The organism is Porticoccus litoralis, assembly GCF_030676955.1.
GTDB classification, from domain to species: domain Bacteria; phylum Pseudomonadota; class Gammaproteobacteria; order Pseudomonadales; family Porticoccaceae; genus Porticoccus; species Porticoccus litoralis.
The window spans coordinates 283,818-398,274 of the sequence record NZ_JAUUUU010000002.1 but is presented as its reverse complement, the minus strand read 5'-3'; the positions used below and the strand labels follow the sequence as shown (position 1 = coordinate 398,274).

Genomic DNA, 114,457 nt, shown 5'->3' with positions numbered 1-114,457 from the left:
GCACAACATGCACGACCCACAACATCATCCAGGATTCCCGCCCAAGGAGTTTTATATCCTGCTGGCGGGCGCAGCTCTGTTGCTGGTGGTGCACACGCTGGGACGGTTTATCTATACCCCCCTGCTGCCCTACTTTATCGGCGACGGTATGCTGACGCCGCAACAGGGTGCAGCCGTGGCCACATGGAACTACCTTGGCTATCTGCTGGGGGCTCTACTGGCCATTCGCTGGCATAGCATTCCCCATATTCGTGTGCTGTTACCGCTCGCTCTCTGGACCCACGTGCTGACAACTCTGGCGCAAACACAACTGGTGGACCCTTCAGCATTGAGTATTACCCGCTGCCTCAACGGTATTGCCAACGGCGTGGTGTTTGTTCAGGTGCCAGCGCTGATTCTGGAATGGCTGGTAACACGCAATCGTGCTTCACTCAGTGGTCTTGTGTATCTCGGAGTTGGCGTGGGTCTGCTGTTATCCAGTGCGCTTGTCAGTGTCAGCCGGGACTGGCTGCACGGACCGGGACGCTGGTGGCCGGCGGCACTGTTCTCGCTGCCGCTGGTGTGGTGGGGAATCCGCCAGTTACTGGGACTGGAAATTCCCGTCACCAGTGAAGATGCAAACCACACCGAACGACCCACAAAAGGGCTGGTTAATCGTGCCAGCCTGCCACTGTTCCTTTCTTACGCTGGGGCCGGGTTGGGTTACATTCTGCCGATGACCTTTCTGCCACTGCTGGCCAGCCTGACCCTCACAGCAGAGCACTGGCTCACCAATGGTTCCTGGCTGCTGGTCGCGTTGGCCACCATTCCCTCCCCATGGGTCTGGAATACACTGGGGTCCCTCATGGGAGACCTGCCAGCATTGCGATTGAATTTTGTGGTGCAGTTGTGCGGCGTGTTGGCGGCAGTGCTGATTGGCGGCACTTTCGGGATTATCTGCTGCGGATTGCTGGTGGGCGGCACGTTTCTCGGTACCGTATTGCTAACCCAGCGCATCGGGCGGGCACTGCAACCCCATCAGGGCCCCAAACTTTCAGCGGCCTTGGTGGCCCTTTACGGGCTGGCTCAGGTGGCTGGCCCTTGGCTGACCAAAATGTGGCTATCCTACGGCGGCACCCTCGGTGAGGCATTCGGTATCGGTGCCGCTGCCTTGGTGTTCGGTCTGCTGTTCAGCCTGCTCACGCGTCTGCCGACAACCCAATAACCTTTAGCGGAACAACACCAGCCGCGGAGTCAGATATCTGTTACGGGTGGAGTAAAGGTCGCCGACTCCTGCCGGGTGTTGAGCGCACGGATGGGGTAGGGAATCACAATGCCCTCCTCGGCATAACGCTTGTGCAATGCCTTGATAAAGGCCGACTTTACCCAGAAGCGATTGAAGTACTCCTTGGCGCGTAGCATCACGGTAAAGTTGATGCTGGAATCTGCAAACGCCGTATACACCACAAAGGTCTCGTAATCATCCACGCCCCATTCATGGCTGACCAGAATCTCGCGCGCTACCTCCAGGGTCACACGCTCCACATGTTCCAGGTCTGAACTGTAGTGAACTCCCACTTCCACCGGCACCGACAGCTCTTTTTCCGGGTAGAAGTAATTGATGATCTTGGAATTTGACAGCTCACTGTTGGGCATAATGATGGTGTTGTTGGGCAGCATCCTGATCCAGGTGGAACGCCAGCCAATTTTATCCACAAACCCCTGCTCCCCGGATTCGATTTCAATAAAGTCTCCCACACGAATGGGCTTGTCGATCACCATTTGCACGCCGGAAAAAAAGTTTTCCAGCGTGGGTTGAAGTGCCAGCGCTACCGCCAGAGACGTAATCCCCAGAGACGCCACAATGGGCGTGACGGAGATGCCCAGTGTGCCCAGTAACACGAGGGCACCGATACAGATAATAATGCCCCGACTGATGCCCTTGAGAATGGTTTTACTGTTTTTGAAATTCTCATGCCGCTCAGCCTGTTCGCCGATAAACCCCATGGTGATACGGTCGACGAACAGGATAACGGCCATAATCAGCAGTATTTTGATCAGTGTATCGCCGTATGCCTGACCCGTATTTGCCAGTAATCCCGTGTAGTTGAGCAGCGCCTCGACAACCATTAACAGGCAGGCGACGGCAAACACAGTCAACGGCAGGGACAATGCATAAACCATTAGTGAGTCCAGCATATACCGTGTTTCACTGGTCAGTTTGCGCAGGCGGTGCATGATCAGCTTTTTCAGGATATAAAGGACCACAGCACTGATCACAACGCCAACTATCACGATGACCCAGGGTGTCAAAGCATCGTTCAGGTAATCGATTGAAAACATAGTCTTTCTCCCGCTGACAGATACCATCAGTGATGCAACATTCATACCTTCAGATGCAGAAGCCAACTCAACGGGATGGCAGGACTGCTCTCTGCTGCTCCGGACTTGCTATTTATACCCATGGGTATGATCATGCTGACCCATTCAGGTCACCCCGATTGTTGAGTACCCAGGACGTTGTATGCTAATTCCATTACTGGCCGTTATCGCAGGGCTGATTGTGCTGGTCTGGAGTGCCGACCAGTTTGTCGATGGCGCCGCTGGCACGGCGGGCCACTTCGGCATGCCACCACTGCTGATCGGTATGGTGATTGTTGGTTTTGGTACGTCCGCACCGGAGATGGTGGTCTCGGCCCTCGCCGCCTCCCAGGGTAACCCGGGCATTGCACTGGGGAATGCCTACGGCTCTAACATCACTAATATTGCACTGATTCTTGGCCTGACGGCACTGATAAGCCCCATTGCGGTTCACTCTCAGGTGTTGCGCAAGGAACTGCCGATCCTTATTGCCCTTGCCGGACTGGCGGCCTACCAACTCTGGGATGGTCATGTTTCCAGAACCGACGCATGGATATTATTAGGACTGTTTGCCTGCCTCATGGGTTGGACTATTCGCCAGGGGCTTCGCAATAAAACCGATGTACTGGGCAGTGAAGTGGCTGAAGAGCTGGCCGCACACCCGGTTGCGTTGTCAAAGTCGGTGTGGCAGTTGATTCTGGGGCTGGTATTACTGGTTGCCAGCTCAAGATTGCTGGTCTGGGGTGCAGTGGAAATTGCCCAGGGCCTGGGTGTCAGTGATATTGTCATCGGCCTGACCATCATTGCCATTGGCACATCTCTGCCGGAACTGGCCTCATCGCTGGCAGCCACCCGCAAGGGTGAGCACGATATTGCTCTGGGTAATGTGCTGGGCTCGAATATCTTTAATACTCTGGCGGTGGTGGGTATCGCTGGCGCCATTCATCCCATGTCAGTGGGGCCGGAAGTCCTCAGCCGAGACCTGCTGGTGATGACAGCCCTGACACTGCTGTTGTTTGTATTCTGCTATGGTTTCCGGGGACCGGGGCGAATCAACCGCCTTGAGGGGTTGGTGCTGTTGTCCTGTTATATCGGTTATATGGTCTACCTGGGCACCACCGTATTCGGCTAGTGCCTCACTGGCAAAAATGATCAATATCTTTACCGGAAAATGACTGTGCACAGACATGGCTTGGATGGTCTAAATGACAATGTCCAAGCCTTTGTCTCCACCGGGTACCAGCTCCGACGTTCGCCCAAGCTTATTCACACCTAACCGAGAAGAAGTACTGCTTTTTAAGGAAGGCCTCTATCCTGAAACGCAAGGCGGAGATTGTCGCACAACGCTTCCATGCATAAATCCATTGCTTATCGGACATAAAAAAGGCCGCCTAATTAGGCAGCCTTTTTAAATTTGGTGGGTCGTGCTGGATTCGAACCAGCGACCAATTGGTTAAAAGCCAACTGCTCTACCAACTGAGCTAACGACCCTTGGAAGAGGCGCATATCTTACTTATGGGCAATCAAAAATCAAGTATTTATTTCGAGAGAATATAACGGGTTGGATCTCCAACCCCAGCCTGTTCAAAACCAATTTTGCGCAGCCGGCAACTATCGCATTTTCCGCAGGCCAGTCCCGCTTCCGTGGCCTGGTAACAGGACACGGTTTGTGAGTAGTCCACACCGGCTTGCATACCCAGTTGAATAATTTCTGCCTTGGTCAGATCAATCAGCGGTTTGTTTATACGCAAGTAGCGACCTTCAACGCCCGCCTTGGTAGCGAGATTGGCCATATTCTCAAAAGCCTGGATGTATTCTGGCCGACAGTCCGGGTAGCCGGAGTAATCCACAGCATTCACACCAATAAAAATATCACTGGCCTCCAGCACCTCAGCCCAACCGAGAGCGATGGAAAGGAACACTGTGTTGCGGGCGGGCACATAGGTGACCGGGATACCACTAGTTTCTTCTTCTGGCACCAGAATGCTGTCATCGGTCAGCGCAGAGCCGCCAATGGTTCGCAGATCCAGCTTAACCACCTTGTGCTGTTCTGCACCCAACTGCTCTGAACAGCGCTGGGCAGCCGCCAATTCAGCATGGGCACGTTGGCCGTAATCAAAACTGAGGGTAAAACAACGGAATCCCTGCTGACGGGCCATGGCAAGCACGGTGGTGGAATCTAACCCCCCCGACACCAATACAACGGCTTTTCTATTTGTTTCATTCATTAATCAATGCCCCGGGGTATCGTTCCAGAGTAGTTTATGCAGTTGTAACTGAAATCTTACCGGCAGCCTGTCCTCCAGAATCCACTCCGCCAACTCTTTTGCCTGCAGTGAACCATGGCTCGGGGAGAACAGGATTTCCCCTACCCGCTCGGGCAGGGACAGCTCGTCCAGCTTTAATCTCGCCCACTCGTAATCCTGACGATCACAGATCACAAATTTAATCTGGTCGGTAGTTTGTAATAACGAAAGGTTGTCGTACAGATTGCGATGGGCTTCCCCGGAAGCGGGGGTTTTCAGGTCCATAACCTTGACGACGCGAGGGTCAACGTCTGCGACAGACAACGCGCCAGCCGTTTCCAGTGACACGGCATAGCCGCGATCACAAAGTGCCGTCAAAAGTTCGAGACAGGATTTCTGCGCCAACGGTTCACCCCCGGTGACACAAACCCGGGGCGTGGCAAAGACTGCCACCTCATCGAGTATTTGCGTCAGGGTTTTGCGCTCACCACCGTAAAAGGCGTATTCCGTATCGCAGTAATGACAGCGCAATGGACAGCCGGTCAGACGCACAAATACGGTTGGCAGGCCAACGGTAGAGGATTCACCCTGCAGGGAGTGAAATATCTCGGTAATTTTTAGGGATGTCTGTTCCATGAAAGCTCGACTACGCGGCAGAAACCGCGCAGTTTAACGGAAAAAGCAGCAACAGGTTACAGCTAGAAATTTTCTCTGAGATAGCTCTGCGCCAACTTGGCAGCGTTATCAGTGCCCGCAGCGGCTTTCTCAAGCAGGGACTTCGCTTTCGTGTTATCACCCATCAGGTGGTAAACCAACCCCAGCTTAAACGTGGCATCCGACGCTTTACGGTGTGCCGGGTAACTGGAAGTAACGGTATTGAACGATTGCCTGGCCTGTTCCAGGTTGTTCTGCAACAGGTAAATTTCACCAAGCCAATAGTGTGCATTGGCCGTGTAAGTGCCACTGGGATACTTCTCAACATGCTGTTTGAACAGTGCCGTGGCCTCTGCAGTCTTACCCGCTTTTAACGCATTGTAGGCGGCTGTGTAATCAGCCGCTTCGTTCCCAGATGCCGGAGTCGGCTTTACAACGGGCGAAGTGGCTGTCGACGTGGTGGTAGAAGCTGAATGGGCCGTGGGCGTGTTTTGGGTTTCTGTTCCACCGGCACTCATTCCGCTGAGACGGCGATCCAGGTCCATATAATCATCAAGCTGACGGGCTTTAAGCTGTTTAATATCATTGCTCAGCTCTTCGACCATACCCCGTAGAGTACGCACCTCATCCTGAAGCATCTGCAGCTGGTAATGGGGGTCACCCACCGCCGCTGGGGCAACCGGCTGTGGTGTCGGAGTCACAGGTACCGGAACGGGTATGGGGGGCGGGTTATAGGTGGACTCACTGCCAATTTCGGACACCGGAGCCGCAGCTTGGAGCGTAAGAGGAATGCAGGCAAATAGGAGAGTGCTGGCAATTAAAGCGCGCATGAGTCATACCCCGATGAGTTAAGCAGACCCTGATATGGACAAGCAGAATGTGCAGAAGTTGTTATGGGCTGAAACTTTCAGGAAAAATCCTGACAACTTAAAGCGTCCGGCGTGACAAGCACACCGGACGCCCTTCACAAAGCTGATAGCTTATTACTTCATTTCAACACGACGGTTCAGCGCCCATGAAGCTTCGTTGCTGCCCATAGCAGCCGGGCTTTCTTCACCGTAGCTGATCACTTCCATCACTGCTGCGTTCACACCTTCCTGGATCAGGAAATCACGAACAGAGTTAGCACGACGTTCACCCAGTGCCATGTTGTACTCGCGGGTTCCGCGCTCGTCCGCATGGCCTTCCAGACGAATATTGACCGCTGGGTGGGCTTTCAGCCACTCGGCGTGCAGACGCAATGCAGCGCGCGATTCGGCATTTAATACTGCCTTATCGAACTCGAAGTAGAATACACGAGCTACTGCACTGTCTGTGCCCAAGGTAGTGCCACTTACGTCCTGTGTGCTAACTGTACCAGTGGTAACGGATTGGCTCGGCATGGTGGTAGATGCAGAAGCGTCTTCATCGCTACCAGTGGTAGAACAGCCCGACAACAGCGCTGCCATAAAAGAGATGATCGCGCCATATTTGAGCAGTTGTGTCTTCATTGTAATCTCCTGTAACTAAAAACAAGCTTGTTTATTTGGGTGACCAGGCAGGTTCTCGGACATCTCCGAACCTCGCTGGCAATAAAAATTTCACACCCGCATCCAGTGAAACAGCCGCCAGTACTCCCTTGTCGCCTTGTTTGGTGGCATACAAAAGCATAGCACCATTAGGGGCAACGGTTGGGGACTCATCCAGATACGTTTGTGTTAAAACTCGCAGGTCGCCCGTAACCAGATCCTGTGTTGCGATATGAAAGTTACCATTATCGCGGTGTACCATGACCAAAGTACGCCCATCAGGAGCAAGTCTTGGTCTGGCGTTGTACGACCCCGCAAAGGTTAAGCGTTCTACCCGTCCACTTGCAATGGCCAGTTTGTAAATTTGTGGTGTGCCCCCCCTATCCGACGTAAAAATCAGCGATTTTCCGTCCGGCGTCCAGTTTGGTTCGGTATCAATGGCGAAGTGACTGGTTACTCTGCTGAACTGGCGAGTAGTCAAATCAAAAGTGTAAATTTCCGGATTTCCGTCTTTGGAAAGGACCAGAGCCAGCTTGCGGCCATCCGGGGACCATGAAGGTGCTCCATTCAGCCCTTTGAAGTTAGTGAGCTGTTCGCGGGCGCCGGTGGCCAGGCGCTGCCTGAAAATGGCCGGTCTGCCGGTTTCAAATGACACATAAACCAGTTCACTGGCATCCGGGGACCAGGCAGGAGACATGATCGGCTGGCGGGATTCCAGCAACATACGCTCCCTGTGGCCGTCTGCATCTGACACCATCAGGCGGAAATTCATGCTGCCGTTCTTGGGATAGGCCGTGACATAAGCGACCCGGGTCGAAAAAGCGCCGGGTATTCCGGTGATGGCCTCATACACCTGATCGCTGATGTAGTGGGCCATGTCCCTGAACTGCGTCGATCCTCCATCCACCACTTTGGTAAAGACCGTGCGCCCGCCAGTGATTTCAACCAGGCTAAAGGTAATCCTGTAGCGACCAGCGTTTTCAACCACCTGTCCCACCACCAGATACTCGCTCCCGAGTATGCGCCAATCCCGGTAATACACCTCTTTAATAGTGGCGGGAAATGACAGCATATTCTGGCGCGGAATCGGGCTGAAGAGACCGCTGCGCTGCAGGTCATTGGAGACAATGTTGCTGACATCCTCCGGCAATGCACGCCCAGACTGGGTGATCGGAGGAATAGCAATACGCGTGGGGTTATCCACCCCCTGGGTGATCTCAATGGTGAACTCAGCCGCAGCCGGTGTCAGCCAAAACAGCGTGGTCAATGTAAGGGAAAGAACCAACCCTAATTTTTTGCTCACAGGTTATAACCTCAAATCATCTGGTCTGAATACCAGCGTCAACCGACGAAAATACTTGTCGAACACCCTGGGATTCTCTATTTCTTTCAACTTCTCAAAACGGCCCACTTTATGTACCGCCTGCTCGGCAGAGCGGTCAAACGCGGAATTGCCACTGGAACGTACCACACTGACGCTGATGACCTGGCCGGTGGGCACCAGTTGTACCAGCAACTCAACCTCCATCTCTCGACGGGCGCTCGGTGGTCGGCTCCAGTTTGCCGCAATACGTTCAAAAATATAGTCATGGTAACTGGCCGCAATCTCTTCTTCATTCGATGCGGCCAGAAACTCTTCTTCCTCTGCCAGCGCGCTGGCCAGTTGCTGTTGCAACTGCTTTTTATCCGGCTCCGGTTTTGGTGCCGGCTTGGGTTCCGGTTTCGGCACTGGCTTGGGCTTCGGCGCTGGTTTCGGTGCCGGTTTTGGTGCCGGCTTGGGTTTCGGTTTTGGCGCAGGTTTCGCTACCGGCTTGGGCTTCGGTTTGGGCTTGGCGACAGGCTTAGGCTGCGGCTTGGCCTTTTGCTGCAACGTCATCAACTTAGCCTGCACATACTTGGGCGGCGCCACTTTGCGCTGTATATGTTCCGACTCCCAATGCCAGACCATGAGCATCACCACGCCAGCATGCAACAGCAGGCTGACCAGAATGGCGACTGTATATGTGGAGACTTTGCCCGAAAACACAGTGGTCAGTTTCTTCCAGGCGGCTCTGTCACCAACCCGACCGAAGGTGCCCCGGCTCCCTGCAGCTGGCTCATGAGTTGCACCACCGTGCCGTAATCCACGGCTTTATCCCCCCAGACCAGTACCGGTGTCTTGGGCTGCACACCCATCACCTTTTTGACCTTGTCGACAATCACATCCAGGGATTGTTGCTCATTCTGGCCATTGCCCAGATCCAGGTAATAAGTGCCGTCTGCTTTGACGGAGACGATCAGCGGCTCCAGGTCTTTATCTTCCAGAGGGGCGGAGGGCGCTTGGGGCAACTCCACCTTAACTCCCTGCATCAGCAGCGGTGCGGTGACCATGAAGACAATCAGCAGTACCAGCATCACATCGATGTAAGGCACCACATTAATTTCTGCAACCAGGCGGCGTTTTTGCCGGGGACTTTTCATATTCAATCACCGTGAATGCGGCGGTGGAGAATACTGGAAAATTCTTCGGCAAAGGTTTCGTAGCTGCTGTAAATACTGTCTGCCGACGCCGAGTAACGGTTATAGGCCAACACCGCGGGAATCGCGGCAAACAGCCCCATCGCCGTAGCAATCAACGCTTCGGAAATACCCGGAGCAACAGTTGCCAGGGTTGCCTGCTGCACCGTGGCCAAGCCACGAAACGCATTCATGATGCCCCAGACTGTACCAAACAGGCCGATGTAGGGGCTCACGGAAGCCACGCTGGCCAGAAAGGGCAAATTGCGATTGAGGCGCTCTTCTTCCCGTGACAGGGCCACGCGCATGGAACGCTCGGTGCCCTCCATGACGGTATCGGGATCGACGTGGCTCTTCTGTTGTGCCAGCCGGTTAAATTCACGGAAGCCTGCGCGGAACACACTGGACAGCCCTTCCACCGAGCCCTGCGCGCCGCAGTCATGGTAGAGCTGGTTAAGGTCGATACCGGACCAGAAGTTATCCTCGAACTTGCGCAGAGTGTGGGCGGCATTTCTCAAATACAGGCCGCGCTGGACAATCATGACCCACGAGACGATTGAAGCGAAGAACAACAGCAACATGACAAACTGCACCAGCAGAGTGGCATTGGCTATCAGACTCCAAAGGGATAAATGATCGTTCACCGGTTACTCCCGTCAGGTTATCAGAGTGCAGATTTGAGGGTCTGCATCATGTCTTCAGGAATGGCTACCGGGCGTTTGCTGTCGTGATCAATACAGGCTGCCCGCACGGTCCCTTCCACTAAAATTTGCTCGTCACGCTTTACCGTCTGGGCGATGGTAAAGGATGTTCTTGTCACGCCCACCAGCCGCGCAGTGGCAATGATTTGGTCGTCTAGCACCGCCGGAACACGATATTTCAATTCCACGGAATGCACCACGAACTGCATTCCATCGAACAAAGCCGGCTTGTCATACCCGAGGGTCCGCATCAGTTCGGTACGGGCACGTTCCAGGTATTTCAGGTAGTTGGCGTAGTAGACAATGCCACCCGCGTCGGTATCTTCCACGTAGACGCGAATGGGTAGACAATATTCTTTGGTCATTTATCCGTTAAATCCAATTGCCGGGGCAAATTATCCGGGCTCTGAAGTCCAAAATGTTCGTAAGCAAGAGCCGTCACCATGCGGCCACGGGGCGTTCTGGTGATGTAACCCTGCTGTATCAAATAGGGTTCCAGAACATCCTCGATGGTATCCCGCTCTTCACTGATTGCCGCTGCGATGCTATCGACACCCACCGGCCCACCGGCGAACTTTTCCATGATGGCCAACAACAGGCGGCGGTCCATATGATCAAACCCTTTGCCATCGACATTCAGCATGTTCAGAGCCTGGTCTGCCACATCAGCAGTGATGTTGCCGTCCGCTTTCATTTCTGCAAAATCCCTGACCCGCCGCAACAGGCGATTCGCAATACGCGGCGTACCCCGTGAACGGCGCGCAATTTCAGCGGCACCCGGCTTGTCCAGGCTGACACCGAGAATTCCCGCCGAGCGGTAAACAATCTGGCTCAACTCCTCCACCGAATAGAACTCGAGCCGCTGCACAATGCCAAAACGATCCCGCAGTGGAGAGGTCAACAGACCCGCCCGGGTGGTCGCTCCGACCAGGGTAAAGGGTGGCAGGTCGAGCTTGATAGAACGGGCCGCCGGACCTTCACCAATCATGATATCCAGCTGGTAATCTTCCATGGCAGGGTAGATCACTTCTTCCACCACCGGGCTGAGGCGGTGAATTTCATCAATAAACAGCACATCCCCCGGTTCCAGATTGGTCATCAACGCCACCAGGTCTCCGGCACGTTCCAGCACCGGCCCCGATGTGGTTTTCAGGGCAACACCGAGTTCATTGGCAATGATATGTGCCAGGGTTGTTTTGCCCAGCCCTGGAGGACCAAACACCAGGGTATGATCCAGAGGTTCGCCGCGATTACGGGCAGCACCGATGAAGATTTCGAGCTGGTCGCGCACAGCCTGCTGGCCGACATAATCGGCAAGGCTCAAGGGACGAATAGCGCGGTCGAAACGATCTTCCTGAACGGAAGCTTCGGGGGAAATCAGACGGTCTGTTTCGATCATAGCGGCCAGTATATCTTGCTGGGCTTAGCTTTTAACCATGCTTTTTAGTGCCAGACGAATCAATTCCTGACTACTTTGCCCTTCCGTGGCTACAGCAGCGACCATGCGCGATGCTTCCTGCGGTTTATAGCCAAGGGAAGTCAGGGCACTCTCCGCTTCAAGAACCGCGTCGGGCGGCTGTGCAAGTGTTGCGGTAGAGGCAACCGGCATATCTTTCGTGGCAAAACTTTGCAGGCGATCACGCATTTCAACAATCAATCGCTCAGCGGTTTTCTTGCCGACGCCAGGCAATCTAACCAGACCCGCCACATCGTTATTCTGAACGCCTTTTACAAACTCGCTGGCAGTCATGCCGGAAAGAATGGCCAGTGCCAGCTTTGGCCCCACACCGCTGACCTTGATCAGGTGTCGAAACAATTCTCGCTCACTCTGCTCACCAAACCCGAAGAGCTGATGGGCATCTTCGCGCACTACCAGGTGCGTATGCAGCACCACGGTTTCACCCTGTGGGGGCAAGTCAAAAAACGTCGTCAGGGAAACCTGAACCTCATAGCCGACACCCTGCACATCAATGAGCAACTCCTGTGCCTGACGCTCCAGCAACACACCGCTGATACGGCCGATCATTTGACCGGACTCCCCTGCTCACCGCCTACTCCAGGCATGGACTTGATACGACCCCGGGAATACTGAATCCCTCTGGATAACCCGGAGGCTGTGCCCAGCGTTCTGGCATGACAGAGGGCAACCGCCAGGGCATCGGCAGCATCCTCGGCTGGCGCGGCAGACAGTTTGAGCAGACGTGTCACCATAAACTGCACCTGCGACTTGTTGGCCGCTCCTGTGCCCACAACCGACTTCTTGACCAGACGAGCAGCATACTCGGCCACACTCAAGCCAGCATTGGTGCCAGCGGCTATGGCGGCACCCCGTGCCTGACCCAGTTTTAACGCAGCTCTGGGATCTCGGGCCAGAAAAATATCTTCCACGGCCATGGTGATAGGGCGATATTCGGAAATCAGGGTACTCAGACTGTCAAAGATAATTTTCAGCCGCTCGGGAAGGGCGCCTTCGGGCAAACGGATAATACCGCTGGTGATGTATTCAGCTTTTGCACCAACGGCGTTAATGATGCCAAAACCGGTCTTTCGGGAACCGGGGTCAATGCCGAGTATCAGGGTCATGCCACTCCACCAACATACTGTATATTGCTACAGTATCCTACTGATGCAAAATTACAAGCCCTGATCAGCCACTTGCCCCGCCAAAAATAAAAAAGGCGGCCACTGGGGCCGCCCGATCAAACCGCAAAACGTTACTCAGCTTTGGGTTCTTCATCTTCTGCGGCAGGTGCTTCTCCGGCAGGTGCTTCTCCGGCAGGTGCTTCTTCGGCAGGTGCTTCTTCGGCAGGTGCTTCTTCGGCAGGTGCTTCTTCGGCAGGTGCTTCTTCTACCTTCGGCGCAGCCTGTGTAACGAAGCCTTCGGCAATCAGTATGGCAACTTTTTCATCGCCATTGACAGTGTTTTTATCAGCATCCACCACGGCATAACGGCCTGAACGCTTTTGATATACGGTGTACTCCGCAGTTTTCTTCAGCACTTTCATCGTTTTTCTCCTCTGATTACTCGCTCTGTGATCAATCAGGTGGCATTGAAACCACCCACATTTACCGGCCGTTCAGCCGAGTTCTGCCATCACCTCATCGGGAATATCCGCGTTGGTATAGACATTCTGCACATCATCCAAGTCTTCCAGGTGGTCCACCAATGCCAGCAGCTTTTCTGCCGCTTCTTTATCCAGCGCAACGGTGGTTGTCGCCAACATGGTGACCTCGGCCTGCTCCGGCTCCAGACCGGCAGCCGTCAATGATTCTTTAACCGTGGAAAAGTCTTCCCAGGCGGTCAACACATCCACTGAGCCGTCTTCATTGGTGACCACATCTTCGGCACCGGCTTCCAGTGCCGCCTCCATAATCTGATCTTCGTCAGACCCCGGGGGATAGCTGATCTGGCCTGTGCGATTAAACAGGTAGGCGACCGAACCATCGGTGCCCAGATTGCCCCCGCGTTTTGAAAACGCATGACGCACATCAGACACGGTCCGGTTGCGATTGTCAGTCATGCATTCGACCAACACGGCAATACCACCCACGCCATAACCTTCGTAGGTGACCTCTTCATAATTATCGGCGTCGTCAGCACCGGCACCTCTGGCAATGGCCTTATCGATAGTGTCGCGCTTCATATTGTTGCCAAGCGCCTTATCAATGGCCGCTCGCAGGCGCGGATTATCTTCCGGGCTACCGCCACCACTTTTGGCCGCCACCACAAGCTCGCGGATCAGCTTGGTGAAAATCTTGCCCCGCTTGGCATCCTGGGCTGCCTTGCGGTGTTTTATGTTGGCCCATTTACTGTGACCGGCCATAAAAATACCTCCACTTCATACTGCATCGGGTGTCCTGTCACCCGTTGTCATTATTTTTTAAGACAAGGGCCGGTGTTAGCCCTCTTCCTGAGGTTTTTTCTCACGCAATCGTATGTTCAGTTCCCGCAACTGCTTGGTATCGACATTGCCGGGAGCGTCGGTCAGCAGACAAGCCGCGGTTTGGGTTTTCGGGAAAGCGATCACGTCGCGAATCGACTGACTGCCGGTCATCAACATGATCAGGCGATCCAGTCCGAAGGCCAAGCCACCGTGGGGCGGACAACCAAATCGCAATGCATCGATCAGGAACCCGAACTTCTCATCCGCTTCCTCATCGCTGATTCCCAGCACCTCAAACACGGCACGCTGCATATCGGGATTGTGAATACGAATGGAACCGCCACCCAGTTCGGTGCCGTTCAACACCATATCGTAGGCAATGGACAACGCTCCTTCAGGATTGGATTTCAACTCATCCGGCGTACAGGCAGGACGGGTAAACGGGTGGTGCAGAGAAGTCCAGCCACCTTCGCCATCCTCTTCAAACATGGGAAAATCCACTACCCAGAGCGGGGCCCAATCACAGGTGTACAGGTTGAGGTCGGCACCCAGCTTGCAACGCAATGCGCCCAGGGCCTCACTGACCACCCGGCGGTTATCGGCACCAAAGAAGATCAGGTCACCATTTTCTGCGCCGGTGCGTTCCAGAATCGCCGCACGAACCTCATTGGGCAGGAATTTAACAATCGGAGACTGCAGACCTTCTTCAAGGTCATCTTTGTCATTGACCTTGATGTAAGCCAGGCCACGTGCTCCGTAAATGCTCACATACTTGGTGTAATCATCAATCTGCTTGCGGCTGATCTCACTACCACCCGGTACTCTCAACGCCGTTACGCGGCCTTTCGGATCGTTGGCGGGACCGGAGAACACCTTGAACTCCACCGCAGCCATCAGATCTTTGATTTCCACCAGTTCCAGCGGGATACGCAGGTCGGGTTTGTCACTGCCGTAACGCAGCATCGCCTCACTGTGGGTCATGCGCGGAAATTGGCCCAGATCCACATCCAGCACCTGTTTAAACAGGGTGTGAACCATCTCTTCATTGATGGCCATGATCTCTTCTTCTGTGGTGAAGGAGAGCTCCACATCCACCTGGGTAAATTCCGGTTGGCGATCGGCACGCAAATCTTCATCGCGAAAACATTTGGCAATCTGGTAGTAACGGTCGATTCCGGACACCATCAACAGCTGCTTGAACAACTGTGGCGATTGCGGCAGCGCAAAAAACTTGCCGTCATGGGTGCGGCTGGGCACCAGGTAATCGCGGGCGCCCTCGGGTGTAGCACGGGTCAGAATCGGGGTTTCAATATCCAGAAAACCGCGCTCATCGAGGAAATTGCGAATCACGTTGGTAACCCGCGAACGGAAGCGCATATTGTTGAGCATTTCCGGACGACGCAGGTCGAGATAGCGATAGCGCAAGCGAACGTCTTCACCGACCCTGTTGTGTTCATCGAGGGGAAACGGCGGTGTGTCGGAACTGTTGAGAATCTCCAGCTCCAGTCCGTAGACTTCAATCTGGCCGGTGGCCATTTCTGGATTAACTGTTTCGGGCGTACGCGCGCGAACCTTGCCGCGCACCTTCAAGACATATTCGCTGCGCACCCGGTCGGCTTGTGCAAAGTGTTCACCGCAGTCGGGATCAAATACCACCTGCACAATGCCTTCGCGATCGCGCATGTCGACAAATATCACACCCCCGTGATCCCGTCGGCGGTCAACCCAACCACAGAGTGTCACTTCCTGATCGATGTGCTCTGAACCAAGCACACCGCAATAACTTGTACGCATTCTCTTATCCCGTATTCAACAATGAGACCGGGGATGGACACCCGGCATGACCGCCATTGACGTCAAAATTAATTCGCGGAGCAGGTACCCGAACTTTTGGCAGGCTTCTCAGCCTTGCCTTCACCGGATTTTTCGCCGGCGATATTTTTTCGGTTGCCCTTTTTAAAGTCGGTTTCGTACCAGCCGCTCCCACTGAGCCGAAAGCCGGCAGCGGAAAGCTGTTTTTTCAGAGCCTGCTCATGACAGGCCGGACATTCCGTTAAGGGACTGTCACTGATTTTCTGCAGAACTTCCAGTTCATGACCACAGGAGTGACACAAATAACCGTAAATCGGCATAACAAACACCTACCAATCTATAACAGGCAAAACGCCCCTGATAAAAGCGGCGCATTATACCCCAGTAAAACCGGGGCTAGAAGATTGAATCCGATCAGAATTGGGGGGGTCGACTATTTATGGAAGCCGGTTGCTAGCACTCTGCACTAGCCGTCGAGCGCAACAAATCCTTCGCCTTCCAGCACATTGGAAATAGACTCAAGTCGCTGACACCGCTGCGCATCTGTATAGGTTGCTGGCGCCTGTGCACCCCAGATGGGATTTGGCCAGGCACCGTCGGTTTTGTAACGCACCACATGGTGCATGTGAAGCTGCGGAACCATATTCCCCAAAGTGGCAATGTTGATTTTATCTGGGGAGAACACGTCCACCAGCGCCTCTGCCAACTGGCAGGACTCGCGCATCAACTGCTGTCTATCCTCCTCTGAGAGGTGATAGATTTCCGTTACCGCCTCAAGGCGCGGCACCAGAATAAACCACGGATAGTTGGCATCACGGTGCATCAACAGACGACACAACGGAAAGTCACCCACAACCACGGTGTCTGAGACCAACCGGGAATCAAGTTCAAACATTTGACATCCTCTAATCCTGTACCCGAAGCGGGCTGCACCGTAAAATAGCGCCTTTTCCAGCAACCTCCAAGATAAAGAATAGAACATGCGAGCCAGCCAGTATCTAATTGCCACACAGAAAGAAACGCCCTCCGACGCCGAGGTCATCAGCCACCAGTTGATGATTCGAGCAGGGATGATCCGAAAACTGGCTGCTGGCCTCTACAGCTGGCTGCCGCTAGGCCTAAAAGTCCTGCGCAAGGTAGAAGCCATTGTCCGGGAGGAAATGAACCGTGCCGGCGCTCAGGAAGTACTGATGCCGGTCACCCAACCGGCGGAACTCTGGCAGGAGTCCGGACGCTGGGAGCAATACGGCCCGGAACTGCTGAGAATGCAGGACCGTCACAGCCGCCCTTTCTGCCTGGGCCCCACCCATGAGGAAGTGATTACCGACCTGGTGCGCAACCAGATCCGTAGCTACAAGCAGCTGCCGGCCAACTTCTACCAGATTCAAACGAAATTTCGGGATGAAATCCGCCCCCGCTTCGGCATTATGCGCGCCCGCGAGTTTCTGATGAAAGATGCCTATTCTTTCCACACCGACCAGGCCAGCCTTCAGGAAACTTATGACATTATGCACAAGGCCTACAGTGCGATCTTTACCCGCCTGGGCCTGGACTTCCGCCCCGTGCTTGCCGATACAGGCAGCATCGGTGGCAGTCACTCCCACGAGTTCCACGTGCTGGCCGCTTCTGGGGAAGATGACATCGCCTTCTCCACCGAAAGCGACTACGCCGCCAACGTGGAAATGGCTGAAGCCATTGCGCCAGAGGGCAGCCGTCCCTCCCCGTCAGAAACCATGCAGGAAGTGGCCACACCCGGCCAACACAGCATTGAGCAGGTCAGTACATTCCTCGATGTACCCGCTGCCAGCGTGGTTAAAACTCTGATTGTGCAAGGCGATGACGAAGAAGCACCACTGGTTGCCCTGGTGGTGCGCGGCGATCACGAGCTCAACGACATCAAAGCGGAAAAGTTACACGGTATTGCTGCACCGCTGACCTTTGCCAGCGAGGAACAGATTCGCGCAAACCTGGGTTGCTCAGTCGGATCTATCGGTCCTGTCGGCCTGAAAATTCCAGTCATTGTTGATCATAGTGCCGCTCACCTGGCTGACTTTGTCTGTGGCGCCAACCGGGACGGCGTTCACCTGACAGGAGTCAACTGGGAGAGGGACTGCCCGATTGACGATGTCGCCGACATTCGCAATGTGGTACCCGGAGATCCTAGCCCCGATGGCAAGGGTCTGCTGGAAATCAAACGCGGTATCGAAGTGGGCCACATTTTCCAGCTGGGCACTAAATACAGCGAGGCGATGAACGCCAAGGTACTGAACGAGGAAGGCCGGGAACAGGTCATGATCATGGGCTGTTACGGCATCGGTGTGAGCCGCGTTGTTGCCTCAGCTATTGAACAGAATCACGACGAAAATGGCATCATCTGGCCGGATGCCCTGGCTCCGTTCCAGGTGGCACTAATCCCCATCAACATCCAGAAATCTGAACAGGTTCGCGAAACTTGCGAAAAACTCTACACCCAACTGCAGGAACGCGGTCTGGATGTGCTATTTATGGATGAAGAAAAAGCCCGCTTGGGTGCCATGTTGGCGGACGTTGAACTGGTGGGTATCCCTCACCGGGTAGTGATTGGTGATCGCGGTCTCGAAAATGGTGAAGTCGAGTACCGTCACCGCCGCGAAACCGAAAACCGCACGATTGGCCTGAACGATATTATCGAGTTCCTGACAAAGACCATCGAATGAGAAAAAAATTGTGCAAAGGGTTGATCATCGGGTGGCTGACAGCCATCTTGTTCACCCCTTTTGCCACGCTGGCCGAGCAGGAAGTCGACCAGCAGCTGGTGGCCTTGCTCAAGGCAACAATCGCTCAAGCTGACAGTTTTGAAGACCGCTTTGATGCCGAGGTCTGGTTGATGGCGAAATCGAGTCAGCTGGAAAAATTTATCCCCGACAGCCGCGAGCGGCTTGAACTGCTTCGCAAAATCCACCTGGCAGCAACTCGAGCCGGGCTTTCACCGGAAATTGTTCTTGCCGTTATCCAGATAGAAAGCCGTTTTGATCCCTACGCCGTATCGCGCGCAGGGGCGCAAGGCCTGATGCAAGTAATGCCGTTCTGGAAACGGGAAATAGGCCGCGAAGAAGACAACCTCATCCACGTAGACACCAATCTGCGCTACGGCTGCACGATTCTGAAATATTATCTGGATATGGAAGATGGCGACCTCACCCCGGCGCTCGCCCGCTACAACGGCAGCTATGGAAAAACCTGGTACTCTGAACTGGTACTGGTAGCTTGGGATAACTGGCGCTAGGCCAAAAGATGACCTCACCTTTCCCCGCAATGCCTTCTCAGCACGTCAGCAGAAAAGTGAACGTCATGTCGACCAATAGGTCGGGCGTTATTTCACGCAATAGAAAACAAAAAATGCCAGCATTTGCTGGCATTTTTTGGGTGTAACACGACTGTTAAAGCCTTACGCAATAACGGTTACGTTCTGAGCCTGAGGGCCTTTCTGGCCTTGGGTCACTTCAAAAGAAACCTGTTGGCCTTCAAACAGTGTGCGACGGCCAGTACCGTTGATAGCACTGAAATGCACGAATACATCCTTTCCACCTTCCTGGGCCAGGAAGCCATATCCTTTTTCTTCATTGAACCACTTAACGGTACCGGTAACTAAATCTGACATATGATCCTCGTAAACACTTGATTGCCAACTTGTTGTATTGGCAGTAATAAATACGGACGCATCAGACGCCCGCAATGGCCACTTTAACAGCGGCTGTCCGAAACAAGCAAGAAAAAATTTAGCTGCCAGAATCAAGCAACTGCGGCCCGGACAGCCCTAAAGTCGCCTTTCTCAAGGCAATTCGTCGAATTCCGCACCCTCTCTTTCCGGGGGTAGCAGATCCTCACGTTTCATACCCAGAAGCAACAACATGTTGGCTGCCACATAAATAGACGAGTAAGTACCAATGACAACACCCACAATCAGGGCGATTGAAAAGTTGTGGATCAACTCACCACCGAAGACAAACAGTGCCACCAGTACAAAGATGGTGGTCAACGAGGTAATCAAGGTACGCCCCAGGGTCTGGGTTAGAGATTCATTGATCACACTGATCAGATCCTCTTCCCTCAACAGGCGGATGTTCTCCCGGATTCTGTCGGCAACCACAATGGTGTCATTCAGGGAATAACCGATCACCGCCAGCACCGCTGCAAGCACGGTCAGATCCACTTCCAGACCGGTGATAGAGAAGAATCCCAGGGTGATAATCACATCATGAATCAACGCAGCCACTGCACCCAGCGCAAACTTGTATTGGAAGCGAATCGCGACATACAGCATGACCACGGCCAGCGCAGCCAGCATTCCTAGGCCACCGTCTTCCCGCAACTCTTCACCAACCTGCGGACCAACGTAATCCACACGACGCAGCTCAAGCTCGCCGGAATTATTCGGATCAAGCGACTTCATTACCGATTCCGCAAGGCCCTCGTCGGGCTTTCCCTGCATGCGAATCAGCACATCGCTTTCCGAACCAAAAAACACAACCACCGGGTTTTCAAACCCGCTATCAGTGAGCTGTTGACGAACCAGGCTCAGGTCTGCTGCTCGGGGGAAACCAACTTCTACCTGAGAGCCCCCTGTGAAATCCAATCCCAGCACCAACCCTTTGACTGACAGGGAGACTATGGCGCAGAGCAACAGGGCAATGGAAAAAGCGGCAGCCAACTTGCGGCCACCCATAAAATTGAAAATGCGTTGGGTTGTCATGGCCAGCTCCTAAATCCAGACTCGTTTGATGGTGCGATCACCATAGAACAGGTTCACCAGCGCGCGGGTACCCAGAATAGCCGTAAACATGGAAGACAGAATACCGATGGACAGCGTCACCGCGAAACCCTGAACCGGACCTGAGCCGATGGCATATAGAATCACCGCCACGATCAGCGTTGTCAGGTTAGCATCAAGGATCGAAACAAAGGCCCGGTCATAACCGGCATTAATGGCCGACTGCGGCGGCATCCCGTTGGCCAGCTCCTCCTTGATTCGCGAAAAGATCAGCACGTTGGCATCCACCGCCATACCGACGGTCAGCACAATACCGGCAATACCCGGCAGTGTTAAGGTCGCCCCCAGAATAGACATGGCAGCCACCAAAATGATCAGGTTGAATCCCAGTGCCAGGTTGGCAAAGAGACCAAACATCTTGTAGTAGACCAGCATAAACCCGAGAACCACCAGCATACCGATGGTGACCGACTTGATACCCAGCGCAATATTTTCGGCACCCAGCGACGGACCGATGGTGCGCTCCTCCACAAAGTACATGGGCGCAGCCAGTGCACCCGCTCGGAGCAACAGCGCCAATTCCGAAGCTTCACGGGGGTTATCAAGACCGGTAATGCGGAAAGTCACGCCCAGCGCACTGCGAATGGTGGCAAGACTGATAATCTTCTTCTCGACATAACGTTCCGGAATGGCAATCTGCTCACCATTCTCATCGGTGATGTAGTCCATCCGGGTTTTGTACTCGATAAACAACACCCCGAGACGCTTGCCGATGTTCTTGCGAGAGGCCCGATGCATGCGCGCACCGCCCTCACTGTCCAGGTTGATGTTGACCTGGGGCATACCATTTTCATCAAACGAGGATGTGGCATTGGAAACATGATCACCAGTAATGACCACGGTACGTTCCAGGAACGCATCCTTTGGTCGTGCGTTGGGATCGCGGAATTCAAATTTTTCCCGGTTGGTGATTTTTCCCGGTTCCGCTTCCAGTCGAAATTCCAGATTAGCTGTTTTACCAATGATCCGTTTTGCTTCTGCCGTATCCTGCACACCGGGCAGCTCCACCACGACGCGATTGCGGCCCTGGCGCTGAACAATGGGTTCCGATACGCCTAGCTCATTCACCCGATTACGCAACGTGGTCAGGTTCTGGTTGAGTGCATAATCCTCAATTTCCCTGACGGCCGCTTCGGACATGCTTGAGCGAATCACAAAGAGGCCATCCTCCTCACTCAACTGTCTGCCCAAATCCCGAAAGTTTTTACGCAGGATTTCACTGCCCTGATCACGCTCTGCCTCAGTATCGAATTTACTGACAATGGTTGCTCCATCTTCCAGCTTGACACTTGCATAGCGCAGCTTTTCTTCACGCATAGCCGCCCGCACCTCACGGACGGCCGTATCCATTCGTTTGCCGATTGCTTCGTCTGTATTCACTTCCAGCAGGAAATGAACACCACCACTGAGATCGAGGCCAAGCTTCATGGGGCTGGCTCCCAGCGAGGACAGCCAGTCTGGCGTGGTGGCAGCAAGATTTAACGCAACAATGTAATCGGAACCCAAGGCACGCTGAATAACACGCTTGGCCAGCAATTGTTGCTCTCCATCCCGAAGGCGAATAAGACCATTTTCACCGCTCACTTCACCACCGAAGTACTCGATACCCTCCTGTTTGAGCGCCGCTTCAACACGCTCGAGCACAGGAGCATCGATTACCGTGCCACTGCTCTGGCCGGAGATCTGCACTGCAGGATCGGGGACGTAAAGATTGGGGAGTGCATAAACAACCCCCAGCGTAATCACAAAGACTATCAGCAGGTATTTCCAAATTGGGTAACGGTTCATATCACGGTTCTTGTGTTGTGTCCCGGTTGATAAAGCGGGCCATTATAGGCTGAATTGAACGGGCTTGCCGAACCCGTCAGAAATAAAAGTTACCCGATGGTATATGGGGACGAAGCAACGTAACTCAAGTTGCCGGGGTGAGGCCCTGCTCCCGGTAAAACTGTTCGGCAAACCCATCGAGGCGCTGTTCCTCAATTGCACGGCGGATATCCGACATCAGGTTCTGGTAATAACGCAGGTTATGAATGGTGTTGAGTTGTGCGCCGAGAATCTCTCCACACTTTTCCAGATGATGCAGGTAGGCCCGGCTGAAGTTCTGGCAGGTATAGCAGTCACAGTTGACGTCGAGCGGGGCCGTATCATGGCGGTGAACCGCGTTGCGAATTTTCACCACCCCGCCACTGGTGAACAAATGACCATTACGGGCATTGCGGGTGGGCATCACGCAATCAAACATATCAATGCCGCGACGCACTGCCTCGAGAATATCCTGGGGCTTGCCCACCCCCATCAGGTAGCGGGGTTTGTCGGCGGGCATTTTTGGTGGAAGGTGATCGAGGACACGAATCATATCTTCCTTGGGCTCTCCTACCGACAAACCACCGATGGCATAGCCGTCAAAACCGATGTCTTCCAGACCTCTAAGGGACTCCTCACGCAGAGCTTCGTACATGCCACCCTGAACAATCCCGAACAGCGCCGAGGGATTATCGCCATGGGTATCCTTACTGCGTTTTGCCCAGCGCAGGGATAGCTCCATAGAGGACTTGGCCTGTTCTAGCGTCGCTGGATAGGGCGTGCACTCATCAAAAATCATCACCACATCGGCGCCAAGTTCATGTTGGACGCGGATCGATGACTCCGGATCGAGAAACACCGGGCTACCGTCGATAGGTGAGCGAAAGGAAACTCCTTCCTCGGAAATCTTGCGGATATCGCCGAGGCTGAAAACCTGAAAACCACCGGAGTCGGTAAGAATGGGGCCAGGCCACTGCATAAAGTCATGCAGATCTCCGTGCTCCATCACCACCTGGGTACCGGGTCGCAGCATCAAGTGAAAGGTGTTGCCGAGAATGATCTGTGCACCGATTTCCCCGATATCCCGGGGTAGCATACCTTTCACCGTGCCACAGGTACCGACTGGCATAAAAGCCGGTGTTTCCACCACACCCCGGGGAAATTGCATCCGGCCACGTCGTGCCTTGCCATCACTGATATCCAGCTCAAACGACATGAAACAATCACGACTCATTACGGCATATCCTCTCTGGCATTAGGGTTACACGTCAGGAACATGGCGTCCCCATAACTGAAAAAACGATAACGCTCAGCAACGGCTTCTTTATAAGCCCTCATGATGCGGGAAAACCCTGAAAAGGCACTGACCAACATCAGCAATGTAGATTCTGGCAGGTGAAAATTGGTGATCAGCGCATCCACGACCCGGAATTGATATCCCGGGTAAATGAAAATATCAGTTTCGCTATTCATGGGCACAATCTGCCCTGCTGCCGCAGCACTTTCCAGGCAGCGCACACTGGTAGTGCCCACTGCAATCACCCGACCACCCCGGGCTTGGGTTTCCACCACCTGCCGACAGACCTCTTCAGACACATCAATGACTTCCGCGTGCATCTGGTGGTCGAGGATATTATCCACCCTCACCGGCTGAAATGTGCCGGCCCCCACATGCAGAGTGACATGGGCGATTTCCACACCCAGGGCTCGCAACTGAGCAAGCAGGTCTTCATCAAAGTGCAAACCCGCTGTCGGCGCCGCTACCGCACCGGGTTTTTCTGCATAAACTGTCTGGTAGCGTTCACGGTCCAGTTTGCCATCTGCGCGATCAATGTAAGGCGGCAATGGCATATGACCATGGGTTTCCAGGATATCCAGCGCTGACCGGTCGCCCTGAAAATACAGACAGAAAAGCTCCCCTTCCCGACCTGTGACTTCGGCAACAACATCACCCTCGAAATGAATTGTTGTCCCTGGCTTCGGGGACTTGCTGGCACGCAGATGTGCCAGCACATTGCGTTCATCCACCAGGCGCTCCACCAGCATTTCAACTTTGCCACCACTGGCTTTATGGCCATAGAGACGCGCCGGAATCACCCGGGTGTTGTTAAACACCATCAAGTCACCAGGCCTGACCAGTTCTGCGAGGTCGGGGAACTGTCGATGAGAAAGCTCACCACTTTCCCCGTCCAGCACCAGCAAGCGGCTGCCGCGACGTTGCGCTGCAGGCTGACGCGCTATCAGCTCATCGGGCAAATGGTAGTGAAAATGGTCGCGGCGCATAATCTCTGATCGTGGTGCGGTGAAAGGCCGCAAGGGTAAAGGAAATCACCTGACAGGGCCAGCAAACCCATGCTTCCAAAAGGGTACATCTATTGATTCTGCAAGGGCCGCTGCTATAATCGCGCCCCTGTGCCAGAGTGGTGAAATTGGTAGACACAGGGGATTCAAAATCCCCCGCCCTTAAAAGCGTGCCGGTTCGAGTCCGGCCTCTGGTACCATCCCCCCCTTACATAAACGCAACGGATTATTTTATACCCCACAACCTAGATAGAAATTCTGGGATACAACTGGGATACAAATCTGAGTAATGTGAAGAAATCTAAAGCATGCCTTCTAATAAACATTTCAAGCTACACCACACCTATTACCAAAGCTAAAGACTATAGCTTTCTACCCTCTCGAAATATCTCAGTATGTCCATGAGCAATTGACCAGCTTCTTTAGGTTCTACTAACCTTACATCCGTGACCCCGCTCAACAGGGTCAGAACCTGCCAAACTGGGGAAAAACCAACAACCCTTTAGGGACACCCTCCCCTCTACTAGCCGGCAAAAAGGTGAAATGCTGGCACTGGCCATTTTACCGTATCTCTCCCGACACCGCCTAAAGAGATTTCAGTCCTTTCGATGAGTCTGCCGAAACCCTTAGGGCGTGTCCCGGGAGCTCATTGCGCACCAATGATACTATCGTGCCCTCGAAAAACAGCAGGAACAGCTTTAAATGCGCGAACAACTGGAGCGATATCAGGTCTGGATTTATCTGGTTGCCATCCTGGTCGGCATGGCCATCGGCTGGATGTCACCAGAGCAGACCCGTCATTGGGAAGTGTTGCTTTGGCCGGCCCTAGGTGTTCTTCTGTATACCACTTTCACTCAGGTACCACTGATACATCTCAGGTCGGCATTTCGTGATCGCCGCTTTCTGGCCGCTTTGCTGACGGGCAATTTTATCCTGATACCGGTGGTCGTTGGTCTTCTGTTGTGGCTGTTACCGGATGATCCCGCTATTCGTCTCGGCGTGCTGCTGGTACTGCTGGTGCCCTGTACGGACTGGTTTATCAGTTATACCCATCTCGGTGGTGGGGACGGTGCCCGGGCCATCGCGGCCGCGCCGATCCTGCTGATTGTGCAGCTCATTTTGCTACCCGTTTATATCTGGCTTTTCATGGGCAATATCGCCATTGAGCTGGCGGTCGGCAGCCACTTGCTGCCAGCCTTCTTCGGATTGATTGTCACCCCACTGATCCTGGCCTGGTTAACCGAACAGTTGACGGAAAAGCACCCGCGCGCGCAAACACTGGTGGACTGGCTTGGGTGGCTGCCCGTGCCGTTGCTGGCACTGGTGGTGTTTCTGGTTGCCGGCTCCCAGGTCAGCCTGGTGATCGACAGTGGCGCCCTGCTGTGGTCGGCGCTTGTGGTTTTTGTGCTTTACCTGATTGCCGCCGCCATTATCGGCAAGGGGCTCAGTGAGCTATTCGGGTTCACGCCCACTATCGGCCGTACCCTCACCTTCAGCTTTGGTACCCGCAACTCCTTCGTCATGCTGCCGCTGGCGCTGTCACTGCCGGAGCCCTGGCGTGCCGCCATCGTTGTCATCGTCTTCCAATCCCTGGTCGAGTTGTTCGGCATGGTCGCATATCTGCGCTGGCTGCCGCGCCTGATCAGGAATGCCGACTGAGCCGGGAACGCAGCCTTACCCGGCGCAACAGGACAATTGAGTCACATCCGTGGTAAAAGTCTGGGCGCAGAGCTTGAGCCCTTCCACCATGGTCAGGTAGGGAAACAGCTCTTCAGCCATTTCCTGCACGGTCATATTGGCCCGCATCACCATTACTGCCGTCTGGATCAGTTCTCCAGCCTCGGCGGCAACTGCCTGCACTCCCAGCAAGCGGCCTGAATCCTGTTCGGCCACCATTTTGATAAAGCCTTGGGTGTCGAAATTCACCAAGGCGCGCGGCACGCTGTCCAAACTGAGCACGCGAGTATCGACCTGCAACCCCTGCGTGGTCGCCTGTTCTTCCGTCAAGCCAACGGTCGCCACCTGCGGATCGGTAAAAATCACCGCCGGCATGGCGCTGAGGTCAAGCAGAGCGTCGCCGCCGCTCATGTTGACCCCGGCCCGGCTGCCCCCGGCGGCGGCCACATAGACGAACTGGGGGTGATCGGTGCAATCGCCCGCCGCATAGATGCCTGGCACGTTGGTTTGCATTCGCCCATCCACCTGAATCGCGCCACGCACTGTCTTCACGCCAATCTGTTCCAGACCCAACCGTTCGGTATTGGGTGTGCGTCCGGTGGCGATCAACAACTGCTCTGCTCGCAATTCCCCGGCATTGGTATCCAGTATGAACTCTCCATCGGCGTAATCGACCCGGCTGGCCTGGGTCCGCAGCAATACCCGAATGCCTTCCTGCTCAAAGGCCTTCCGAATAACATCGCCTACAGCCGGATCGTCACGGGATAGCAACCGGCTACGCGCCAGGATGGTTACATGACTGCCCAGCCGCGCAAAGGCCTGGGCAAGCTCCAATGCCACCGCTGATCCCCCGATCACCAGCAGGCGCTCTGGGATGATGGATAGCGACAAGGCGGAGGTGGAAGTCAGGTACGGCGTATCGGCCAACCCCGCAATGGGTGGGATCGCCGGCCGCGCACCCGTGCCGATAAATGCCCGATCAAATTTGATCCGCCGCACTTCGCCCTCCGTGGTGGTGACGTCGAGCGCATTGGCCGTCACGAATTGCGCTGTTCCCTGGATCAGGGTAATGGCCGGGTTGTCACGTAGAATACTGGCATACTTGGCCTCGCGCAGTGCTTCCACCAATCCCTGCTGTTGTTCCAGCAATTTGCCACGATCCACAGTTGGCGCCCAGACATCAATGCCCTCGTCAAAGGGACTTTGGCGTCGCAAGTGCGCGATCTTCGCCGCTCGGATCATCGTCTTGGATGGCACGCAACCGGTATTCACGCAGGTGCCACCAAGGGTGGCTCGCTCGATCACGGTTACCCGGGCGCCGCGTTCCGTCGCTTTCAGTGCCGCGGCCATGGCGGCACCGCCGGTACCGATGACAGCAATGTGAATCGCTTGCGCTTCACTCATGACGGTTTCCTATCCGAAAATTACCCTACAATCTCATTACTTCTGATCTGCCGAGCTTTGTTTGAGGGTAGATGGATAACCGGCATTGGCCGTGGCCTCCGTCAACTCTGTAACGGAGGTTTGCGTGTCCTCGAAGGTGACCCTGGCTTCGCGCTGCTCGAAGCTGACATCGACCTGCCTGACACCGTCAACCCGCTTGAGCGCAGTCATTACGGTGATCGGGCAGGCGGCGCAGGTCATACCGGGCACATCCAGCGTGACGGTCTGCTCCGCGCCCCAGAGGGGTAGACTGAACAGGGCAAACAGTGAACTTACAAGTAAGGACTTTTTCATGTTGCGGACCTCTCAGTAAAACAGGGGTAGGACATAGGGGAACACCGCAGCGATGGCGATCAGTAACGCTACGAACCAGAAGGCGGCTTTGTAAACGCCATGCACCCTGGGTGCAGCGCACACATCGCCGGGTTCACAAGCCCTGGTGGGCCGGTATATCTGGCGCCAGGCCAACACCATGGCCACCAGGGCAGCGCCCAGAAACCAGGGACGATAGGGTTCCAATGCGGTTAAATTACCGATCCAGGCGCCGGAAAACCCCAGCACCACCAACACCAACGGTACCAGGCAACAGGCAGAGGCCAGCAAGGCTGCGACACCCCCGGCAAGCAACGAACCGCGTCCCGGTTTGGATTCAGGCATGGGCAAACCTCCTGTTGTTTTATTCACCACTGTGGCAAGCTTATCTCCGTAGTCGACTACGGAGTCAAGCAACGTGTCCGGTTCTCAAAACACATCCATGACCATCGGCAGTCTGGCCAAGGCCGCAGAGATAAACGTCGAAACTATTCGCTACTACCAGCGGCTGGGGCTGATGACAGAGCCTGAGAAGCCCTTAGGCGGGATTCGCCGCTACGACGAGGACGCGCTGGCACGGCTTCGATTCATCCGCAGGGCGCGATGGCTGGGATTCAGTCTGGAGGAAATCGGAGAACTGCTGAAACTCGAAGACGGCACCCATTGCGACGAGGCCAAAGCACTGGGCGAGCGCAAGCTGGGCAACGTGCGAGACAAGATCCGCAGTCTTCAGCAAATTGAAGGCGTGCTCGACCAACTCGTCGAGGAGTGCTGCACCCAGAAGGACAATGTCACCTGCCCACTGATCGCATCCCTCCACGAGGGGTTTGAGGCAGTTACTCCATGATGGCAGCAGCAGATCCGCATCTCGAAAAGGCCCATGCATCCCTATCTACTCACGATGCAATCATCGAAGATTTGGCAGCGCATCAAAGATCAGGATGATTCCGGCTGGCTACCCTCTGACTTGATTCAACTCCACGGTCACATGAGCAAGCTCTTTGTGTACGCCTAAATACCGTTTGATATCGTCAGGCGCTACGGTTTCATCCACCACGAGCGACAAGATGCACGCGTAGCTCCCCTTCCCTACTCGCCAGACATGCAAATCCGATATTGCCGCCTCTACCGGCGCCGACTTGATGGCATCGTGTATCTCCGCCACCACAGGCGCATCCATTTCTGCATCCAGAAGCACGCGACCGGTATCCCGCAAAAGCCCGTAGGCCCAGGCGGACACCAGGCCTGCACCCACAATACCCATTACCGGGTCCAGCCAACTGGCCCCCCACCACTTGCCCCCAAACAAGGCGACAATGGCCAATAGAGAGGTTGCCGCATCGGTCATGACATGTAGATAGGCAGAACGCAGGTTGAGGTCGTGATGATGGTGATGGCTATCGTGGCTATCCGTGCCATGATGATGAGCATGACCATCTTTCAATAACCAGGCACAGGTGAGATTGACCAACAAACCTACCATGGCAATCAGGATCGCCTGGTCATAGTGAATGGGGCTCGGTGCCAGCAAGCGTTCAACGGATTGAAACAACATCAACCCGGCGACTCCGACCAACAAAATCGCACTGGTATAGCCGCCCAGGATTTCAATTTTCCAGGTGCCGAAGGCGAAGCGTTTGCTATGGGCCAAACGCCGTGCTGCGCCGTAAGCCAGGACCGACAAACCCAACGCCATGGCATGGGAACTCATGTGCCAACCATCGGCCAATAGCGCCATGGAGTTGTAAATCCATCCCCCGGCGATTTCCACCACCATGGTAATTGCGGTGAGCCAAACGGCCCACCGGGTGTTTCGTTCCGCTAACGGATTGCCGTCATCAAAAATATGGGAGTGCTGCCAAGGAATGGTGTTGTCAAATTTTTCCACAGGACTGGTACCTTAATGCATCGCGACATATACTATACCCCAGTATATATTTACACACTAGAGAACAGTGCATATGGCACACACCAACAGGGATCAAAAAAAGCTCTTAACCCGGGTTCGACGCATTAAGGGGCAGGCAGAAGCCATTGAAAAAGCCCTGGATCAGGGCAAGGATTGCACAGCCATACTGCAACAGATAGCGGCCATACGCGGTGCTATCAATGGCCTGATGTCCGAAGTGCTCGAAGGTCATCTGCGTGAACATCTAGGTGCCGAGGACATTTCTCAGGCGCAGCGTCAGCAGGAACTCGATGATGTCATCGGCATACTGCGATCGTATTTGAAATAGGTCATTTAACGATTAATTCCGAAATACCGGTGAAGACATTGCGAACGCAGCTAAAAAGATGGGCCAGACATATCAGGCAGGACATGTATACGGTGTGGCCGGTTGCGCGGGACTCTCGCACCCCTCTGCACACCAAAATACTGGCCTTCGTCGTCGGTGCCTATGCTTTTTCACCTATCGACCTCATTCCAGACTTCATCCCGGTCATTGGTTACCTGGATGACTTATTGATCGTTCCGGCGGGCATCTGGCTGGTAGTAAAAATGACTCCAAAGATTGTCATTCATGAGAATCGCGAACGCGCTAGACTCCACCACCCAACGCCGATCAGCCGGGTCGCGGCAGGCGTCATTATCAGTCTGTGGCTATCTGCAATAGCGGTATCAATCTATCTATGGGGATATTGATGACGCAATTTAACTATCGCCTCCACTTGATTTGCTCAGGCCAGCGCACCAGTGCCTCACGTAACCCCATGGGGGTCCAGTCGTTTCAATGTGGTTGCCTTTCTGCTAGGCTCACGATCAAATTCCGGGACCACTTGCATGATTAAACGCTGTTTCATAGTCGCAATGACGCTGTTGATTGCCTTGCAGTCAGTGGCGTCTATTGCCTATGAAACACAACCGCACAACCCCGCAATGCCACATTATGATGCGCATTCACACGAATCAGCGGATTTTAAAAGCGAAAATCAGACAACCAAGTCGTCTCCCGACAGCCCCAGTCATTCAGCGGACCATTGCCATCACAGCCATAGCTGCTTTCACATGGTGTTGCTGGGAACCCTCACAGACATTTCCGGCGTGACGGCGGGAATAGTACTGTCCGACTACCAAGCCAACTTCACCACCGGGGTTCAATCCTCCCTTTTCCGCCCTCCCATTTCCTGACCCTGCGAATATCTTCCCCACCCGGGGAACAACTGTCATTTAGACTTTCGTAGGAGCAGCCTCATGCTTTTCAGAATGCCCATGCAAACTGGGCGGCGCGCAATGCCGTGCCACTTTATTATCCATGCCTTTTGCCTTCTAACGCTGGCATTCGGTTCCACCCTGGCACATGCCGGTGACAAACCACTCACTCTGTCCGAGGCCCTCTCGCGGGCCATGGCGCAAAACCCGGGCCTCCAGGTCTTCGATTTTCGCCTTCAGGGCCTTGAGGGTCGCCGCGTTACGGCAGATCAAAATCCTGCCCTGGAGGCCGGCCTGGAAGTGGAAAACTTCCTCGGCAGCGGCAATCTGGAAGGGGTCGACGGGGCGGAGTACACCCTGTCCTTGTCATCGGTCCTCGAACTTGGCGGCAAGCGTCAGGCCCGCGTCAGCGTGGTTGACTCACGATACGGGCGGGTCGAGGCCGAGCGCCGGGCCGAAACGCTGGATGTGCTCGGACAGGTGACCCAGCGCTTTGTCGCCACACTGGCCCTGCAGGAAAAACTCGAACTGGCCGCTGAAGCTGTGGCGCTGGCCGAGGCCACCCACGAGATCGTCGCCCGACGCGCCGACCAGGGTGCCGCGCCCCAGGCCGAGGTCATGCGCGCCAGGGCGGCGCTCACCCGGAGTCGTATTGAGCAGTCCCGTCTGCGAGCCACCTACGAGAGCCGGAAAATGGCTCTGGCTTCGCTGTGGGGTGATACCAGCCCGGACTTTCAGATTCTGGAAGGCGATCTGTTCCAGTTCGGTTCCTCCGACAACTTCGATGCCCTGTACCAGCGGGTCAGCGACAGCCCAGCCATTCAAATCTACGCCAGCGAACAGCGTATCCGCGAAGCGGAGATTCAGCTGGCGCGCAGCGAGTCCGAGAGCGACATCCGTTGGCAGGTCGGCATCCGGCGTTTCGAAGAGACGGATGACACCGCCTTGACCGCTGGTTTCTCCGTACCGCTCTTTTCCGGACGGCGCAATCGGGGCGAGGTGCAGGCCGCCCTGGCGGCGCGGGATGAGGTCCGATTCCGCCGGGAGGATACCCTGCTGCGCCTCCATTCGCGCCTGTTCGACGCCTACCATTTGCGGCAACAAAGTATCGAGACTGTTGAGCAGATTCGCAGCCAAATGCTTCCCGACCTGACCGAGGCACTCACTCAGACCCGCGAAGCCTATGAAAACGGCCGCTACAGCTATGTGGAGTGGACCGCCGCACAGCGGGAGCTGCTCTCCGCACGGGAGGCACTGGTGGACGCCGCCACCACGGCGCTGCTCAACCAGGCGTTGATCGAACAACTTACGGCGCAGCCACTCGCCACTGTCCCGGGCGCCCCGGCGCGCTAACCCAAAAATTCAGGATTCACACCATGCAACTGATAAAACAACTCTGTCTGATTCTGGTGGCCAGCTGCCTTGCCATCAGTCCCTTACAAGCCGCCGAGGAACAACACGACGAATCGCAGGCCGAGGCTAAAGGGCCTCACGGCGGCATACTGCTGCAACAGAACGACGCCACCGTCGAACTGCAAATCTTTGAGCAGGGCGTTCCCCCGGAATACCGGGCCTGGGTCACCAGGGATGGCCGCGCCGTTACCGATGATATTGACCTCAATGTCCAGCTCACCCGCCTGGGCGGGCAAGTGGACACATTCGACTTCGCCTACCAGGGGGACTACTGGCTGGGGGATGGTGTGGTGACCGAACCACACTCCTTCGACGTAGAAGTGATCCTCGCCATGGACGGCAAGAACTACCGCTGGCACTGGGAATCCCACGAAGGTCGGACCCGGATCGCCCCGGCTATCGCCCAAAAAGCGGGTATCACAACGGCCGTAGCCGGGCCGGGTGCTATCGAGCGCAGCCTCACCACCTACGGCAGCCTGACCACGGCACCGCAGCAGATTGCCCGGATCCGCGCCCGTTTCCCGGGCGTGGTCAGCCAGGTGAAGGTCAATCTGGGCGATCGGGTCGAACGTGGTGACGTACTCGCTCAAGTAGAATCCAACGAAAGTCTGCAGACCTACGCACTGCGCGCGCCCATCGACGGGATCGTCATTGAGCGTCGGATCAGCAACGGGGAAATGGCCGGGGAGCAACCCCTATTCGCCATTGCCGATTTGACCACTCTGTGGGCCGAATTCAAGGTCTTCCCCGGCCAACGGGCCGAGGTTGCCATTGCCCAGAAAGTCCGACTGAAGGCTGACGGCATCGAGCGGGAAGGTACCATACGCCACCTGCTGCCGGCACCCAGTAACGCGCCCTACACCCTCGCCCGGGTTGAAGTTGACAATGCCGAGGGACTGCTGACCCCGGGTTTGCTGGTGGCCGGGGATATCGTGGTGGAAACGGTGGAGGCCCCCTTGGTGGTTGACAACCGCGCCCTGCAATCCTTCCGGGACTGGACCGTGGTGTTTATTCAGGTGGATGACACCTACGAGATCCGCCCACTGGAGCTGGGCCGCAGCGACGGCAACCTGACTGAGGTGCTGGGCGGCCTGCAAGCAGGCGATCGCTATGTGGTGGAAAACAGTTATTTGATCAAGGCCGATATCGAAAAATCCGGCGCATCTCACGACCACTAACCAGGAGGCTATGATGATCAATGCCATCTTACGCCTCTCGGTAGAGCGGCGGTTTTTAATGTTATCCCTTATTCTGGTGCTGGTCGGCGTGGGCGTGTGGAGCTTTCAACGCCTGCCCATCGACGCCGTGCCGGATATCACTAATGTCCAGGTACAGATCAACACCGAGGCACCGGGCTATTCGCCCCTGGAGGCAGAGCAACGCATCACCTTCCCGGTGGAAACGGCCTTGTACGGCCTGCCCAACCTGTCCTACACCCGCTCCCTGTCCCGCTACGGCCTGTCCCAGGTGACGGTGGTGTTCGAGGAAGGCACGGACATCTATTTCGCCCGCAATCTGATCAATGAGCGATTGGGCGCCATCAAGAGCGCACTGCCTCCCGGCCTGGAGCCGGAGATGGGTCCCATCGCCACCGGTCTTGGCGAGATCTTCATGTATACCGTAGAAGCCCTGCCCGGCGCCACTCAAGCGGATGGCAGTCCGCTGGACGCTACGGCACTGCGGGAGATCCAGGACTGGATTATCAAACCCCAGTTGGCCCAGGTGCCCGGCGTGATCGAGGTCAACACCATTGGCGGCTACGACAAGCAGTACCACGTTACGCCGTCGCCCCAACGGCTACTGGAGTTCGGCATCACGGTGGATGAACTGGTCAGCGCCCTTCGGGCCAATAACACCAATCGCGGCGCCGGCTATATCGAACGCAACGGTCAACAGCTATTGGTGCGCTCGCCCGGGCAGCTGGCCACCATTGGCGATATTGAAAAGGTGGTGATTGCCAACCGGAATGGTGCGCCAGTCCGGGTAGCCGATGTAGCTGATGTGGCCATTGGCAAGGAGCTGCGCACCGGAGCCGCCACACGCGACGGCAGGGAAACGGTGATGGGCACCGCCATGATGCTGGTGGGGGAAAACTCCCGGGCGGTAGCACAGGCGGTGGCCGAGAAACTGGACGCCATTCAGCCCTCGCTGCCCGACGGCGTCAAGGTGGAGGCGGTATACGACCGCACGGCGCTGGTGGACAAGGCCATCGCCACGGTGGAGAAAAACCTGCTTGAAGGGGCCCTGCTGGTCATCGTGGTGCTGTTTCTGTTGCTGGGCAACCTGCGCGCCGCCTTGATCACGGCAGCAGTCATTCCGCTTTCGATGCTGGCCACCATAACCGGCATGGTGCGGTCTGGCGTGTCCGCCAACTTGATGAGCCTGGGGGCGCTGGACTTCGGCCTGATCGTCGACGGCGCGGTCATCATCGTCGAGAACTGTATCCGGCGCCTGTCCCAGGCCCAGCACAATGGTCAACTAGCCCTCAAGGAGCGACTGCAACTGGTGTTCGAGGCCACCAACGAGGTCATTCGCCCCAGCCTGTTCGGTGTCGCCATTATTACCGTGGTGTACCTGCCGATCTTTGCCCTCACTGGGGTCGAGGGCAAGATGTTCCACCCCATGGCGGCCACCGTGGTGATGGCCCTGCTGTCGGCCATGGTGTTATCACTCACCGTGGTGCCCGCCGCTGTGGCGGTCTTCATGGGCGGCAAGATCAGCGAAAAGGAAAGCCCGGTAATCAGCGGCGCCAAATCGCTCTACAGGCCCGCGCTGCTGTTGGCTATGAGGTTCCGCTGGCTGGTGTTGGGCGGCGCGACCGCGCTGGTGGGGGTCTGCATCTGGCTAGCGACCACTTTGGGTTCGGAGTTTATTCCGCAACTGGATGAAGGGGATATTGCTCTCCATGCCCTGCGCATCCCGGGCACCGGGTTGGAGCAGTCCATCGAGATGCAATCGCAGCTGGAAGAACGGCTGAAGGCCTTTGGGGAGGTGGACAAGGTGTTCGCCAAGATCGGCACGCCGGAAGTGGCCACCGACCCCATGCCCCCCAGCGTGGCGGACAACTTCGTTATCTTGAAGCCCCGCAGCCAATGGCCAGATCCAGACAAAACCAAGGATGAACTGGTGGCGGAAATGGCAGAAGCGGTGGAAATGCTTCCCGGCAACAAGTATGAGTTCACCCAGCCCATTGAGATGCGCTTCAACGAATTGATCTCCGGCGTGCGCGCCGACCTCGGTATCAAAGTGTTCGGCGATGACCTGGATCAGTTGCTGACATCGGCCAACGACGTCCTTGAGGTTGTGGAATCCATGGAGGGCGCTGCCGATACCCGGGTCGAACAGGTGACCGGCCTGCCCATGCTGTCGGTACACCCCAAGCGCATGGCGCTATCCCGCTACGGGCTGACAGTGGATGATCTCCAGGATCTGGTGGCAGCCGGTGTCGGGGGCGAAAACGCCGGCCTGATTTACGAAGGCGACCGCCGCTTCCAGTTGGTGGTGCGTCTGCCCGAAGACATCCGCCGGGATGTGGACAGCCTCGCGGACCTGCCAGTCCCCCTGCCGGACGGCGGCTATGTGCCCCTGTCGGAAGTGGCCGAGCTGGAGCTGGCTCCGGCGCCCAACCAGATCAGCCGGGAAAACGGCAAGCGTCGGGTGGTGGTCACCGCCAACGTGCGGGACCGCGACCTGGGCGGATTTGTCGAGGAAGCACAGGCGCGCATTGCGGACGACGTGGACCTACCTCCCGGATACTGGCTGGATTACGGCGGGACCTTCGAGCAACTGCAGTCCGCCAGTCAGCGGCTTGCCATCGTGGTGCCCGTGACCCTCGCCATCATCCTCGCACTCTTGGTGATGGCCTTCGGCTCCCTCAAGGATGCCTTGATCATCTTCACCGGCGTGCCACTGGCCCTCACCGGCGGGGTTCTGTCCCTGTGGCTGCGAGACATGCCCCTGTCGATCTCGGCGGGTGTTGGCTTTATCGCCCTCTCCGGGGTGGCGGTGTTAAACGGCTTGGTGATGATCGCCTTTATCCGCGATCTGTGGCACGAGCAGGGTGACCTGATGAAGGCCATTGTCGAAGGCGCCCTGATCCGCTTACGGCCGGTATTGATGACCGCTTTGGTCGCTAGTCTCGGCTTTGTGCCCATGGCCCTCAATACCGGCACCGGCGCCGAAGTACAGCGTCCTCTGGCGACCGTAGTGATCGGCGGGATTATCTCGTCCACCCTGTTGACGTTGTTTGTACTCCCTGTGCTCTATGCGTTGTTGCATGGCAGAAGTGCCAGTAACTCCACGCCCACAGGTGACACTAAGCACGACACTGATAGTTAACCAACACTCCATCATGGGGGAGGGATCTCCCCATGATTTTTTCAACGTTCTTTTATTGCGGTTTATATCCTGGAAAGACTATGAACGATTCACCCAAGCAACGAAAAGATGACCCGAAGGAAGCTCCACACTTTCGAACCCATCGCATCCACGCCATTAACAGTGACTGGTATTTTTTAACCCGTGAAGGTCAAAATATCGGGCCATTCCCGAACAAAAAAACGACCGAAGACAGCCTCGCGGAATTCCTGAAAACTGTCAAAAAGGATGAGTAGCCAATGGCCCAAATTCCACAAAGTCACCAAGGCACAGGCGACCAGGCACAGAGTAAGCTGAATACAGCAGATGCCTCTTTATAAATAGCCCCTAACAAGGTTAAACCAATGAGCCACGACCATGTGCATATGCCCCCCGAGACCAAAGAAAAACGCGTTGCTATCGCCATCTGGGCGAACGGGATCCTGACCCTGGCTCAGATTGGGGGAGGTATCTTTGCCGGTAGTCTCGCCCTTATCGCGGACGCCTTGCATAATTTTTCAGACATGGCGTCACTCGTCATCGCGTTCGCGGCGCAAAAAATTGCGCGCCGCCCGGCTGACGCAAAGATGACCTTTGGTTACGGACGCATTGAAATCGTTGCAGCCCTCATCAACTACACTACCTTGATTATTATCGGGTTCTACCTGATTTACGAAGGTGGCATGCGGATAATCGATCCTCCAGAGGTAAAGGGCTGGTGGGTCGTCTGGCTTGGTGGTATCGCCTTGGCCGTGGACGCATTGACAGCGTTGCTCACCTATTCGATGCAAAAAGACAGCGTCAACATCCGCGCACTGTTTCTTCACAATCTGTCGGATGCGCTCGCGTCGGTCGCCGTGGTCATTGGCGGGACCCTTATTTTACTCTACGACATGCGCTGGGTTGATCCTGCCATCACCATCGGCATCGCGGGCTACATTCTCTACCTGGGTCTGACAGAAATCGGCGGTACTATCAGAACCCTCATGCTGGGCAGCCCGGTGGATATCGATACCGATGCCGTCATTGTTGCCCTGTCCAACATCGAAGGCGTTATCGATCTTCATCACGTGCATTTTTGGCAGATGGGCGAACACGATGCCTCGCTGGAGGCCCATGTGATTATCGAGGAAAGTGCATGGGATCAGCTTGAGAATATCAAATACAGGATAAAACAGGCTCTGGCGCAGGAATTCAACATTAGTCATTCAACACTGGAATTCGAGCACCCGGACCACATGCACAAGGATGCCCACACCTATGGGCACGGTTGACAGAAAATTCTCCATAAGCATCGGCGAGAGCGGCGACTATTTTAATAGGCCGCCCAGGCGCGGAATTTTGCCGGCATGAATCCGAGCAGCGAGAAAGGGCCAGGACTAATAGCGCAGTTGCAGAATACGCCGGGCGCCATTCAGCACAATCAGCCCGATGATCAGACCAATGACCAGGTCGGGATAACGGGAGCCCGTCCAGGCGACCAATACACCGGCGACGATAACCCCCACATTGGCGATGACATCATTAGCGGAAAAGATCCAACTTGCTTTCATGTGTGCACCGCCGTGCCGGTTTCTTGCGATAAGCACCAGACACCAGACGTTGGCCGCCAGGGCCACAAGACCAAAACCCATCATTAACGCGGATACAGGTTCGCTGCCGAAGACAAATCGCCGCCCGACTTCAGCCAGGACTCCCAGCGCCAGAATCAACTGCAGCCAACCGGAAAAATGCGCCGCGCGCAGCTTCATCCGCACACTGTGTCCAACGGCATACAGTGCCACGCCGTAGACGGCGGCATCAGCAAACATGTCCAAAGAATCCGCGATCAAGCCAGTGGATTGCGCCAGCCAGCCTACTGTCAGTTCAACCACGAACATAACGCCGTTGATGGCCAGCAACCACTTCAGTATACCGGCTTCGACCTGGGCGGTTGCCTCTTCCTTCTCCCTGGCCAGGACTAAATCCTCTTCCCCCACCGGGGTGGTTTTTTCGAGCGTGGCACCCAGCCCCAGGGAGCGCATCCTCTCCTCGATGGCAGCCCCATTGTCGCCATGGAATACCCGCACCTTCCGATTCGGTGTATCGAACTCCAGTAAAACCCGGGGCTCAATACTGTCCAAGGCCATGCGGATCATCCCCTCTTCCGACGGGCAGTCCATTTTTGGTACCCGGTAGTCACTGACATAGCCATGTTGAAAAGCCGTATCAGTATTCGCTATCCCAGAGGCGGGGACATTGGCAACCTTCGCGCTCTGGCAGCCGTCATTGCACGGGTCAGACATTGAAAAAGCCCTTGAGGATGTACAGACGGTCACTATAAACTCTATAACAACTATAGAGTCAATCGGAATATTGAGAGATGATAAAAATCGGCGAACTGTCGAAAGTGACTGGCTGCTCCGTGCAAACCATCCGGCATTATGAAAAGGAACAATTGATTGCCTCCGCAGAACGCAGTGAAGGTAATTTTCGCCTGTACGATGAAGCTGCCGTTGAGCAATTGCTGTTCATCAAACACTGTCGCAGCCTGGATCTCAGTTTGCCGGAGATCCGGCAGCTTTTGGCTTTAAACCGTTCTCCAGGTGCGCAATGTGATGATGTGAATCGGATGATGGATAGGCATATCGAGCAGGTGGAGGCGCGTATCCAGGAGCTCACCAAGCTAAACGAGCAACTGAGAAAGCTGCGCCGCAGTTGCTCAAACCGTCGGACAGTGAAGCAGTGCGGCATATTGCGGAATTTGTCGGCTACTCCGGTTTCGAGCGGGTGACACCCGGTTCCAAAAACTCTCCTGAACGTTCTGCAACAGGGGCATTTTTCCGCTGCCTTCTCGCCAACCCCAGAAAGACCAGGAAAACCACCAGTACCGACAATTGCGCCAGGATCCCCTGCCAGGTGGATTTGACGCCGGCCCAATCGAATTCAAAACTGACAGGCAATGGGGTAATACCGATAAGATCCGCTTCCTGAAGTGCCGACATCGCCTTACCCATGAGGATAAACGCCAGGGCCAGCAACAGGTAGGTGGTGACGGAAAAGAATCTGGCAATGGGTAATTTCACTGAATAACGCACCAGCAACCAGGCCAATACCGCCAGCAAAGCAGTGCCGGCTACAAAGCCGCTGAATACGGATGAATATTGAGCGGCTGCAGCCTGGGTCAGCAGCGCCTGATAAAACAAGACCGTTTCAAAGACTTCACGATAAACCGCAATAAATGCCAGCAGCGCAAGGCCCCACAGGGTACCCGCAGTCAGGTGGGAGTTGATGTGCTGCTGGATATAGGCCTGCCACTGGGTAGCATGGGTTTTACTGTGCATCCAGATGCCGACATAGAGCAACACGACCGCCGCCAATAGGGCCGCAACACCTTCCATGACTTCGCGACTGGCACCGCTGATACTGACCAGGGACTGCGCGGCAGCCCAGGTCGCAACTCCGGCCACCAATGCCGTTACCCAACCCAAATGTACATACCGAAGTCCGTCACGCCGACCGGTTCGCACCAGCACAGTAACCAGGGCAATGACCACGAGCAAGGCTTCAAGCCCCTCCCGCAACAGGATCACCAAGCTGGCACTGAACAGGGTCGCATTGGACAAGGTAGATTCCGAAAGCAATCGATCCGCATCATCCAACCTTGCCAGCGTCCGGCCCACAGCGCTTTCCACCTCGCCCGGGGGCTGTGCCTGCTTCAATAATTGTCTTATCGCCATCATATCGGCTTCGAGCGTCTGGCGGAGTGCTTTATCCTGCGCATCCAGGCTGTTTTCGACCAATTCAAAGCCATCCAGATAAGCGCTGACCGCCAGTGCTTGTGCTGTCTGATAATCGCCGCGCTGGTGTGCCTCTTGTGCTAGCAGCAGTTGGTCGCGGGTGATTTTCAGAGGATTGGTCGATTCCTGGAATAACAGTTCTGGCTTTGCGCGCAGCCGTTCGATCCCCTTCTGCGTCATATCCGGGTGTTCTGCAGCGAGTTGCGCCGGCGTGTGGTTAACCATCTGTGACAAGGTGACGCCAGGTGCCTCGCCTGTAACCTCAGCGCCGGATTGAAATGCCAATCCGCCGACGTGGAACGCCAGCGACCAGCGTTGCTCTTCCGTCAGTTGGGTAAATGCCGGCATTGCGGTATCGGCTATGCCATTGGATATGGCGTCGTACAGGCCCAGAAGTGACCGGTTCAAGGCTCGCTCTTTGCTGGTGAAATCGGTTGGAGCGGGCTCCAGCTGTTCGGCCATCACACCATCGCCCCCACCGGCTGCGCCATGGCAAGAAGCGCACTGGCTCTCATACAACCCTTTGACGGTCGCTTTCGACAACAGATGATCCGGCAGGGACGACTGCGGCATCAGTGCCAACAACGTACCCCGCAGGCTGCCGCTCATTTGCCGAATTGTTTCAATAGCCTGTTTGTTCTGGATGGCTTCCTGTAAAGCCTTGGCCTGATCTGTCAGGTCGCCAGCGTCGGCTGATTTATCCTGAATCTCAGAAATATTCGTCACAATGAGCTGGGAGAACTCCAGCATTTCCTGATATTCACCGTCATTGACCACATGGCCATCTTTGACGGCTTCCACGTAATCCACAGCAATGTATTCGGCCAGCTGTGCCAATTGACGCATCTGAGCCCAGCCGTCATCACTCATCTCGGCCTGACTAGTCGCTGGAAGCAAACACGATAAGCCCAGCAGCAGTACTGAGACATTCAAAACAAATTGCTTCGGGCTTATAAAACGGTATATCCAGTGCGCCTGCATTAACGAGATCTCTACTTGGCTTGTTGCTAATGATAATTAATCTCAATTCTAATGCCTATGGTAGCTATAGAGTCAAGTGTGTGACTGGTTTGTTGGCATTCCTGACAACACGGCTCCTGTCGGCACACGGGATATCCTTCTGCCTCCATTGAGCTGCTCTCATAACCAGTCGTACCCGCAGTCCGGGGCCGTGCAGAATGGCATTACGGTGCGTATCTTCTGTCGGAGCAACCTCACGCATCGCACTCCTCTTGCGTTTGTACATTGGACTGGTTGAGATACACCAGCATGATCATCCTGATCTTCACGGCGACCCCGGACAATGCGATTCTCTAGGCGCCAACAGATTATCGATTTCTTACAAAGTGGATCCTAGCTCTTGGGCTCATTTCATGAAGAAGACCCGCTTCAGAGTGGCTTTTGGGTTGGTGCGGTATCCTTAAGCTGGCTTTAGCGGCTGTTCGATAAGCCCGAGGCGTTCGTAATAACGAATAGTTTCGACACTGACCCGAGCTGCTTGTGCCAGTTTACCGATGGTCAATTGACTCATCACTTTCTCCCGTAGCACTCACCTCTACATCAGCCATGCTGGGTAAACTGATCGTGAAGCGCGTGACGCCGCGTTCGGAGATCACCGCGATGTTTCCTTCATGGGCCTCGACTATGGACTTGACGATAGCCAGCCCCAAGCCAGCACCTTCGCTTTGGCGTTGCCGGGAAGGATCGACCCGGTAAAACCGGTCGAAAATCCTGAGCAAATGCTCGGCTGAAATTTCTGGCCCCGGATTTTGTACGCTTAGTAACGCCCTACCCTCACCCGATGAATCCAGCCGGATCAGCACACTTGCCCCCGCGGGCGCATGACGTAGGGCATTGGACAGCAGATTAGATAACGCGCGCCTCAGCATGGCGCGGTCACCCTGTATGATCGGCGCCTTTCCCTCCAATACCAATTCGATGTGTTTTTCCTCCGCCAGCGCCTCGAAAAAATCGAACAGCTCGCGCACTTCACGAGCCAGATCCAGCGGTTCCCAGACAGGCTTGAGCAGGCCGTGTTCGCTCTGGGCCAGCCAGAGCATGTCATTAACCATCTTGGTCAGGCGCTCCTGTTCTTCCAGGTTTGAATATAGCAGTTCGCGATATTCTTCCAGGCTTCTGGACTTACCCAAACCCACCTGGGTCTGGGTGATCAGGTTGGTCAAAGGCGTGCGCAATTCATGGGCAATATCGGCGGAGAAATAGGATAGTCGAACGAAGCTGTCTTCCAAGCGGCCAATCATATGATTAAAGGAACAGACAAGGTTTTGCAGTTCCCGGGGAACGGTGCTAGGGTCTAGACGCACATGAAGGCGATCCGCCTGAATATCACTCATTGTCGCACTCAGCTCGCGCAAGGGCGCGTGCCCCTGGTGCACGCCATACCAGGCCGCCAAGAGAGTCACCGCGCCTGCCAGCACCATAATCATCCACAAACTGCGCCGAAAATTTTCCAGAAAGTGGATATGGAAATCCATATCGATAGCAGCAACGATGCGATAATTCTGGTCTTCAATGCGGGTATGCGTGATAGTGCCACGGTAGGTTTTGCCATCAGTTTGCCAGGTATAAAGATTGTCTACCTGAATACGGCTCACAGGAGAATAGGTGTTTTCTTGTGGCGAAGGTCCACCCTCCTCAGGACCATAGACCAAACGTCCCGCATCATCCCACACTTGAAAGTAGACACCATGGTGACCAGAAACAGCTCGCGCAAGGGCGCCCTCCGGTGCCGAGTCCTGATCTTTCGCCGATTGTAGAGCGTCTTCAACAGCACGAGTAATCACCACCAACTCGTCGGCATCCTGTTCAGCAAAATGGCGCTCTACTTCATTCAGCACGAGATAACCGATCATCAGTAAACTGAAACCGATAGCCATCGCGACAAACAGCATCACCCGGCTGTTGAGTGACAGTGGTCGTCTCCGGGCGAGACTAACTTTCGTCATGGTCGTCCTCGACCTCCAGCTTGTAACCCAAGCCGCGCACAGTGTGAATCAGCTTGGGTTCATAATCGTCATCGATTTTTGCCCTTAGGCGCCGTATGGCCACGTCAATGACATTGGTGTCGGAATCGAAGTTCATGTCCCACACCTGGGAGGCGATCAAGGAGCGCGGCAGTACTTCGCCCTGTCGCCGGACCAACAGCTCCAGCAAACAAAACTCCTTGTGGCTGAGATTGATCTTGCGGCCGGCGCGCGTGGCCCGGTGCCGCGGCAAATCCAGGGTGAGGTCGGCGACTCTGATCTGATCCGTCATCACCGGCACCGCACTGCGGCGCAACAGAGTGCGCACCCGGGCCAGCAGTTCCGCAAAAGCGAAGGGCTTGACCAGGTAATCATCAGCCCCCAATTCAAGGCCTTTAACGCGGTCATCCACGCTGTCGCGGGCGGTCAGGAACAGCACTGGTGTCTGACGGCCAGCCTCGCGCAACGACTGCACGATTCGCCAGCCGTCAACATCCGGCAGCATGACGTCCAGCACCAGCAAATCAAAGGTCTCGGTCATCGCCAAATGATGGCCGTCGAGGCCATTGCGCACCAGCGTGACCAGAAAGCCCGCCTCGGTCAGTCCCTGCTGTAAATAATCGCCGGTCTTGATTTCGTCTTCGACCACCAATAGCCGCATCGTTGCACTGCTCCGTATGTTCAGAATGGGTTTGGAAACAGCCTAAACCTGGCTAACCCACAAGAAGATGACGACTAGATTACAACTTTGTCATTTTGAAGTCATGCGGGTGACAGGCTCGGCTGGCTAGTATGCGGAGTCAGAACGTGGAACAACCATCACTTATTCGAAAAGAGATTGACTCATGACCCATGGTTTCCCCCGACCCAAGCAGCCCTGGCAGCTTAGTCGCCGCCGCTTCGTGCAGGGCCTGGCAGCCGGTGGCGTGCTGGCCGCCACACCGTCCTGGTTGCAGGCCGCCGCAAAAGGCGCGACCGCGCTGGGCTCGGCACCGGTACTCAGCGGCCGTGAAATCGACCTGGTAATCGCCGCAACACCTGTCAATTTTACCGGTGTCACACGTATGGCTACCACCATCAACGGCTCCATTCCGGCACCGACGCTACGGCTGCGCGAGGGCGATGACGTCACCATCCGCGTCACCAACCGATTACCTGTTTCTACCTCTATTCACTGGCACGGCATCTTGCTGCCCTATCAAATGGATGGTGTGCCGGGGATCAGCTACCCAGGCATCGCACCGGGAGAAACCTTTGTTTACCGCTTTACCCTCCGCCAGAGCGGCACCTATTGGTACCACAGTCACTCCGGCTTTCAGGAGATGACCGGGATGTACGGCGCCCTGATCATTGAGCCGCGGGCAGGCGAAAGACACCGTGCCGACCAGGATTATGTGGTGCAGCTGTCCGACTGGACCGACGAAGATCCAATGCATACCTTCAGCAAGCTGAAAGTACAAAGCGATGTCTACAACTTCAATCAGCCCACCTTTTTCGATTTCACAGCCGATGTTTCAAAGATGGGCTTACAGGCAGCCCTGGAAAAGCGCCAGATGTGGAACCAGATGCGGATGAACCCGACCGATCTGGCGGACCTGTCGGCGGCCACCCTCACCTTCCTAATGAATGGCACCACCCCGGCGGGCAATTGGAGCGGGTTGTTCCAGCGCGGTGATCGCGTACGGCTTCGTTTTATTAATGCCGCCAGCAACAGCTTTTACGATATCCGCATTCCCGGTTTGAAGTTAACGGTGATCCAGGCAGATGGCCAGGATGTCGAGCCGGTCACTGTGGATGAATTCCGCTTTGGCCCCGGCGAAACCTACGATGTCATGGTCGAGCCACAGGACGACGCTTATACGATCTTCGCCCAGAGCATGGAACGCAGCGGTTACGCCCGCGGCACCCTGAGTGTGCGGCAAGGTTTAACAGCGCCTGTGCCAGAACCCGATTCGCCCGAGTGGTTAACCATGAAGGATATGATGGGAGCAATGGGTGGTGGCGCCATGGGCCACGACATGATGAAAATGGACTCCATGGGCCAAACCAAGATGGATCATTCCCAAATGTCCGGCGGTATGGCCATGGACCACAGTATGCACGGCATGCAGCAGGGTTCTGAGAACCCGCTTGCCAAACCTTCATCTACCATACGCCACGCCCGAACCGAATACGGGGCTTCGGTTGACCAACGGGTGGATACGCCAAGTACCAATCTCGACGACCCCGGTATTGGCCTGCGTAACTTAAGCCAGCGTGGGCTGCGCCCACAGGGCCACCGCGTGCTGACGCTGGCCGACCTGAAATCCATCGATGGTGTGCTGGATGACCGCCGCCCGCCCGCAAGAGAGCTGGAACTACACCTTACCGGCAATATGGAACGCTATAGCTGGTCCTTCGACGGGCTTGAATTCGGCAAAAGCACACCAGTCTCCTTGCGTCATAACGAACGCGTTAGAATCATTTTGCAAAATGACACCATGATGACCCACCCCATGCACTTACATGGTATGTGGAGCGAACTGGAAACTGACCAGGGTGAATTGCGAGTGCGCCGCCATACCATTCCCGTGCAACCAGCGCAGCGCATCAGCTACCTGACCACACCCCATGATCTGGGCCGCTGGGCCTGGCATTGTCATTTGCTGTTCCATATGGATGCGGGCATGTTCCGCGAGGTGGTGGTGTCATGAGACTTAATACGGTGAAATATCTCACAACACTGGTTGTTATTGTCGGTGCCCTTCAAGTAAATACGGCCCTGGCGCAAATGGATCACGGCGATATGCAAATGCAGGGTGGTAGTGCGCCAGCCGATGCCCGCGATCCCCACGCTTATTCCGACGGTTACACCTTGACCGAAGGCCCCTATGCACAGCCGGGGCCACGGCAACTGAAACTGGCGGACGAGCACGCCTTCTGGTCCGTTCTGGGCGATCGCCTGGAGTATCAGGAAGACAGCGATAGCACGGTTTACGATATACAGGCCTGGTATGGCACCACCTACAACCGCTTTGTCATCAAAGCGGAGGGTGATATCGCAGACGGCACGCTGGAAGAAAGTTCTACCGAGCTGTTGTGGGGCCATGCGCTCAACGCCTATTTCGACACCCAATTCGGCGTTCGACTTGACCAATATGACGAAGGTAAGGATCGCCAGTGGCTGGCAATTGGTATGCAAGGCCTGGCGCCCTACTGGTTTGAGCTGGATGTGACTGCCTATGTTGGCGACGACGGTCGGACCGCACTCTCTGCCGAGGCCGAGTACGAGTTGCTGCTGACACAGCGGCTCATTTTACAGCCCCGCGCGGAACTGAATCTGTATGGCAAGGATGATCTTGATAATAGATTGGGGTCGGGCCTCTCGGATCTCGCCTTGGGCTTGCGCCTGCGTTACGAATTCAGCCGTCAATTTTCTCCCTACATCGGTGTGGAATGGACAGACACCTATGGCGACACAGCCGATTACCGCCGCGCGGCAGGCCAAGATACGTCAGGCACCCAATTCGTCGCGGGACTGCGATTCTGGTTTTAACAATCACCAAGTTGATATAGAAACTTTTTAAACACCTATGAGGAACACCTTTATGAATATGAAAACACTAGCCACTATCATCGTGTTCTCCACACTGGGCATCGCTTTCTCAGCACAGGCCCATGAACCTAAAGAACATATGAAAGACGCTGAAAAACCGGATTGCACCGCCATGAAAAATATGGATCACAGCAAGATGGACATGAATGATCCGGTGATGCAGGCCATGATGCAGCAGTGTATGAAAGACATGCACCAAGATAATCAAGCTTCAGAAAACGCAAACCAAGAAGACGGCGGACAGAAAGAACACACCGCGAATGATGAATCGATTGAACACAAACACTGACGACCCACGGTCTATCATTTCGAGCGATATTGCTAAGATTCAAACCGGATGGAGATGTCATGGCCGCTTTCAAATTTCTAACCTGTGGTAAATGTCTGCTTATCGCAGCAGCGATATCGATCATTGGCGGTCTGGCGTTTTTGTATTCCGGGCTCTATCCAATAGGCGCCGACGTTCCCCACAATCGGCTGACCTACTGGCTGCTGGAAACCTTGCGTGAACGTTCCGTCGCACGCGCCGCCAGTGGCATTAAGGTTCCTAGCGACCTAAACGCTCCGGAGCGGTTACTGGCGGGTGGTGCCGACTACGATGATATGTGTGCAGGGTGCCATCTGAAGCCGGGCAGGACCGAAAGTGATTTCACCCTGGGGCTGTACCCCGCACCACCCAATTTAACCCTAACGGGTGATGAACATGGACACGACCATGCGGGTAACACCGATAATGACGACGAAGCCATTAAGCGACAATTCTGGATTATTAAACACGGCATCAAGGCCTCGGGCATGCCAGCCTGGGGACCGGGGCATGACGACGAACGTATCTGGAACATGGTAGCGTTCCTGCAGCGATTGCCGGAATTATCTTCCGATCAATACCAGATACTTACCGCGCGCGGGCAAGACTCGGAAGGGCATGGTCACTGATATGGCACCTCATAATCCATCGGCTTACTGCAAGCGGTTGTAAATAGCCGCCAGCAACCACCCGGCGATACCCGCTGACACTGACCAAGCCACCAGTCCCACAACAACGCCAGTGAATGTCAAATGCCAACCCATCTCATTCAGTTGCATATGCACCATTTCCCCAGACATGGATAACATCATGGCGGGCATTAACATCACCAACAGGCTGCAAGCCAGCCACAGTATCGCCGCGGTAATCGCGCTGGCTATCCCGAATTTGAACGCATTAAGTGTCATGACTATTCCTCCGTTTATGGTGGTGTATCTGTAATAAATTAGTGTCTCTACATATCCCCGAACCGGTTGGCAGACTGCACCATACGCATCATTTCGTGTTCCTCCAGCGACCGGAGTGATTCCATCAACTCCTTGGCAGAGGGGATATCCGCCCTTGAGGCGAGATAGCGATACAGCTCAATCACCTGCTGATGCTGATCGACAATCACCTCCATGATTTGCGCGGCATCAAGCTCGGCAAAAGGCGCGTCGCAATGTGCATGTCGGACGATAGGATGCTTTGCCACATATTCCATACACCAGGTGTTCAGCGCATGTTCATCGCCCGAGGTTTCGAAGCCATTGACAACTTTTGTGAGACTTTTTTCGTGATCGGACAGGTAAGCAAGAATCATCCGGACCGACCCTGTAAATAATTCTGTGTAACTGCCGGTTTTAAATGTAATCGGTCAGTCGGGCCCGTTCATCCGTATTCTTGTCTGCGCAATGGGATAAGCACTGACTGAGATGTTGGTGAAATTCCCGGGTCCAGTGCAGCACATCTTTTAAGGTTTCAATTTGCATAATTTTTTCTCAGTTGTGGATTGACTCATCGATTAGAGTCTCAAAAAGTCACGATAGCTGCGCATACACACCACCAGTTCCTGGTGGGTGTCGATGCCCATATAGATCGCTTTAAGTGTGCTAACTTGATCCATTACCATTCTCCAAACAACAAAAGTTAACCACTAGAGTCCCGTTCTGTGCCTGGCAGGCTTCCTCCACATGATTTTTAATGATGATGTTCATGCGCCTGACTTTGGGACACAGCTTGCTTTCGTTTTTCAGATCCAAGGAATAGTTGCTCTCCGATCGCGATTAGCATCATTGTGACAACGGCCACACCCAACACAAATGGATCTGAATTCAACTTCACCCAAACGAACCCGCTTAGTGCAAGCGAATCTAATATAATCGCGGTAACGGGGACCCAGCTTTTGGCTTTAACATCGTCCAACAAGTAGCGCAGAACACCCCAGTGAATGGCGATATCCATCACCAGATAGAATATGATGCCAAGTGCTGCTATACGGGAAAGATCAAAGAACGCGGTGAGCACAAGTCCAAGAACCACGGTGTACACCAATGTATGTTTCTGAATGCTACCCGGCATACCGAAATGGCTATGGGGCACCAACTTCATTTCCGTTAGCATCGCCAGCATTCTGGAGACCGCAAAAATACTGGCAAGAATCCCTCCCGCCGTCGCCAGCATGGCAATCGCAACGGTGAACCACACGCCGTACTCACCGAGTGCAGGTCGAGCGGCCGCAGCCAGGGAATAATCTCGAGTTTGAATAATCTCCCTGAGTGAGAGGTTACTGGCCACCGCAAAACCAACCAATGTATAGATAACGACACAGGCAGCAATCGAAATAACAATGGCGCGACCAACATTGCGGTGTGGATCGATCACCTCGGAACCACTATTGGTAATAGTGGTAAAGCCTTTGAATGCCAGAATCCCCAGCGCTGTGGCGCCGAGGAAATTACTGGCTGAACCGGTCTCGCTTACATGGTCAAAGTCCACTGCCAGGCTATCAGCTAACCAGATGCCGACGAGACCAAAGATTAGAATTCCACCAATTTTCAGTAGGCCGATAAACCCTGCAACCCCTTGAATCAACCGATTACCCAACAGGTTCACAATGAACGCCGCCAGAATTAGGGAGACGCCGAGTATAGGAGTCATTTGCCCTGAAGGGTCACCGCCAAATAATTGCATGGTGTAAGAACCGAACGTACGCGCTAGAAAACTCTGCGCGATGACCATCGAAAAATACATAAGTAGTGCATTAAACGCAGTGGGCAACCGGTCGCCATAGGCCTTATGCAGATACATGCCGATCCCCCCTGCTGATGGGTAGGCATTGGATATTTTGATGTATGAGTAAGCACTGAAACCAACGATGATCGCGGCCGCGAGGAATGCCAATGGGAATAATGCACCAGTCATCTCTGCCATCTGCCCGGTTAGCGCAAATATTCCTGCGCCGATCATCACCCCAGTCCCGAGCATCACCGTACCTGACAGAGAGAGGCTACCCTCGTCATAATGTGTCGAACGATCGTCTTTTTCCTCCATTCATGCCCCCTTAATATAATGGTCAGCCCTCTTCCTGGGCATTCGTTGCAAGGTATACAGGATGCTTAAAACTGCATTTCTCAACAGACTGCTAGTCATATCGACAGGTTCCAACGTCAATTGGCCCCTCACCAGATTAATTTCCGAGACACCTAATCGATGTTCTTTGTTGCTCATTTTCTCTTTCATCTAATGAGGCGGCATCTTGTTGCAGCAGTGCGCCTCATGTTTAGCGTTATCCCTGATATTCTCATCGGTCTGCCGTTGCCAACTCAGCCTGGTTCGGGGCCACCAGCTGTCTTTTATTGCCGCACCATGCTTTTCGACAATGGCGATCATTTCATCGATATTGTGATGAGAAGCGTCGTAGGCGATTTTTAAGGTTTTTCTACGTGCATCGAACTGAACGCTGTCAACACAGGGAAGCTCATCAATTTCCTCAACAATCGCTTTGGTATTGTTTTCATTGATCCCGCACACGCTCAAGGTATGCTTGGTTAAAAAACCTGGATTGATACCCGATCGATGCTCATTCATAGTGTTTTTCCTCCAATCGACAGGTTGAGTAAGCAACCCATCTATTTTTTGTGTTTGTGGACAGGTGTTTTTTGGGATTCAGACTCATGATCCATCATTTGCCCCATCATCATCTGCATCATGCCCATTCGTTCTTCCATCATGTCCATGCGCTTTATCATATCCATGTCGTCCATTTTTGATGACTCATCTTTGTTCATGTCCATTCCCATGCCATCACCCATTAATCGCATGCCCTCCTGCATCACTCGCATATGTTCCTGCATCAGTTGCTGGCGTTTTTCCGGATCGGTTTCGGCTTTGATTTTTCCCATCATGTCGTGCATCTTTTGCATGTGCTCATGCATAGCCATCATTTGCTCATGGCCCATCATCATTCCGCCCATCGGCTGATCTTTACTGTCGCCATGTTCGTGCCCTTTTTCCGCAAAGACGGGCGAAGATATCGCGGCGGCTATTACCAAAGTGGAGATTAGTTTTTTCATCGGAGCACCCTCATCAGTTGGAAACAGTTTTATCGACGTTAAATTTCGGAATCCATGCCGGCGTGACTTCCATATAGCGGCGATAGTCATCACCGAATTCCTTCAATGCCATGCGCTCCTCACGCTTAGCGAGTCGCACGTAAACCACTACCAGAACCGGAAACATAATCACGGTAAGGATCGTCGGCCACTGCAACAGAAATCCAAACATGATCAGGATAAATGCGATGTACTGCGGGTGGCGGCAACGGGCATACCAGCCGGTAGTCGCTAGCGAACGGGTCTGCTGCGCCTTGTGCAGAACACTCCACGCCGAGGCCAGCAAAAAGAAACCCAAAATGATCAGGACATTACTGGCGATATGCAGCGGATCAAAATGAGGGTTGCCTTCAAAACCGAAAAGGGTATGCAGAAGATGGCCGTTTTCGTGGGACAGAAAATCAATACCAGGATATTTTTCCGCCAACCAGCCGGAGAGAAAATAAATGGTTAATGGAAAGCCATACATCTCGGTAAATAGGGCAATAATAAACGCCGAGAAAGCGCCAAAGCTTCGCCAGTCAGTTTTGGTTTGCGGCTTGGTAAAGCTGAAGGCAAAGAAAATAAATATCGCCGAATTAAGTATCACCAGCGTCCAGAGGCCGTAAGCGGATTCACCGTGCATGCTTCTTCTCCTGTAATATTGTTGGATTAATGGTGATGACGGTGTTCGTTTTCCCGACGGCCTTCCTCCAGCCCCCGCTGATAGGCATCCTGATCGGACTCGCCCTCATGCTGATCATGGCTACCATGACCACCGTGTCCGCCGTGCATAAACAGATGCATAAAGGGGCAGGCAAGGAAAATCAGGAACGGCAGAAACTGCCAGACGTGTTGCCGGTGCTCGACGAGCAGAAAATAGGTGACCGCGCCGATAAGTCCCAGTGCCGCCAGTCCTTTGGGTGTTAACCAGAATGATGTTTTTTGAGTCGCCATGTCACACCTCACCTGTGTAATTGAAAATCGTTGTCTATTGCGCCGCGTTTATCGTGTATCCATAGCAGATCGTTAACCGGCACAATGCAGACCAGCCCTTCGCTATCGGCATTGGCATGCGCCGCATCCACAATCAACCGTGCGATTTCCTTGGCCTGCTCCGCCTTGGCGTAAACTTCCATTTGAATATGCTTGATCAAATGGTTTTCGTTAAAACTGTCAAAGTAATGACCACGCCCACGAACTGGATGCAAGGTAAACCCCTTCACCCCATGTCGAATCAAAGTTTCTTCCACGTTTTTCAGGCGAAACTCGTCAAAAATGGCCATGACTTTGTTGATGTTCATTGGGCCTCCTGCTTATTTCACCGTGATTTGTCCACGGTACATCTGCATCTGACAATGAAACGCATACTCGCCGGATGACATTGCTGGCAGCTGAATGGTCTTCAGTTTATTCAACGGCAAAGTGTCGCTGATTTGCAGTTCGGGGATCAATAAAGTCTCAGAACAGGGTGATTGATCTTTGCGCATAAATTTAATTTCAAATGGTGCTCCAGCTGGCACCTTAATGCGCGAAGGCGAATAGGTACCGTTTTCCACAGTTATCACCAGATCGTTTTCACCCAGCTCGGCTTCTTTCGGCTTGTAGAGCCAGAACCACCACACAATCAGTGCAATCAGCGCTAAACCCGCAATATTAATAATCATCATCGCAACGCCCTCATCCCGACATTCTCATTAGTGCTCCTGCGCTTTAAAGAAGCGCAGCCTATTAGCATTGGTTACAACTGTCAGCGATGAAAACGCCATCGCCGCACCGGCAATCACCGGACTTAACAGCAAACCGAAAAATGGATACAACACGCCAGCCGCAAACGGTACACCGGCCACGTTGTAAATAAAGGCGCCAAATAAATTTTGTTTGATATTGCGCAACGTAGCCTTGCTGACGGCAATGGCATCCGCCAGGCCATGTAACGAACCCCGCATCAGTGTTATGTCGGCACTCTCAATGGCCACATCCGTACCGGTGCCGATAGCAAAACCGACATTGGCGATAGCCAGGGCCGGCGCATCGTTAATGCCGTCCCCGGTCATGCCCACCACTTCGCCTTCCATCTGCAGTTCCTGCACCTTTTTGGATTTTTCTTCCGGCAGCACTTCGGCGAAAAATTCCTTGATACCGGCTTTTTTCGCTACCGCTTTGGCCGTGGCACGGTTATCGCCGGTGAGCATCACCACCCGGATGCCGTTATGCTGCAGGCGCTTGATGGCAGCGATGGAGTCTTCCTTAATCGGATCGGCTACTGCGATAATCGCTGCGAGCTTATTATCAACGGCGAAATACATCGGCGTTTTAGCCTCGGCGGCCAGCGCCTGGGCCATTTCAACAAAATCACCGAGCTCAATGGTGCGCTCGCGCATGAGTTTTTCATTGCCAAACAACAGCGTTTTACCGTCTACTTCCGCCTGCACGCCGTGGCCAGCAATGGCGTTAAAGTTGGAGACTTTGCCGGTTTCGATCCCCCTTTCCTGAGCACTTTCAACAATAGCCATGGCCAACGGATGCTCAGAGCCGGATTCAAGCGTTGCTGCCAATCGCAACACCGCCTGCTCATCATACTCACCCGCCACCAGTACATCGGTGACCTTCGGTGCACCCAAGGTAATGGTGCCGGTTTTATCCAGAATCATCGCCGTTATCTTCGACGCGGTTTGCAGGGCTTCACCGTTGCGAATCAGCACGCCCGCCTCTGCGGCCTTACCCACACCCACCATCACCGACATCGGCGTGGCCAGCCCCAGCGCACAGGGACAGGCGATAATCAATACAGTCGTGGCCGATACTATGGCAAATGCCACCGCCGGTTCCGGTCCAAAATTAAGCCAGGTCAAGGCACTCACCACAGCAATAATCATCACCACCGGTACAAAATACGCCGAGATGACATCAGCCAAACGACCAATCGGCGGCTTGGAGTTTTGTGCGCGCTTGACCATATTGATGATTTGCGCCAGCGCCGTGTCTTTACCAACGCGGGTAGCTTTAAACAGAATTGAGCCGGATTTATTGATGGTGCCCGCCGCTACGGTATTCCCAGTGGCTTTTTCAACCGGCATCGGCTCGCCGGTGAGCATGGATTCGTCAATCGCCGTATGCCCTTCAACCACTTCACCATCGACGGGAATTTTTTCACCTGGGCGCACGCGGACCACATCGTTCAGTAGAACCTGTTCGATAGCGATATCCAGTTCTTTGTCATCGCGAATAACCCGCGCCGTTTTCGCCTGCAATCCAATCAGGCGCTTAATAGCCTCAGAGGTACGACCGCGGGCTTTCAATTCCAGGGCAAGACCGAGATCGATTAAACCAATAATCATCGCGGTCGCCTCGAAATAAACATGGCGCGCCATTTCCGGCACCAAGTGAGGAACAAACACCACCACCATCGAATACACCCACGCCGTACCTGTGCCTAAAGCAATCAAGGTATCCATATTGGCCGAGTGATTTTTAAAGGATTGCCAGGCACCGACATAAAAGTGTTTGCCGGAGAACACCATCACCCCAAGCGTCAGTAATCCAACAGCCAACCAGGCAATGCGCTCACCAGTGCTTGTTACCGTCATTTCGCCGACTACGATGCTGTAAATCATCAGCGGCACGCCCAGGCTGAGGGCGATGGTCATTTCCCGCATCAGTCGTTTGTAGTAAGCCCAATCAGCTTTTTCTTTTTCCGCCAATGCATCGTCTTCATTGTCAGCAAGGCTGATTTTGGCGTTATAACCAGCGCCCTCAACGGCTTTTATCAATTGCTCGGCAGGCGCCGAGCCCAACACGCTGACGGTTCGCTGAGCGAAATTCATTTCCGCGTTTTCCACACCCGGTATCGCTTTTAGGGCGGATTCGATTTTTCCCACACAGCTGGCACAACCAGCGCCTTCGATCATCAATTCCTGGCTTACTGCGCTGCCGCCATGAACATGATGGTGGTGATGCTGGCCAGTTTCCGTACCTTCATGACAGGATGGATTGCCAGATTCCGTGTTTGTTGAACTCATATCCATACTCCTGGTTTACTTGACAGCAACTAGCGAATGAGCGTTGCGGGAAAACCCACACGATCCAACGCATCGGTAAGGTTTTTTGGTTCAACCACACCAATGACTGAAGCGATGCCCGTTACCAGGTTCATCGACACTTCGCTAACCCCTGCAACGGATTTCAACGTCTGCTCGATACTTTTCACGCAACCACCGCAGCTGGCACCCTGAACCTGTAAACGATGAAGAGGAAGAGACGTATCGCTAACGCTGCGGATATCACGGGCTTCAGCAGAAACGGATGATTTGCCGGCGCAGCAACAACCACCTCGGTGTAGATTCGCACTTGGCGTTTTGTGTGTATTCATAACCTTTCCTCCGCAGTGAATTCTTCGATCAGATGGCAAAGCATATGGCCCGTTGGCGCCTTATCCGGCTTTTGACTCCACTCCAACACAGCCTGTTGCATGCGATCCCGCAATTTCAACGTTTCCCTAAGCTGTCGCTCGGTTTCATGCAGGCGCTGATCAATCAGGCGGCGCACCGTCGGGCAAGGCGATTTCTTCTTATCCGCGTGGTTCAAAATTTCCTGAATATCCTCAACGGAAAAGCCCAGTTGCCGTGCACTCAGCACGAATCGCAAGCGGTTGTAATCCTTTTCGCTGTATTCCCGATATCCATTGGCTTTGTTCTTACCCGGTTTCAGAATCTTGATCCGGGTATAAAACCGCACGGTATCGGCCGTAACCCCTAAACGCCTGGCCATTTCGATAACTTTCACACAGCCCTCCTCGCAGCTCAGTCTGACTATCGCAGGATTCAGATTAACCCCGAAGATCTGTTCCTTGCCTTGATATGAGTCAATCATCAGTTCTAAACCCGAGAGAAAATCCAAAGAATTTGTCCGGCTTTTTGTCACCTTACACCTGTGTCCAAGACACAGGTCAAGCAATTTTCATTAACAGGTATCAGGCCTCTCGTACTCACTATTACACGCACCTCGATCTGTAGCCTGTACGCCGTCAACCGTTAATATTGGCCAGATATCCTGTCGCGGCGTTTCTGCATTGAATCGACCCGTACACAACTCCCAAGCTGCACCTGGACTTATCCATTGTCATAGTAGAGCGGCGTTTCTGACCTTAAGATGACCCGTGTATTACATTGCTGTAATGGATGTGTAATCCTGTTTACCCTGGCTAGTCGGAACATGCGTTGCTCCCAGCACAAAGCGGGAGAACCGCCAGCAGGGATTTCAAAGGTTCAGGAACCAGGATCCGCAAAGGCGGAACCATTCACGAAACAGGTATCGCAGTTGTTATACCAGCGGGATTACCGGCCTGATCAGGCCGTTTTGGGAGGATGAAAAATACGTGAGGGGAGCCGCGCCAACAGTGGTTCCGGCGGGGTATTGAACACATCGCAGGCGGCATGATTCATAGTATTTTTATAAAATGAACCGACAGCCCCAACTGTCCCCGAGGCTGAACAGGTTGGCGCACAATGACTGGCCGATAGACAGCCTGAGTCACAATGACCGGTTAAGCACTTACCGCAGGGTTTGGACAAATCACTACTGTCGGCAATTTGGTGACAGGGCATTGTCGAAGCAGTGAGGCTATGCCCTGCCGCCTGTTTACCATACTCATTCGGGTTGAGAGGATTGGAAGTGGCCGCTGGGACTGGGAGCGTATGGTCCAGATCCGATACTGAGGCGATCGCGCCAATATTGGGCGCACTTGCTGATACTGGAGAGTGAACCTGTATATCTCCGGGTAATGCAGCCATCAGTGGTTGCGCAAGCAACCCCCAAATGACCAGCACAATACCCAGATAATGAACCATATCGCCCCCCCCTTTATTGACCGTTTTAATCTAGCAGATCTGATATTGCCAGTTCTTGATCTGAATCAAATGTTTGACACCGATGTGTTTCTCATCGGTTCCACAACCAGAACCAACGGAGAGGCCAAGAATATAGGGTTAGAATTCAGAACGGCGCACCCGAACTTTATAATCGGGTACGCCAGGTTCATTGATTAAGTTCCGTCATTACCCTTGCTCTGCTTCCAAAGCAAATAAACCGCCGGCAATACCAACAATGTCAATACCAAAGCACTGAGCATGCCCCCCACCATAGGTGCAGCAATTCTGCTGACCACTTCCGCCCCTGTACCGGTACTGAACATGATCGGCAGTAAGCCGACAATAGTAGAGACTGTCGTCATCATCACCGGTCTAACACGTAAGCCTGCACCGTGAAGAACAGCTTCCCGTAATCCTTTCATACTCGGTGTGATGCCCCGCTCCTCACACTGAAGCAAGAAAAGCGTATGTGCCTGGTTGAGATAGACCAGCATAATGACGCCAATTTCTACCGCCACGCCCGCCAACGCGATAAAACCCACACCCACAGCAACGGAAAAGTTGTAACCAAGCAAATACATCAACCAGATGGACCCAATCATTGCCAGTGGTAAGGTGCCCATAATGATGGCGACCTCGGCAACACTGCGGAAATTTAAATAGAGCAGCACGATGATAATTGCCAGAGTCAGAGGCACCACGTAGGAGAGCTTCTCTTTGGCCCGCAACATGTATTCATACTGTCCCGACCAATTCAGGGAGTAGCTTGTTGGTAGTTCGACCTGATCGGCCACCACTTTCATAGCGTCTTCCACATAACTGCCGACATCCACTCCGTCGATATCGACAAAGGTCCAACCATTAAGACGGGCGTTTTCACTCTTGATGGCAGGCGGCCCGTCTTCAACATAAACACGAGCAACATCCCCCAATGCAATGCGCTGACCACTGGTCGTGACAATAGGCAGCAGAGCTAACTGCTCGGGAGAGTTGCGATAATCTTGTGGGTAACGCAGGTTGACGGGGTAACGTTCCAGCCCTTCGATAGTCTGCGCTACGTTCATACCGCCTATAGCGGTGGCAACCACTTGCTGCACATCGGCGATATTGAGGCCATAGCGTGCGGCTTTTTCTCGCTGAATATCCACCTTGATATAACGGCCACCCGCTACTCGCTCGGAATATACTGAGGCTGTGCCAGGTACATCTTTGAGCACCTGCTCCAAACGCTTGCCGATTTTTTCGATCTCCTTGAGGTCGGGGCCAGCCACCTTAATACCCACCGGGGTTTTTATACCGGTAGCCAGCATGTCGATGCGGGTTTTGATGGGCATCACCCAGGCATTGGTCAAGCCGGGAAACTTCACCAGCGCATCAAGCTCCTTCTTGAGTTTGTCGGTGGTCATGCCATCGCGCCACGCCTCTCTGGGTTTCAACTGAATAAAGGTTTCAGTCATGGTTAGCGGCGCCGGATCTGTAGCAGTTTCAGCCCGTCCAATTTTGCCAAATACGGTTTCTACTTCCGGAACTGTGGCAATCAGCTTGTCAGTCTGTTGCAGGATTTCCCGCGCCTTGCCGATGGACAGGCCCGGATAGGTAGTGGGCATGTACATCAGGTCGCCTTCATCCAGATCGGGTATGAATTCGCTGCCAATCTTGTTAAGCGGCCAGATCCCAACAAGAAACACAACGCCAGCCATGGCGAGTGTGATTTTTGGAAAGCGCAAAACACCCTTGAGCAGCGGCATATAGCCTGCAATCAGCAACCTGTTGATGGGGTTTTTTCTCTCGGCGACCACCTTGCCCCTGATAAAATACCCCATCAACACCGGCACCACTGTCACTGCCAACGCGGCGCTGGCGGCCATGGCATAGGTTTTAGTGAAGGCTAGGGGACTAAACATTCGGCCTTCCTGAGCCTCCAGGGTAAATACCGGCACAAAGCTGACGGTGATAATCAGCAGACTGAAAAACAATGCCGGGCCGACTTCGCTGGCAGACTCTGCCACCACTTTCCAACGGTTCTCTGGCGTCAACGGCGTACGTTCCATATGCTTATGCATATTTTCAATCATCACAATCGCACCATCTATCATGGCACCGATGGCAATCGCGATTCCTCCAAGGGACATAATGTTTGCATTAATGCCTTGCCAGTACATCACAATAAAGGCCGTCAGGATTCCCAGCGGCAGGCTAACGACTGCCACCAGTGATGACCTGACATGAAATAAGAAAATGACACAGATCAACGCGACGATAGCAAGCTCTTCAACCAGACTTTTCCATAAACTGTCAATGGCGCTAGAGATCAATCGAGATCGGTCGTAAACCGTGACAATTTCTACGCCTTCCGGCAAACCCACCTTGAGTTTTTCCAACTTTGCTTTGACGCCATCAATGGTTTTCTGGGCATTCTCGCCAAAGCGCATGACGACAATCCCACCTACCACTTCTCCCTCACCATTAAGTTCAGCAATACCACGGCGCATTTGCGGACCCAGTTCAATATCGGCCACATCCTTTAATAACAGCGGTGTGCCATTCATATCCAAACCCAGAGGAATGGTTCTCAGATCGTCAATACCCTGGATATAGCCACTGGCACGCACCATATATTCCGCTTCACTCATCTCCACAACAGAAGCACCAACTTCCTGATTACCACGTTGGATGGCCATCTGGATATGAGAGAGAGGAATATTAAAAGCACGAAGCTTGTCCGGATTTACTTTGACCTGATACTGTTTGACCATACCGCCAAGCGCAGAGACTTCTGACACCCCCGGCACCGTTTGCAGTTCGTATTTCAAAAACCAATCCTGCAGGCTGCGCAACTGACTGATGTCGTGCTGACCAGTTCTATCTACCAACGCGTAGAGATAAACCCATCCCACGCCAGTCGCATCCGGTCCCAATTGTGGTCTGGCACTGGGTGGCAGCGTCGGCGCCACCTGCGACAGGTATTCCAATACCCGCGAGCGGGCCCAGTAAGCATCGGTATCTTCATCAAAAATGACATAGACATAGGAGTCGCCAAAAAACGAGTAGCCGCGTACGGTGACCGCACCCGGTACTGACAACATGGCAGTAGTCAGCGGATAGGTGACCTGATCTTCCACCACCTGCGGCGCCTGCCCCGGATAACTGGTTTTGATAATCACCTGCACGTCCGACAAATCGGGAATGGCATCTACCGGCGTGTTTTTCAGGGACCAACCTCCGACCCCTACCAGAATCAGGGTGGCCAGCAGCACAAAAAAGCGGTTTTGGACAGACCAGCGGATAATACCTTCAATCATGGCTTGTCCTCCCCTTTGCGCTGGCCTTGCTCCATATCCATCGCATCATGGCTCATACCCTGATGCTGGCTGTTGTCCATGGATTGCCCGTCCCCCTCCCTGGGCGCATCTTCGGACACCTGATCCAGTCGATGGATCTGGCTGATCACGTAGTGCTTGTCCCCGTTCCGCTGAATCTCCACATGCAACTTCATGCCGGGTTTCAGCCCACCCAGATCCACCGCGGGGTCCACAGTAAAATCCATCGTCATGGCCGGCCATTGCCAGGCATCGATGGGGTCGTGGGCCAGCTTGAGCATTCGGTGTTCGACTATGACGCCTTCAATACGGGCGCCGACTGATACCGATGCCGGTGTTCCAGGCTGGGTATCGTCATCCGGGCTGTGGTTCATGCGACGAAAATCCGAGGTCTTGCTGGATTCGGAATCAATCAAAAATTGCGCGGAAGTCACAAGCTGGTCGCCATCGTTGAGCCCCGACAGAATCTCCACCCGGTTCTCGCCAATCCGCCCCACCTCGACGGCGATGGATTTAAAGCGCCCGTCACCTTTAGCCAACACGACCCGCGATTGACTACCCGTGCGAATCAGTGCTTCACGGGGAATGAGCAACGCCTCCCGAGCGGGTTGTGTCGCTATCGTCATTTGCGCAAACATACCCGGTCGCAGGTAGCCGTCTGGGTTGTCGAATCGTACGCGCACCCGAGCTGTTCTAGTCTGGGTATTCAGTGACGGGTAGATATAGTCAACCGTGCCAGACCACGTGCGTCCTGGCAGATAATCGAGGTACATGCTCACTGCATCACCCTCCCGTACGCTCATGACCTGACGCTCGAACACTTCTCCTATGACCCAGATATGTTCCAGCTGCCCGATGGCCATCATTTCCATACCGGGTTTCACAAACATGCCTTCACGGACCATAAGATTGTCCAATACGCCGGATTGCAGGGCCGCGATTGTGATGGTCTGACTGACCTTGCCAGATTTTTTCAGTCGGTGGATTTCCGATTCCGGCACCTGTAAAGCCGACAGCCGCTCCATTGCAGCAGTGATTAGTGTTGGGTTTTTTCGCTTTAATGCCAGCAACAGTTCTTCCTGAGCATTGACCAGGGTAGGCGAATATAAGGCATAGAGCGGCTCGCCCTGAGTGACCGGATCTCCGGCGGCTTTGACATGGAGTTTTTCAATCCAACCCTCCACCCGTGGATGAATGTGAACTAGACGGTCTTCATCATATTGCACATAGCCCACGGTATTGACAGAGACGTCCAGCTGCCCCCGAGTGGCAGGCGCTGTACGTACGCCGAGGTTGTTGACCACATCGGGAGAGATGGTGACTGTGCCAATCTCCTGATCGCCGCCCGCGTCTTCATACACTGGTATCAGATCCATCCCCATAGGGGATTTACCCGGATTATCGCGCTTATAATTGGGATCCATCGGCGCGACCCAGTAGAGTGGTTTTTTCTCGGTTGCAACGTCATCATCGCCCGTGGTCCCTTTCATACGCCATAGGGCCGAATAGTGAGCAAGGGTCGCTGTCGCAATCAACAAGGCAACTGTAATGAAAAAAGATTTATTCAATTGAATCTTCATGGGGTTAATCCTTCCGCGTGGTTACTGCTGGTGGCGGGAAACGGTTCTGAACCATTTTTGGACAAGAGGTAATTCAACTCGGCAATCATCTTCAGCCGATCAATCCTGATCGTTAAAAAGTCGATCTTGGCATTTAACTCAGCAATGCGGGCGCGCACCGCTTCGGCAAAGTCGCCGTCGTCGTTGTTGTAGGCGGCCAGGGCAGCTTCGGCCTGCTCTGACATTTGCGGCAATAACTGCTCGGCGTAGAGCGCGCGACGATCATTCAGACGCTGTAGCTGAACCAAGGCCGTATCCAGGTTCGCCATCAGCTTTCGCGCCATCAGTAACTTGTCAGTTTTCAAGGCCTCGGCCCGAGAAGTGGCCGCACTGACGTCTTTATCCTGTCGCTTGCCGGTGAAAAGCGGCAGATCAAAGGTCACACCGACAGAGAACAAATCAGCGCGGTCGCGACCCATGGGATCATCGTCCCTATAGCCGTATTGGGCGGAAAGACCCCACTCAGGTTTATATTTCTGGCGCGCTAATTCGACCCCGGTCTCCATTGCATCAATACGCTGATCAAGTGCCAGCAAGAGTGGGTGCCGATTGACCTGTTCATAGAGCCAACGATCACTATCCGGCTGACCTCCCACCGACGTCGGCTCATCACCGTACTGACTGGGCACAAGCTGCGCTAACGGCAGACGGGCGCGACCGCCGACCCACTCGGATAAACGCTGTTGGGCTGACTCCGACTGTTGCCGCAGCACCGTCAAACGATCGTCCAACCGAGTAAGCTCCAATTGGGCCCGGATAATATCCTGCTGGCGGGCACGTCCCAGTGCCGACGAATAGCTCGCTTTGGTTGCATCTACCAAATGTTCAAACAGCGAGCGATCCCGCTCAATCAATCGAATGCTCTCCTGGGCCCTGAATGCTTCCAGCCACAGCTGCGAGACAGTAGCCGCTACCTTGGCCTGGCGATTCTGCCTGAGCAATGGCTCCTGTTCCGCCAACTCCTGTTTCTGACGGCTGGACAGCGCCAGACTATCGCCGCGAGGAAACATCTGACTAACACCTACAGTGAGCTGCGTCATAGGCTCCTGGTTGATATCGAAGCTATCGGTAGGAAAGTTAGCCGCCATCAGGCTGACCTTGGGGTCTGGCAGCGTCGATGCTGAAATTGATTCGCTGGTCAAAGCGTCTTCGCGATGCCGGCTACCGTTCAGCCAGGGATCCGTGGCAATGGCATGGGCGATGGCCTCATCCAGACTCAACGTATTAGCCGGGCTCTGCGCAAATACAGGAAGCCCCACCAGCAAAAACAATAAAAATACCCATTGAATGTTCATCGTTATATGTCCTATTGCTGATCGCGACTATTCACAGATGCAAACACGTCAGCCGAACCGTCTTTTTTAAGCAGCCATACCTTGTAAGGCGTAAACCTGTCACCCATCTCCATACCCGGGCTGCCTGCCGGCATGCCGGGCACACTAAGGCCGATGGCGTCATCAGGAGGGTTTTCCAGAAACTGCTGAACAAAGCGCGCAGGGATATGGCCTTCGAACACATAACCGTTACTCGTCACTGCTGTATGGCAGGACTGGAACTCAGGTGCTATGCCATAGTCATTTTTAATGCGATTCAAGTCCGACGGGTGGTGGGTTTTTGTGTCAAAACCAACATCTTCCATATGGTGAACCCATTGCTGGCAGCATTGACAGGTGCGGCTTTTATAAACATCCAACGTGGCAATCGTTGCGCTTTTAGTTGCGTGATTTTCGCTTTCTGAACAAGCGGTAAGAAATAACAGGAATACAATCAGCGCCGGAAAGCGCAGATAGGTATGTAACGGCTTCATGATGACTCCCAATCAAGAGTTGCAGTGAACGCGCTCGTAGCGATGGCGCGTTTTAAACATACGTTATGGGAGTTTTTATCTCCCGCTTATCGAGTCGTCAGACGCCTGAATTTCAGGCGTACCAACCCTACTTCAGCGGGAAATGGGGGGGCGAAACAGCGAGGAAGCTGCCTGGGAGAGGAAGGAAACCGAATACGCTGTATTGAGGGTTTGAGAAAACTGAACGGAAAACGGCGACAGTGTACTCACCACCGCAACGCTTGCAGAGATGCAATCCAACTGAGAGCAGTGATCCTGGCTGCAACAATCAGCGGCATCAGCCGTAAGGGCATTATTGATCTGGATATTGTTTGCCTTGGTATGGCTTCCATGATCCATTGCCCCCGTCATTACTGGAACATCAGGTTCGTGACTCATCTTGTGGCAGGGCAATTTCGCAACAGCGAACGACTGGCTGGTAAAAGCCAGTAACGCGAAGATCGCCATGTAAAATCTGAATCTGCTAAGCCACATAATCTGCAAATGGTTATATTAACATTAGGAAAGATACCTTATTCTCTCGAAAGTTCAAACATAACGCCCTTGATGATTGACATAGATCAATCAACGGATACTTCCATTAAGCGCCAGAACTGCAAATATTGACTTGAGGCCCACCCCGTCAGGATTGAGTGGCTGAGCTAAGTTTTTTTGTCCAACGGCGCTATACTTAAATCTGAGCTGGAGTAACCCGCAGGTGGAGTCTGCCGATGAATACTGTCAACCGCATTGCCAATATCCTCAGAGCCAGTGCTGCTTTGCTCGTAACCGCTGTGGGCATTCTATTCAGCGCCGATGACGACGAAAGCGAAGACCGTCCCTTAGGAGATGGCTCAGACCGATTTGGGGAGCACAATTTTCGTACTGGACGTATGGACTCTGGAGCTGATCCAGATGGCTGGTATGAGGAGGACTTGTAACAGCTCCCTATTTCTTCTTCATCCCTTTTGAGACGGCCATTTTACCCAAACTGCCGCCCTGCCTTCCTGCATCATCAGCAGGCCTTGCGAGCGGGGAAGTAGCTGCAGTGATAGAGCGCCCTATATTCACCCCCGCCCACGCCATCATCCCACTCCACAGCAGCGGCAATCCCAGATAGAGACTGGTTGTGATCATATTCAACAGCATGCGCTTGGCGTCATGTTCGCCAGGGTTGGCGAAGATCTGCAGGAAGACATTGACGTCAGGGTACATGGACAGAATCAGGTTCTGATCCACCCACATGGCCAGATACCAGAGCACTGTCCAGAACTTGATGGTGAAGATGGCCATGCCACCGACCACCATCATGGCAATGGAGTAGCGGGACAAAACCACCACCAGTGGCAGCAGGGCATAGATGCCCAGCAGCATAATGGCCTGGACCATGGGCAATGACTGCAACACGGCGGTCATGGTGACGGAAAACAGGGCCGATGCGGTGACTACACCACCGGTCGCCAGGCCGCCTTTGACGATGGATCCAGCGGTGTTGACCAATCCTGCCCCAGATGCATTATTGGCGATCAGTTCATTGCTCGACCAGGAGGGGGGCGCATTGGTGAGAACCGTTTTGGCGACGGCGTCGTTTTGCTGCTCGCTGGCCAGTGCCGGCGCGATAGCGACCACCAGACCGGAGAAGCCGGCCGATGTGGCATCTGCCTCATTGATCAGTTTCTCCCGCAAGCCGATGGCCCCATCTTCCCACCACTGTTTGCAGTAGGGTTTGCCCCAGGCTGGCGGAGTCGTCGGATCGTATTCCGTATCCCTGGCCGCGTTGTAAGCCCAATCGGTGATTTGGTTGGCCGGGCGCAGAGTATCGTAATAGCCGGCGGTATCCCGATAGACGTGTGAGCCCATCCAGTCGGGGTCATCGGCGCCATAGGTGGTGATAATGCCATTGATGGCCGCTGTGTTTGGTCGTTCAGTCTGGTATTTGGAACGGGCCGGAATATAGCACTGGCTGAAGAAATCACTCACCTCCTGCCGGAGTCGCGGATCGGCAATGGTGGCCAGGTGTGCTTGTTGCTCGAAGGTGCGCATATCTGCCACGGTTGGCAGGCCTTCGACAATGGCATGATTCAGGCCGGAGCTGAGGGCGATCACGCCGTACCACCAGACGGGAACATTGACGGTTGCGGCAGAACCCGTGAAGCCGGTCGTGCCATAGGTGCTCTGTGGGGCCGCGACAGTCGCGGTTGTTGGCGTTGAATTCAGCAAGGTTGGCGGCGGCGAGTAGGACAAGGTACCGGCATTGAGTGGCGTGAGGGCAGCGGGTTGCCCGGCCAGCACGACTACCAACAGCGCAATGAACAGCTCGATCTCCATTCGCCGCAGAGAGAGGCCGCTGGCATGGCCAACCTCACCGCCCTGCGCCGGTTCGCGCCAGTTGTCGATCAGGATGCCCAGAAACGGGAGATAGACGATACCGGTACTGACCAGCACGTCCCACAGAATGCCGTAGAAGGTCCAGCCAAAAAGGGAAGTAAAGAGCTCCAGATAGCTATCGACACTCATTGCCCTGCTCCAACGATCAAGCTCTAACCATCAAGCCAATGGCATTGACCAATACACCCTGCCCTAACACCAATTCGAGCAAAACCAACCAGGTGACGGCGCGCCAGTGTACTCCTGTTAGTCTGGTTGCTTTGGCCCGGCTCAGGATTGTCGCATCAGCCAGCCAGGCAACCAGATGTTTCCAGCCAAGGGCAACGACGGCGATCACTGCCCAGCGTATTGCTGTCAACGTCGTCCGCCAGGCGTCGATGCTTTGTTGGACGGATTGCACGGAATTCGTTTGTAATCGATGCATCAGGAGATACCCCACCAGCGCTGTCAGCAACACGGCCATGGTGGTGAATAGCAGAAAGCTTTTTCGCCTTGATCGGATGTTATTGAACACGCCCACCTCGCAACGGATTGGGATCCAGGGTCTGCACTTCTGGCACGGTAAGTGAACTCTGCCGTTTGGCAGCCGCTCGCTCCAGTAATGTGGCAACGGTGTCGGAGACCACTTCCTTGCGTACACGGGTTTCAAACAGCAGGTTTTCGATTTCTTTATCGAGCTCGGCGATGGAGTTGTCCGCATGTTCGCGGGCGACTTCAGTGGCATAGACTTCGGGCACCTGTCGCCCCGATAGCAGCAGACGTCGGGCGTACAGTGCCTTCTCAACCGTGCGCGCGGTGCTGATCTCGGAGACCAGGCGGCCCATGATCAGGCTCTGCTCTGAGGCCGGCATCTCGCGGATCGCTTCGATCACCTGGCGGGTGATGGCCACGCCGGGTGCGGTGATCTGCTCCAGGTTAGTCAGAGTGAGTGGTGTCGCGCCACTGACCAGGTTCTGGATCTCGGTGGTGACGGTAGCGGACTCCTGATAGAGCTTCGGCAGCAGGCCCGTACCGGGAATGCTGTCCTTGCGGCAGGTATCGCAGGTAGTGACGATATTCTCGCCCACCACATCCACGGTCCAGTCCCGGGCTTCGCCGGGCGACCCCCAGATTTTCGACAGACGGGTGGCCGATGCGGCCGGTACCGGACTGGTGTCGGTCACGGCGCGATTCATATTGATGTTGTATCCGGCCTCGACGATATCGCCGGTGAACTCCAGCACTGGCTGGCCGGCTCCTCCGGCCTGCCCACCGATCCAGGGCACACCGTTATCGCCGTTAGAGGATTCCACCGTGCCTTTGGCGGTGACGGCATCATTGCCGCCAATACCCATTTGCACCTTCCAGTCGTTACCCTTGGATAGGGTGATCAGATCGGCGTAGGGGTTCTTGCCCTGGGCAATCTCCGCCTCCATCTGCTCGCAGGACTTGGTCGCCAGCTGCATGGTTTCTTCGGCCTTGATCAGGGCATTCTGGAAGAGATCGTACAGGCCGGGGTTGGCTCGTTGCAGAATGAGCGCCGGTAACGACGCTATGGCGCTGGTGGCCGCAGCCGTCATGGCGTTCATCATGTTGTCAACACCGGAACCGATGTCGTTCAAGGTATTGGTGACCGCCGCCACCGGATCGAACTTGCCGCAGCTGTAGCCGAGTCCCAGTTGCGCAGAGCCACCCAACGTCGTGGAGACCACGGCAGGATTGGCCGGTACCGAGACCGGTTCGGCGCCACCGATCTCGTAATACCACAGCCCATCTTCCGTGGGCGCCTGAGCGGCATAGCTGCCGGGGCCAATGGCGACCGCCAAAGCGATCACCAGACAGTGAATAGGGTTGTATTTGATCATGGCGGGTAATTGATCCAGTTGATGTCGAACAGAAAAAACTGACCTTCTTTTTCACAGCACTGATAAGGCCTCCACAGGTTCCAGGCGTAATCACCCTCCTCGTCCACGCGGCCACCACCCCAACCATTGGCGCTGGCGAGATCGTTGGTGCCAAAAACAGCGCAGCTTGATTCTGCTTTGGGGAACAACATCTGCCACTCACCGGTGGCGGGATCGTCTTCAACCAATGGACCCGGCGACCAAATCCGCTGGTCGGAGCTGGAAGACGGTTCGATCTGATCGTAAATGTGCGGCTGACCGTTCCGGGTCACGATATCTCCGGCTCGCTGAGCATTGATTGCTGCGGCCTTGGGCTCCTCTGCCTGTGTGGTCCAGCCTGTTCTGGGGTAGACACCACCCCAGGTTTGGAATGGCCAATTACCGATTTCCCGCATGCCGGGTATCAGACTCGCTGGATAGAACATCTCCGGGATTTCCATACGCCAGGAGAGCGCATCCAAACTCGACATGAAATAGGGATAAAAGGAGGTGGTTTCCGATTCACACAAATAGCCGGTACCCGCGAGGACTCCCGACAGCGAACCTAAAGGGTGGCCGATGACATCGGTCTCCCGAAAGATCAGATTGCGGTGATCCTTGTTGCCCTGCCCACCTTCCGTTCGATTCCCGGCGCTCTCGATGGGCACGGCCAACAAGCTGCCGAGCAGTCCTGTCGCGGCGGAACGTTGGGCAGCCCCAAGAATACTGCGGATCTCTGTCCAGGGATTGCTACCGAGTTCGTTGTAGCTGCTCACCACCGCATCCGGCTGGTAATGACCAACTTTGATTGAGGTCTCGACATCGCATTCGTAAATGGAACAGCGCAGCCAAAAGCACATCCCCACTGGCATCCAGCGCATACAGCTGAGTGCGGCACTCGTGGTTTGGGAAACGATTTCCGTGGTAGAGATGGTTCCAGCATGGCTCATGAGGGGCGCCCACATCAGCAGGATGAATCCACAGCGGCGGATAGCGCGCATCATGGTTGAGCCTCCCCGGCCTGCCACTGCCGATACCGTTGGGTTGCCGCTCGAACATCGGTGATACCGTAAACCACCGCATTGCCATCGAAGACAATAGCCGGGTAGCGATCAATGCCGTACTGCATCGCCTGCACCAAACCGTTAGCGGCGTTTTCCAGTTCATGGCTGAGTTTATTATCCATACCCTGAAATCGACGAATGGCAGCCTGTTTTGCGGCTTCGGGATTCGCTGGCAAGTCTTTGGAGAGTTCTTTCTGAAGTCGGTCAATACGGTCTATGTAGTACACCGTTATACCGTCCACATTATTCACAACAGGGTTCATTGAATCGGTAAATACCTCGATCGAACTTGATACTGCGTCAGCCAAAACCGGCTCACAGAGCATCCCTGTTAGACCGATCGAAAGAATGAGATGAGCTCTTGCACTATTCACTGGCGGCCATCCAGATCCACATACCTTTGACGAAGCATTCATGCTGAAGGATTGACTGTGGTGGATAAACGGAAAATCGAGACACGAAGGGTTGATGTTTCTGGCCGACCGGAAGCGACATTCCTATAATGGCGGGACACTCATAACGGAAGAAATACAGGAATGGATTTCAGCCCCATCATCCAACAGGTCTACGGCGCGCTGTGGTACCTCATACCTCTCGCTATTCTGGCAGGTGTTCTCAAATCCCCCTGGTTCAAAGGCATTACCGGTGAGTTTCTGGTGAACACGGCCGCACGACTGTTTCTCCCCAAGGACGAATACCACCTGATCAAGGATGTGACATTACAAACCGATGATGGCACCACACAGATCGACCACATCATTGTGTCGCGCTACTGCGTGTTCGTAATTGAAACCAAAAATATGAAGGGCTGGATATTCGGCTCGGCCAACCAGAAAACCTGGACGCAGAAGATCTATAAGCACACCAACAAGTTTCAAAATCCACTGCACCAGAACTATAAGCACGTCAAAGTGCTGGAAGCTTTGCTGGATATTCCCGCTTCCGCGATTCACTCGCTGGTGGTGTTTGTCGGTGATTCGACGTTCAAGACGGAGATACCGGCCAATGTGGTTTATGCCGGTGGGTATATACGGTATATCAAGGCGCGGCGGGAAGTGATGCTCAGTCAGGCCGACGTGGAGACCGTGACGGCACACATCGAACAGCTGAGATTACAGCGGGGGTTTACCACCAACCGACAGCACGTCAATCATCTGCGCCAGAAGAAGACTCCCTCACCGCCAGCCGCCCCCGCAGTCATGCCTCCAGTCACAGCGTCAACGACGCCCCAAAGTCGAAAACAGTGCCCAAAGTGTGGCGCTACGATGGTACTAAGAACGGCCAGAAAGGGACAAAACGCGGGCAATCAATTTTGGGGATGCGCAACCTATCCGGCCTGCCGTGGAGTCGTGAAACACCCCTGATATCAGTAAAACTGCTACGCACGAGACTGTTCGATACGCTTGGCGATCTCGTAAACCGCCTCCAGCTCCGAGCAGTTCTTCTCACGCATAATCGCTGCACGTTCAGCCTTCTCATGCTTTTCGGTCATGGCCAGGGCGAGCGATAAGGCTGGCGGCACGTTGCGGAACAGCGCTTCGACCTTGTCGGCCAGGACGACTCCTTCCACGTATTTTCCCGGCTCCTTGCGGGCAGACAACAGCAGGTTGCGCTGCTCGTCATTGAGATCCTTGAAGCGGGCGATCTGCTCCACCTCCTCTTTCGGCATGACCAGGCACAGCCACCACTCCATCATATTGAGCATTTTGCGGCTGGCGTCCGGAAAGTCTTCCAAATTCTGGGTGGCGATCCAGAACCAGGCACCGAGCTTGCGCCACATCTTGGTGATCTTGACCACGTAGCGCGCCAGCAAAGGATTGGTGGTAATGATATGGCCTTCGTCAGTCACCACCAGCGTGGGCCGATCATCGTGTTGATGGCGTTCCACCAGGTCGTTGATATGGCTCATCATGGACAGGTAGGCAACGGTGAGCTGATCCTCGTAGCCCTCTCTGGCCAACATGCCCATTTCGAGGATGGTGACATCAGCCTCCGGCCAGGACTGGCCCGGACGGTTGAAGAAGTGGCCCGCCAGGCCCGAACAGAACAGCGCCATACCATCCCCCATTTCCAGGGCTCGATTACGCCGGTGTTCGGGCAATTCCCTGTTGGTGGCGATGGTCTGGAAGGCGTTGACCACATCCTGGGTAATCACTTGGGTACGACGGGTCTCTTTCACCGTTTTTGCGGCAAGGAAGATGGCATTGCGGATCAGCAGTCGGTCGGCCCGGGTCAATCGCGCGTCTTCGCGCTCATCGCCGCCGGTGATCATAATCCGTGCAGCAATCTCCATTTCGCCGAGAATATCGCGCCCGCCCCCTTCCTCCTCGATCTCATCATCTTCGTCTAACGTCTCCTCCATTGTGGATACATCGACATCGAGTGGATTAAACGCGTGACGCCGATCCAGCAGTCGAAGCGCATCGGCAAAGGGCGGCAGGCTGACATCGACATTGGGGTTCAGGGTGATCTGGTTCACTGACAGACCGTGGTGTGCAAAATGCTGCCCCAGCAACGAAAACGAAGCCCCGGCCTCGATAATAAAAAACCGTGGCCGATGCCGTGCCATCATCTGCTGCAGCAGATACACCAACAGTGCCGACTTGCCAGCGCCCGTCGGCCCGAGGATCAGCATGTGGGCGTTCTTCTTACGGTCATCCCGGTGCAACGGGTCGAAAACCAGCGGTTCGGCACCCCGGTTGTAAAACACCAGGCCAGGATGACCGGTGCCACGGGAACGGCCGTAGAACGGCAGTAAATTGGCAATGTGGCGAGAGAAGATCAGCCGCGAGCGACGGCGGGATTTGTCCAGGTCGGCGTCGTAGGCCATGGGCAGGTTACGGATGTAACTGTCGAGCGACAGCAGGTCAGCTTCCTGGGCAATGGGCTGCAGACCATTGGGCAAAAGCAGCGCGTGGAGACGATTCAAATTGTTCCGTAGCGCCTTTTGATTATCTCCGCGCACATAGAAGGCCATGCTCACGGGATACAGCTTGTTGCCCTGCGCCATTTCCCGCTCCACTTGTTCCGCATCTTCCCGGGTGATGGATGCCTCTGCGGAATCACCCACCGCTGCGCGCTTGATCTGGGCAATGTGATTGCGGGTAGTGTCTTGCGGTTTGAGCGTGAGTGTTATCGCCATGATGGTGTGCTCAGGCAGGCGATCGAACAGGGAATACACCTGATCCCCCGCCTGACGCTCCGCCGTGAAGTGCCCGATGTCCGGGGCCCGCCGCAAGCTTTGTACGGTCACGACGGTATGCGGCAGTTTATCGAAAATCCAGCTCGAGGTTGCCTCGTCGGAGTGTGGCATCGACAGGGTCAGCTGCTCGGCAAAGTCATAGCCGAAGGGTAAGTGGTCATCACCCGGGTAGGGTGCCAACTGCATCAGTGCTTCCGGATTACCTTCTGCCAGCGGTGGATTGGGGTTGAACCAGCTCAGCAACCACTGATAAAACGCCTGACCATTGGCCCGTTGGGCGTTGATTCCGGCAGAGGCCAGTGAAGCGATCCATTTGGTGGCCACATCATTGAGCGCCTCCTCTACTTCAACAGCGGGTGGCGCTTTACCGTTGTTTTTCAAACGGCGGTAGAGCACGACGCGGATCCGCCGTTGCTGCCCCTGCCAACGCGAACCGGTGACGGTGGTATCGTCAAACAACCCACCCGGTCGGGAAATCGCTTGCAGGTGCTTCGACATCACCGACTGGTAATGTTGAGAGTAATCCGAAGCACGAACCGCCGGCGACGGATAACGGGCCAACGACTCATTGAATTGGGTTAGCCTGGGCTCGTCCTGCACATAGATCTGCAATACCCAAGGCGCATCGTCGCGCTCGGGAATGGCCTCGTTGATTGCCGTTTGAATGGCGTCACGCAGCTGCGTCATAAAGGCTGGCGTCCTTGCCTCACAACCGACCGGCTGCACCTCGAACAGCGCGCCGAGGCTGACCCCATCCTCTAACAGAAAAGCTCTACTCTCGGGAATGTATTCCATCCAGGGCAGCAAATCGGTAAACGACGGCGGGCGGGTATAGTGTTGTTTGACCGCGGCAGTGGTTAAGGGCGAACCCTCGGGAAGGTTAGGTTTATGTTTTGGCATCAAGCGTTCCTACTGATCCAACGTCGAGTGATTGGCCGTTGCGGACGATTCACCAGGCACTTCCCCCGGCACTTCTCCCGGCAAGGCGTACTCCACCTTTTCATAAAAGGGAAAGGTGGTGACATAACCTGGTACCGGGGTGCGCTCACTGCCCGACAGGTGGGGAAAGATATACATCACCAGCGTAGGATTCGGCAGACGAGGAAATACCGTGTCGATTTCATTAGCAGCCTCTCGCACAAAGCCCTGATAGTGGTCGATACCAGATTGCGGTAACTGCTGACCACCGATGACTCGCCGGTGGTCTGGCTTCTGAACATCCACCATGTGCTGATCGTAAATGGACTTCATGGTCGGGCCGTCCTGCGGTAGTACTGTCTCTTTAGTGCTGGCACAGCCGACCATCAGGGCGCTAGTCCAGACCAGAACCAGTGATAATCGTCGCTTGTTGGAAAGGATTGGTTTCATGATGAAGTTTCCTGCCGTTGGAATGGAAATCGATGGGGAGTTCATGATCAACGTGGATTGCCAGCTCGACACCGGCGGGCACGAAGACCGCATCGAAGCTCTGTGCCTGACGCTCCCGCAACCACTGGGCGACTTCGTCGCTACCGCCGCTCAGGGTTTTGCCCAGTACGTATTTACCGGTCTCACCGGAGACCACACTGGTGGCCGAGCCTGAATCATTGATCAGCGTTGTGGTTTCGGCCTGTGCTGCCGCTTCACCGGCGGCTTCGAGGGCCATCACACCAATGCGTTGTGTCAGGAATGCGGGAGCGTTGGTCTTGCGTTCGCCCGTGATACAGGGGATGCCCCGCGCATCGGAGATCCAGCCCAGCGGTCTATCGCTGCTTCCACTGGAACCACCCCGTTGGTTGCCGCCACTGGACTTTTCATCAGAGGAAATGGTCTGAATGGTGCCGTCCTCGAACACGAAGGTCACCGATTCCAATTTCCCGGTCACACAGGAGAGCGTCCAGTCGCCAACAGCCGTTCCACTCCAGATCATGCCCTCAATACCGGGTATGCGCAGTCCATTGGCGGCCAGGTTTTCTTTACCGGTAATCACCTTGAACGGCATGGGGTCGCGCACCTGCCCCTGAATCGGCACCCTGCCCACCAAGGCGGTCATGCCAGTGGAGCCAATCAGAGTGGCATTGCGCGGCACGGTGTAGACCGGCAGAGCGGTATTGAGGGCTTCGGATCCTTTCGCTACCAGCGATTTCACTTCCGGACCGGCGCTATCTAACGCATTGCGGCTGCCGCGAGTGAAGCGGTTAAGCAACGTCTCTTTATCAGCATCAGGCGATGGCGCAAGCTCCAGGGGGTTGACCCACACCAGTGATTCCGCTTCCGACGCCGATGTTCTGACACCATCCAGGCCGAGCCCGACCGGAATATCAGAACCCGTGGAAGTCCGCTGTGTCGATGACGTCCCAAAGCGGTTGGCCAGGGAATCCACCCTCGCCGTCAACGCGGCGATGGCCGACGTGGTTTCGCTTGGCGCGGCATCCATACGTTTTGCCTCCAAAGCTGTCTGCACTCTCGACAGCACGTTGTTTTCGATCTGCTTTCGGTCTTCGATCAAATCGCGGTTTTCCTGTTTGAGTGCGGTGTTATCACGGCGCAGGGCATTGAGCTCCGAGGTCATGGCGCTGACGTTGGCCGTCAGTGTCTTGATGGTATCCGCCGGTGTATCGGCATCCGGTTTCGGTGCCTGTGGCACGGCTTCCAACAGCTGGGGTTGCTCGTCGCTCGGGGAACAGGACTTCACCGCGACGAGCACCGCCATCAGCACAACGGAACCGGCAAGAAGTGGTAACAAACGATTACTGGTGACCATCGACATGGGGTAGATTCCTATCCTCTCTCAAAGCGCCACATCAAAAGGCCGCATCAAAGCGCCGATCCGACACCAGATAGACGGCTGTGGTATCGGCCTCACTGCCAGCGGGTAATAGGCGATTGTGCTGAAAGGTTGCCGCCAGCCATGACCCGCGCAGTTCGCGTGGATCCAGCACGACGGGGCTTTGGGTACGATTGATCAGCTTGACGGCAGTGACGTACCGCAAACCCGCCTTCCAGGCAGCAACCGGCACGGCTTCGATCTTGCCGCCCAATACCAGATCGACCGGTTCGGGGTTCACGGGTATGGCTACCACGCCCGGCTGCCGGGGGATCAGCCGTGTTGGCGCATAGAGTTGTTGCGCGGCATAACGGGTTAAAGCGGTATAACCCAAAGGCTGTGATCGCTTGTCCGATGTCGACTGATCGGCACCAGCATCTTGCGGTGACTCCAGCAGTATCTGCACATCCGACAATGATCGACTGTCTGCGCCGCCTGGCACCGCTGAAATATCGAGGACGTAGATCGGGCCGTCGGTTTCCGAGCGCACCATGACACGGGTGGGCTCAAAGGCTTGCCTAGCCAACAGGTATAGGGTGCCGTTGATGCTTTGGCTTCGCAGCAACGAGGTCAGTGACTGCGGCAAGCCGATGCTCACCGAATCCGGAAAATGCACCAGGCGCTCTTCACCAACGACCAATGGAATTGCGATGGGCGCTTTGTTCCAGACAACGCGTTCCGGAGTGCTCAATGCAGCGTCATCGACTTGTGCAAAGGACAGCAACGGGAAACAGAGACCGAGCAAAGCAATCAAACTCAATGACGCACAGAAATCACGAGGATTCATTGGGGGGATTCCTTATTGGTAATGGCGCCAGTCACGCTGGGTTCAGCCAGCTCGGCATCGGTTAATCGACGCGGGCCGTCACTGGCATAGCCATCAAGTGCCAGCCCCCAGGGATTGGCTTCCGGATCGATGGCCTGGCGCACTACGCGAATCGGGTAGCGAATCGTGGTTTGCTTGACGGTCATGCCTTTTACGGATTCCAGCAGATCCAGATCCAGCCAGACAATCCAGACATCGGGCGACAACACATCGACGCGGCGCTCCTCGTAGCCGTGCCCCGGAACCTCATGGACACCGCGCACCCGGTAGGCCAACTCGCCGCGGCGAGCTTTGAGTTCCATGTCAGCGATCAGGTCATTGCGGTAGCGCGGTGTCAGGTAGGGCGAGATCCGGAAAATTGCACTGCCGTAATCCGTTGCGCCGTTTTCGGGCCAGCGATTGAGCTGCTGAAAAATGTAGAACGCAAAGGCATAGACGTTCGCTGGAGGCACTTCCTCGGCTGCCAAAACAGCGCCCGAGCGCAGATCGGGTGGCACATAAACCCGCAACTGTTTGGGTGCCTGACTCCAGCCGAACCAGAGCGCCAGAATAATGAACCCTTGTAAACCGATGACGACCCACAGGGAGCGCAGATGGGAACGCACGTTATCGATTTCGAGACGGTAGCGGCGCATAGTGAGTTCTCCCAATATCCCAGGACCCGCTGCGCAGTACCCAAGGCGTGCGATACAGTCCCATCGTCTGCAGACGGATACGCAGCCATTGCTGGTAGTACCCTTCAGGTCGGCCGCGTTTGATACGCTGAAACAGCGTCGCCAGAATGACCACAGTGGCCACCACACCGACACCGGCGATACCAAAACCCATGGTGATGGCACCCAGCAACCAGGCCAGTAACAGACTGAGGGGCAGCCATATCACAATGGCCAACCCCACAATCATGCCCAGCTCAGAGGATGAGCAACCCTTAAAAATGGCGGGTTCGGCATTGAGCCGATCCGCCAGGACTTCATGGTAGTTAGACATAGGTTTTTCCTCTCCCGCGCTCGGTGTGTAGCACCTCAGATGACGCCTGCGGCTTCTGTAAGCAGGTAACTGGCAAAGATCAGCACAATCGCTCCGACAATGCCCAGCACACCCACTTCAGCCCATTCCGCCTTGCCTTGGCGGGCTTCGTTAAATTTGGCGAAGCCAAGGTAAGCAATCCAAAGAAAGCCCAGTACCGCAATTGCCAGCCCCAGTACGAGACCGCCATCTTTGATATAGCCCTGAATTAAGCCGATCCAGTCACCCGCCGGCGGCGCAGTACTCGGCGCGACGGGTGTCGGCAATGCCGCCCAGAGCGGCAGTGGGAAAAGCGCCACGGCGATTGCCAATAGCGGCCTGCGAATGGCAACGGGCGTTTTACTGAACCCGCTTTCTGTAATTGATGTACCCATAAGAAATATCCTCTTCTGTAACGCTGATAAAAATAGGGCCTATCCCCGCATCCCACTGCGATGCACCGCCGCTTGCCCTTGTGAGGGTTTCTCGATCGAATCACCGCAAATAGAAACCCAATACCATCAACACAATGCTTGCCCGCAGGGTGCTCCAGGTCAGGTCAAACACGGTGGCCTGACCTTCCTGCCAGGCCCGAAAGGTGCCGATGGCAACCCAGATCACCCAGACAAACGCCAGCACCAGGATCATCGACGCGATGGCCGTCAGCATGGTGGCTGGGGTAATACCGGAACCGGCTTGAAAAGCTGTTTGTTGTGCGGCGTTCATGACGAAACCTATCGACGGTAATCGCCGCGCAATGGCGGAAATGAACGAGGCTGAGCACGGGGGGAGTCGATGTGTGACTGGATGCCGTCCTTGATCTGCTTCAGATCCTGACGCAGCCAGTCATAACGAAAGCGAATTCGAGCGTCCGGATTGGCATTCGCCTCGGCCTGTTTTATAGCTGCCTCAAGGGCATTCAGGTCGTGGATAATTTCTGCCAGCGCTTCGCGCTCGGCGCCGGTATCCGCCAATGTGATCGGCGGGGTTAATAACCCGATAACCAGAAAAGAAGGTAGCCAGAGATGGCGTTTCATGGCACTGCTGCTCCCGTGAGTTGTTACGGGACATAGTGCGAGAATTAGGGACGATGGACGATGGGAAATCTATTCGGTGGGTGGTGTGGTTATTTAATCCTGGTCCTCATTCAAAGTTTGTTCACAACCAAGATCAGACTCTTATAGTATTTAGTCTTCCCCAAAGCCCCAAAAAATTATGTGTGAGAAAAATTTTACTGTTACCGCGCCGGATTTATTTAATCAAAAATTTCACTACTTACGCTTCCAGCCTTCTACTGATTCAGCAAATTTAATATGACCTATAATTCTGCGCCTATCTTCAGGTTTCACCTTGTCTGTCGCGATCAAATGCTTATATGCACGTATTCGATTCCGATAGCCTTTCGTAAGCCTCGGCACTTCACCATTTACAAGCAATCCATGAACTTTAAGTCTTTGGCCATTTTTAGCCTCGGCCAAATACTCCTTATTAGCAGACAATCTCCAACCAGTACCAGAAAATATTTTTTCGACTCTGAGACGTATCTCTTCTGGAAAGTCTTCCCGCCCAGAAAAAACAATATCATCAGCATAACGAGTTAAAGTTATACCCAACTCATCAGCAACACTCTTTAGCTGAACATCAATTGGAGTCATTACTAAATTTGAAAGCACTGGACTTGATGGCGCCCCCTGCCCAAGATAGCTACCGTAACAACACAAACAGGTAATCAACCTTGCCCCTTTTTCCGAATAACCTAAGCCCTTAAGCGCCTCTACGACGACATCATCCTCTGTTGAAGGAAAGAAGTTTTCTATGTCTACTGAATAAACCCAAGAAGCCCCGCAATGCCGAGAGGCCGCATCAACCGCCGAACGCCCAGATACAAAACCGTACACGCAATCTTCGACTGGCAGTGTATTTGCCAAATGATGGGCAAACCATTTCTGGATAACTTTAAGAGCCACACGGGGGGCCTGGATTTTTCGCCGCTTATTCCCCTTTCTTATCGTGAACTCACGATAATACTTGTAGTTTCTTAACGCCAACGCATTAACAAATTTGGTGGAATAACCAAATAATACAGACAAACAGCGAGATGAGACCACTGGCGGCAACTGATGATCAACGAGCGCACGAATTTTTTCTTCGTACATTTCTCGCATCTCAGGGGATAGCGCTGATAGGTAGTCTTCAAGTGAAGAATAAGAAACCAGGAGCGGCGGGGCTAACACGGCACAGTCTCAATAAGTTTCTTTAATCTCGGTGGAACAAAGTCCATCGATTCGAAGGAGCGATGGACTTTGTTCCACCGACCTTCTATGCCTAGCCTTCGCAAGCGGGCATGATACACACCCTCACGAGTTGGAACCGCCGCTCCTGACGAGCATTTCACCACTTACGCCTCCCTAATGCAAGCGCTCTATCTATGTCAGAGCTCGACCTGCGCGTACCTGCAGGCACAAAATTTAACGAATCTGCTGTCAATGTGTAGCTTCCTGGCTTTTGCCAATGCAGAACGCCCTTTCGCCTCAGATTGTCCAGAGTCTTCTTCAGCCATTTCTCGTCTACTGAGTCATAATTTTCTTTGAGCGATTTTGAGAGATAACCAAGCTCTACCGGCTGTAGTATTTTTATCAATCTCAAAAGTGCAGGAGTTGATGGCAGGTTAACTTTTGAACCAACCCACTGAATCTCTCCTAAAATCAGATCCGTACCAGCTAAAAGTTCAGAGAAGTGCTCCGAGATTTGGGCTTTCAATAAGTCATCCAACTCCTTCACCTCAATCCATGAATCAATCACCTTTTCTCCTGAAAATGAGATGTACATTGACTTTAATCGATCATTAAACCGCCTATTTAACAACTGAAAAAAACCTGCCTCTAAATCAGAATGGGATTCTGATTTCATAAATATGACATCAACGACAGTGGAAAAATATTCACCCAAGTGTTTTTGTAGATTTTTTATTTGTCGAAATGACGTAAAACCCTGTTTAACCTTAGGTGCCACTCTCTCTCGCGGAATATATAGGAGTATAGCCTCGTCGTATGCACGCACACGAACATCGATAACATAATCACGACCAGCAGCTTCAAGATGTGCTTTTATTTCGTCATCATCAAGCAAGACCAACCTCCTTCCATACTTTCCGGATTGCTTTACAGTACGATGCCGCCCGATCTGGCCAAGCCTTCGCGGAAGTCAGCTTATGTCTATCTAGAGAAATAACATTATGCTTCTGCTGAATAGCTATTTCAGGTTCATAATCGGCAATTTTTCTAACCTGATAAGCCTCTTCTAACAGGCTCGCCAGAGCGTTTAGAGAAATATTATGCTGATTTATAATTTGACTACTCTCACCCTGGGAAATCAAACCACTACGAATAGCCGACTTTAATGCTTTTTCAACTTCTTTCTTGACCGAAGTCCTCAGCAACTCTGGTATGCCCGCGTGCATTGTTCCTTTCCAGGTAGCCTTAAATTCACCAAGCATTTCTCGAGTCAACAGAAATACGGCATAGTAATAACGGTTAAAGGCACTCCTGCCAAAAAGGTCTTTCTCGTCAACTGCCTTTTGCTCCAAGGCCCAGCGCTCTAATTTCTCACCAACAATTTTCATGATAGATCCACGTAAATCTACATTGAATTCCAACGCAGTTGACTTAATCGATAGCAGCCTAATCTTGGCTAACAAATTAAGCTATTCCCATTCATCATGACTCAAGGTTTAAACTTAATCCATATTGCCATTGCGTCTCATTACCTCTGTAACTTGAGCCGTCTGCTGACTGTCTATTGCCGCTCCATGAGCTCCACCGATCTTTGCCCTGAGATCTTCGACTTCAAACGCTTTCGTTAACATATCTAACGATGGCCCCCTGTGGCTGCAAGACAAATTCATTGCCTGCGCCCAGGGAATTGCTGCTTTCTGACTGCAAAATACACCTTGAATTGGCGGCATTGATAAAGCGTATCGAGTGACGTGATCCAGCAGGATCGGCCAGTCAAAACTGGCATTGTGGATGACGATAAGCTGATCTTTCAGGTATTCGGCAATCTGGTTCCACCGGGAATCAAAGGAATCAAATCCTGTAGCTTGTTCGTTGGTAATGCCGTGTATCGACTGCGCTTCTTCTGAAATGCGTTTTTGTGGCCGTGTTTTAAACTCGACGGATTCTGCAATCGCTTGATGCCTCACTACGGTGATGCCAAGTGTGACGATATCCGGCAGGCCGTTTTCGTCAGGCAGTCCGGTGGTTTCTGTATCGAGGACGATGTAATCGTCTGGAAGTTGCGTGAAGATCCAAAGCAGTTCTCTGTACATGCCCCTCACCTTCTGCTGCTGCCGCCACTATTGCCATTGATGGATTCAACGTCAACGATCGTCCCTTGGTCATACTGGTAGCGCAGGTAACGCCAGTGGATCGCATCGGACAGCGCTCGGGCGCGCATCACGCCGTAGCACTCGCCTTTTGCCCTTACGCTTTGGTAGTGAACACCAAAGCTTTTCGCATCACGTAGCGCGTAACCGATATGCTGGGCTTCGCCGTAATCATCTGGATCATAGATGCCATCTCCCACCAGGTGACGGACATCATGCAACGTTGTCGGCCCCAACTGTGCGCGGATGACGCGCATTTCCTGAGTGGTCTTGTCGATCCGGGACTCCCGCAGAAAGCGCGCCCGGTGGTAGGACGATTCGGCGATGGCAATCGCTTCATCGGCAGCGCAGTAGTAGATACCAAAGTCCCGGTTGAAGCGACCACCCCGCCCATCAACCGGAGGATGGGTGAACGCCGCCATGATCCAGGACGCGCCATCGCCATAGACGCGATCTTCCGGGGGTACCAGGCGAATATCGCCAACTTCATCGCGCAACCTGGGATTGGTTAGCGACTCGACGGCGTAGAGCACGTCCCAATCCTGGGGATTGGAGACGCGCTCGAACAGGTGTATCTGTGGATAGCGCGACAGGATGACCCGGTAGACCGGTTCATTGACCTCGCTGCTGGGTAGCGTATCGATCGCAATCACCAACCACCCCGCTCCGTATCAAGAAAATCCCTGACCACGGCCAGGTCGACCACCTGACCAGCAAGTATCCGGTCCAGCGGCGCCGTGCCATTGAACAGCGGGTTGTCGTTCGGTGTGGCCAGCCACTGGTCTGCCAACACCTGATCGGGCAACAGGATTTGCAGGGACTTGTAGATCCCCAAAATGTAGCTGGCCCGTTCCAACAGGTCTCGCGTCAGCTTGGCCTTCTCGGGTTGGCTCTTCCAGTTATAGAGGGTCTTCTCATTGCTGAGGCCCAATAGCGTCATCTGCTGGGCACCGGTCAAGCGCCATTGGCTGAAGATAGTGAAAATCGCCGGCAGCAGTGAACTGGTGACACTGGAACCACGTTGCAGCAGTTGTTCGGCTTGAGCGATCATGATTACCTCCTAAACAGCATTCAGACTGTACCTTTACAGTGCTTAAATGCAGCCTAGCAGACTGTAACGGTACAGTCAACTGGTTCAATGACTTTGTATTAAAGGTACTTTTTAAAGGTACTGGCGGTGATGGTGACGGCGAAGGCAAAGGCCAGCGCGAATGGCAGGATGATCCAGGACGGGTGCAAACTGAACGGCAGCGCCAGGTAAAACACCCAGGCCATGATGATCAGCGGTATGGCGGCTTTCTTGGCGTAGTGGTACACGAAAGAACTTTCCCTGCCACCGCCCCAACGCCGCAGGTCGCGCCGCACCAGCCCATCCACTAGCGCCACCAGGGTGAACAGTCCAAATACCGGCGTGGCCAGCGTCAGGATGGCGAGTCGTACCGCAAAGACCTGGGTGATTTGCATACCCGCCAGTACATAGTCAGACACCGGTCGGTAAAACCGGTGCAGCACCGGTCTCAGACCGGTTTCCTCCGCGGACGGTACCGGTGTGATCCAATGAATCAGATCCACCAGGCCCGTCCACTCGAAGGCAAACTGGTAGATGCGATCCGAGAGGTTACTGGCAAACACCATCGGCTGGGCAGTTAACCAGCTGCGATGAAAGTCGGCGCCGAGGAACTGCAATTCGTTCACCAGCATCTGCCGACTGTGGCCAAGTCCTTGCTCTTCCCACCAGAACGCCATGCCGACCCACTCCACCAGGATGGAGAACATCAGGGAGAGAAACAGCCATTTAAGGCACTGGGCGATGCCCGTCAGCAGCCGGGATACGGTACCTGGCTGTGCAACCGGCCGTCGGGGATCACGGGGCTCCACCGTGCTCAAGCCTGCTCACCGGCGTCTGAGGGTCGGATCGCGGCCTCGGAGACGGCGTGCCACCAGTGGTCGGTGACCCGGTACCAGTGATCGTTGGTGATATAGCTGCGGCGCATGGCCTCGGCTATCGCCTCAAAGTCATCGGGCATGGCCGTATCCTCGCGGTCGTCGGGCAGCGGGATGCGGATTTTCCAGAGCTGACCGCCTTCCAGTAAAGCGAAAGCCTGCCCCTTGGGTAAGGTGACCATATCGGCGGCAGTTAGCATCGGCACTTCCGAGACACTGATCCGGTCTTCGTTGCGGGATTTGAAATCGACCCCGGAACCTGGATCCGACGAATCATCGACGCCGGAGACACTCATCAGGGTGAAGACCTCAACCCGCGGCAGCTGTTCGGTCAGCATGGCGGCGGTATCCAGCTCTTTCACCCGCAGCATCAGCAGGGTATTGAAGTTACCGGCCACCTGCCCCGCTTTCGCCCGACTGCCGATTCGCGCTTCCACGTCCGACCAGGTCTGGGTATAGGCCGTGACCTGAAAGCCTGCCCCGCCTGCCTTGTTCAGCAGTGGCACGAATTCATCACCGATCAGCTCGTTAAACTCATCCGCATGCAGTGAGATGGTGGGGGTCGAGCGTGATTTGGTTTCCGGGTCTGGCGCATCAGCATCCTTAGCCGCGACACCGTGCTTGTAGATATGCCCCGCGACGGACACCAGATCCGCAAACATCGAATTGCCCACGGCGCTGGCCACGGTGGTGTCCGTCAGCGCATCGAGTCCGACGTAGACAATGCCCTTGCGGCGCACCACATCCATCCATTCAAAGATCGGCCTCGCATCCTGCTCGTCCTGGTAATCCGGTGAGATCAACCCGGCGATGGTGCCGGTGGTCAGCTTTTCCATCAGCGGGCCGACGGAGCTGACGATCTTGTCGAAATAAGTCTTGTCGTATTTGAACGCGGAAATCAGCCCGTCCAGGACAGGGTCATAAATGGCCTTCTCCTGCAGCAAGCGCATACAGGCGATGGCTTCCATCGACCGGCCACGCAGGGCATTGGGTAGATTGCGCTCTTTGATATCCGCCGCGCGCTCTTCAACCAGAGACTTCCAGGCTTCGATGCCGGCAACGTCGGCGCAGTGCCCGGCGTATTCCACAAACAAGGGCTCGATGTCGTTGATGTAGCGACGGATCTGCTGGTAGTCCGGCCGGCGTTTCAGGGCCACCAGGGCGCGCGCAATGATATTCACGAAGCGCCAGGCGAACTCCTTGAAGGCAGCGGAGTTGCCCTCGTTGGGCAACTGATTGGCGATGCGGGTCGCGACCTCGGTGATGCGGGAGAAGTTACCGATGGCGTTGTAACGCGCCGACAGTTCCGGAAAGCCGAGATGGAACAGATAAAAATCGTCCAGCCGACCGGCGCGCTTCGCCTCGGCGTAGATGCGACGCAACAGATCGGCGTCCCCTTTCGGATCGAAGACGATGACGACATCGCCCCGGCGGATGTCCTGGGTAATCAGCAGTTCCGCCAGGCGTGTCTTACCGACGCGCGTGGTGCCCAACACCAGCGTGTGCCCGACCCGTTCACCCAGATCCATCCACACGGGCTGCTCTTGCGGTTCAACCGCGTGCAGGGCGGGCTTGCCGCCGACGGCCGGTAGTGGCGCCAACGGGTTCCAGCGGCTGCGACTGCGCAGGGCTTTGGCCAGCAAAGACAGGATTGGAATTGATTCCCAGGCCACTTCCTTTTGTCGCGCCCACTGGTAGAGCGTGCCCGGCTGAACGTAACGTTGAACCTCGGGCTTCAGGGTATCGCGCAGGCGCTGGGTGTGTTGCTGGGTCCAGCGGAAACCTTTGCCCAAAAACAGCTTATGGCGACTGACGGGGATCTGGTTTGCCCGCACTTGGTAATCCGGCAGCCGCTTCATGTGATGCTGGTAGCGCAACACACGCCATGCTTGACGGCCCCGCCACAAGCCAAAACCGAAAAAAGTCAGGCTGGTGGCTATTGCGATACCCGGTGGCATCATCAAGGCCCAGGGGGCGAGCCAGGCCAGCGTACCCGCCGCGAACGCTGTCGCGGTGGACCACAACTCGACGGGGGGCCGCAACAGCGCTTCCATCGGATGCGAGCTCATTGCCGGATGCCATCACGGGTAATCAATACCGGGTAATGATGAATACCCAGTGCGGCGGCCAGATTGCTCCCGGAGCCCAAGGTGATGGATAAGCCCAGCGCCGCCTCGGCAACCCGTCGCACATCCGCCTCGGTATCGGCCTGTACCAGCATGCCCACCGCACCCAGGGCTTTGAGAGTGCTGTGGTGAGTCGCCAGCCATTGCACTGACACCGCATCCGAGCCGATGAGAAAGAAGGGGCGTGGATTCCCTTGCGCCAAACGCGCCAGAACCTCGGGATTCAGTTGGCTATCGGCGGTATCGACGACGGCCAATCCGGGTGAACGTATGGGCAATAAATTGCTGAGGGTCGCCGGACCGAGTAAGGAGTTTGAAGATAGATTCTGGTTGTTCGATTCAGCCGGGGTGGTCGATTGAGGCTTCTTCGACCAAAGTGGGCTGAGTAACGGCGCTAAGGGCCGGGTCTGGCCACTGTCATAAATCACCGCCAGCTCAGCCAATGCGGAAGAGTTCATGACCAGCCCGAGCACGAAGGCTGGCAACAATCGTTGTTTACGGATTCTCAAGGCCTTCCTCCTGTGATGTATCGGTCAACCGCCTCCAGTGCGCCTTGACCCGGTGACCATAGCGATCAGCTCGGGCAGGATCGTTGGGTGCGTGATAGCAGCCAGCGCTTTGAATCCAGTGGCCGTGCTCGACGAAGCAGTCGCGCAGGATCGCGGCGGCCACACGCAGGTTGTGGTAGGGATCCAGCGCTTGCCAGGATGATCCCAGGACTGAACGGTGGTAACGCCAACTGATTTGCATCAGCCCGATATCCACCGAAGTTTTCGTTTGGGTCAACACCGCCTGCAGGGCCCGCCATGCCATCTGGCGCGACGGGAAATAGTGTCCTTCCCCATCAATATTGAGCGCCCACGGCCAGGGGCGGAACTGTCCACCGCTGAGCGAGCTTTGTCCGCTCTCGGTCAAGGCCACCGCGTAGAGCAGGCCCGGAGGCAGGCCGTATTCGCTCGCGACTTGCTGATACCCCACTGGCACGGATTGCGACTGCGCGGCCGTCGACCACCACAGCAAACCGATGACGCAAGGTATGATCGGCCAATTCGCAATGACCGGCGCCCGCTAAAATCGTGATACCGGCAAGGGCATCAAGCGATCATCCCGCCGCAGTATCAGTACGGGCAAATCTTGTCCTTGCAGCCCCGTATGTACGGAGACCTTACCTAGCGCACCGGCGTCGATGTTCAGGGTAATCTTGTGCTCGCTCACCCATTGGGGATTGATCTGTTTCGAGGCCGCCCATTCACGTATGCGGGATTCCTCACCGGCAAACACATCGATCAGGTACAGATCGATGCCGGAGAACTGTGTGATCTGGCTGACCAATCGCTCCAGCACCGCATCACAGGTGGGGCATTGGGTATCGGTAAAGAACAACACCCGGTCCGACGACTGCCACACGAATTTTCCAGCCAGACCTTGATCCGGCTTGGTGGACGCTGCAACACCCGGGTCGATCAATAAACCGTTGGGGAACAGACGCCGCTGGGCGTCGTCGTAAGCCCGCTGAAACGCCAGGATGCGCTCGGCATCGTCACGCATCATCACTGCCCACTGTTCAGCGTAGCGCCGACGCTCATCTGCACTGCGGGCGTGGATGCCCAGCACTTCAAGAGGTGACAAGGTCGCAGGACTCACGCTGCCCCGGATACCCTGCAACAAGGATTGGTAGCGCTGCCATTCCGATTCATCTAATCCCCACTGGTCAGCACGAAACGTCTGAGAGTCGATACGTTCTGTTGCAGATTGCTCGATCGCCAGTGTGTTCAAATGTGGTGATTCCGCTGCCTGTCGGGTATCCGCGTTAGCAGGCAACGTGATGCAAAGACAGAACCCGATTAATGCGATGGCAGGTTTTCTCATGCGATGCTCAATGGCCATCTTCATTGACCTGTTGATCAACGGGCACGGTCAGATCGCGATGAATGATCAGCTGATACTCCTGATCACAAACACGCACGGCGCGTTCTCGATCGTCTATCTGATCGCCGATCGAAACCGCCTCGCTTTCAGCACGCGGTTCCAGATCAACTTGCCTGGACTCAGCACCCATAACCCATGCAGTAACAAAAACGATGGCAATGACAAAGGCTTCCATTACTGTGCACCTCCCGTCGCATTGGGGACTGAAAACTCCGCGCAACGCTCGAACGCAATGAGGCGGTGAACGGGATCCTGGATGAGATGAAAAGCAGGTCCGATCATAAGTCCCATCACGGTTTGAAGTGGCATGGGCTCAAAGCGGCGATGCACCGCTGGCAGTGGCAGCGCCAGCATGGCTTTCGCCTCCTCCGACAGCACAGCATCGGCCGCCAGGCGATAGCCAGAATCTCGCAACATCCAGTGGAGGGCCTCCCCCACACTGTCGATGTCGCCTGGAATGGTGATCGCTCTCGTCACCGATAACAGATCCCGCTGCCCGGTGGTCGGCTGAGCGGCCATCACTGAATAGCGACCCGTTTGTATCAGCGTGGTCATTGTTGTGACGGGCTGGTCTGTCGCCACTACCGAATGGCTCCAGACGGCAGCACCAGAACAGCACACCAGTATCGTCAGAAGACGAGGGATTCCATGATGTTTAAACGAAGACATGTTTTGGCCTCGATCGTGATGAATGACATCATGATCGCCAAGCGATCTTCTGGCGTGAATGGTTAATCCACTCGGTGAGTGTCGTGCTTATCCATGAGACGCCTCGCCCCAAACTCATCGACCTAAATAAACCGCACTGATCTGCTCGCGGACGTGGCCCAGCTCGCGACTGATAGTGAGTCGCGCCTGGTAGTCTTGCTTGCGTTGTTCCGCGCTTAACTGGTTTGCTGCCGGCCCTCCCGCTGCCGGGCAAGCCCATCCCGTCAAATGCAGGTAGCGTGCCTGAGCGTAGGCGTGGCGAAGGCCGTGAAGTTTGGACAATCTCGCCTGAGTGGTATGGCGCTCATAGGTTCGCAGCTGCTGAATGTAGTTTTTGTGCGATGGAATCAGCGACTCGGTACCCGCCAAATGACGGGCGCGATTCAGCACATTGCGCTGTTCCTGGGTGAGTATCGGTATCACCCGCACCTTGCCCCCTTTGGTCCAGGAGGCTTTCAATCGAATATGATCGCCCTGATCCGCATAGACAGGCACAAATTTGATCGATTCTTCACGACGCAACCCGAAAGCCCGCTGCAATTCCAGGCTCATGCGCACATGCTCGTCTGCAATGGCAGACAGCGCCTGATCATCAACCGCTACCGCTTTTGACTCGTTGCTGACAAATTGGCGATCGGGTATGCCGTAAAAGTCATTGGATCGCGCCACCACGTTGCGGCGATCCACTTTGGCGGCCCACCACCGCAGACAGTTCATGCGGTTCTTGATGGTGCCGGCCGCCATCCCCTCACTCAGCCAGTGCTTGACCAGCGCATCCACATGTTTGGGCTTGAGCGAGTGTGTTGTCATGCGCCGATAGCCCATGTCCTGAAGCTGATTGGCGATCTGATTGAGCATCCGCGCCCGATTTGCCTGGGTACTGTAGCTCCCATCCCGGTTGCGCTGACACAGTTGTTTCAGTTGGTAGTTCAGGTCTCTCATCGTGTACTTTCCCGTCCGGTAAGTGTTTGTGACCAACCAGCAGGCACGTAGCCTGACCGGGTCCGCCGAGGCGGAAGGGTCAAGGGACACTACTCCCGTTCGACCTGATAAGCCTGGTCGCAGGCAACCTGGCTGCTCTTCTGTTGAAGATGGTGCCAAGTAAACCAGTGGCTCAAAGAGCCTTCGTTGATGGTGGGTACTGCTCCTCCTGTTTAATGTTTAGAACCATCGGTCCGAGGGTTGAAAGAAGCCGAGATAGTAACGGCACGTTAAAGGTCGGCTGCTTGCCAGCCGGATTAAAAGCGGCGAACGCCGCGATTGAGTCAGGGTGAACACCCCGCTTGATTGCTTGTTGATGGTGAGAACACGATCTCCTGTTGAACGAACGGAACCATCGATCCATGGGTTGAAGGAAACCGTCAGCTAGACGGCCGGTTGATGATTGGCTGCTTGCGAGCCAGGGTTGAAGAGGGCCTCAGCCCGCTTGGAGAGTGGACGAGCATCCAGGACTTGAAGATGAGCGGCAACGGATACCTGGCGCCTGGGTAGCTCTTCTGGCGCCATTGTCGTTTGTGCCATTTATGTTGGCGAGGGCGACCCCCTCATCCACGTTACCGCCGTGGCCGCGTATGAAGCTTTTGCGATTCGTAGCGGCAGTATAGCCAGACCAAACTCACGTGGAACGCATCAATTCGAGCGTCGTCCGCTGTCATTCGGGGCTCCGCCGCCCTCGTCACTACCCCGCTTCGCTCAGCAGTGACGAGGGCTTCGTGCGAGTCAACGCTCACGCCAGGTCTGCGACCTGTCATGAACGTTGAGCAGCCAGGGGTGTTCGCGGTGCGGTTACAGTGGAACCATGGCCAAAACGTCAGGTAGAGGCGGTGTGGCACTTTCGGGGGAAGTCGGGATTGCACGGGACGGCAGGCGGGAGCAGATGAGGTGCCACTTTATCCCAAGTGGCCAGGGCAAGGAGCCGATGCAATCGGCGACGTTAATCTTCGTTCGGCAGCATGATCGTGACGACCGGTTCACCGGCATCGCCAGGGCCAACCATCAGTTTCAAGCTCACCTCTTCAGCTTCCGTTGAACGCCCGTCTTTCGGCACGCGATACAACGAGAACGGCAGCCGATCACCAGGAGCTGTAGCCGTTCGAATGGCGTAGAACGCCATAAACAGCACATCCCACAAACGACCGGACTCGTCCTGCTGTACCTGGAAGCGGTTATCCCGCTCTGTCCAGTCTACGCAATCACACCAAGCGGTGTGGGTAAGTGCGACTGGCCATTTGAAGCCTGCCTCACGTGCCATAGCGGTGACATCGATCAGCACACCATCTTCGATAGCCTGTGCACGACTGTAACTTGCGACGACAGGACCGAAGACATCTTCCAACGACTTGTGCTCTGAATTTTTCATAAGGTTTCTCCCTGGAGAAATGAATTAATAAATTCAGGGAGCACCTCCTTCCCATTGGGGAAGAAGACTCCCCAATGGGTTAAGTAAATGGCGTTAAAGCAATCCGCGTTCGGCGAAGGAAACTGATTCCCCCACCGTGACTACAAAGTGATCCAGTACACGAATATCAACGAGTGCCAGCGCATCTTTTAGGCGCCGGGTAATCGCTTCGTCCGCGTGACTGGGTTCGGCGACACCACTCGGGTGATTGTGAAAAAACATCACCGCTGCCGCATTGAGCGTCAGCGCCTGTTGCACCACCACGCGGGGGTACACTGAAGCACCGTCAATGGTTCCCTGGAATAATTCTGTGGCTTCGATCACTCGATGCCGGTTATCCAGGTACACACAACCAAAGACCTCTGCTTTGCGTTCCGCCAACAACATCCGCAAGTAGTCACGGGTATGATTGGGGCTCGGCAATTCAAGGCCAGGCTGGTGCAGCTCCTGCAATATCGCAAAGGCCAACTGCAGCAGGGATTGCTTTTCAGGATCGTTCAACGACGCTATGCGAATGGCCGCGAAACGGTTTTTAGGAATCACCCGTGTGGGTGAGGATTTGGAAGCCATGAGCGGTCTCCTTGAAGCGTCGAGGAGACCTGCCCGGCAAGGGAGAATCTCCCTCGCTGGGTTGAAAGATTGATCGCATCAACAGATGCGATCAGTTTTGGTCATCAGGCTACGGCGTTGTGGCTCGCAGACGCAGGTGCTGGAAAAGGCTGACCTTCGACTTTGATCCACTGGAACCGCAGTAACCGGGACTTCAGGCTGATGCCCGTTGTACCGGCTCGATCACCGTTTTTGAAGATGAAGGTTTCGGCTTGCAAATCACTGAGGTGAAAACCCACCAGCACTTTAAAGTCAGCTTCCACCGCAGGCATTAGCTGACGCACCAGATCCTTCGCCTCTTCACCCACCACCACGCACTCGAAATGCGTGTGCTGAACGTTATCGGCTGGCCCTCGTAGCGCCGCGATGGTGACACTGAGAAAGGGGAACCCATTCTCGGGTGTCACTTCGCGAACCCGGTTGAGGTAACCGATGCCGTGGATATCAAGATCGAAATACTTCGGTTTTTCAGGGGTAGTTTGTCTACTGGTCATAACAGTTTCTCCTTGAACATAATGGAAAGCCGGAGAACACGATTCCCTGGCGGGAAGGTGTTTCCCGACAGGGTGAGTAAAATCAGGGCAAGCCCTGACACTGGATTGACGGTAAAACCGCGATGTCACTTGCACAATCCGCTGACATCTTCTTTGCCACTGAGACCGCAGTGGCCACGTACAAAGTCGTTACCCCCCCCTCACCGGGGCGTCGCAGACAAACTGCAGGTACTTGAGCATGCCCCTTGCGTTAGCAAAAGCGGCATGGTCGGCCATAATTTGATTGGGAAACCAGTTGGCAATATCAGCGGCTAACGCAGCACTGCCACCGCCGACGAACAGCACACGATCCAACTCCACACCGAGTCCAAGCTTGCGGCGGGTTTCGGTATAGAGTCGCTCCACCAACTCGCGTTTTGCTTCCGCCACCATGGCCGAGACATCGTGATCCTTGCCATGCAGGCGCAACCGATATGTATCGACGGCCCGACTGATACTCTGCTCGCCGAGCTCGTTGATATCGAACTGTTCCTGTATATGGTTCGCCACGCGAATCTTGACGTTCAGCATGCCGCGATTCAGAGAGCCGGAGGAACCGTGCACAATGCCCTGGTCCTGGACCACCACATAATCCGTGGTGCGGCCACCGATATCGACTATGGCGATGGGCGCGTTGACGCGATCCGCGTCCAACGTCACACCATCATCATCGGTCATAACAATCACATAGTCGTACCAGGCAGCCAGCGCCTCCGGAATAACTTCATGAAAGGCGATGCTCACCTTTAGGAGCCCCTGTTGCGCTGACCTTTGCGATGCTTTTCTGGCAACAACAGGCTCAACCGCCAATTTCAAACCATCCCTTTTGGCCTGGATCGCTTGTCGCCGTTGCTGACCATCGTTGCGGTAAAAGGCGGAGACCGGCAACCCCGTCACCACATGGACGGATCGGCCCGACAAACCCGCCTGTTGCAGTGCATGCTGGACGATCACCCGGTTCAGTGCCGAACCCGGGTATTCATCGAATTGGGTGGGCTCACCATCGACCGCACCGACGGAATACACACTGCCACCGGTTTCGTACTCATAAATTTTCTGTTCCTCATCCCGTATCCAGGTGACACCGGCCGATCCCATGCGTGCCCGCGAAGGCACCGCCAGGAGGCGACCATCCGGTAACGCCACTTTGGTATAGGCATAGCCGTCATCGAGGCCCACCTGCCCAACCGCCATGGGATTAGTGGTCACGGGAGGTTTGTCTTCGTCAGAAAATTTCTCATCGGTCAGTTCTGTCATGGTGCGATTCCTGATATCAGGGTTAGATGTCTTTACTCACCGATCACTCGTCTCAGGTGCGTAAAGGGTTTTCTGGTGTCTTTTTGAGGAGCAAGCCCGGCGCGTTCGCTGTCGTGTGAGCTGCCAGGTGACCGCACTGTGTGATCGACCATCGTCTCGGTTGTTCGCGGCTGGACGGGACCAGCTCCGAGACTTCCGTTTATCCCGGGGGATGTACACGGCTGGCTCATAGAAATTCCGTGTGCCGGCAGCGCTTGCTCAGATCTGATGGCCTGACACTCGCTTCGAAATCCCACCAGCAACAGTTGCCGCAACCACTCGTTTTGCCTGCTGTTAGGCAGGCGGCGTAAACGCTGAAGCACCATCGCTTCGAGTGGAATTCGCGTATCGAGCGAGATGACAAGCTGCTGAAGCGTGCTGGTGGCCACGGCGTTCAGCCCTCGTCAGAATCTGCGATGGCGTTGTTATTCAGCTGTTGAAATGCCAGGGGACGCAGAGACGGCAACCGCTCACCATTGAGGATGTCCTGGGGAATCTCGCCCATCCGTTCCCTCGCTTTGATGGCTGCCGGTGTTCCCTGCCGGATATCGGAGCGACGAACGTCCAGACTGTGATACCCCTGGGGCAACGCAAACACCCGGCGCACCCATCGCCCGCTAGCCGACACCTGCTCAATGAGGTCAGTGGGCATGTCGAGACCTAAGTGATGCAACGTCATGTCTGCGCACATCAACCGGTCGTACTCACCCAGCAACTGTGCAGCACGGAAGGCATAGGGATTGGCAAACTGTAACGATACGCGCTGTGGTCGACTCGATTGTGCGACGCTGAATTCGAAAGCACTGTGGGATTCAGTGATAAGGGCGTCCATCCTTTGCTGCAATCCCTGCAGCTGTGCTCGGATATCGGCAACGCCCTCTTCCACTTTGAGTAACCACCAGTCGGCATAAGGGTCGTCGAAGCGGACGGCCTGCCATAGCGACTTCAGCCGATCTGCAAAGCCGATCAATCCCATAATGGCAGGCTTGCCATCGGCTGCACGGCGGCCGCGGATCAGGCTCTGGGCCTGATAGGTCTGAATCGTCAACCAGACTTCACCTTGCAGGGCGCCTGGCACTGACTCGTTTTGATTTTCGGCTGTACTCTCGTGTGACTGCTCTGCGTCTGAATTCATTTTCGTCATTCCCTTCAAGATCAACTCTGACGTGCTATGAATCCACGAATGGGAAAATGACACCACGGAATATCCATCCGACTGGTGCAGTGTTTTGTGTTGTTGCGATCAGATGGTTCCAGTGGAAACAGTGCAGGGAAGTAACGACGGAGATATGTCACATCACGTGTGATAACGGGCGGTCGCGCTATTTGTCCATATTCAATGATGCTCGTAACTTGGCCAGCTGCTCCCGTCCATAGGCTTGGTTTCGTGCTCGCTCTTCAGCCACCTTGCTTTTCTGTTCTTCGTTTTCTGGCGGCGGGACGTGAAGTACCCGATCTTGTCTTGCCTCGGCCACCTTGATCCCGAGGTTTGGCACAAATTCGCCTTGTTGTGCCGCCTTGCACAACGAATGCAAGAATCGCAGCTCGTCATAAACCGGCTTCATGCCTTTTTGCTCAGACTCCAGACGACCCTGAAGTTCGTCGAGCACCAACTGCCGATCATCAGGATCGATCATAGCAAGATACCTGTCCGCCAGGTGTTTCTGGTTCTCCGACAAGCGCGGCGGATAGATCAGCGCTCGCTCTGTTGCCGACGGGACTGATGGATTGGATTCAGAAAATGTTTGCTCTGCATGGTTTGTATTTTGTGTAGTGGTTGTTGTAGTTGTTTTTTTATTATGACTACTACAACAACTACTGTAGTGTTCCTTTTCCTCCGTCTTTGAATTTTGGTCCTGGACGGATTGTGCTGATGCGCTGGCCTCGGATGAATTTTTCAGTTTCCCGATGGTCGCGGCGTGAAAAGTAAAATAACGACCGCTTTTGCTGTGGTTTCCGCTGGAATCTGACAATTGTTGGGCGGCCTGCAGTCGACGCTCAATAGTTGACTCCTTCCGTCCTAACGACTCGCCATCCTGAATATCCTTATCCAGACTCTCCAACACAGCTTGCGCCACGCGCCGGACGCGGGCGTGATGATGTTCCTGGGATTGGGTAACGAATACCATATAGGACTCATCCAGGTACAGGGCATCGACCAGAGGCAGGGGTTCATCATGAAGACTGTAGACATTGCCAGTGAAACGGCCGCTTTTTTGACGCACTCTGGCACACAGCGTTAGCCAACGCGTCAAGCGCAGAATGGCAATAGCACGAGAGACAGTGGAGGTTGAGGAAACGTTGGTTTTAGCCGCAATGGTATCGTAATCGGGGAACGCCGTTCGTCCTCCAGTCTCTCTGGCATGGAGCATGATAACCATCCATACCAGTTTATCGACGGGTTCCAACACCGGATCCTGGATGACCATGGCCGGCACGGCCTGATGCCAATTTCCCATGAACAACATAGCATCCGGTAACGATGGATCACTCTGGGCACGAACCTTGGCAACAGTTGCCTTGATTAAAGCGTCGAGAGCAACAGTTTCTGGTCGCAGCGCATCCGCTTCATGAGCCATTCTCGGCAACCCGCCCGGACGTCGCGGCACTGCTTCCCACGCCGTAGGTTTCCCAACGCTGCACCAGCGCCCAAATCGATCGCAATCCAATGCCTGTCTGTTGCTGTAGGTCGAGATAGTCCTCTGCAGTTAATGTGGATTTGTCATCCGCCCTTACCTTATCCTGCCAGGCGTACCAAAGCGCGTGGGTATCGGTTTCATTCAGTTCGGGAGGCCTGCCCACGGCCGGCGCCAACGTCAACAATCGGCGCCATCGCGTGTATTCCCGAGAACTCACACCAAATAACTGCTGCATCATCTCTAACGGCGCGTCCGCGACCAGCAATGTTCGCTGCAGATCCTCAGATTCCCGCTGATGACGCAGGTGATCGAGCATCGGCCAAAAAACATCACGATTGAGACCAATCTGCAGACAGTGCACACGCAGTGCATCGGCCCGATAGAGATCGGCCAGATTCATCTCTTTCAGGGCGTCCAGTTCCTTGGGGCCAAAGTTCATGGCACGCAATGCCTGCTGATCCCCTTCTGCCAAACATCGCATGGCGTACAACAGAACGGCGGTGGTGAGGTCGGCTTCCTTATTGGACGACATCGCTTTCACCTCCTTGTTGCGCCCAAAGCTCGACCCCGGTATCGAAGGCTAACCGTTTAATGCTCCGGTAGGACTCCATCATTTGCAGCAAACGCTGCCAGTCTGGCGGGTTCAATTGTTGCCAGAGCTGGCTGTTGAGATGGCCGGGATCAGGCGTCCAGACACTGCCAAAAAGCAAACCGGCATCATGGGATGCCAATGCCTGGTATAGGGTCGAGTCTTGATCCAGATAAGCCAGGACAATGTCCGTGGGAGCGACAGTCAACTCTGAGCTCGCAGCCAACTGCCACCAGAGTGCGGACACTAAATCCAGCATGTCCTGGTCAAGGGATTCCCGCAGTTCCAGTGAAGGCACATCAATCAACAGAAAGCCCAAGCCCTGATCCGGCAGACGAATGACTGTCTCGTGCAGACCGTGGGATGTCGCCAGGGTTACGGCGCAGTCCCACAACTGGCTCCGCAAAACTTCAAGATTTCTTTGTTGACCACCTTTTTGGGCATTCGGCGCAGAGGTCAACTCAGCCGGCATGTTCGGTTGGTCTTTGCTTTTGTCATGACCACTCGCCGGTGAATCGATGTCAGCGGGCTGCGTTTCCAATGTCGTCGTATTCGATGACGATCCACTATCAGAATGCTCCGGGTGTTCCGAGTCCCTGTCCGCCCCCGGCTCTGTATCCTCTTCGGTATGAGCGGGAAGGCTGAATGCGCGGCCCGATAGTTGTGCCTCCATCTCCAGATGAATCACTTGGCGATTCAGTTCGGACTCCACGGCGATCTCATTTTCCAATGCATCTCGCAGTGGCTGAATGTCCCATTCGGCGCCATCATGACGGCGACACAACTCGGCAAAGATCGCATCGAAGACGGTGTTATCCCCCAATTGGCGACGATTCCAAATCGCTCTGGCAGCACGCTCAATGGCTCGGATCTTTTCCACCTGTGGTCGACCCAATCCGGCAGCTAAGGCTTTTGGCATCAATGGCCACAAGGTCTCAACGGCATATCCCATTTTGGAAATCATGCTGTGGCTGAGCCCGAAACCTCGCTCTCTGAACAACGCTTCCAGTTGGCGCTGAGACAGGCTCTCAACCTCCATCTCGCTTTCGAGGAGATTCTTTGCTTCGAATACTGCCAACGCTTTATCAATGAAAGGCAAACCGCCGCGCAATTCGTTTTCCCGGAGGTGGGCAAAAAGTACATTGGACTCCTGCGACCAGGGCTTGACGACGCAATCAATCCAGCGAAATCGCTCATCGCCGGTTTCGTCCAAAAGCTCCTTCAGTATCCTCAGCCGTGTATTGCCGCCACTGTGGAGCACATAATCGGCAGCCCCCGGATCCTGTGATAACACCAATGGTTGATCCAGGCCTTCAGCCTGGATCGACGCCTTTATTCGATCGTATTCCGGGTTCTGCTGCCGGCGGGGATTGCGGGAGTAATGGTGGATACGAGTGACGTCTACACGGGTAATCTCGTGGACGGATGGCGATCTCTCAGGCGTCATCGTTGCCACCTGCATCTTGTGCACCCGATTCAGGCACGACACCGTAGAAAATCTCTGGGTGTCGAACCATGCTCGCCCGAGGCACAGGCTCCAGTCGACCATCCGAAAGGTCCGCCACAGTACGGGTGTAATGCTCGATTTGCGTCGCCATCAATGGACTGGCATATCGATGCTGGCCGGCAATCTGATACAAGTAGGAGACTGAGTCGCCACATGCCTCTGCGACGTCGGCCCGTTCCCGCTTGGTTGCCAATTTGAGGAAATCCTTTAGCTCCATGCGCAGAAACATTAGCACCGTGCGAATGATCGGACAACGCGCAATCACCGCTTTTTGTTTATCACTCTGCTAAAAATCATGCTAAAGTGTTTCGCATGACGCTAAAACTTAACCAGATCCGGCTCCACAATCTTGAGGTTCTGATTGCCGAAGCGGGCTCAGCTGCCAAGTTGGCGCGTGCGGCTGGGACCAATAGCTCCTACCTCAGTCAGGTGCGCAACCAGCTCCCCACCAAAAAAGGAACGCCCCGCTCTATTGGAGATGAGCTGGCGGAGAAACTGGAAAAGGCCATGAATAAAGACCAAGGATGGATGGATACCCCCCATGCGGACGGGGCAAGACAAGAGGAACACAACGCCCACGACGGCCCGGATTTGCGCAGTCTCCACCCGCTGATATCCTGGGTCCAAGCGGGAAACTGGTATGAGATTTCTGAAAGTTTCGTGCCGGCCTACGGTTCAGAACTTTTACCCTGCCCGGTGTGCTGTAGTCCTGAATCCTTTGTACTTAGGGTCCGCGGCAGCAGTATGGAACCCAAATTTCATGAGGGCGACCTGATTTTTGTTGACCCCAATGTTTCACCTGACCACGGCAAGTACGTGGTTGTTCGACTCGATGAATCCAATGAAGCCACGTTCAAGCAGTTAATTATTGAAGAGGGCAAGCAGTACCTGAAGGCGCTCAACCCTGACTGGCCGAATCGCATTATCGAAGTGGATGAAGAAGCGACAATCTGTGGAGTCATTGTCTTCAAGGGGGAGGTAGTCTGAATACTGATCGTAGACTTAACCGCCTACACCAAAAGATGACAAGAGAATGATTTGTATAGACAGCACGCAAAAGATAACAACCTTGATTAACCGAAAAACATTGTTGGCAATGATACCGCTTTCAGACCGCGCCATTTACAACATGGAAAAACGTGGAGAATTTCCCCGCCGTATCGTTTTAACAAGCCGCAAGGTGGTCTGGGATTTAGCTGATGTAGAGCAATGGATCGAGGAACGAAAGCAGTCCAGCGATAAAGCCACCAGACCGGCCTCTACTGCCACATCAGAAATCCCATGCTTAACAAAGTGACGGCTTTCACAAAGGCCATGTTTAGCTCCCTGATAAAAAGATAGCTTGGATTCTAGCTTGTAATAACAATTAGCTTAATGCTAATGTTTTTACAGACTAACATGAGCTTCTGACTCTTTCGGGAACTAAAATATGAACGACAGCGCAGCGGTTATTTACGACCGCGAACTTACAACTAAAGAGGCGGCTTCGCTACTAGGCTTATCACCCAGCACACTGCGAAAATGGCGCTGTACAGGAGAGCGTCCAGAATTGCCGTGGTGTAAGCGGTTTCGAAAGGTTTTCTACCTGGAATCCGAAGTTATCCTTTTCAAGAAACAAAATACAACATCCAATTGTGAAGAAACTTACGTCTAGCCGTTATTTCAACTATCCAGCTTCATATCTGTTAGCGTTTATCGGGCTTGTCTAGATTCGCTAGTCACTCATTCCCAATTTAGAACGCCCTAGATTTTTGGTTTAGCAACTTACCAAGCAGCTGTTAGCTCTTTCATTAGATCCAAACAGGATTTTCCAATCATATAATCAGCGACCTTCTGACTAGCCTCTCGTAGTTTTGTCATGGATGGATGAATATAGTGTGCATCCACACCTTCCCGGGCATGACTCAACAGCTCATCAATAAGGATTGGACTGATCTCCAATTCGGCCCCGATAGATTTGTAGGTTCGGCGCAAATCATGATTAGTGACAGATACCCCAGATACCTCCTTGACGATCTTTCTGACATCTTTTGTATCCCTGTAATGCCCGCTGCCAGTAATTCCCGGAAATAAATACTCCGTCTGTTCAGGCAAATTTGCCAATCGATTACGAACAATCGCTTCCGTGGCGGAGTTCAGGGGTAATTCCGCCTGCTTTCCGCCTTTCTTGATAATTTTGAAAGTATGCCTGTTAAGATCAATATCAGCGATTCGGATAGTCATAGTACCCATCAGCCTTACACCAGAGAACAACATAAATAGCAAAGCGTCCCGTCCATTGCGAAAGGCCGAAGTGTGATCATGCTCCCGGAGCCCTAGCACCGCTCTGAGATAGGGTTTGAAGTCGCTGTCATCCAGGCGTTCTGTGCGACGGTTAGAGCGGTTAATGTTAACGCCTAGCTGTTTCATCGCTCGACTAACCGGGTTTCGGATAAAAAGGTCAGACTCATCATATTTCGCCTGAGCCCAATTCCATACCGACCTCAAAATACGCATTGCATTATGTAGCTGGGTTTCGCCCTTACCTACTTGCTGGAGATATACGGCCTTTACCTGCTCTGCCGATATGCGGTAAAGATGCTCATCTAGTAAGTCCGCCAACAAAACCTCACATTTGTTTTTGATATCGATCAGGTAACGGTCACCGGGGCGCCTCTCCGCGACAAAACCATCAGGCAAAAACTCCCCGTCCTTACCTGTCGGCGACCCAAAGATCATATCTCTGAACGTTCGCTTAGCCTCGGATAGTTGTTGCTCATTTGCTTGCTCAGCAGCCAGCTGTTGAGCAAGCAAATGAGGATCGCGTCCCTCTTGTATTTCCAGGAACAGGCTATCTGCTTTCTGTCTCAGTTCTGAAATCGGAACTTGTGCATTTCTCGCTTCACCAACCTTCATGATTTGCCGCTTATACAACTTACTTTTTTGCTGTCCGCGAATACGAATCCTTTCGTATAGACAGAACGCACTGTCTGAATACGATTGACTGGGTCTGATTCTTATCGCCAGATGGCTGGCATTGTCGTAAAGGTAGGATTCTTTTGTAAATTCACCGTTATTAATTCGGCGCTCAATAACGGTTAAGGTCGGCTTGCTAAACTTGACCCTGTTCTCTGATGATCTTCCCATGAACAAGAACTCCTTTTCAGGCGATGGTAAGGTTAAATCTGGGATACACCTGGGATACAAAACAGCGTAATTTTTGTATCCCAGAGGAAATATCAAGTAACAGTGAAAATTGAAGAACCAAGAAAGAATAAAGGATTAAATACTAATATATCAACAACATGGGTATCATAAATCAACTTTTAGGAGCATCAATTAACACTGAGAAATGATTATACGAGAAGGATTCAAAATCCCCCGCCCTTAAAAGCGTGCCGGTTCGAGTCCGGCCTCTGGTACCAATACAAAACTCCGCCTCACTTAGGCGGATTTTTTTTTGGCTGCTTGAAGTCGGTGAGAAATGGCACTCCGGTTCGACCGAATGGGACGCCATCAGGGCGCCGAAGCAAAACGTCGGCGGGGTAAAACCCCGAAAAGCATCGCCAAGATGCTTTGAGTCAGTCCGGCCTCTGGTACCCCTTCATTATCATGTAGCCAACAGGCTGCAAATCTCTCCCCATCAAACTGCAAATCTGCCAGCTGTAATACCGGCAGGTTTTTATGCTATGGGCAGCATCAAAAAAATAAGGAAAGAGTTGCGGGCTCAAAAGAAACTTGTGTGGGCAACGCAAGTGGTTTTGATTGTAATCAGCTCACATGCTCGTCAAGGTATTTGTTTACCTCGGCTTCAATCATGCCTTTGAGGGCTGACATCAGCAGACCCAGTTTGACGTTCACTTCCAGGTGGGATTCGTCGAAACTCACTTTGGCATCGACGCCGCTGTACTTGTAGTGAACCATATCTCCCTCCCACCGGTAATCGCCACCGAACTTGCTCTTCAGTTTTTCACCCAGTTCCTGGGTCATACTGCGAACATGTTCCCTATCCATGGTGTGGTGACGTGAAATACAAATATGGCTCATTAACTTCTGCCCTTTTATTTATTCATTTATTTTTTGTCAGCGTACCGCCAACACGTGCAAACGGATGCTAGCCCTGTTTCTCCCGCTGGTAAAGTTCTAGGCAGGCTTCCATAAACTGCAGTTGTAGATTTCCCATGTACGGTGCCAATAGCGTCATGATTTGTAAAATAGCGCTTTGAATAAAGTCGTGTTGCTCCAGCTTTCTATTGCGCAGTTCCTGAAACTGAAACCAGTGGGTAAAAAGCAGCATGATGTTGTCTGTCAGATGCTTGACCCGTTCAGCCGCCAGGTTGGGGTCAGCAATAACACCCTCCTCCAACAAGCCTGTCAACAACTGCTCTACCCACCGTGACTGCTGTTCCATCAGACGTCGGAAACGTGGCTCAATACTTTGATACTTCTGCAGCAGGTCAGAAATATTGCGGAAGAAGAAACGGTAATTGTAGATATGTTCCAATAATACGTAGAGGTGTAGCCAGTATTCTTCCAGTGTGGATTTTGCCTCCAAGCCTTCGTGCAGCAGTAATTCCACACCCGCTTCGAAACGTTGATAGAGCTCTGTCACCAGCTCGTCCTTGCCCTTGAAATGGTAGTAAAGATTACCAGGGCTGATATCCAGCTCGTTGGCAATATCCACAGCAGACAAATTCGACTCGCCTTCGTTGTTAAACAACTCCAGGCTCACCAGCAAAATATGCTCACGTCTTTTCATCCACGATTTCCATCAAATGAAAAAAATTGCATTTTTTATAGAAAGTTCTGTTTTTAGTATGCGTTTTCTAAAAATTTTCAATATTGTGGCTGTAAGTTACAGAGCAAACTGCTCATTACCAACTGCTACCGGAGATACTACTATGGCAGAGATTAAGAATGCTATTGACAAGACCGAAGAGCTCGCTCGCAAGATTTGGCTCGCTGGACTTGGCGCCTATGGTCATGGCCTTAGCAACATTCAGGAAGGCTACGAAAAAATGAACGGCTCAACACGTCGTTACTTCGATGACCTGGTAGAGCGCGGCACCAAAATCGAAGCCGAAGCTAAAACCAAACTGGATCAAACCGGTGACAAGCTGAAAGAAGCCGGTGACAAGCTGAAAAGCCAGAGTGAAAAACTGAAAGCTCAAGGCGAAAAACTGAAAATTCAGGGCAAAAACCTGAAAAAAGATGCAGTGAAAGAAAGCATCACTGCCAAGGTTGATGAAATTCGTGGCAAGGTTTCCTCCAAGATCACCATGCCCACTATGCCGTCAATGCCCACCATGCCGTCTTTTGGCAAGGAAGAGAAACTGACTGAACTGAGCGCCAAGCTGGATGAGTTGATCGGCGCGGTAACTGCACTCGTCGCCAAAGAGGCTGAAGAGAAGCCAGCTCCCGCTGCGAAAACTCCTACCCCAAGAAAGCCCGCTGCCAAAAAACCTGCAGCGAGCAAAACAGCGGCTGCCAAGTCAGAGTAAGTTAACGAATAGTCTTACCCCCCTTGCTCGCAAGAGCAACTAGTGCCACAGGCCACTTCCCATAGGCCTGATTTTATAGGCCGCCTGCCAAGGCGGCCTTTTTTTATCTGCGTTCTGCATAACCCATAGTACGAATTCTGAAACGCCGAAGAGTTTGCTAGACTCCCCCAGCCCAGAACTAACCGGAATAAAACCTTGAACCTAGAAACAAACACTGCCCTGCCTCCGGCCTCCCTCATCAGGCGACTGATGGCAATGATCTACGATGCATTCCTGCTGCTGGGTATCACCTTTGCGTACGGCGTGGTCGTGTTCCTGTTACGCAAGTTATTTGGCGACGATACTCTGCAAGCACCCCACGGTGCATTGCAGGCTTTCATTCTGCTTGGACTCCTACTTTGCTGGGCGTTTTTCTATGTCTGGTGCTGGCAGCGCAGCGGGCAAACCCTGGGCATGAAATCATGGCGTATACAGTTGCAGGCTGAAGATGGCAGTCTGCCCGACTGGAAAATCTGCTGGATTCGCTGCCTGCTTGCGCCCATCTCACTGGCAGCATTGGGTATTGGATACTTCTGGTGTCTCTTCGATAAAAATGGCGACTGTCTGCACGATAAGTGGAGCCATTCCCGTACTCTGCTGTTACCGAAGCCAGCGAAAAAGAAGAAAGCGTAAAAATAAACCGATTGTCAGGATGCCCGACGTAATAGCCAGAGGCCAATCAGCGCGCAGATGAGTGCCGGAAAAGCCACAGCAAGAAACGGGTAAAAACCAAACACAACGCTGGCGGGCCCCAGCAGGTCCTGAGCGGTGCGGAAAACCAGTCCTACGACCACACCGGCAAAAATTCGATAGCCCATGGTGACCTGCCGCAAGGGGCCGAAGACAAAAGAAATCGCTATCAATACCAGGCTCACGATAGTGAATGGCTGCAGCGATTTTTTCCAGAAGGCCAGCTGGTACTTGGACGATTCCTGGCCCTGCTCTTCCAGATAATTGCTGTAGTTGTAGAGACTGTGGATGGCCAGGGACTCCGGCGGGAACACGATCAGGTTCAGTAATTCCGGCGACAAATTAGTTTCCCATTTGCGGGTCACAAACTCCTCGACATCAGTGCGATCATCTAGAAAATTAGTCACCACACCACGCTCTTCCACCCAATGCTCACCCTGGAAGGTGGCGCGCTCGGAGAAGCTCGCCTGCAACAGGCGGTGATCCTCGTTGAAGCGGTAACGGGTGACACCGAACAACACTCCGCCCGGGTAGACTGCATTGAAATGCATGAAGTCGTGGCCTTCCTTGTTCCAGAAGCCGCTATCAGTTTCCTGGGCGCTCTCACCCCCCTTTAACAACATGCGACGACTCTCTGCATATTGGTCTGAGAAAGGAACGAGATATTCACCCATCAGGGCACCCGCCAGTATCAGCCAGAGAATGGGGCGGATGACGAGCCAGACGATGCGCATCACCGAGACCCCAGCAGCACGCATGACCACCAGCTCGGAATTATTGGCAAGCATACCGAGACCGATAAGGCAGCCGATCAAGGAGGCAATGGGAATATTTTCGTAGATGCGCGATGGCAGAGTCATCGCCACATAAATCATCACCTGATTAAAGGTGTAGTTGTTGGAGATATCCCCCACGCCATCAATCACCGCGCCGATCGCATCCAGCGCCACGATCACCAACAGCACTAGGGAAATGGCCCCCAACACCGATGCCGTCACATAGCGAGACAGTCGCGGCATGGGCTGGTTATCACGAAGCAGTTTCTTCATGACCGGCCTCCTTCTTCATCTGCCTGACTCTGACGATCAAACCTTTTATTTGGTCACCCAGCTCCCTGCAGAAGTAAATCACTGCAGCAATGGCCACAAACAATAAATGTACGCTCCACAAACCGACGATGGCCGATACTTTGCCATCCTCTGCCATGCCCCTGGCACCGTTCAACATCACCAGGTACACCACATACAACAGCACGGCCGGCACGATCCGGGCAAAGCGACCCTGTCGTGGGTCTGTCTTGCTCAACGGAATGGCGATCAGACTGACCACCAGCACCAGAATGGGAACCGACAACCGCCATTGCACGGCGGCCTTATGAGCGGGTTGATCGGAGTCCAGCAACTCGACGGTGTACATAGTGTCCACCTTGTCACGACGCCGCGGCTGCGGGGGTTTGCCCAGTCGCTGGCCGTATTCCTCAAACCGTGTAATCTGGTAATCCGCCTGCCCGGGGTTTCCCTGGATGCGGAAGCCTTCGCGCAACACCAGGAAACTCGCGCCCTGCTCCGTGCGGCGATGATGGCCACTCTCGGCAATCACCAGCACCAGCTGGCGGCCGTCCTCGGCATCGGGGTTGTTTTCGGCAAGAAATACATCGGTCATTTCCCCATCCTTGGTGACTTCCTCGGTATAAGTCACCGAGCGACCGCCCGAGAGAGGGTGAAAATGCCTTGCCATCAGACCATCCAGCTCGCCCCGCTCTTTCTGTGCATTCAACAACGCTTCCGCTTTGCGCAAACCGGTAGGGCTAACATCAACACTCAGCCAGCCAACCACCATGGCAATAATGACACCGGGAATCATCGTATAAACGATCAGCCTTTTCGGGCTCATACCACAGGCGACCATGACCGTCATTTCGCTCTGCACGTAGAGGCGTCCGTAGGACAGTAATATCCCAAGGAAAAATGCCAGGGGAAGAATCAGCTCAATGAACCCCGGCAGGCGATAACCGATAATAGCGAGCAAAATGCCGGCATCCAGTTCACCGGCGGCCGCTTGCGCCAGGTACTTCACAAACCGGCCACTGACGATCACCAATAGCAAAACAGCGCAGACACCCAGGGTGGTGGAAAGCAGGTCTCTTGCCAGGTAGCGAAATATCAGCAACGAATTATTCCTGTTATGCTTGGCCGATGTTAATGGGAGTTGTTGACACAATTATCCAGAATTAGACTCCCGATGTCTCGTACTCTCTGCCACTCTGGAGAACCCATGGAACTGAATGCCCTTACCGGGTCCCTGTCTACCCGCAAAACTGAATGCCTGGCCGTCGCCTTTGGCAAAGATGGTCTCGACAATGCCGAACTGAATTCGCTGGACAAAGCCAGTGGCGGACTGATTGCCCGACTGGGGAAAAAGGGAGACATCAAGCCGACACACAACAATTTCCTCATGATCAGCGAGCCGCCCGGACTGGCCGCCCAACGCCTGCTCATATACAGCACAGGTAAAGACACACTCAACGAACAATCGTTCCTCGAACTGCTTTCGGGTCTCGCTGGCCAGCTAACCAAGTTGCCAATCAAATCCGCTGCTGTTTCCCTGGAAGGTGTCGAGGTCAGCGACCGTGACACCCCCTGGATGGCACAACAGCTAGGCCGCCGCCTGGGAGAAGCCAGTTACCTCTTTAACCCGTTCAAGTCTGCCGACAAGAAACCCACCACCCTGAAAAAAGTCTCCCTGCTTCAAGCAGGACGCCCAGGGTTGGATGCCAACAAACGTGCCCTGGCCATCGGCACGGCCATCGGTAACGGCATTAACCGGGCAAGGGAACTAGGGGACCTGCCGGGCAATATCTGTACCCCCTCATACCTGGCCACCCAGGCAAAAAACCTGGCAGGCCATTACAGCAACATGACCTGCAAAGTACTCACAGAAAAACAGATGCAGGACCTGGGCATGGGTTCCCTGCTGTCGGTCACGGCGGGAACCGAACAGCCAGCAAAAATGATAGTACTGGAATACAAGGGCGGCACACGTGGCAGCAAACCGGTGGTGCTGGTGGGCAAAGGGGTCACGTTCGACTCCGGCGGCATCAGCCTGAAGCCCGGGGCTGGCATGGATGAAATGAAATACGACATGTGCGGCGCCGCCAGTGTTTTTGGCACTCTCTCCGCAGCCGCAGACTGCCAGCTGCCCCTCAACGTTGTCGGCATCATCCCCACGGTGGAAAACATGCCCAGTGGCCGGGCCACAAAACCCGGTGACATCGTCACCAGCATGTCCGGGCAGACCATTGAGATTTTGAACACCGATGCTGAAGGACGTCTGATTCTCTGCGACGCCCTGACCTACGCCGGTCGTTACAAGCCCTCCGTAGTGGTCGATATCGCCACGCTGACCGGTGCCTGTGTAATGGCCCTGGGCAGTCATGCCAGCGGACTGCTGAGCAATGACGATCCGCTGGCCGAGCAGCTGGAAACAGCCGGCAAAAACAGCGGCGATCGCGTCTGGCGACTGCCGCTGTGGAAGGAATATGACAAGCAACTGAAGAGCAACTTCGCCGATATGGCTAACATCGGTGGGCGCGAGGCCGGAACGATCACGGCTGCTTGTTTCCTCGGCCGCTTCACTAAAAACTATCGCTGGGCGCACCTGGATATTGCTGGCACTGCCTGGAATAGTGGTGCCAATAAAGGGGCTACCGGCAGACCGGTACCCCTGCTCATGCAATTTCTGCTGGAGCAGGCCGCACAGTGACCCACGTTAATTTCTACAAGTTGTCGGGGGATTTCGACGCAGCCCTGGTACTCGCCTGTCGTCTTACGGAGAAAGCCTTTCAGCAGGGCTTGCAGGTGTTGTTGTACACCCCGGACGAGGCGACCTCCCGGCAACTGGACGAACTGCTATGGTCCTTCAAGCCCAGCGCTTTTTTGCCCCATGCCGTGGAAGCGACCCCGGCATCTGACATCGCCATCAGTCACGGCGATGATCCCGGCGAGCACCACGGCATTCTCATCAACCTAGCTGACGAAGCACCCGGCTGGTTCTCACGTTTTGAGAAGACCATTGAAATCGTCTACGATGAGCAGCAGGTAATTGACAGTAAACGTGAGCGCTTTCGTTTTTATAAAAGTCGCGGCTACCCGTTGCAGTACCACGACCTGAGCAAGCCAGAATAATTGATGTGCTGTCGACACCTACTGTTCCGGCCACAAACCATCAGAGGTTCCTGCCTTGACCGACAATACAGGCAAACAGGGCGACACCCAGAAGCACCTTATTGAGGAGCTGGATCAACTGCACTTTTCCCTGCACGATGGCGAGGAATTGCAGCGTGACATTCCACTGTTGAACGAACCACTGCAGCCCGATGAAAACGACTTCGATCTCGACATTCCCATCCTGACCGACAGCTGCGACGACGAAACCCCGCCAGAGCAGTCTGCCGATTCGCCCCTCGCCAATACAGGCGCTGAATATGCAACCGCTGAAGATAGCCTCTCAACACCTGCCGGTGATAGCTCCATAGATGCCACCGACGAACTGGACAGCCTGCTGGATGAGCTGATCGCCGATCATCTGCCAAAGCTTGAAGAAAAACTTCGTGGCCGCCTGCGGGAAATGATTCAACAGGGTCAACTGGACCTTCTGGACAACCCTGATCTCAATAACCACGTCGACGAAGGCTGACCTGATCATTATAATTCCCGCCTTCATCTGTCCCTGCCACAGTGGCGGAGCGCACAGTAATTTCCCGGCCCCTACGAGTAAACATGGAAAAGACCTTCAGCCCCCAGGACATTGAAACCAAGTGGTACCAGACTTGGGAAAGCAACGGCTACTTCAAGCCCAGCGGTGACACCTCGGCCGACCCCTACAGCATCATGATTCCACCGCCGAATGTTACCGGCAGCCTGCACATGGGACACGGCTTCCAGGAAGCCATCATGGATGCCCTGATCCGCTACCACCGCATGCTCGGCAACAACACCCTGTGGCAAGTGGGCACCGACCACGCCGGCATCGCCACTCAGATGGTTGTAGAAAGATTGTTGGGCGCCGATGGCGTGTCACGCCACGATCTGGGCCGAGAGAAGTTCATCGAGAAAGTCTGGGAATGGAAAGAAGAATCCGGCGGCACCATCACCCGCCAGCTGCGCCGCCTCGGCGCGTCTCCGGACTGGTCGCGCGAACGCTTCACCATGGACGACGGCTTCTACAAGGCCGTCCAGGAAGTCTTCATCCGCCTCTATCGGGACGGCCTGATCTACCGCGGCAAGCGACTGGTGAACTGGGACCCGAAACTTCACACCGCCATCTCTGACCTGGAAGTGATTTCCGAAGAGGAGAGCGGCCACCTGTGGCACTTCAAATACCCACTCTCAGACGGCAGCGGCCATCTGGTGGTGGCTACCACCCGTCCGGAAACCATGCTCGGTGACACCGCCGTGGCGGTAAACCCCGACGATGAACGCTATCGGCACCTGATCGGCAAGACCATCACCCTGCCCCTCACCGAACGCGAGATTCCAATCATCGCCGACAATTATGTGGATATGGAGTTCGGCACCGGCTGCGTGAAAATTACCCCGGCCCATGACTTCAACGATTACGACATGGGCCAGCGCCACAGCCTGCCGATGATCAATATCTTCGACCACAACGCCCACCTCAACAGCCAGGTGCCCGAAGCCTACCGGGGCATGGAGCGCTTCGAGGCCCGCAAACAGATCGTTGCCGATCTGGATGCGCTGGGGCTGCTGGAAAAAATCGACGACCACAAATTGAAAGTACCCCGCGGCGACCGCTCCGGCGTAGTGATCGAGCCTTACCTGACCGACCAGTGGTACGTGAAAACCGCCCCGCTGGCAGAAAAGGCCATCGCCGCCGTGGAAGACGGCAGCATCCAGTTCGTGCCCAAGCAGTACGAGAACATGTATTTCTCCTGGATGCGCGATATTCAAGACTGGTGTATCTCCCGCCAACTTTGGTGGGGCCATCGCATTCCCGCCTGGTACGACGAAGAAGGCAATGTCTATGTGGGCCGCAGCGAGGAAGAGGTACGCGCGCATCACGAGCTCGGCGATATCGCCCTGACCCAGGACGAGGACGTGCTGGATACCTGGTTCTCCTCCGGGCTGTGGACCTTTGGCACCCTGGGCTGGCCCGACCCCACCGAATTCCTGAAGACCTTCCACCCCAGCAGCGTGCTGGTGACAGGCTTCGACATCATCTTCTTCTGGGTCGCCCGGATGATCATGATGACTCTGTATTTCATGGACGAAGTGCCATTCCACACCGTCTACGTGCACGGCCTGGTACGCGACAGCCAGGGTCAGAAGATGTCCAAGTCCAAGGGCAACGTGCTCGACCCCATCGATCTGATCGATGGCATCGACCTGGAGTCACTGGTGCAGAAGCGCACCGCCGGTATGATGGTCCCGCACCTGCGGGAGAAGATCGAAAAGCAGACCCGCAAGGAATTCCCCGACGGTATTTCCCCCTACGGCACCGACGCCCTGCGCTACACCTATTACTCGCTGGCCTCCACCGGACGCGATATCAACTTCGACGTGGGCCGTATCGAGGGCTTCCGCAATTTCTGCAACAAGATCTGGAACGCCGCCCGCTACGTGCTGATGAACACCGAGGGGCAAGACTGCGGTCAGGACGGCAGCACCGATTACCAACTGTCCCTGGCGGATCGCTGGATCATCAGCCGCCTGCAGCAGGCGGAAAAGACCGTGGCCGAGGCCGTCGCCAGCTACCGCTTTGACCTGGCCTCGCAGGCGATCTACGAATTCATCTGGAACGAATACTGCGACTGGTATCTGGAGCTGTCCAAGCCGGTACTGTGGGATGACAACGCCGACCCCGCGTTGAAGAAAGGTACCCGTCGCACTCTGATCCGCGTTCTGGAAACCACCCTGCGCCTGGCACACCCGCTGATGCCCTTTATCACCGAGGAAATCTGGCAACAGATCAAAACCCTGGCCGGTGCCGAGGGCGATACCATCATGTTGCAGCCCTACCCTCAGGCCGACGATAGCCACATCGATGATGCCGCCACCGCAGACATCGAATGGCTGAAGAAAGTCATTATCGGCATCCGCAATATCCGCGGCGAAATGAACATTGCTCCCGGCAAGCCACTGCCCATCTATTTCAGCAACGGCAGCGCCGAGGACCAGCGCCGCCTGGAAGGCAACCGCCAGTTCCTGTGCAAGCTGGCCAACCTGGACACCATCCACTGGCTCAACCCCGGTGACGAAGCGCCCATGTCCGCCACCGCCCTAGTGGGCGACACGGAGATTCTGGTGCCCATGGCAGGACTAATCGACAAGGATGCAGAACTGGCCCGCCTCACCAAGGAAGTGGACAAGCTGCAAAAGGAACTGCAACGGGTTCAGGGCAAGTTGAGCAACGAAAAGTTTGTGGGCAAGGCACCGGCAGACGTTGTTACGAAGGAGCGAGAAAAACTGGCAGACATGGAAGCGGCGCTGGGTAAACTGCAGCAACAACAGCAGGCGATTGCAGCGCTCTAGGGATTGCCCTCCCCTGTCTGACAACACCTATGGCCCGGTCCGCGAGACCGGGCCATTTTTTTATTCCGGTCGCATATGGGGGAACAAAAGCACATCCCTGATAGAAGGTGAATCCGTCAATAACATGACCAATCGGTCAATACCGATACCTTCACCAGCGGTGGGTGGCAGGCCGTACTCCAGGGCGCGAATGTAATCCGCATCGTAGTGCATGGCTTCATCATCACCGGCATCCTTCTCTTCCACCTGGGCACGGAAGCGCGCCGCCTGGTCTTCGGCATCATTGAGCTCCGAAAAGCCATTGGCGATCTCGCGGCCACCAACAAAAAACTCAAAGCGATCGGTCACAAACGGATTGCTGTCACTGCGGCGCGCCAGAGGTGAAACCTCGGTGGGGTATTCGGTGATAAAGGTTGGCTGGTCGAGGCGGTGCTCGACGGTTTTTTCAAAAATCTCGATCTGCACCTTACCCAGCCCCCAGTTGTCCTTGAGGGGGATATCCAGGTGTTCGGCAATTTCCCGAGCGCCTTCCTCATCGGCCAAAGCTGCTGCGGAAAGGTCCGGATTGAAGTGCAGAATAGAATCAAACACTGACAGGCGACGGAAAGGCTCAGCAAAGTCGTAGCGGGTTTCCTGCAGCACTTCGCCCTCGGCATTCTTGATGGTGCTAACCACTTCGGTAGTGCCCAAAACTTCCAGGGCCATCTTGCGCAACATATCCTCGGTGAGGTCCATCAAGTCGTTATAGTCCGCATAGGCCTGATAGAACTCCAGCATGGTGAATTCAGGGTTGTGACGAGTAGAAAGACCCTCGTTGCGGAAGTTGCGGTTGATTTCGTAAACACGCTCAAAGCCACCTACGACCAGACGCTTGAGATACAGCTCCGGCGCGATACGCAGGTACATATCAATATCCAGCGCATTGTGGTGGGTCACAAAGGGCCGTGCGGTAGCGCCACCGGGAATCACCTGCAGCATCGGCGTCTCAACTTCCATAAATTGCTGGCCGTTGAGGTAGCGACGAATAAAGTCGATCACTTGTGAGCGCACCCGGAACAGGTCGCGGATTTCCGGGTTGACGATCAAATCCACGTAGCGCTGGCGGTAACGCAATTCCTGGTCAGCCAGGCCGTGATATTTATCGGGCAGTGGACGCAGGGATTTGGTGAGCAGCTGGAACTGCTCCATATTGACGTACAGATCACCCTTGCCGGATTTGTGCAGAGCACCGGAAATACCCACGATATCTCCCAGATCAACACCCTTGGCAAAGGCACGGGCCTCCTTGGTGACATACAACTGGATGGTACCGGACATATCCTGCAGCACCATAAAGGCACCGCGGTTACGGATCACCCGACCGGCCACACTGACCTGATACCCCATCGTTTCCAGAGCTTCCTTGGAGTGCTCACCAAAACGCGCCTGCAGATCAGCCGCCATATGCTCACGGTTGAAATCATTGGGGAAAGCGCTGCTCCCCTCTGCCGCTGACTGCTGACGAATTTCCGCCAGCTTGGCGCGGCGCTCGGCGATCAGTTTGTTTTCTTCGGCCTGGTCAGTGGTCTGTTTCTGAGTATCAGTCATTATTTCTGCAACTTTGTCTGCAACGTGAATTGGCCGGATTTACAACCCGGCTTTGAGTGAGGCTTCGATAAAGCGATCCAGATCGCCATCCAGCACAGCCTGGCAATTGCTGGTCTGCACATTGGTGCGCAGATCCTTGATGCGCTGATCATCCAGCACATAGGAGCGAATCTGGCTGCCCCAGCCGATATCTGACTTGGTGTCCTCTACCGCCTGAGCAGCTTCACTGCGCTTCAGCATTTCCTGTTCATACAGTTTTGCACGCAGCATTTTCCAACATTTGTCACGGTTCTGGTGCTGGGAGCGTTCGCTCTGGCACTGCACCACAATACCCGAAGGCATGTGGGTCAGACGCACCGCCGAATCGGTTTTGTTAACGTGCTGACCACCGGCACCGCTGGCGCGGTAGGTATCCGTGCGCACATCCGCCGGGTTGATATCGATCTCCACATTATCGTCAATTTCCGGAGAGACAAATACCGAGCTGAACGAGGTATGACGGCGGTTACCGGAGTCAAAAGGCGATTTGCGCACCAGGCGATGCACACCGGTTTCCGTGCGCAACCAGCCGAAGGCATATTCACCCTCAAAGCGGATGGTGGCACTCTTGATGCCCGCCACTTCACCGGCAGAACACTCTTCCAGAGTGGTCTTGAAACCTTTGTCGTCACCCCAGCGCAGGTACATGCGTAGCAGCATTTCTGCCCAATCCTGGGCCTCAGTGCCGCCAGAGCCAGCCTGGATATCCAGGTAGGCATTGTTTTCATCCATCTCGCCGGAAAACATGCGACGGAATTCAAGCTTCTCCAGTTGCGCGGAGAGTTGAGAAATCTCGGCCTCAATATCGGCTACCGCATCGGCGTCTTTTTCCTCCACAGCCATATCCAGCAGTGTCGAAGCGTCCTCAATGCCTGAATCGAGATTTTCAATGGTTTCCACCACCAGCTCCAGAGAAGCTCGCTCCCGACCCAGCTGCTGGGCACGATCCGGATCGTCCCAAACGCCGGGGTCACC

The 114,457-nt window shown here is 54.5% G+C and carries 123 protein-coding genes and 2 tRNA genes (1 of these 125 running past the window's edge); 31 read left to right on the top strand and 94 right to left on the bottom strand.

Annotated features, from left to right (window positions below):
• Positions 1-7: 7 nt before the first annotated feature.
• Positions 8-1,204, top strand: a complete 1,197-nt coding sequence (locus Q8A57_RS06235) for a YbfB/YjiJ family MFS transporter (RefSeq protein WP_305170112.1) — start codon at positions 8-10, stop codon at positions 1,202-1,204.
• A gap of 29 nt (positions 1,205-1,233) precedes the next feature.
• Here Q8A57_RS06235 and Q8A57_RS06230 read toward each other — a convergent pair whose 3' ends face one another.
• Entirely contained in the window at positions 1,234-2,322 is a 1,089-nt protein-coding gene (locus Q8A57_RS06230) for a mechanosensitive ion channel family protein (RefSeq protein ID WP_305170111.1), read from the bottom strand.
• Between the two features lie 181 nt (positions 2,323-2,503).
• Here Q8A57_RS06230 and Q8A57_RS06225 point away from each other — a divergent pair, with 181 nt between their 5' ends.
• Positions 2,504-3,472: a calcium/sodium antiporter gene (locus Q8A57_RS06225; RefSeq protein ID WP_305170110.1), complete on the top strand. Its 969-nt coding sequence runs from the start codon at positions 2,504-2,506 to the stop codon at positions 3,470-3,472.
• 283 nt (positions 3,473-3,755) lie between these two features.
• Here Q8A57_RS06225 and Q8A57_RS06220 read toward each other — a convergent pair.
• The 18 genes from Q8A57_RS06220 to Q8A57_RS06135 form a co-directional block, all read right to left on the bottom strand.
• A tRNA-Lys gene (locus Q8A57_RS06220) sits at positions 3,756-3,831 on the bottom strand.
• 47 nt (positions 3,832-3,878) lie between these two features.
• A complete protein-coding gene (queC, locus tag Q8A57_RS06215; RefSeq protein WP_305170109.1) occupies positions 3,879-4,568 on the bottom strand; it encodes a 7-cyano-7-deazaguanine synthase QueC in 690 nt (229 codons plus the stop codon).
• A 3-nt stretch (positions 4,569-4,571) separates the two neighbouring features.
• Positions 4,572-5,222 (bottom strand): 7-carboxy-7-deazaguanine synthase QueE, encoded by a 651-nt coding sequence (gene queE / locus Q8A57_RS06210; protein WP_305170108.1) that lies wholly within the window; start codon positions 5,220-5,222, stop codon positions 4,572-4,574.
• A 62-nt stretch (positions 5,223-5,284) separates the two neighbouring features.
• The gene (gene ybgF, locus Q8A57_RS06205) at positions 5,285-6,070 is read right to left on the bottom strand and encodes a tol-pal system protein YbgF (protein WP_305170107.1); all 786 of its coding nucleotides are present in this window, start codon (positions 6,068-6,070) and stop codon (positions 5,285-5,287) included.
• A gap of 153 nt (positions 6,071-6,223) precedes the next feature.
• Positions 6,224-6,730 carry a peptidoglycan-associated lipoprotein Pal gene (gene pal / locus Q8A57_RS06200; protein ID WP_305170105.1) on the bottom strand — a complete coding sequence of 169 codons (507 nt, stop codon included), beginning with the start codon at positions 6,728-6,730 and terminating at the stop codon, positions 6,224-6,226.
• A gap of 31 nt (positions 6,731-6,761) precedes the next feature.
• Entirely contained in the window at positions 6,762-8,051 is a 1,290-nt protein-coding gene (gene tolB, locus Q8A57_RS06195; protein ID WP_439651645.1) for a Tol-Pal system beta propeller repeat protein TolB, read from the bottom strand.
• 3 nt (positions 8,052-8,054) lie between these two features.
• Positions 8,055-8,774 carry a TonB family protein gene (locus Q8A57_RS06190; protein WP_305170104.1) on the bottom strand — a complete coding sequence of 240 codons (720 nt, stop codon included), beginning with the start codon at positions 8,772-8,774 and terminating at the stop codon, positions 8,055-8,057.
• Between the two features lie 5 nt (positions 8,775-8,779).
• Complete coding sequence (tolR, locus tag Q8A57_RS06185) at positions 8,780-9,208, bottom strand: protein TolR (RefSeq protein ID WP_305170103.1); 429 nt, start codon at positions 9,206-9,208, stop codon at positions 8,780-8,782.
• 2 nt (positions 9,209-9,210) lie between these two features.
• On the bottom strand, positions 9,211-9,888 hold the full coding sequence (gene tolQ / locus Q8A57_RS06180; protein WP_305170102.1) for a protein TolQ: 678 nt from the start codon (positions 9,886-9,888) through the stop codon (positions 9,211-9,213).
• 20 nt (positions 9,889-9,908) lie between these two features.
• Complete coding sequence (gene ybgC / locus Q8A57_RS06175) at positions 9,909-10,310, bottom strand: tol-pal system-associated acyl-CoA thioesterase (protein ID WP_305170101.1); 402 nt, start codon at positions 10,308-10,310, stop codon at positions 9,909-9,911.
• Positions 10,307-11,344: a Holliday junction branch migration DNA helicase RuvB gene (gene ruvB / locus Q8A57_RS06170; protein WP_305170100.1), complete on the bottom strand. Its 1,038-nt coding sequence runs from the start codon at positions 11,342-11,344 to the stop codon at positions 10,307-10,309. Before ruvB ends, ybgC begins: the two co-directional genes overlap by 4 nt.
• A 24-nt stretch (positions 11,345-11,368) precedes the next feature.
• On the bottom strand, positions 11,369-11,971 hold the full coding sequence (gene ruvA, locus Q8A57_RS06165; protein ID WP_305170099.1) for a Holliday junction branch migration protein RuvA: 603 nt from the start codon (positions 11,969-11,971) through the stop codon (positions 11,369-11,371).
• Positions 11,968-12,528: a crossover junction endodeoxyribonuclease RuvC gene (gene ruvC, locus Q8A57_RS06160; protein ID WP_305170098.1), complete on the bottom strand. Its 561-nt coding sequence runs from the start codon at positions 12,526-12,528 to the stop codon at positions 11,968-11,970. Before ruvC ends, ruvA begins: the two co-directional genes overlap by 4 nt.
• A 131-nt stretch (positions 12,529-12,659) precedes the next feature.
• Positions 12,660-12,950: a hypothetical protein gene (locus Q8A57_RS06155; protein WP_305170096.1), complete on the bottom strand. Its 291-nt coding sequence runs from the start codon at positions 12,948-12,950 to the stop codon at positions 12,660-12,662.
• Positions 12,951-13,022: 72 nt separating this feature from the next.
• Positions 13,023-13,769: a YebC/PmpR family DNA-binding transcriptional regulator gene (locus Q8A57_RS06150; protein WP_305170095.1), complete on the bottom strand. Its 747-nt coding sequence runs from the start codon at positions 13,767-13,769 to the stop codon at positions 13,023-13,025.
• Between the two features lie 75 nt (positions 13,770-13,844).
• Positions 13,845-15,623 carry an aspartate--tRNA ligase gene (aspS, locus tag Q8A57_RS06145; protein ID WP_305170094.1) on the bottom strand — a complete coding sequence of 593 codons (1,779 nt, stop codon included), beginning with the start codon at positions 15,621-15,623 and terminating at the stop codon, positions 13,845-13,847.
• A gap of 68 nt (positions 15,624-15,691) precedes the next feature.
• Positions 15,692-15,961, bottom strand: coding sequence for an FmdB family zinc ribbon protein (locus Q8A57_RS06140; RefSeq protein WP_305170092.1), 270 nt, complete (start codon positions 15,959-15,961; stop codon positions 15,692-15,694).
• Positions 15,962-16,107: 146 nt separating this feature from the next.
• Positions 16,108-16,536, bottom strand: a complete 429-nt coding sequence (locus tag Q8A57_RS06135) for an HIT family protein (protein ID WP_305170091.1) — start codon at positions 16,534-16,536, stop codon at positions 16,108-16,110.
• A gap of 85 nt (positions 16,537-16,621) precedes the next feature.
• On the opposite strand from Q8A57_RS06135, the gene Q8A57_RS06130 reads away from it, so the two are divergent.
• The gene (locus Q8A57_RS06130; protein WP_305170090.1) at positions 16,622-18,337 is read left to right on the top strand and encodes a proline--tRNA ligase; all 1,716 of its coding nucleotides are present in this window, start codon (positions 16,622-16,624) and stop codon (positions 18,335-18,337) included.
• Positions 18,334-18,906 carry a lytic transglycosylase domain-containing protein gene (locus Q8A57_RS06125; RefSeq protein ID WP_305170089.1) on the top strand — a complete coding sequence of 191 codons (573 nt, stop codon included), beginning with the start codon at positions 18,334-18,336 and terminating at the stop codon, positions 18,904-18,906. The genes Q8A57_RS06130 and Q8A57_RS06125 overlap by 4 nt, the downstream gene beginning before the upstream one ends.
• Positions 18,907-19,068: 162 nt before the next feature.
• Here Q8A57_RS06125 and Q8A57_RS06120 read toward each other — a convergent pair whose 3' ends face one another.
• The 5 genes from Q8A57_RS06120 to queA form a co-directional block, all read right to left on the bottom strand.
• Positions 19,069-19,281 (bottom strand): cold-shock protein, encoded by a 213-nt coding sequence (locus Q8A57_RS06120; protein WP_305170088.1) that lies wholly within the window; start codon positions 19,279-19,281, stop codon positions 19,069-19,071.
• A 171-nt stretch (positions 19,282-19,452) separates the two neighbouring features.
• Positions 19,453-20,373, bottom strand: a complete 921-nt coding sequence (gene secF, locus Q8A57_RS06115) for a protein translocase subunit SecF (protein WP_305170086.1) — start codon at positions 20,371-20,373, stop codon at positions 19,453-19,455.
• Between the two features lie 9 nt (positions 20,374-20,382).
• Entirely contained in the window at positions 20,383-22,239 is a 1,857-nt protein-coding gene (gene secD / locus Q8A57_RS06110) for a protein translocase subunit SecD (RefSeq protein WP_305170085.1), read from the bottom strand.
• A gap of 124 nt (positions 22,240-22,363) precedes the next feature.
• Positions 22,364-23,473 (bottom strand): tRNA guanosine(34) transglycosylase Tgt, encoded by a 1,110-nt coding sequence (gene tgt / locus Q8A57_RS06105; protein WP_439651648.1) that lies wholly within the window; start codon positions 23,471-23,473, stop codon positions 22,364-22,366.
• Positions 23,474-23,490: 17 nt separating this feature from the next.
• Positions 23,491-24,540 (bottom strand): tRNA preQ1(34) S-adenosylmethionine ribosyltransferase-isomerase QueA, encoded by a 1,050-nt coding sequence (gene queA, locus Q8A57_RS06100; protein WP_305170083.1) that lies wholly within the window; start codon positions 24,538-24,540, stop codon positions 23,491-23,493.
• Between the two features lie 131 nt (positions 24,541-24,671).
• Here queA and Q8A57_RS06095 point away from each other — a divergent pair.
• Both Q8A57_RS06095 and Q8A57_RS06090 read left to right on the top strand, forming a co-directional pair.
• A tRNA-Leu gene (locus Q8A57_RS06095) sits at positions 24,672-24,758 on the top strand.
• A gap of 502 nt (positions 24,759-25,260) precedes the next feature.
• Positions 25,261-26,217 (top strand): arsenic resistance protein, encoded by a 957-nt coding sequence (locus Q8A57_RS06090; protein WP_305170082.1) that lies wholly within the window; start codon positions 25,261-25,263, stop codon positions 26,215-26,217.
• 15 nt (positions 26,218-26,232) lie between these two features.
• Here Q8A57_RS06090 and merA read toward each other — a convergent pair whose 3' ends face one another.
• The 3 genes from merA to merT are packed head-to-tail and all read right to left on the bottom strand — an operon-like array spanning position 26,233 to position 28,335.
• Positions 26,233-27,639: a mercury(II) reductase gene (gene merA / locus Q8A57_RS06085; protein ID WP_022960222.1), complete on the bottom strand. Its 1,407-nt coding sequence runs from the start codon at positions 27,637-27,639 to the stop codon at positions 26,233-26,235.
• Positions 27,640-27,675: 36 nt separating this feature from the next.
• On the bottom strand, positions 27,676-27,972 hold the full coding sequence (gene merP / locus Q8A57_RS06080; protein ID WP_022960221.1) for a mercury resistance system periplasmic binding protein MerP: 297 nt from the start codon (positions 27,970-27,972) through the stop codon (positions 27,676-27,678).
• 12 nt (positions 27,973-27,984) lie between these two features.
• Entirely contained in the window at positions 27,985-28,335 is a 351-nt protein-coding gene (gene merT, locus Q8A57_RS06075) for a mercuric ion transporter MerT (protein WP_022960220.1), read from the bottom strand.
• A 97-nt stretch (positions 28,336-28,432) separates the two neighbouring features.
• Here merT and merR point away from each other — a divergent pair, with 97 nt between their 5' ends.
• The gene (merR, locus tag Q8A57_RS06070) at positions 28,433-28,837 is read left to right on the top strand and encodes an Hg(II)-responsive transcriptional regulator (protein WP_305170081.1); all 405 of its coding nucleotides are present in this window, start codon (positions 28,433-28,435) and stop codon (positions 28,835-28,837) included.
• A gap of 108 nt (positions 28,838-28,945) precedes the next feature.
• Here merR and dmeF read toward each other — a convergent pair whose 3' ends face one another.
• Positions 28,946-29,878, bottom strand: a complete 933-nt coding sequence (gene dmeF, locus Q8A57_RS06065) for a CDF family Co(II)/Ni(II) efflux transporter DmeF (protein WP_022960218.1) — start codon at positions 29,876-29,878, stop codon at positions 28,946-28,948.
• 73 nt (positions 29,879-29,951) lie between these two features.
• On the opposite strand from dmeF, the gene Q8A57_RS06060 reads away from it, so the two are divergent.
• The 8 genes from Q8A57_RS06060 (at position 29,952) to Q8A57_RS06025 (ending at position 38,184) form a co-directional block, all read left to right on the top strand.
• Positions 29,952-30,227 (top strand): metal/formaldehyde-sensitive transcriptional repressor, encoded by a 276-nt coding sequence (locus Q8A57_RS06060; RefSeq protein ID WP_123182368.1) that lies wholly within the window; start codon positions 29,952-29,954, stop codon positions 30,225-30,227.
• A 92-nt stretch (positions 30,228-30,319) separates the two neighbouring features.
• A complete protein-coding gene (locus Q8A57_RS06055; RefSeq protein ID WP_439651644.1) occupies positions 30,320-30,634 on the top strand; it encodes a YkvA family protein in 315 nt (104 codons plus the stop codon).
• A gap of 138 nt (positions 30,635-30,772) precedes the next feature.
• Entirely contained in the window at positions 30,773-31,120 is a 348-nt protein-coding gene (locus Q8A57_RS06050; RefSeq protein WP_305170078.1) for a hypothetical protein, read from the top strand.
• A 63-nt stretch (positions 31,121-31,183) separates the two neighbouring features.
• Positions 31,184-32,494: a TolC family protein gene (locus tag Q8A57_RS06045; RefSeq protein WP_305170076.1), complete on the top strand. Its 1,311-nt coding sequence runs from the start codon at positions 31,184-31,186 to the stop codon at positions 32,492-32,494.
• A 23-nt stretch (positions 32,495-32,517) separates the two neighbouring features.
• Entirely contained in the window at positions 32,518-33,732 is a 1,215-nt protein-coding gene (locus Q8A57_RS06040; protein WP_305170075.1) for an efflux RND transporter periplasmic adaptor subunit, read from the top strand.
• A gap of 13 nt (positions 33,733-33,745) precedes the next feature.
• Complete coding sequence (locus Q8A57_RS06035) at positions 33,746-36,892, top strand: efflux RND transporter permease subunit (protein ID WP_305170166.1); 3,147 nt, start codon at positions 33,746-33,748, stop codon at positions 36,890-36,892.
• Between the two features lie 80 nt (positions 36,893-36,972).
• Positions 36,973-37,167, top strand: a complete 195-nt coding sequence (locus Q8A57_RS06030) for a DUF6316 family protein (protein ID WP_305170074.1) — start codon at positions 36,973-36,975, stop codon at positions 37,165-37,167.
• 108 nt (positions 37,168-37,275) lie between these two features.
• Positions 37,276-38,184: a cation diffusion facilitator family transporter gene (locus tag Q8A57_RS06025; RefSeq protein WP_305170073.1), complete on the top strand. Its 909-nt coding sequence runs from the start codon at positions 37,276-37,278 to the stop codon at positions 38,182-38,184.
• Between the two features lie 105 nt (positions 38,185-38,289).
• Here Q8A57_RS06025 and Q8A57_RS06020 read toward each other — a convergent pair whose 3' ends face one another.
• On the bottom strand, positions 38,290-39,195 hold the full coding sequence (locus tag Q8A57_RS06020) for a cation transporter (protein WP_369427786.1): 906 nt from the start codon (positions 39,193-39,195) through the stop codon (positions 38,290-38,292).
• A gap of 80 nt (positions 39,196-39,275) precedes the next feature.
• On the opposite strand from Q8A57_RS06020, the gene cadR reads away from it, so the two are divergent.
• Positions 39,276-39,683: a Cd(II)/Pb(II)-responsive transcriptional regulator gene (gene cadR, locus Q8A57_RS06015; RefSeq protein WP_305170165.1), complete on the top strand. Its 408-nt coding sequence runs from the start codon at positions 39,276-39,278 to the stop codon at positions 39,681-39,683.
• Here cadR and Q8A57_RS06010 read toward each other — a convergent pair.
• The 4 genes from Q8A57_RS06010 to Q8A57_RS05995 form a co-directional block, all read right to left on the bottom strand.
• Positions 39,661-41,622 (bottom strand): cytochrome c/FTR1 family iron permease, encoded by a 1,962-nt coding sequence (locus Q8A57_RS06010; RefSeq protein ID WP_305170072.1) that lies wholly within the window; start codon positions 41,620-41,622, stop codon positions 39,661-39,663. The genes cadR and Q8A57_RS06010 overlap by 23 nt on opposite strands.
• 487 nt (positions 41,623-42,109) lie before the next feature.
• On the bottom strand, positions 42,110-42,220 hold the full coding sequence (locus tag Q8A57_RS06005; RefSeq protein ID WP_231580283.1) for a MerR family DNA-binding transcriptional regulator: 111 nt from the start codon (positions 42,218-42,220) through the stop codon (positions 42,110-42,112).
• Positions 42,198-43,655 carry a Cu(+)/Ag(+) sensor histidine kinase gene (locus tag Q8A57_RS06000; protein ID WP_305170071.1) on the bottom strand — a complete coding sequence of 486 codons (1,458 nt, stop codon included), beginning with the start codon at positions 43,653-43,655 and terminating at the stop codon, positions 42,198-42,200. Before Q8A57_RS06000 ends, Q8A57_RS06005 begins: the two co-directional genes overlap by 23 nt.
• A complete protein-coding gene (locus Q8A57_RS05995) occupies positions 43,642-44,334 on the bottom strand; it encodes a heavy metal response regulator transcription factor (protein ID WP_027951203.1) in 693 nt (230 codons plus the stop codon). The genes Q8A57_RS06000 and Q8A57_RS05995 overlap by 14 nt, the downstream gene beginning before the upstream one ends.
• Positions 44,335-44,518: 184 nt before the next feature.
• Here Q8A57_RS05995 and Q8A57_RS05990 point away from each other — a divergent pair, with 184 nt between their 5' ends.
• Genes Q8A57_RS05990 through Q8A57_RS05975 form a run of 4 tightly spaced genes read left to right on the top strand, consistent with a single transcriptional unit; the run spans position 44,519 to position 48,204 of the window.
• Positions 44,519-46,366 carry a copper resistance system multicopper oxidase gene (locus Q8A57_RS05990; RefSeq protein WP_305170070.1) on the top strand — a complete coding sequence of 616 codons (1,848 nt, stop codon included), beginning with the start codon at positions 44,519-44,521 and terminating at the stop codon, positions 46,364-46,366.
• Positions 46,363-47,208 (top strand): copper resistance protein B, encoded by an 846-nt coding sequence (locus Q8A57_RS05985; RefSeq protein ID WP_022960196.1) that lies wholly within the window; start codon positions 46,363-46,365, stop codon positions 47,206-47,208. Before Q8A57_RS05990 ends, Q8A57_RS05985 begins: the two co-directional genes overlap by 4 nt.
• A 52-nt stretch (positions 47,209-47,260) precedes the next feature.
• Positions 47,261-47,557, top strand: a complete 297-nt coding sequence (locus Q8A57_RS05980) for a hypothetical protein (protein WP_305170069.1) — start codon at positions 47,261-47,263, stop codon at positions 47,555-47,557.
• 59 nt (positions 47,558-47,616) lie between these two features.
• The gene (locus Q8A57_RS05975; protein WP_305170068.1) at positions 47,617-48,204 is read left to right on the top strand and encodes a c-type cytochrome; all 588 of its coding nucleotides are present in this window, start codon (positions 47,617-47,619) and stop codon (positions 48,202-48,204) included.
• Between the two features lie 24 nt (positions 48,205-48,228).
• Here Q8A57_RS05975 and Q8A57_RS05970 read toward each other — a convergent pair whose 3' ends face one another.
• The 17 genes from Q8A57_RS05970 to Q8A57_RS05890 all read right to left on the bottom strand — a co-directional run bounded on the left by Q8A57_RS05970 (position 48,229) and on the right by Q8A57_RS05890 (position 64,750).
• Positions 48,229-48,483, bottom strand: coding sequence for a DUF5676 family membrane protein (locus Q8A57_RS05970; protein WP_022960193.1), 255 nt, complete (start codon positions 48,481-48,483; stop codon positions 48,229-48,231).
• Between the two features lie 47 nt (positions 48,484-48,530).
• On the bottom strand, positions 48,531-48,878 hold the full coding sequence (locus Q8A57_RS05965; protein WP_305170067.1) for an ATPase: 348 nt from the start codon (positions 48,876-48,878) through the stop codon (positions 48,531-48,533).
• 377 nt (positions 48,879-49,255) lie between these two features.
• On the bottom strand, positions 49,256-50,608 hold the full coding sequence (locus tag Q8A57_RS05960; RefSeq protein ID WP_008284552.1) for an APC family permease: 1,353 nt from the start codon (positions 50,606-50,608) through the stop codon (positions 49,256-49,258).
• A 189-nt stretch (positions 50,609-50,797) separates the two neighbouring features.
• Positions 50,798-51,145 carry a hypothetical protein gene (locus Q8A57_RS05955; protein ID WP_008296008.1) on the bottom strand — a complete coding sequence of 116 codons (348 nt, stop codon included), beginning with the start codon at positions 51,143-51,145 and terminating at the stop codon, positions 50,798-50,800.
• A 41-nt stretch (positions 51,146-51,186) separates the two neighbouring features.
• Positions 51,187-51,630 (bottom strand): hypothetical protein, encoded by a 444-nt coding sequence (locus tag Q8A57_RS05950; RefSeq protein ID WP_305170066.1) that lies wholly within the window; start codon positions 51,628-51,630, stop codon positions 51,187-51,189.
• A gap of 13 nt (positions 51,631-51,643) precedes the next feature.
• Entirely contained in the window at positions 51,644-52,294 is a 651-nt protein-coding gene (locus Q8A57_RS05945) for a methyltransferase family protein (RefSeq protein WP_008296010.1), read from the bottom strand.
• Positions 52,295-52,320: 26 nt separating this feature from the next.
• The gene (locus tag Q8A57_RS05940) at positions 52,321-52,605 is read right to left on the bottom strand and encodes a DUF2933 domain-containing protein (RefSeq protein ID WP_008296011.1); all 285 of its coding nucleotides are present in this window, start codon (positions 52,603-52,605) and stop codon (positions 52,321-52,323) included.
• A gap of 8 nt (positions 52,606-52,613) precedes the next feature.
• Positions 52,614-52,952, bottom strand: a complete 339-nt coding sequence (locus tag Q8A57_RS05935; protein ID WP_008296012.1) for a P-II family nitrogen regulator — start codon at positions 52,950-52,952, stop codon at positions 52,614-52,616.
• 12 nt (positions 52,953-52,964) lie between these two features.
• Positions 52,965-53,318: a cupredoxin domain-containing protein gene (locus tag Q8A57_RS05930; protein ID WP_008284637.1), complete on the bottom strand. Its 354-nt coding sequence runs from the start codon at positions 53,316-53,318 to the stop codon at positions 52,965-52,967.
• Between the two features lie 27 nt (positions 53,319-53,345).
• Positions 53,346-55,676, bottom strand: coding sequence for a heavy metal translocating P-type ATPase (locus Q8A57_RS05925; protein ID WP_008296013.1), 2,331 nt, complete (start codon positions 55,674-55,676; stop codon positions 53,346-53,348).
• A gap of 23 nt (positions 55,677-55,699) precedes the next feature.
• Entirely contained in the window at positions 55,700-56,020 is a 321-nt protein-coding gene (locus Q8A57_RS05920; RefSeq protein ID WP_305170065.1) for a heavy-metal-associated domain-containing protein, read from the bottom strand.
• Positions 56,017-56,433, bottom strand: coding sequence for a MerR family transcriptional regulator (locus Q8A57_RS05915; RefSeq protein WP_040362990.1), 417 nt, complete (start codon positions 56,431-56,433; stop codon positions 56,017-56,019). Before Q8A57_RS05915 ends, Q8A57_RS05920 begins: the two co-directional genes overlap by 4 nt.
• A 1,258-nt stretch (positions 56,434-57,691) precedes the next feature.
• Positions 57,692-60,820: an efflux RND transporter permease subunit gene (locus Q8A57_RS05910; RefSeq protein ID WP_305170064.1), complete on the bottom strand. Its 3,129-nt coding sequence runs from the start codon at positions 60,818-60,820 to the stop codon at positions 57,692-57,694.
• Positions 60,817-62,418, bottom strand: coding sequence for an efflux RND transporter periplasmic adaptor subunit (locus Q8A57_RS05905; protein WP_305170063.1), 1,602 nt, complete (start codon positions 62,416-62,418; stop codon positions 60,817-60,819). The genes Q8A57_RS05910 and Q8A57_RS05905 overlap by 4 nt, the downstream gene beginning before the upstream one ends.
• Complete coding sequence (locus Q8A57_RS05900) at positions 62,415-63,752, bottom strand: TolC family protein (RefSeq protein WP_008296019.1); 1,338 nt, start codon at positions 63,750-63,752, stop codon at positions 62,415-62,417. Before Q8A57_RS05900 ends, Q8A57_RS05905 begins: the two co-directional genes overlap by 4 nt.
• An 11-nt stretch (positions 63,753-63,763) precedes the next feature.
• Positions 63,764-64,264 carry a DUF411 domain-containing protein gene (locus tag Q8A57_RS05895; RefSeq protein WP_023659436.1) on the bottom strand — a complete coding sequence of 167 codons (501 nt, stop codon included), beginning with the start codon at positions 64,262-64,264 and terminating at the stop codon, positions 63,764-63,766.
• 132 nt (positions 64,265-64,396) lie between these two features.
• Positions 64,397-64,750 (bottom strand): hypothetical protein, encoded by a 354-nt coding sequence (locus tag Q8A57_RS05890; protein WP_152025194.1) that lies wholly within the window; start codon positions 64,748-64,750, stop codon positions 64,397-64,399.
• A 263-nt stretch (positions 64,751-65,013) separates the two neighbouring features.
• Between Q8A57_RS05890 and Q8A57_RS05885 the strand changes: the two genes are divergently transcribed.
• Positions 65,014-65,223, top strand: coding sequence for a hypothetical protein (locus Q8A57_RS05885; RefSeq protein WP_008296020.1), 210 nt, complete (start codon positions 65,014-65,016; stop codon positions 65,221-65,223).
• Between the two features lie 7 nt (positions 65,224-65,230).
• Here the strand turns inward: Q8A57_RS05885 and Q8A57_RS05880 are convergent, their stop codons facing one another.
• From Q8A57_RS05880 to Q8A57_RS05860, 5 genes are read right to left on the bottom strand one after another with little or no spacing between them, the layout of a single operon-like run.
• Positions 65,231-66,799 carry a conjugal transfer protein TraG N-terminal domain-containing protein gene (locus tag Q8A57_RS05880; protein WP_305170061.1) on the bottom strand — a complete coding sequence of 523 codons (1,569 nt, stop codon included), beginning with the start codon at positions 66,797-66,799 and terminating at the stop codon, positions 65,231-65,233.
• Positions 66,800-66,815: 16 nt separating this feature from the next.
• Positions 66,816-67,184, bottom strand: coding sequence for a hypothetical protein (locus Q8A57_RS05875; RefSeq protein WP_305170060.1), 369 nt, complete (start codon positions 67,182-67,184; stop codon positions 66,816-66,818).
• Positions 67,174-68,514, bottom strand: a complete 1,341-nt coding sequence (locus tag Q8A57_RS05870) for an integrating conjugative element protein (RefSeq protein ID WP_305170059.1) — start codon at positions 68,512-68,514, stop codon at positions 67,174-67,176. The genes Q8A57_RS05875 and Q8A57_RS05870 overlap by 11 nt, the downstream gene beginning before the upstream one ends.
• Complete coding sequence (locus Q8A57_RS05865; RefSeq protein WP_305170058.1) at positions 68,511-69,536, bottom strand: TIGR03756 family integrating conjugative element protein; 1,026 nt, start codon at positions 69,534-69,536, stop codon at positions 68,511-68,513. Before Q8A57_RS05865 ends, Q8A57_RS05870 begins: the two co-directional genes overlap by 4 nt.
• Positions 69,533-69,922, bottom strand: coding sequence for a TIGR03757 family integrating conjugative element protein (locus Q8A57_RS05860; RefSeq protein ID WP_305170164.1), 390 nt, complete (start codon positions 69,920-69,922; stop codon positions 69,533-69,535). The genes Q8A57_RS05865 and Q8A57_RS05860 overlap by 4 nt, the downstream gene beginning before the upstream one ends.
• A 210-nt stretch (positions 69,923-70,132) precedes the next feature.
• On the opposite strand from Q8A57_RS05860, the gene Q8A57_RS05855 reads away from it, so the two are divergent.
• A complete protein-coding gene (locus Q8A57_RS05855) occupies positions 70,133-70,960 on the top strand; it encodes a nuclease-related domain-containing protein (RefSeq protein WP_305170057.1) in 828 nt (275 codons plus the stop codon).
• A gap of 14 nt (positions 70,961-70,974) precedes the next feature.
• Here Q8A57_RS05855 and Q8A57_RS05850 read toward each other — a convergent pair whose 3' ends face one another.
• The 32 genes from Q8A57_RS05850 to Q8A57_RS05695 form a co-directional block, all read right to left on the bottom strand.
• Positions 70,975-73,698 (bottom strand): conjugative transfer ATPase, encoded by a 2,724-nt coding sequence (locus tag Q8A57_RS05850; RefSeq protein ID WP_305170056.1) that lies wholly within the window; start codon positions 73,696-73,698, stop codon positions 70,975-70,977.
• 9 nt (positions 73,699-73,707) lie between these two features.
• A complete protein-coding gene (locus Q8A57_RS05845; RefSeq protein ID WP_305170055.1) occupies positions 73,708-74,166 on the bottom strand; it encodes a TIGR03751 family conjugal transfer lipoprotein in 459 nt (152 codons plus the stop codon).
• Positions 74,111-75,547 carry a TIGR03752 family integrating conjugative element protein gene (locus Q8A57_RS05840; protein ID WP_305170054.1) on the bottom strand — a complete coding sequence of 479 codons (1,437 nt, stop codon included), beginning with the start codon at positions 75,545-75,547 and terminating at the stop codon, positions 74,111-74,113. The genes Q8A57_RS05845 and Q8A57_RS05840 overlap by 56 nt, the downstream gene beginning before the upstream one ends.
• 34 nt (positions 75,548-75,581) lie before the next feature.
• Positions 75,582-76,391 (bottom strand): TIGR03749 family integrating conjugative element protein, encoded by an 810-nt coding sequence (locus Q8A57_RS05835; protein WP_305170053.1) that lies wholly within the window; start codon positions 76,389-76,391, stop codon positions 75,582-75,584.
• Positions 76,388-77,065 carry a PFL_4703 family integrating conjugative element protein gene (locus Q8A57_RS05830; RefSeq protein ID WP_305170052.1) on the bottom strand — a complete coding sequence of 226 codons (678 nt, stop codon included), beginning with the start codon at positions 77,063-77,065 and terminating at the stop codon, positions 76,388-76,390. Before Q8A57_RS05830 ends, Q8A57_RS05835 begins: the two co-directional genes overlap by 4 nt.
• Positions 77,037-77,417, bottom strand: a complete 381-nt coding sequence (locus tag Q8A57_RS05825) for a TIGR03750 family conjugal transfer protein (protein WP_305170051.1) — start codon at positions 77,415-77,417, stop codon at positions 77,037-77,039. The genes Q8A57_RS05830 and Q8A57_RS05825 overlap by 29 nt, the downstream gene beginning before the upstream one ends.
• A 35-nt stretch (positions 77,418-77,452) precedes the next feature.
• Positions 77,453-77,830 (bottom strand): TIGR03745 family integrating conjugative element membrane protein, encoded by a 378-nt coding sequence (locus Q8A57_RS05820; protein WP_305170050.1) that lies wholly within the window; start codon positions 77,828-77,830, stop codon positions 77,453-77,455.
• Between the two features lie 100 nt (positions 77,831-77,930).
• Positions 77,931-78,161, bottom strand: a complete 231-nt coding sequence (locus Q8A57_RS05815) for a TIGR03758 family integrating conjugative element protein (RefSeq protein ID WP_305170049.1) — start codon at positions 78,159-78,161, stop codon at positions 77,931-77,933.
• 8 nt (positions 78,162-78,169) lie between these two features.
• Positions 78,170-78,472 (bottom strand): integrative conjugative element protein, RAQPRD family, encoded by a 303-nt coding sequence (locus Q8A57_RS05810; protein WP_305170048.1) that lies wholly within the window; start codon positions 78,470-78,472, stop codon positions 78,170-78,172.
• Positions 78,473-78,706: 234 nt separating this feature from the next.
• Positions 78,707-79,591 carry a reverse transcriptase family protein gene (locus tag Q8A57_RS05805; RefSeq protein ID WP_305170047.1) on the bottom strand — a complete coding sequence of 295 codons (885 nt, stop codon included), beginning with the start codon at positions 79,589-79,591 and terminating at the stop codon, positions 78,707-78,709.
• 235 nt (positions 79,592-79,826) lie between these two features.
• Positions 79,827-80,564 (bottom strand): hypothetical protein, encoded by a 738-nt coding sequence (locus Q8A57_RS05800; protein ID WP_305170046.1) that lies wholly within the window; start codon positions 80,562-80,564, stop codon positions 79,827-79,829.
• Positions 80,557-81,057, bottom strand: a complete 501-nt coding sequence (locus Q8A57_RS05795) for a hypothetical protein (protein ID WP_305170045.1) — start codon at positions 81,055-81,057, stop codon at positions 80,557-80,559. The genes Q8A57_RS05800 and Q8A57_RS05795 overlap by 8 nt, the downstream gene beginning before the upstream one ends.
• 114 nt (positions 81,058-81,171) lie before the next feature.
• Positions 81,172-81,762, bottom strand: a complete 591-nt coding sequence (locus Q8A57_RS05790) for a 3'-5' exonuclease (RefSeq protein ID WP_305170044.1) — start codon at positions 81,760-81,762, stop codon at positions 81,172-81,174.
• Between the two features lie 5 nt (positions 81,763-81,767).
• A complete protein-coding gene (locus Q8A57_RS05785; RefSeq protein WP_305170043.1) occupies positions 81,768-82,472 on the bottom strand; it encodes an RES family NAD+ phosphorylase in 705 nt (234 codons plus the stop codon).
• On the bottom strand, positions 82,469-82,870 hold the full coding sequence (locus Q8A57_RS05780) for an MbcA/ParS/Xre antitoxin family protein (protein WP_305170042.1): 402 nt from the start codon (positions 82,868-82,870) through the stop codon (positions 82,469-82,471). The genes Q8A57_RS05785 and Q8A57_RS05780 overlap by 4 nt, the downstream gene beginning before the upstream one ends.
• 98 nt (positions 82,871-82,968) lie before the next feature.
• On the bottom strand, positions 82,969-83,697 hold the full coding sequence (locus Q8A57_RS05775) for a TIGR03747 family integrating conjugative element membrane protein (protein ID WP_305170163.1): 729 nt from the start codon (positions 83,695-83,697) through the stop codon (positions 82,969-82,971).
• A 5-nt stretch (positions 83,698-83,702) separates the two neighbouring features.
• Positions 83,703-85,832, bottom strand: a complete 2,130-nt coding sequence (traD, locus tag Q8A57_RS05770; RefSeq protein ID WP_305170041.1) for a type IV conjugative transfer system coupling protein TraD — start codon at positions 85,830-85,832, stop codon at positions 83,703-83,705.
• Positions 85,829-86,398: a PFL_4695 family integrating conjugative element protein gene (locus Q8A57_RS05765; protein WP_305170040.1), complete on the bottom strand. Its 570-nt coding sequence runs from the start codon at positions 86,396-86,398 to the stop codon at positions 85,829-85,831. The genes traD and Q8A57_RS05765 overlap by 4 nt, the downstream gene beginning before the upstream one ends.
• Complete coding sequence (locus Q8A57_RS05760) at positions 86,385-86,873, bottom strand: lytic transglycosylase domain-containing protein (RefSeq protein ID WP_305170039.1); 489 nt, start codon at positions 86,871-86,873, stop codon at positions 86,385-86,387. Before Q8A57_RS05760 ends, Q8A57_RS05765 begins: the two co-directional genes overlap by 14 nt.
• A gap of 84 nt (positions 86,874-86,957) precedes the next feature.
• Entirely contained in the window at positions 86,958-87,758 is an 801-nt protein-coding gene (locus Q8A57_RS05755; RefSeq protein ID WP_305170038.1) for a TIGR03759 family integrating conjugative element protein, read from the bottom strand.
• 7 nt (positions 87,759-87,765) lie between these two features.
• Positions 87,766-87,993 (bottom strand): hypothetical protein, encoded by a 228-nt coding sequence (locus Q8A57_RS05750; RefSeq protein ID WP_305170036.1) that lies wholly within the window; start codon positions 87,991-87,993, stop codon positions 87,766-87,768.
• On the bottom strand, positions 87,993-88,439 hold the full coding sequence (gene pilL2 / locus Q8A57_RS05745; RefSeq protein ID WP_305170035.1) for a PFGI-1 class ICE element type IV pilus protein PilL2: 447 nt from the start codon (positions 88,437-88,439) through the stop codon (positions 87,993-87,995). The genes Q8A57_RS05750 and pilL2 overlap by 1 nt, the downstream gene beginning before the upstream one ends.
• Positions 88,440-88,601: 162 nt before the next feature.
• Entirely contained in the window at positions 88,602-89,468 is an 867-nt protein-coding gene (locus tag Q8A57_RS05740; RefSeq protein ID WP_305170034.1) for a phage integrase N-terminal domain-containing protein, read from the bottom strand.
• A gap of 991 nt (positions 89,469-90,459) precedes the next feature.
• Entirely contained in the window at positions 90,460-90,885 is a 426-nt protein-coding gene (locus Q8A57_RS05735; protein WP_305170033.1) for a DUF6573 family protein, read from the bottom strand.
• 93 nt (positions 90,886-90,978) lie between these two features.
• Positions 90,979-91,494, bottom strand: coding sequence for a JAB domain-containing protein (locus tag Q8A57_RS05730; protein ID WP_305170032.1), 516 nt, complete (start codon positions 91,492-91,494; stop codon positions 90,979-90,981).
• A 104-nt stretch (positions 91,495-91,598) separates the two neighbouring features.
• Positions 91,599-92,027, bottom strand: a complete 429-nt coding sequence (locus tag Q8A57_RS05725) for a DUF3577 domain-containing protein (protein WP_305170031.1) — start codon at positions 92,025-92,027, stop codon at positions 91,599-91,601.
• Between the two features lie 189 nt (positions 92,028-92,216).
• Positions 92,217-93,323: a ParM/StbA family protein gene (parM, locus tag Q8A57_RS05720; RefSeq protein WP_305170030.1), complete on the bottom strand. Its 1,107-nt coding sequence runs from the start codon at positions 93,321-93,323 to the stop codon at positions 92,217-92,219.
• 433 nt (positions 93,324-93,756) lie between these two features.
• Positions 93,757-94,497 carry a PFL_4669 family integrating conjugative element protein gene (locus tag Q8A57_RS05715; protein ID WP_305170029.1) on the bottom strand — a complete coding sequence of 247 codons (741 nt, stop codon included), beginning with the start codon at positions 94,495-94,497 and terminating at the stop codon, positions 93,757-93,759.
• Between the two features lie 187 nt (positions 94,498-94,684).
• Entirely contained in the window at positions 94,685-95,941 is a 1,257-nt protein-coding gene (locus Q8A57_RS05710) for an STY4528 family pathogenicity island replication protein (protein WP_305170028.1), read from the bottom strand.
• The gene (locus Q8A57_RS05705) at positions 95,931-96,533 is read right to left on the bottom strand and encodes a DUF2857 domain-containing protein (RefSeq protein ID WP_305170027.1); all 603 of its coding nucleotides are present in this window, start codon (positions 96,531-96,533) and stop codon (positions 95,931-95,933) included. The genes Q8A57_RS05710 and Q8A57_RS05705 overlap by 11 nt, the downstream gene beginning before the upstream one ends.
• Complete coding sequence (locus tag Q8A57_RS05700) at positions 96,520-98,037, bottom strand: ParB family protein (protein WP_305170026.1); 1,518 nt, start codon at positions 98,035-98,037, stop codon at positions 96,520-96,522. Before Q8A57_RS05700 ends, Q8A57_RS05705 begins: the two co-directional genes overlap by 14 nt.
• A complete protein-coding gene (locus Q8A57_RS05695) occupies positions 98,027-98,362 on the bottom strand; it encodes a hypothetical protein (RefSeq protein ID WP_305170025.1) in 336 nt (111 codons plus the stop codon). The genes Q8A57_RS05700 and Q8A57_RS05695 overlap by 11 nt, the downstream gene beginning before the upstream one ends.
• A 47-nt stretch (positions 98,363-98,409) precedes the next feature.
• On the opposite strand from Q8A57_RS05695, the gene Q8A57_RS05690 reads away from it, so the two are divergent.
• The 3 genes from Q8A57_RS05690 (at position 98,410) to Q8A57_RS11120 (ending at position 99,751) form a co-directional block, all read left to right on the top strand.
• Entirely contained in the window at positions 98,410-99,084 is a 675-nt protein-coding gene (locus Q8A57_RS05690) for a LexA family protein (protein ID WP_014704084.1), read from the top strand.
• A gap of 46 nt (positions 99,085-99,130) precedes the next feature.
• The gene (locus tag Q8A57_RS05685) at positions 99,131-99,394 is read left to right on the top strand and encodes a helix-turn-helix transcriptional regulator (RefSeq protein ID WP_286983758.1); all 264 of its coding nucleotides are present in this window, start codon (positions 99,131-99,133) and stop codon (positions 99,392-99,394) included.
• 132 nt (positions 99,395-99,526) lie between these two features.
• The gene (locus tag Q8A57_RS11120) at positions 99,527-99,751 is read left to right on the top strand and encodes a helix-turn-helix domain-containing protein (protein ID WP_084638797.1); all 225 of its coding nucleotides are present in this window, start codon (positions 99,527-99,529) and stop codon (positions 99,749-99,751) included.
• Between the two features lie 110 nt (positions 99,752-99,861).
• Here Q8A57_RS11120 and Q8A57_RS05680 read toward each other — a convergent pair whose 3' ends face one another.
• The 3 genes from Q8A57_RS05680 to Q8A57_RS05670 form a co-directional block, all read right to left on the bottom strand.
• On the bottom strand, positions 99,862-101,223 hold the full coding sequence (locus Q8A57_RS05680) for a tyrosine-type recombinase/integrase (protein ID WP_027948963.1): 1,362 nt from the start codon (positions 101,221-101,223) through the stop codon (positions 99,862-99,864).
• 624 nt (positions 101,224-101,847) lie between these two features.
• Positions 101,848-102,123, bottom strand: coding sequence for a polyhydroxyalkanoic acid system family protein (locus Q8A57_RS05675; RefSeq protein WP_305170023.1), 276 nt, complete (start codon positions 102,121-102,123; stop codon positions 101,848-101,850).
• 67 nt (positions 102,124-102,190) lie between these two features.
• Positions 102,191-102,835 (bottom strand): TetR/AcrR family transcriptional regulator, encoded by a 645-nt coding sequence (locus Q8A57_RS05670; RefSeq protein WP_305170022.1) that lies wholly within the window; start codon positions 102,833-102,835, stop codon positions 102,191-102,193.
• Between the two features lie 142 nt (positions 102,836-102,977).
• On the opposite strand from Q8A57_RS05670, the gene Q8A57_RS05665 reads away from it, so the two are divergent.
• Together Q8A57_RS05665 and Q8A57_RS05660 are read left to right on the top strand one after the other, a co-directional pair.
• Positions 102,978-103,577, top strand: a complete 600-nt coding sequence (locus Q8A57_RS05665; protein WP_305170021.1) for a phasin family protein — start codon at positions 102,978-102,980, stop codon at positions 103,575-103,577.
• 195 nt (positions 103,578-103,772) lie between these two features.
• Entirely contained in the window at positions 103,773-104,249 is a 477-nt protein-coding gene (locus tag Q8A57_RS05660) for an RDD family protein (RefSeq protein WP_305170020.1), read from the top strand.
• A gap of 14 nt (positions 104,250-104,263) precedes the next feature.
• Here Q8A57_RS05660 and lptG read toward each other — a convergent pair whose 3' ends face one another.
• Both lptG and lptF read right to left on the bottom strand, forming a co-directional pair.
• On the bottom strand, positions 104,264-105,355 hold the full coding sequence (gene lptG / locus Q8A57_RS05655) for an LPS export ABC transporter permease LptG (RefSeq protein WP_305170019.1): 1,092 nt from the start codon (positions 105,353-105,355) through the stop codon (positions 104,264-104,266).
• On the bottom strand, positions 105,336-106,475 hold the full coding sequence (lptF, locus tag Q8A57_RS05650; protein WP_305170018.1) for an LPS export ABC transporter permease LptF: 1,140 nt from the start codon (positions 106,473-106,475) through the stop codon (positions 105,336-105,338). Before lptF ends, lptG begins: the two co-directional genes overlap by 20 nt.
• A 105-nt stretch (positions 106,476-106,580) precedes the next feature.
• On the opposite strand from lptF, the gene Q8A57_RS05645 reads away from it, so the two are divergent.
• From Q8A57_RS05645 to Q8A57_RS05630, 4 genes are all read left to right on the top strand, one after another.
• Positions 106,581-108,068: a leucyl aminopeptidase gene (locus tag Q8A57_RS05645; RefSeq protein WP_305170017.1), complete on the top strand. Its 1,488-nt coding sequence runs from the start codon at positions 106,581-106,583 to the stop codon at positions 108,066-108,068.
• A complete protein-coding gene (locus Q8A57_RS05640; protein WP_305170016.1) occupies positions 108,065-108,490 on the top strand; it encodes a DNA polymerase III subunit chi in 426 nt (141 codons plus the stop codon). The genes Q8A57_RS05645 and Q8A57_RS05640 overlap by 4 nt, the downstream gene beginning before the upstream one ends.
• Before the next feature lie 55 nt (positions 108,491-108,545).
• The gene (locus tag Q8A57_RS05635) at positions 108,546-109,001 is read left to right on the top strand and encodes a hypothetical protein (RefSeq protein ID WP_305170015.1); all 456 of its coding nucleotides are present in this window, start codon (positions 108,546-108,548) and stop codon (positions 108,999-109,001) included.
• Between the two features lie 83 nt (positions 109,002-109,084).
• Complete coding sequence (locus tag Q8A57_RS05630) at positions 109,085-111,856, top strand: valine--tRNA ligase (protein WP_305170014.1); 2,772 nt, start codon at positions 109,085-109,087, stop codon at positions 111,854-111,856.
• 60 nt (positions 111,857-111,916) lie between these two features.
• On the opposite strand, the gene lysS is transcribed toward Q8A57_RS05630, so the two are convergent.
• Positions 111,917-113,443, bottom strand: a complete 1,527-nt coding sequence (gene lysS, locus Q8A57_RS05625; protein WP_305170013.1) for a lysine--tRNA ligase — start codon at positions 113,441-113,443, stop codon at positions 111,917-111,919.
• Between the two features lie 39 nt (positions 113,444-113,482).
• Positions 113,483-114,457 (bottom strand): peptide chain release factor 2 gene (gene prfB / locus Q8A57_RS05620; protein WP_305170011.1); it runs 121 nt beyond the window's last position. Within the gene, positions 113,483-114,457 belong to an annotated coding region that runs on past the window's edge; the region does not span the whole gene.

Coding starts and splice junctions, on each gene's coding strand:
- Q8A57_RS06235 (WP_305170112.1), top strand. CDS start 8: ATGCACGACCCACAACATCATCCAGGATTCCCGCCCAAGGAGTTTTAT.
- Q8A57_RS06230 (WP_305170111.1), bottom strand. CDS start 2,322: ATGTTTTCAATCGATTACCTGAACGATGCTTTGACACCCTGGGTCATC.
- Q8A57_RS06225 (WP_305170110.1), top strand. CDS start 2,504: ATGCTAATTCCATTACTGGCCGTTATCGCAGGGCTGATTGTGCTGGTC.
- queC (WP_305170109.1), bottom strand. CDS start 4,568: ATGAATGAAACAAATAGAAAAGCCGTTGTATTGGTGTCGGGGGGGTTA.
- queE (WP_305170108.1), bottom strand. CDS start 5,222: ATGGAACAGACATCCCTAAAAATTACCGAGATATTTCACTCCCTGCAG.
- ybgF (WP_305170107.1), bottom strand. CDS start 6,070: ATGCGCGCTTTAATTGCCAGCACTCTCCTATTTGCCTGCATTCCTCTT.
- pal (WP_305170105.1), bottom strand. CDS start 6,730: ATGAAGACACAACTGCTCAAATATGGCGCGATCATCTCTTTTATGGCA.
- tolR (WP_305170103.1), bottom strand. CDS start 9,208: ATGAAAAGTCCCCGGCAAAAACGCCGCCTGGTTGCAGAAATTAATGTG.
- ybgC (WP_305170101.1), bottom strand. CDS start 10,310: ATGACCAAAGAATATTGTCTACCCATTCGCGTCTACGTGGAAGATACC.
- ruvB (WP_305170100.1), bottom strand. CDS start 11,344: ATGATCGAAACAGACCGTCTGATTTCCCCCGAAGCTTCCGTTCAGGAA.
- ruvA (WP_305170099.1), bottom strand. CDS start 11,971: ATGATCGGCCGTATCAGCGGTGTGTTGCTGGAGCGTCAGGCACAGGAG.
- ruvC (WP_305170098.1), bottom strand. CDS start 12,528: ATGACCCTGATACTCGGCATTGACCCCGGTTCCCGAAAGACCGGTTTT.
- Q8A57_RS06155 (WP_305170096.1), bottom strand. CDS start 12,950: ATGAAAGTGCTGAAGAAAACTGCGGAGTACACCGTATATCAAAAGCGT.
- Q8A57_RS06150 (WP_305170095.1), bottom strand. CDS start 13,769: ATGGCCGGTCACAGTAAATGGGCCAACATAAAACACCGCAAGGCAGCC.
- aspS (WP_305170094.1), bottom strand. CDS start 15,623: ATGCGTACAAGTTATTGCGGTGTGCTTGGTTCAGAGCACATCGATCAG.
- Q8A57_RS06140 (WP_305170092.1), bottom strand. CDS start 15,961: ATGCCGATTTACGGTTATTTGTGTCACTCCTGTGGTCATGAACTGGAA.
- Q8A57_RS06135 (WP_305170091.1), bottom strand. CDS start 16,536: ATGTTTGAACTTGATTCCCGGTTGGTCTCAGACACCGTGGTTGTGGGT.
- Q8A57_RS06130 (WP_305170090.1), top strand. CDS start 16,622: ATGCGAGCCAGCCAGTATCTAATTGCCACACAGAAAGAAACGCCCTCC.
- Q8A57_RS06125 (WP_305170089.1), top strand. CDS start 18,334: ATGAGAAAAAAATTGTGCAAAGGGTTGATCATCGGGTGGCTGACAGCC.
- Q8A57_RS06120 (WP_305170088.1), bottom strand. CDS start 19,281: ATGTCAGATTTAGTTACCGGTACCGTTAAGTGGTTCAATGAAGAAAAA.
- secF (WP_305170086.1), bottom strand. CDS start 20,373: ATGACAACCCAACGCATTTTCAATTTTATGGGTGGCCGCAAGTTGGCT.
- secD (WP_305170085.1), bottom strand. CDS start 22,239: ATGAACCGTTACCCAATTTGGAAATACCTGCTGATAGTCTTTGTGATT.
- tgt (WP_439651648.1), bottom strand. CDS start 23,473: ATGTCGTTTGAGCTGGATATCAGTGATGGCAAGGCACGACGTGGCCGG.
- queA (WP_305170083.1), bottom strand. CDS start 24,540: ATGCGCCGCGACCATTTTCACTACCATTTGCCCGATGAGCTGATAGCG.
- Q8A57_RS06090 (WP_305170082.1), top strand. CDS start 25,261: ATGCGCGAACAACTGGAGCGATATCAGGTCTGGATTTATCTGGTTGCC.
- merA (WP_022960222.1), bottom strand. CDS start 27,639: ATGAGTGAAGCGCAAGCGATTCACATTGCTGTCATCGGTACCGGCGGT.
- merP (WP_022960221.1), bottom strand. CDS start 27,972: ATGAAAAAGTCCTTACTTGTAAGTTCACTGTTTGCCCTGTTCAGTCTA.
- merT (WP_022960220.1), bottom strand. CDS start 28,335: ATGCCTGAATCCAAACCGGGACGCGGTTCGTTGCTTGCCGGGGGTGTC.
- merR (WP_305170081.1), top strand. CDS start 28,433: ATGACCATCGGCAGTCTGGCCAAGGCCGCAGAGATAAACGTCGAAACT.
- Q8A57_RS06060 (WP_123182368.1), top strand. CDS start 29,952: ATGGCACACACCAACAGGGATCAAAAAAAGCTCTTAACCCGGGTTCGA.
- Q8A57_RS06050 (WP_305170078.1), top strand. CDS start 30,773: ATGATTAAACGCTGTTTCATAGTCGCAATGACGCTGTTGATTGCCTTG.
- Q8A57_RS06045 (WP_305170076.1), top strand. CDS start 31,184: ATGCTTTTCAGAATGCCCATGCAAACTGGGCGGCGCGCAATGCCGTGC.
- Q8A57_RS06040 (WP_305170075.1), top strand. CDS start 32,518: ATGCAACTGATAAAACAACTCTGTCTGATTCTGGTGGCCAGCTGCCTT.
- Q8A57_RS06035 (WP_305170166.1), top strand. CDS start 33,746: ATGATCAATGCCATCTTACGCCTCTCGGTAGAGCGGCGGTTTTTAATG.
- Q8A57_RS06030 (WP_305170074.1), top strand. CDS start 36,973: ATGAACGATTCACCCAAGCAACGAAAAGATGACCCGAAGGAAGCTCCA.
- Q8A57_RS06025 (WP_305170073.1), top strand. CDS start 37,276: ATGAGCCACGACCATGTGCATATGCCCCCCGAGACCAAAGAAAAACGC.
- Q8A57_RS06020 (WP_369427786.1), bottom strand. CDS start 39,195: ATGTCTGACCCGTGCAATGACGGCTGCCAGAGCGCGAAGGTTGCCAAT.
- Q8A57_RS06005 (WP_231580283.1), bottom strand. CDS start 42,220: ATGAGTCAATTGACCATCGGTAAACTGGCACAAGCAGCTCGGGTCAGT.
- Q8A57_RS06000 (WP_305170071.1), bottom strand. CDS start 43,655: ATGACGAAAGTTAGTCTCGCCCGGAGACGACCACTGTCACTCAACAGC.
- Q8A57_RS05995 (WP_027951203.1), bottom strand. CDS start 44,334: ATGCGGCTATTGGTGGTCGAAGACGAAATCAAGACCGGCGATTATTTA.
- Q8A57_RS05990 (WP_305170070.1), top strand. CDS start 44,519: ATGACCCATGGTTTCCCCCGACCCAAGCAGCCCTGGCAGCTTAGTCGC.
- Q8A57_RS05985 (WP_022960196.1), top strand. CDS start 46,363: ATGAGACTTAATACGGTGAAATATCTCACAACACTGGTTGTTATTGTC.
- Q8A57_RS05980 (WP_305170069.1), top strand. CDS start 47,261: ATGAATATGAAAACACTAGCCACTATCATCGTGTTCTCCACACTGGGC.
- Q8A57_RS05975 (WP_305170068.1), top strand. CDS start 47,617: ATGGCCGCTTTCAAATTTCTAACCTGTGGTAAATGTCTGCTTATCGCA.
- Q8A57_RS05970 (WP_022960193.1), bottom strand. CDS start 48,483: ATGACACTTAATGCGTTCAAATTCGGGATAGCCAGCGCGATTACCGCG.
- Q8A57_RS05965 (WP_305170067.1), bottom strand. CDS start 48,878: ATGATTCTTGCTTACCTGTCCGATCACGAAAAAAGTCTCACAAAAGTT.
- Q8A57_RS05960 (WP_008284552.1), bottom strand. CDS start 50,608: ATGGAGGAAAAAGACGATCGTTCGACACATTATGACGAGGGTAGCCTC.
- Q8A57_RS05955 (WP_008296008.1), bottom strand. CDS start 51,145: ATGAATGAGCATCGATCGGGTATCAATCCAGGTTTTTTAACCAAGCAT.
- Q8A57_RS05950 (WP_305170066.1), bottom strand. CDS start 51,630: ATGAAAAAACTAATCTCCACTTTGGTAATAGCCGCCGCGATATCTTCG.
- Q8A57_RS05945 (WP_008296010.1), bottom strand. CDS start 52,294: ATGCACGGTGAATCCGCTTACGGCCTCTGGACGCTGGTGATACTTAAT.
- Q8A57_RS05940 (WP_008296011.1), bottom strand. CDS start 52,605: ATGGCGACTCAAAAAACATCATTCTGGTTAACACCCAAAGGACTGGCG.
- Q8A57_RS05935 (WP_008296012.1), bottom strand. CDS start 52,952: ATGAACATCAACAAAGTCATGGCCATTTTTGACGAGTTTCGCCTGAAA.
- Q8A57_RS05930 (WP_008284637.1), bottom strand. CDS start 53,318: ATGATGATTATTAATATTGCGGGTTTAGCGCTGATTGCACTGATTGTG.
- Q8A57_RS05925 (WP_008296013.1), bottom strand. CDS start 55,676: ATGGATATGAGTTCAACAAACACGGAATCTGGCAATCCATCCTGTCAT.
- Q8A57_RS05920 (WP_305170065.1), bottom strand. CDS start 56,020: ATGAATACACACAAAACGCCAAGTGCGAATCTACACCGAGGTGGTTGT.
- Q8A57_RS05910 (WP_305170064.1), bottom strand. CDS start 60,820: ATGATTGAAGGTATTATCCGCTGGTCTGTCCAAAACCGCTTTTTTGTG.
- Q8A57_RS05905 (WP_305170063.1), bottom strand. CDS start 62,418: ATGAAGATTCAATTGAATAAATCTTTTTTCATTACAGTTGCCTTGTTG.
- Q8A57_RS05900 (WP_008296019.1), bottom strand. CDS start 63,752: ATGAACATTCAATGGGTATTTTTATTGTTTTTGCTGGTGGGGCTTCCT.
- Q8A57_RS05895 (WP_023659436.1), bottom strand. CDS start 64,264: ATGAAGCCGTTACATACCTATCTGCGCTTTCCGGCGCTGATTGTATTC.
- Q8A57_RS05890 (WP_152025194.1), bottom strand. CDS start 64,750: ATGGCGATCTTCGCGTTACTGGCTTTTACCAGCCAGTCGTTCGCTGTT.
- Q8A57_RS05885 (WP_008296020.1), top strand. CDS start 65,014: ATGAATACTGTCAACCGCATTGCCAATATCCTCAGAGCCAGTGCTGCT.
- Q8A57_RS05880 (WP_305170061.1), bottom strand. CDS start 66,799: ATGAGTGTCGATAGCTATCTGGAGCTCTTTACTTCCCTTTTTGGCTGG.
- Q8A57_RS05870 (WP_305170059.1), bottom strand. CDS start 68,514: ATGATCAAATACAACCCTATTCACTGTCTGGTGATCGCTTTGGCGGTC.
- Q8A57_RS05865 (WP_305170058.1), bottom strand. CDS start 69,536: ATGATGCGCGCTATCCGCCGCTGTGGATTCATCCTGCTGATGTGGGCG.
- Q8A57_RS05860 (WP_305170164.1), bottom strand. CDS start 69,922: ATGCTCTGTGAGCCGGTTTTGGCTGACGCAGTATCAAGTTCGATCGAG.
- Q8A57_RS05855 (WP_305170057.1), top strand. CDS start 70,133: ATGGATTTCAGCCCCATCATCCAACAGGTCTACGGCGCGCTGTGGTAC.
- Q8A57_RS05850 (WP_305170056.1), bottom strand. CDS start 73,698: ATGCCAAAACATAAACCTAACCTTCCCGAGGGTTCGCCCTTAACCACT.
- Q8A57_RS05845 (WP_305170055.1), bottom strand. CDS start 74,166: ATGAAACCAATCCTTTCCAACAAGCGACGATTATCACTGGTTCTGGTC.
- Q8A57_RS05840 (WP_305170054.1), bottom strand. CDS start 75,547: ATGTCGATGGTCACCAGTAATCGTTTGTTACCACTTCTTGCCGGTTCC.
- Q8A57_RS05835 (WP_305170053.1), bottom strand. CDS start 76,391: ATGAATCCTCGTGATTTCTGTGCGTCATTGAGTTTGATTGCTTTGCTC.
- Q8A57_RS05830 (WP_305170052.1), bottom strand. CDS start 77,065: ATGCGCCGCTACCGTCTCGAAATCGATAACGTGCGTTCCCATCTGCGC.
- Q8A57_RS05825 (WP_305170051.1), bottom strand. CDS start 77,417: ATGTCTAACTACCATGAAGTCCTGGCGGATCGGCTCAATGCCGAACCC.
- Q8A57_RS05820 (WP_305170050.1), bottom strand. CDS start 77,830: ATGGGTACATCAATTACAGAAAGCGGGTTCAGTAAAACGCCCGTTGCC.
- Q8A57_RS05815 (WP_305170049.1), bottom strand. CDS start 78,161: ATGAACGCCGCACAACAAACAGCTTTTCAAGCCGGTTCCGGTATTACC.
- Q8A57_RS05810 (WP_305170048.1), bottom strand. CDS start 78,472: ATGAAACGCCATCTCTGGCTACCTTCTTTTCTGGTTATCGGGTTATTA.
- Q8A57_RS05805 (WP_305170047.1), bottom strand. CDS start 79,591: ATGTACGAAGAAAAAATTCGTGCGCTCGTTGATCATCAGTTGCCGCCA.
- Q8A57_RS05795 (WP_305170045.1), bottom strand. CDS start 81,057: ATGAAAATTGTTGGTGAGAAATTAGAGCGCTGGGCCTTGGAGCAAAAG.
- Q8A57_RS05790 (WP_305170044.1), bottom strand. CDS start 81,762: ATGTACAGAGAACTGCTTTGGATCTTCACGCAACTTCCAGACGATTAC.
- Q8A57_RS05780 (WP_305170042.1), bottom strand. CDS start 82,870: ATGATCGCTCAAGCCGAACAACTGCTGCAACGTGGTTCCAGTGTCACC.
- traD (WP_305170041.1), bottom strand. CDS start 85,832: ATGAGCTCGCATCCGATGGAAGCGCTGTTGCGGCCCCCCGTCGAGTTG.
- Q8A57_RS05755 (WP_305170038.1), bottom strand. CDS start 87,758: ATGAGAAAACCTGCCATCGCATTAATCGGGTTCTGTCTTTGCATCACG.
- Q8A57_RS05750 (WP_305170036.1), bottom strand. CDS start 87,993: ATGGAAGCCTTTGTCATTGCCATCGTTTTTGTTACTGCATGGGTTATG.
- Q8A57_RS05740 (WP_305170034.1), bottom strand. CDS start 89,468: ATGAGAGACCTGAACTACCAACTGAAACAACTGTGTCAGCGCAACCGG.
- Q8A57_RS05735 (WP_305170033.1), bottom strand. CDS start 90,885: ATGAAAAATTCAGAGCACAAGTCGTTGGAAGATGTCTTCGGTCCTGTC.
- Q8A57_RS05730 (WP_305170032.1), bottom strand. CDS start 91,494: ATGGCTTCCAAATCCTCACCCACACGGGTGATTCCTAAAAACCGTTTC.
- Q8A57_RS05725 (WP_305170031.1), bottom strand. CDS start 92,027: ATGACCAGTAGACAAACTACCCCTGAAAAACCGAAGTATTTCGATCTT.
- parM (WP_305170030.1), bottom strand. CDS start 93,323: ATGACAGAACTGACCGATGAGAAATTTTCTGACGAAGACAAACCTCCC.
- Q8A57_RS05715 (WP_305170029.1), bottom strand. CDS start 94,497: ATGAATTCAGACGCAGAGCAGTCACACGAGAGTACAGCCGAAAATCAA.
- Q8A57_RS05710 (WP_305170028.1), bottom strand. CDS start 95,941: ATGGCTCATGAAGCGGATGCGCTGCGACCAGAAACTGTTGCTCTCGAC.
- Q8A57_RS05705 (WP_305170027.1), bottom strand. CDS start 96,533: ATGTCGTCCAATAAGGAAGCCGACCTCACCACCGCCGTTCTGTTGTAC.
- Q8A57_RS05700 (WP_305170026.1), bottom strand. CDS start 98,037: ATGACGCCTGAGAGATCGCCATCCGTCCACGAGATTACCCGTGTAGAC.
- Q8A57_RS05690 (WP_014704084.1), top strand. CDS start 98,410: ATGACGCTAAAACTTAACCAGATCCGGCTCCACAATCTTGAGGTTCTG.
- Q8A57_RS05685 (WP_286983758.1), top strand. CDS start 99,131: ATGATTTGTATAGACAGCACGCAAAAGATAACAACCTTGATTAACCGA.
- Q8A57_RS11120 (WP_084638797.1), top strand. CDS start 99,527: ATGAACGACAGCGCAGCGGTTATTTACGACCGCGAACTTACAACTAAA.
- Q8A57_RS05680 (WP_027948963.1), bottom strand. CDS start 101,223: ATGGGAAGATCATCAGAGAACAGGGTCAAGTTTAGCAAGCCGACCTTA.
- Q8A57_RS05675 (WP_305170023.1), bottom strand. CDS start 102,123: ATGAGCCATATTTGTATTTCACGTCACCACACCATGGATAGGGAACAT.
- Q8A57_RS05670 (WP_305170022.1), bottom strand. CDS start 102,835: ATGAAAAGACGTGAGCATATTTTGCTGGTGAGCCTGGAGTTGTTTAAC.
- Q8A57_RS05665 (WP_305170021.1), top strand. CDS start 102,978: ATGGCAGAGATTAAGAATGCTATTGACAAGACCGAAGAGCTCGCTCGC.
- lptG (WP_305170019.1), bottom strand. CDS start 105,355: ATGAAGAAACTGCTTCGTGATAACCAGCCCATGCCGCGACTGTCTCGC.
- Q8A57_RS05645 (WP_305170017.1), top strand. CDS start 106,581: ATGGAACTGAATGCCCTTACCGGGTCCCTGTCTACCCGCAAAACTGAA.
- Q8A57_RS05630 (WP_305170014.1), top strand. CDS start 109,085: ATGGAAAAGACCTTCAGCCCCCAGGACATTGAAACCAAGTGGTACCAG.
- lysS (WP_305170013.1), bottom strand. CDS start 113,443: ATGACTGATACTCAGAAACAGACCACTGACCAGGCCGAAGAAAACAAA.